The 113,055-nt window shown below is 67.2% G+C and carries 105 protein-coding genes and 1 other RNA gene (2 of these 106 running past the window's edge); 37 read left to right on the plus strand and 69 right to left on the minus strand.

Annotated features, from left to right (window positions below):
- The 6 genes from ACFTSF_RS19690 to ACFTSF_RS19715 form a co-directional block, all read left to right on the plus strand.
- On the plus strand, window positions 1-1,103 hold the 3' portion of the coding sequence (locus ACFTSF_RS19690) for a sensor histidine kinase (protein ID WP_380155097.1). Its footprint begins 16 nt before the window's first position; only the last 1,103 of its 1,119 coding nucleotides appear in the window; its start codon lies off the left edge, out of view; it ends in the stop codon at window positions 1,101-1,103.
- Complete coding sequence (locus ACFTSF_RS19695) at window positions 1,100-1,708, plus strand: response regulator transcription factor (protein WP_344158181.1); 609 nt, start codon at window positions 1,100-1,102, stop codon at window positions 1,706-1,708. The genes ACFTSF_RS19690 and ACFTSF_RS19695 overlap by 4 nt, the downstream gene beginning before the upstream one ends.
- Window positions 1,709-1,733: 25 nt before the next feature.
- Window positions 1,734-2,831: a sulfite oxidase gene (locus ACFTSF_RS19700; RefSeq protein ID WP_380155098.1), complete on the plus strand. Its 1,098-nt coding sequence runs from the start codon at window positions 1,734-1,736 to the stop codon at window positions 2,829-2,831.
- Window positions 2,832-2,924: 93 nt separating this feature from the next.
- Complete coding sequence (locus ACFTSF_RS19705) at window positions 2,925-3,143, plus strand: hypothetical protein (RefSeq protein WP_344158175.1); 219 nt, start codon at window positions 2,925-2,927, stop codon at window positions 3,141-3,143.
- 39 nt (window positions 3,144-3,182) lie between these two features.
- Entirely contained in the window at window positions 3,183-3,788 is a 606-nt protein-coding gene (locus ACFTSF_RS19710) for a winged helix-turn-helix domain-containing protein (protein WP_380155099.1), read from the plus strand.
- A 9-nt stretch (window positions 3,789-3,797) separates the two neighbouring features.
- Window positions 3,798-5,024 carry an MFS transporter gene (locus ACFTSF_RS19715; RefSeq protein WP_380155100.1) on the plus strand — a complete coding sequence of 409 codons (1,227 nt, stop codon included), beginning with the start codon at window positions 3,798-3,800 and terminating at the stop codon, window positions 5,022-5,024.
- On the opposite strand, the gene ACFTSF_RS19720 is transcribed toward ACFTSF_RS19715, so the two are convergent.
- The 9 genes from ACFTSF_RS19720 to ACFTSF_RS19760 all read right to left on the minus strand — a co-directional run bounded on the left by ACFTSF_RS19720 (window position 5,006) and on the right by ACFTSF_RS19760 (window position 14,562).
- Window positions 5,006-6,379 (minus strand): multicopper oxidase family protein, encoded by a 1,374-nt coding sequence (locus tag ACFTSF_RS19720; protein WP_380155101.1) that lies wholly within the window; start codon window positions 6,377-6,379, stop codon window positions 5,006-5,008. The genes ACFTSF_RS19715 and ACFTSF_RS19720 overlap by 19 nt on opposite strands.
- Window positions 6,380-6,413: 34 nt before the next feature.
- Window positions 6,414-6,833, minus strand: a complete 420-nt coding sequence (locus ACFTSF_RS19725; protein ID WP_380155102.1) for a hypothetical protein — start codon at window positions 6,831-6,833, stop codon at window positions 6,414-6,416.
- Window positions 6,830-7,261, minus strand: coding sequence for a DUF1707 domain-containing protein (locus tag ACFTSF_RS19730; protein ID WP_380155103.1), 432 nt, complete (start codon window positions 7,259-7,261; stop codon window positions 6,830-6,832). Before ACFTSF_RS19730 ends, ACFTSF_RS19725 begins: the two co-directional genes overlap by 4 nt.
- Window positions 7,262-7,443: 182 nt before the next feature.
- Window positions 7,444-8,799 (minus strand): ABC transporter substrate-binding protein, encoded by a 1,356-nt coding sequence (locus ACFTSF_RS19735; RefSeq protein ID WP_380155104.1) that lies wholly within the window; start codon window positions 8,797-8,799, stop codon window positions 7,444-7,446.
- Entirely contained in the window at window positions 8,799-9,680 is an 882-nt protein-coding gene (locus tag ACFTSF_RS19740; protein ID WP_344158155.1) for a carbohydrate ABC transporter permease, read from the minus strand. The genes ACFTSF_RS19735 and ACFTSF_RS19740 overlap by 1 nt, the downstream gene beginning before the upstream one ends.
- Entirely contained in the window at window positions 9,677-10,519 is an 843-nt protein-coding gene (locus tag ACFTSF_RS19745; protein ID WP_380155105.1) for a carbohydrate ABC transporter permease, read from the minus strand. Before ACFTSF_RS19745 ends, ACFTSF_RS19740 begins: the two co-directional genes overlap by 4 nt.
- Before the next feature lie 132 nt (window positions 10,520-10,651).
- On the minus strand, window positions 10,652-12,769 hold the full coding sequence (locus ACFTSF_RS19750; protein WP_380155106.1) for an alpha-galactosidase: 2,118 nt from the start codon (window positions 12,767-12,769) through the stop codon (window positions 10,652-10,654).
- A 127-nt stretch (window positions 12,770-12,896) separates the two neighbouring features.
- Window positions 12,897-13,655 (minus strand): DNA polymerase beta superfamily protein, encoded by a 759-nt coding sequence (locus ACFTSF_RS19755; RefSeq protein ID WP_380155107.1) that lies wholly within the window; start codon window positions 13,653-13,655, stop codon window positions 12,897-12,899.
- Window positions 13,645-14,562 carry a DNA polymerase beta superfamily protein gene (locus tag ACFTSF_RS19760; RefSeq protein WP_380155108.1) on the minus strand — a complete coding sequence of 306 codons (918 nt, stop codon included), beginning with the start codon at window positions 14,560-14,562 and terminating at the stop codon, window positions 13,645-13,647. Before ACFTSF_RS19760 ends, ACFTSF_RS19755 begins: the two co-directional genes overlap by 11 nt.
- A gap of 178 nt (window positions 14,563-14,740) precedes the next feature.
- Between ACFTSF_RS19760 and ACFTSF_RS19765 the strand changes: the two genes are divergently transcribed.
- The 6 genes from ACFTSF_RS19765 (at window position 14,741) to ACFTSF_RS19790 (ending at window position 21,000) form a co-directional block, all read left to right on the plus strand.
- A complete protein-coding gene (locus tag ACFTSF_RS19765; protein WP_380155109.1) occupies window positions 14,741-15,295 on the plus strand; it encodes an ArsR/SmtB family transcription factor in 555 nt (184 codons plus the stop codon).
- Window positions 15,292-15,975: an SRPBCC domain-containing protein gene (locus tag ACFTSF_RS19770; RefSeq protein WP_380155110.1), complete on the plus strand. Its 684-nt coding sequence runs from the start codon at window positions 15,292-15,294 to the stop codon at window positions 15,973-15,975. Before ACFTSF_RS19765 ends, ACFTSF_RS19770 begins: the two co-directional genes overlap by 4 nt.
- Before the next feature lie 100 nt (window positions 15,976-16,075).
- Window positions 16,076-17,278 carry a hypothetical protein gene (locus tag ACFTSF_RS19775; protein WP_380155111.1) on the plus strand — a complete coding sequence of 401 codons (1,203 nt, stop codon included), beginning with the start codon at window positions 16,076-16,078 and terminating at the stop codon, window positions 17,276-17,278.
- 162 nt (window positions 17,279-17,440) lie between these two features.
- Entirely contained in the window at window positions 17,441-19,324 is a 1,884-nt protein-coding gene (locus ACFTSF_RS19780) for an FHA domain-containing protein (protein ID WP_380155112.1), read from the plus strand.
- Window positions 19,325-19,367: 43 nt separating this feature from the next.
- Entirely contained in the window at window positions 19,368-19,796 is a 429-nt protein-coding gene (locus ACFTSF_RS19785; RefSeq protein WP_380155113.1) for a MarR family winged helix-turn-helix transcriptional regulator, read from the plus strand.
- Window positions 19,789-21,000, plus strand: coding sequence for an epoxide hydrolase family protein (locus ACFTSF_RS19790; protein ID WP_380155114.1), 1,212 nt, complete (start codon window positions 19,789-19,791; stop codon window positions 20,998-21,000). The genes ACFTSF_RS19785 and ACFTSF_RS19790 overlap by 8 nt, the downstream gene beginning before the upstream one ends.
- On the opposite strand, the gene ACFTSF_RS19795 is transcribed toward ACFTSF_RS19790, so the two are convergent.
- Complete coding sequence (locus ACFTSF_RS19795; RefSeq protein WP_380155115.1) at window positions 20,997-21,773, minus strand: hypothetical protein; 777 nt, start codon at window positions 21,771-21,773, stop codon at window positions 20,997-20,999. The genes ACFTSF_RS19790 and ACFTSF_RS19795 overlap by 4 nt on opposite strands.
- A 177-nt stretch (window positions 21,774-21,950) precedes the next feature.
- Here ACFTSF_RS19795 and ACFTSF_RS19800 point away from each other — a divergent pair, with 177 nt between their 5' ends.
- Both ACFTSF_RS19800 and ACFTSF_RS19805 read left to right on the plus strand, forming a co-directional pair.
- Window positions 21,951-22,529 (plus strand): Uma2 family endonuclease, encoded by a 579-nt coding sequence (locus tag ACFTSF_RS19800; RefSeq protein WP_380155116.1) that lies wholly within the window; start codon window positions 21,951-21,953, stop codon window positions 22,527-22,529.
- 64 nt (window positions 22,530-22,593) lie between these two features.
- Entirely contained in the window at window positions 22,594-23,760 is a 1,167-nt protein-coding gene (locus ACFTSF_RS19805; protein ID WP_344158117.1) for a serine hydrolase domain-containing protein, read from the plus strand.
- Window positions 23,761-23,804: 44 nt separating this feature from the next.
- Here ACFTSF_RS19805 and ssrA read toward each other — a convergent pair.
- The 8 genes from ssrA to ACFTSF_RS19845 all read right to left on the minus strand — a co-directional run bounded on the left by ssrA (window position 23,805) and on the right by ACFTSF_RS19845 (window position 29,453).
- Window positions 23,805-24,185: a transfer-messenger RNA gene (gene ssrA, locus ACFTSF_RS19810) on the minus strand.
- Between the two features lie 85 nt (window positions 24,186-24,270).
- On the minus strand, window positions 24,271-24,834 hold the full coding sequence (locus ACFTSF_RS19815; protein WP_380155117.1) for a DUF1707 and DUF4870 domain-containing protein: 564 nt from the start codon (window positions 24,832-24,834) through the stop codon (window positions 24,271-24,273).
- Between the two features lie 69 nt (window positions 24,835-24,903).
- The gene (smpB, locus tag ACFTSF_RS19820; RefSeq protein ID WP_344158108.1) at window positions 24,904-25,383 is read right to left on the minus strand and encodes an SsrA-binding protein SmpB; all 480 of its coding nucleotides are present in this window, start codon (window positions 25,381-25,383) and stop codon (window positions 24,904-24,906) included.
- Window positions 25,384-25,568: 185 nt separating this feature from the next.
- A complete protein-coding gene (locus ACFTSF_RS19825) occupies window positions 25,569-27,002 on the minus strand; it encodes a peptidoglycan DD-metalloendopeptidase family protein (RefSeq protein WP_380155118.1) in 1,434 nt (477 codons plus the stop codon).
- Window positions 27,003-27,068: 66 nt separating this feature from the next.
- On the minus strand, window positions 27,069-27,980 hold the full coding sequence (ftsX, locus tag ACFTSF_RS19830) for a permease-like cell division protein FtsX (RefSeq protein WP_344158102.1): 912 nt from the start codon (window positions 27,978-27,980) through the stop codon (window positions 27,069-27,071).
- A 43-nt stretch (window positions 27,981-28,023) separates the two neighbouring features.
- A complete protein-coding gene (gene ftsE, locus ACFTSF_RS19835) occupies window positions 28,024-28,713 on the minus strand; it encodes a cell division ATP-binding protein FtsE (protein ID WP_132407842.1) in 690 nt (229 codons plus the stop codon).
- Between the two features lie 196 nt (window positions 28,714-28,909).
- Window positions 28,910-29,074, minus strand: a complete 165-nt coding sequence (locus ACFTSF_RS19840; RefSeq protein ID WP_380155119.1) for a hypothetical protein — start codon at window positions 29,072-29,074, stop codon at window positions 28,910-28,912.
- Window positions 29,067-29,453 (minus strand): hypothetical protein, encoded by a 387-nt coding sequence (locus tag ACFTSF_RS19845; protein WP_380155120.1) that lies wholly within the window; start codon window positions 29,451-29,453, stop codon window positions 29,067-29,069. The genes ACFTSF_RS19840 and ACFTSF_RS19845 overlap by 8 nt, the downstream gene beginning before the upstream one ends.
- A gap of 116 nt (window positions 29,454-29,569) precedes the next feature.
- On the opposite strand from ACFTSF_RS19845, the gene ACFTSF_RS19850 reads away from it, so the two are divergent.
- From ACFTSF_RS19850 to ACFTSF_RS19860, 3 genes are all read left to right on the plus strand, one after another.
- Window positions 29,570-30,640 (plus strand): carbohydrate kinase family protein, encoded by a 1,071-nt coding sequence (locus ACFTSF_RS19850; protein WP_380155121.1) that lies wholly within the window; start codon window positions 29,570-29,572, stop codon window positions 30,638-30,640.
- Window positions 30,641-30,734: 94 nt separating this feature from the next.
- Window positions 30,735-32,006, plus strand: coding sequence for an ABC transporter substrate-binding protein (locus tag ACFTSF_RS19855; protein WP_380155122.1), 1,272 nt, complete (start codon window positions 30,735-30,737; stop codon window positions 32,004-32,006).
- Entirely contained in the window at window positions 32,006-32,410 is a 405-nt protein-coding gene (locus tag ACFTSF_RS19860) for a cytidine deaminase family protein (protein ID WP_380155123.1), read from the plus strand. The genes ACFTSF_RS19855 and ACFTSF_RS19860 overlap by 1 nt, the downstream gene beginning before the upstream one ends.
- 2 nt (window positions 32,411-32,412) lie before the next feature.
- Here ACFTSF_RS19860 and ACFTSF_RS19865 read toward each other — a convergent pair whose 3' ends face one another.
- The 11 genes from ACFTSF_RS19865 to ACFTSF_RS19915 form a co-directional block, all read right to left on the minus strand.
- Window positions 32,413-32,742 (minus strand): helix-turn-helix domain-containing protein, encoded by a 330-nt coding sequence (locus tag ACFTSF_RS19865; protein WP_380155124.1) that lies wholly within the window; start codon window positions 32,740-32,742, stop codon window positions 32,413-32,415.
- Window position 32,743: 1 nt separating this feature from the next.
- The gene (locus ACFTSF_RS19870; protein WP_380155125.1) at window positions 32,744-33,112 is read right to left on the minus strand and encodes a type II toxin-antitoxin system RelE/ParE family toxin; all 369 of its coding nucleotides are present in this window, start codon (window positions 33,110-33,112) and stop codon (window positions 32,744-32,746) included.
- An 8-nt stretch (window positions 33,113-33,120) separates the two neighbouring features.
- Window positions 33,121-33,474 (minus strand): YciI family protein, encoded by a 354-nt coding sequence (locus tag ACFTSF_RS19875; RefSeq protein WP_380155126.1) that lies wholly within the window; start codon window positions 33,472-33,474, stop codon window positions 33,121-33,123.
- The gene (locus ACFTSF_RS19880; protein ID WP_380155127.1) at window positions 33,471-34,466 is read right to left on the minus strand and encodes a TIGR03842 family LLM class F420-dependent oxidoreductase; all 996 of its coding nucleotides are present in this window, start codon (window positions 34,464-34,466) and stop codon (window positions 33,471-33,473) included. Before ACFTSF_RS19880 ends, ACFTSF_RS19875 begins: the two co-directional genes overlap by 4 nt.
- Before the next feature lie 9 nt (window positions 34,467-34,475).
- Complete coding sequence (hydA, locus tag ACFTSF_RS19885) at window positions 34,476-35,882, minus strand: dihydropyrimidinase (RefSeq protein WP_380155128.1); 1,407 nt, start codon at window positions 35,880-35,882, stop codon at window positions 34,476-34,478.
- Window positions 35,883-35,893: 11 nt separating this feature from the next.
- On the minus strand, window positions 35,894-36,736 hold the full coding sequence (locus ACFTSF_RS19890; protein ID WP_380155129.1) for a nitrilase-related carbon-nitrogen hydrolase: 843 nt from the start codon (window positions 36,734-36,736) through the stop codon (window positions 35,894-35,896).
- A 272-nt stretch (window positions 36,737-37,008) separates the two neighbouring features.
- Window positions 37,009-37,461 carry a hypothetical protein gene (locus ACFTSF_RS19895; protein WP_380155130.1) on the minus strand — a complete coding sequence of 151 codons (453 nt, stop codon included), beginning with the start codon at window positions 37,459-37,461 and terminating at the stop codon, window positions 37,009-37,011.
- A complete protein-coding gene (locus tag ACFTSF_RS19900) occupies window positions 37,458-43,844 on the minus strand; it encodes an RHS repeat-associated core domain-containing protein (protein WP_380155131.1) in 6,387 nt (2,128 codons plus the stop codon). The genes ACFTSF_RS19895 and ACFTSF_RS19900 overlap by 4 nt, the downstream gene beginning before the upstream one ends.
- Complete coding sequence (locus ACFTSF_RS19905) at window positions 43,844-47,320, minus strand: LamG-like jellyroll fold domain-containing protein (protein WP_380155132.1); 3,477 nt, start codon at window positions 47,318-47,320, stop codon at window positions 43,844-43,846. Before ACFTSF_RS19905 ends, ACFTSF_RS19900 begins: the two co-directional genes overlap by 1 nt.
- Window positions 47,321-47,512: 192 nt before the next feature.
- Complete coding sequence (locus tag ACFTSF_RS19910; protein ID WP_380155133.1) at window positions 47,513-48,172, minus strand: PhzF family phenazine biosynthesis protein; 660 nt, start codon at window positions 48,170-48,172, stop codon at window positions 47,513-47,515.
- Between the two features lie 4 nt (window positions 48,173-48,176).
- Window positions 48,177-48,356, minus strand: coding sequence for a hypothetical protein (locus tag ACFTSF_RS19915; RefSeq protein WP_344158051.1), 180 nt, complete (start codon window positions 48,354-48,356; stop codon window positions 48,177-48,179).
- Window positions 48,357-48,401: 45 nt separating this feature from the next.
- Here ACFTSF_RS19915 and ACFTSF_RS19920 point away from each other — a divergent pair, with 45 nt between their 5' ends.
- Together ACFTSF_RS19920 and ACFTSF_RS19925 are read left to right on the plus strand one after the other, a co-directional pair.
- Window positions 48,402-48,818: an SRPBCC family protein gene (locus ACFTSF_RS19920; RefSeq protein ID WP_380155134.1), complete on the plus strand. Its 417-nt coding sequence runs from the start codon at window positions 48,402-48,404 to the stop codon at window positions 48,816-48,818.
- Window positions 48,815-49,354, plus strand: coding sequence for a TetR/AcrR family transcriptional regulator (locus ACFTSF_RS19925; RefSeq protein ID WP_380155135.1), 540 nt, complete (start codon window positions 48,815-48,817; stop codon window positions 49,352-49,354). The genes ACFTSF_RS19920 and ACFTSF_RS19925 overlap by 4 nt, the downstream gene beginning before the upstream one ends.
- Here the strand turns inward: ACFTSF_RS19925 and ACFTSF_RS19930 are convergent.
- Window positions 49,338-50,477, minus strand: coding sequence for a serpin family protein (locus ACFTSF_RS19930; protein ID WP_380155136.1), 1,140 nt, complete (start codon window positions 50,475-50,477; stop codon window positions 49,338-49,340). The genes ACFTSF_RS19925 and ACFTSF_RS19930 overlap by 17 nt on opposite strands.
- Window positions 50,478-50,686: 209 nt before the next feature.
- On the opposite strand from ACFTSF_RS19930, the gene ACFTSF_RS19935 reads away from it, so the two are divergent.
- From ACFTSF_RS19935 to ACFTSF_RS19945, 3 genes are read left to right on the plus strand one after another with little or no spacing between them, the layout of a single operon-like run.
- Window positions 50,687-51,697 carry a permease gene (locus ACFTSF_RS19935; protein ID WP_380155137.1) on the plus strand — a complete coding sequence of 337 codons (1,011 nt, stop codon included), beginning with the start codon at window positions 50,687-50,689 and terminating at the stop codon, window positions 51,695-51,697.
- A complete protein-coding gene (locus ACFTSF_RS19940; protein ID WP_380155138.1) occupies window positions 51,694-52,410 on the plus strand; it encodes a TIGR03943 family putative permease subunit in 717 nt (238 codons plus the stop codon). Before ACFTSF_RS19935 ends, ACFTSF_RS19940 begins: the two co-directional genes overlap by 4 nt.
- Before the next feature lie 38 nt (window positions 52,411-52,448).
- Window positions 52,449-53,078 carry a flavin reductase family protein gene (locus tag ACFTSF_RS19945; RefSeq protein WP_380155139.1) on the plus strand — a complete coding sequence of 210 codons (630 nt, stop codon included), beginning with the start codon at window positions 52,449-52,451 and terminating at the stop codon, window positions 53,076-53,078.
- On the opposite strand, the gene ACFTSF_RS19950 is transcribed toward ACFTSF_RS19945, so the two are convergent.
- Entirely contained in the window at window positions 52,993-53,916 is a 924-nt protein-coding gene (locus ACFTSF_RS19950; protein ID WP_380155140.1) for an EamA family transporter, read from the minus strand. The genes ACFTSF_RS19945 and ACFTSF_RS19950 overlap by 86 nt on opposite strands.
- Before the next feature lie 73 nt (window positions 53,917-53,989).
- Between ACFTSF_RS19950 and ACFTSF_RS19955 the strand changes: the two genes are divergently transcribed.
- From ACFTSF_RS19955 to ACFTSF_RS19965, 3 genes are all read left to right on the plus strand, one after another.
- Window positions 53,990-54,898 carry a LysR family transcriptional regulator gene (locus tag ACFTSF_RS19955; RefSeq protein WP_380155141.1) on the plus strand — a complete coding sequence of 303 codons (909 nt, stop codon included), beginning with the start codon at window positions 53,990-53,992 and terminating at the stop codon, window positions 54,896-54,898.
- Between the two features lie 120 nt (window positions 54,899-55,018).
- The gene (locus tag ACFTSF_RS19960; protein WP_344158026.1) at window positions 55,019-56,035 is read left to right on the plus strand and encodes a glycoside hydrolase family 5 protein; all 1,017 of its coding nucleotides are present in this window, start codon (window positions 55,019-55,021) and stop codon (window positions 56,033-56,035) included.
- Between the two features lie 38 nt (window positions 56,036-56,073).
- On the plus strand, window positions 56,074-57,081 hold the full coding sequence (locus ACFTSF_RS19965) for a glycoside hydrolase family 5 protein (protein WP_380155142.1): 1,008 nt from the start codon (window positions 56,074-56,076) through the stop codon (window positions 57,079-57,081).
- Here ACFTSF_RS19965 and ACFTSF_RS19970 read toward each other — a convergent pair.
- Entirely contained in the window at window positions 57,078-57,980 is a 903-nt protein-coding gene (locus ACFTSF_RS19970; protein ID WP_380155143.1) for a helix-turn-helix transcriptional regulator, read from the minus strand. The genes ACFTSF_RS19965 and ACFTSF_RS19970 overlap by 4 nt on opposite strands.
- Before the next feature lie 102 nt (window positions 57,981-58,082).
- Between ACFTSF_RS19970 and ACFTSF_RS19975 the strand changes: the two genes are divergently transcribed.
- Together ACFTSF_RS19975 and ACFTSF_RS19980 are read left to right on the plus strand one after the other, a co-directional pair.
- Window positions 58,083-59,498 (plus strand): MFS transporter, encoded by a 1,416-nt coding sequence (locus ACFTSF_RS19975; protein ID WP_380155144.1) that lies wholly within the window; start codon window positions 58,083-58,085, stop codon window positions 59,496-59,498.
- A gap of 127 nt (window positions 59,499-59,625) precedes the next feature.
- Window positions 59,626-59,925, plus strand: a complete 300-nt coding sequence (locus ACFTSF_RS19980; RefSeq protein WP_380155145.1) for a hypothetical protein — start codon at window positions 59,626-59,628, stop codon at window positions 59,923-59,925.
- Here the strand turns inward: ACFTSF_RS19980 and ACFTSF_RS19985 are convergent.
- Genes ACFTSF_RS19985 through ACFTSF_RS19995 form a run of 3 tightly spaced genes read right to left on the minus strand, consistent with a single transcriptional unit; the run spans window position 59,903 to window position 62,426 of the window.
- Entirely contained in the window at window positions 59,903-60,685 is a 783-nt protein-coding gene (locus tag ACFTSF_RS19985; protein ID WP_380155146.1) for a pentapeptide repeat-containing protein, read from the minus strand. The genes ACFTSF_RS19980 and ACFTSF_RS19985 overlap by 23 nt on opposite strands.
- Window positions 60,669-61,790, minus strand: coding sequence for a peptide chain release factor 2 (gene prfB / locus ACFTSF_RS19990; protein ID WP_344158011.1), 1,122 nt, complete (start codon window positions 61,788-61,790; stop codon window positions 60,669-60,671). The genes ACFTSF_RS19985 and prfB overlap by 17 nt, the downstream gene beginning before the upstream one ends.
- Window positions 61,791-61,808: 18 nt before the next feature.
- Window positions 61,809-62,426: a TetR/AcrR family transcriptional regulator gene (locus tag ACFTSF_RS19995; RefSeq protein WP_380155147.1), complete on the minus strand. Its 618-nt coding sequence runs from the start codon at window positions 62,424-62,426 to the stop codon at window positions 61,809-61,811.
- Between the two features lie 70 nt (window positions 62,427-62,496).
- Here ACFTSF_RS19995 and ACFTSF_RS20000 point away from each other — a divergent pair, with 70 nt between their 5' ends.
- Window positions 62,497-63,300, plus strand: a complete 804-nt coding sequence (locus ACFTSF_RS20000) for an NAD(P)-binding domain-containing protein (RefSeq protein WP_380155148.1) — start codon at window positions 62,497-62,499, stop codon at window positions 63,298-63,300.
- Here ACFTSF_RS20000 and ACFTSF_RS20005 read toward each other — a convergent pair.
- Both ACFTSF_RS20005 and ACFTSF_RS20010 read right to left on the minus strand, forming a co-directional pair.
- Window positions 63,297-64,577: a glycosyl hydrolase family 18 protein gene (locus ACFTSF_RS20005; protein WP_380155149.1), complete on the minus strand. Its 1,281-nt coding sequence runs from the start codon at window positions 64,575-64,577 to the stop codon at window positions 63,297-63,299. The two genes, ACFTSF_RS20000 and ACFTSF_RS20005, sit on opposite strands and share 4 nt — an antisense overlap.
- Before the next feature lie 95 nt (window positions 64,578-64,672).
- Window positions 64,673-65,467 carry an SDR family NAD(P)-dependent oxidoreductase gene (locus ACFTSF_RS20010; protein ID WP_380155150.1) on the minus strand — a complete coding sequence of 265 codons (795 nt, stop codon included), beginning with the start codon at window positions 65,465-65,467 and terminating at the stop codon, window positions 64,673-64,675.
- A gap of 114 nt (window positions 65,468-65,581) precedes the next feature.
- On the opposite strand from ACFTSF_RS20010, the gene ACFTSF_RS20015 reads away from it, so the two are divergent.
- Window positions 65,582-66,154 carry a dihydrofolate reductase family protein gene (locus ACFTSF_RS20015; protein WP_380155151.1) on the plus strand — a complete coding sequence of 191 codons (573 nt, stop codon included), beginning with the start codon at window positions 65,582-65,584 and terminating at the stop codon, window positions 66,152-66,154.
- Between the two features lie 15 nt (window positions 66,155-66,169).
- Window positions 66,170-67,636 carry an MFS transporter gene (locus ACFTSF_RS20020; protein ID WP_380155152.1) on the plus strand — a complete coding sequence of 489 codons (1,467 nt, stop codon included), beginning with the start codon at window positions 66,170-66,172 and terminating at the stop codon, window positions 67,634-67,636.
- Between the two features lie 11 nt (window positions 67,637-67,647).
- Here the strand turns inward: ACFTSF_RS20020 and ACFTSF_RS20025 are convergent, their stop codons facing one another.
- From ACFTSF_RS20025 to ACFTSF_RS20060, 8 genes are all read right to left on the minus strand, one after another.
- On the minus strand, window positions 67,648-68,079 hold the full coding sequence (locus ACFTSF_RS20025) for a Tad domain-containing protein (RefSeq protein ID WP_344157992.1): 432 nt from the start codon (window positions 68,077-68,079) through the stop codon (window positions 67,648-67,650).
- Window positions 68,076-68,522: a hypothetical protein gene (locus ACFTSF_RS20030; protein WP_344157989.1), complete on the minus strand. Its 447-nt coding sequence runs from the start codon at window positions 68,520-68,522 to the stop codon at window positions 68,076-68,078. Before ACFTSF_RS20030 ends, ACFTSF_RS20025 begins: the two co-directional genes overlap by 4 nt.
- Complete coding sequence (locus tag ACFTSF_RS20035) at window positions 68,519-68,869, minus strand: TadE family protein (protein WP_344157986.1); 351 nt, start codon at window positions 68,867-68,869, stop codon at window positions 68,519-68,521. The genes ACFTSF_RS20030 and ACFTSF_RS20035 overlap by 4 nt, the downstream gene beginning before the upstream one ends.
- Before the next feature lie 41 nt (window positions 68,870-68,910).
- Window positions 68,911-69,093 (minus strand): hypothetical protein, encoded by a 183-nt coding sequence (locus ACFTSF_RS20040; RefSeq protein ID WP_380155296.1) that lies wholly within the window; start codon window positions 69,091-69,093, stop codon window positions 68,911-68,913.
- 26 nt (window positions 69,094-69,119) lie between these two features.
- A complete protein-coding gene (locus ACFTSF_RS20045; protein ID WP_380155153.1) occupies window positions 69,120-70,058 on the minus strand; it encodes a type II secretion system F family protein in 939 nt (312 codons plus the stop codon).
- The gene (locus ACFTSF_RS20050) at window positions 70,055-70,915 is read right to left on the minus strand and encodes a type II secretion system F family protein (RefSeq protein ID WP_344157977.1); all 861 of its coding nucleotides are present in this window, start codon (window positions 70,913-70,915) and stop codon (window positions 70,055-70,057) included. Before ACFTSF_RS20050 ends, ACFTSF_RS20045 begins: the two co-directional genes overlap by 4 nt.
- A complete protein-coding gene (locus ACFTSF_RS20055; protein WP_380155154.1) occupies window positions 70,915-72,192 on the minus strand; it encodes a CpaF family protein in 1,278 nt (425 codons plus the stop codon). Before ACFTSF_RS20055 ends, ACFTSF_RS20050 begins: the two co-directional genes overlap by 1 nt.
- Window positions 72,193-72,382: 190 nt before the next feature.
- Window positions 72,383-73,126 (minus strand): GntR family transcriptional regulator, encoded by a 744-nt coding sequence (locus ACFTSF_RS20060; RefSeq protein ID WP_344157971.1) that lies wholly within the window; start codon window positions 73,124-73,126, stop codon window positions 72,383-72,385.
- 417 nt (window positions 73,127-73,543) lie between these two features.
- Between ACFTSF_RS20060 and ACFTSF_RS20065 the strand changes: the two genes are divergently transcribed.
- Window positions 73,544-74,539 carry a Gfo/Idh/MocA family protein gene (locus ACFTSF_RS20065; protein ID WP_380155155.1) on the plus strand — a complete coding sequence of 332 codons (996 nt, stop codon included), beginning with the start codon at window positions 73,544-73,546 and terminating at the stop codon, window positions 74,537-74,539.
- Here ACFTSF_RS20065 and ACFTSF_RS20070 read toward each other — a convergent pair.
- On the minus strand, window positions 74,536-75,231 hold the full coding sequence (locus ACFTSF_RS20070) for a hypothetical protein (protein ID WP_380155156.1): 696 nt from the start codon (window positions 75,229-75,231) through the stop codon (window positions 74,536-74,538). The genes ACFTSF_RS20065 and ACFTSF_RS20070 overlap by 4 nt on opposite strands.
- Before the next feature lie 75 nt (window positions 75,232-75,306).
- Here ACFTSF_RS20070 and ACFTSF_RS20075 point away from each other — a divergent pair, with 75 nt between their 5' ends.
- Window positions 75,307-76,182: a LysR family transcriptional regulator gene (locus ACFTSF_RS20075; RefSeq protein ID WP_380155157.1), complete on the plus strand. Its 876-nt coding sequence runs from the start codon at window positions 75,307-75,309 to the stop codon at window positions 76,180-76,182.
- A gap of 4 nt (window positions 76,183-76,186) precedes the next feature.
- Here ACFTSF_RS20075 and ACFTSF_RS20080 read toward each other — a convergent pair whose 3' ends face one another.
- The 12 genes from ACFTSF_RS20080 to ACFTSF_RS20135 all read right to left on the minus strand — a co-directional run bounded on the left by ACFTSF_RS20080 (window position 76,187) and on the right by ACFTSF_RS20135 (window position 89,960).
- On the minus strand, window positions 76,187-77,689 hold the full coding sequence (locus ACFTSF_RS20080; RefSeq protein WP_344157959.1) for a CoA-acylating methylmalonate-semialdehyde dehydrogenase: 1,503 nt from the start codon (window positions 77,687-77,689) through the stop codon (window positions 76,187-76,189).
- Between the two features lie 36 nt (window positions 77,690-77,725).
- Window positions 77,726-78,766 carry a Gfo/Idh/MocA family protein gene (locus tag ACFTSF_RS20085; RefSeq protein WP_380155158.1) on the minus strand — a complete coding sequence of 347 codons (1,041 nt, stop codon included), beginning with the start codon at window positions 78,764-78,766 and terminating at the stop codon, window positions 77,726-77,728.
- Window positions 78,763-79,632, minus strand: a complete 870-nt coding sequence (locus ACFTSF_RS20090; protein WP_344157953.1) for an ATP-binding cassette domain-containing protein — start codon at window positions 79,630-79,632, stop codon at window positions 78,763-78,765. Before ACFTSF_RS20090 ends, ACFTSF_RS20085 begins: the two co-directional genes overlap by 4 nt.
- On the minus strand, window positions 79,629-80,675 hold the full coding sequence (locus ACFTSF_RS20095) for an ABC transporter permease (protein WP_344157950.1): 1,047 nt from the start codon (window positions 80,673-80,675) through the stop codon (window positions 79,629-79,631). Before ACFTSF_RS20095 ends, ACFTSF_RS20090 begins: the two co-directional genes overlap by 4 nt.
- Window positions 80,676-80,684: 9 nt before the next feature.
- Entirely contained in the window at window positions 80,685-81,680 is a 996-nt protein-coding gene (locus tag ACFTSF_RS20100) for a substrate-binding domain-containing protein (RefSeq protein ID WP_344157947.1), read from the minus strand.
- Window positions 81,681-81,764: 84 nt separating this feature from the next.
- Window positions 81,765-82,658, minus strand: a complete 894-nt coding sequence (locus ACFTSF_RS20105; protein WP_380155159.1) for a sugar phosphate isomerase/epimerase family protein — start codon at window positions 82,656-82,658, stop codon at window positions 81,765-81,767.
- Between the two features lie 3 nt (window positions 82,659-82,661).
- Window positions 82,662-84,572 (minus strand): 3D-(3,5/4)-trihydroxycyclohexane-1,2-dione acylhydrolase (decyclizing), encoded by a 1,911-nt coding sequence (gene iolD, locus ACFTSF_RS20110; protein ID WP_380155160.1) that lies wholly within the window; start codon window positions 84,570-84,572, stop codon window positions 82,662-82,664.
- Entirely contained in the window at window positions 84,569-85,486 is a 918-nt protein-coding gene (gene iolB, locus ACFTSF_RS20115; protein ID WP_380155161.1) for a 5-deoxy-glucuronate isomerase, read from the minus strand. Before iolB ends, iolD begins: the two co-directional genes overlap by 4 nt.
- Window positions 85,487-85,538: 52 nt before the next feature.
- The gene (locus ACFTSF_RS20120) at window positions 85,539-86,423 is read right to left on the minus strand and encodes a deoxyribose-phosphate aldolase (protein WP_380155297.1); all 885 of its coding nucleotides are present in this window, start codon (window positions 86,421-86,423) and stop codon (window positions 85,539-85,541) included.
- A 647-nt stretch (window positions 86,424-87,070) separates the two neighbouring features.
- Entirely contained in the window at window positions 87,071-88,012 is a 942-nt protein-coding gene (gene iolC, locus ACFTSF_RS20125; RefSeq protein ID WP_380155162.1) for a 5-dehydro-2-deoxygluconokinase, read from the minus strand.
- A gap of 34 nt (window positions 88,013-88,046) precedes the next feature.
- The gene (locus tag ACFTSF_RS20130) at window positions 88,047-88,931 is read right to left on the minus strand and encodes a sugar phosphate isomerase/epimerase family protein (RefSeq protein ID WP_380155163.1); all 885 of its coding nucleotides are present in this window, start codon (window positions 88,929-88,931) and stop codon (window positions 88,047-88,049) included.
- Window positions 88,932-88,967: 36 nt separating this feature from the next.
- Window positions 88,968-89,960, minus strand: a complete 993-nt coding sequence (locus ACFTSF_RS20135) for a Gfo/Idh/MocA family oxidoreductase (protein ID WP_380155164.1) — start codon at window positions 89,958-89,960, stop codon at window positions 88,968-88,970.
- Between the two features lie 172 nt (window positions 89,961-90,132).
- On the opposite strand from ACFTSF_RS20135, the gene ACFTSF_RS20140 reads away from it, so the two are divergent.
- The gene (locus ACFTSF_RS20140) at window positions 90,133-90,870 is read left to right on the plus strand and encodes a GntR family transcriptional regulator (protein ID WP_344157925.1); all 738 of its coding nucleotides are present in this window, start codon (window positions 90,133-90,135) and stop codon (window positions 90,868-90,870) included.
- Here the strand turns inward: ACFTSF_RS20140 and ACFTSF_RS20145 are convergent.
- The 9 genes from ACFTSF_RS20145 to ACFTSF_RS20185 form a co-directional block, all read right to left on the minus strand.
- Window positions 90,867-91,607 carry a hypothetical protein gene (locus ACFTSF_RS20145; RefSeq protein ID WP_380155165.1) on the minus strand — a complete coding sequence of 247 codons (741 nt, stop codon included), beginning with the start codon at window positions 91,605-91,607 and terminating at the stop codon, window positions 90,867-90,869. The two genes, ACFTSF_RS20140 and ACFTSF_RS20145, sit on opposite strands and share 4 nt — an antisense overlap.
- A gap of 22 nt (window positions 91,608-91,629) precedes the next feature.
- Window positions 91,630-97,932: an RHS repeat-associated core domain-containing protein gene (locus ACFTSF_RS20150; protein ID WP_380155166.1), complete on the minus strand. Its 6,303-nt coding sequence runs from the start codon at window positions 97,930-97,932 to the stop codon at window positions 91,630-91,632.
- 112 nt (window positions 97,933-98,044) lie between these two features.
- A complete protein-coding gene (locus tag ACFTSF_RS20155; RefSeq protein WP_380155167.1) occupies window positions 98,045-102,904 on the minus strand; it encodes an NAD-glutamate dehydrogenase in 4,860 nt (1,619 codons plus the stop codon).
- 128 nt (window positions 102,905-103,032) lie between these two features.
- Window positions 103,033-103,242, minus strand: coding sequence for a ferredoxin (locus ACFTSF_RS20160; protein WP_380155168.1), 210 nt, complete (start codon window positions 103,240-103,242; stop codon window positions 103,033-103,035).
- Window positions 103,235-104,422 (minus strand): NADH-ubiquinone oxidoreductase-F iron-sulfur binding region domain-containing protein, encoded by a 1,188-nt coding sequence (locus ACFTSF_RS20165; protein WP_380155169.1) that lies wholly within the window; start codon window positions 104,420-104,422, stop codon window positions 103,235-103,237. The genes ACFTSF_RS20160 and ACFTSF_RS20165 overlap by 8 nt, the downstream gene beginning before the upstream one ends.
- Window positions 104,419-104,967 carry a hypothetical protein gene (locus tag ACFTSF_RS20170; RefSeq protein ID WP_380155170.1) on the minus strand — a complete coding sequence of 183 codons (549 nt, stop codon included), beginning with the start codon at window positions 104,965-104,967 and terminating at the stop codon, window positions 104,419-104,421. Before ACFTSF_RS20170 ends, ACFTSF_RS20165 begins: the two co-directional genes overlap by 4 nt.
- The gene (locus tag ACFTSF_RS20175; protein WP_380155171.1) at window positions 104,967-105,863 is read right to left on the minus strand and encodes an FAD:protein FMN transferase; all 897 of its coding nucleotides are present in this window, start codon (window positions 105,861-105,863) and stop codon (window positions 104,967-104,969) included. The genes ACFTSF_RS20170 and ACFTSF_RS20175 overlap by 1 nt, the downstream gene beginning before the upstream one ends.
- Window positions 105,860-106,150, minus strand: coding sequence for a hypothetical protein (locus ACFTSF_RS20180; RefSeq protein WP_344157902.1), 291 nt, complete (start codon window positions 106,148-106,150; stop codon window positions 105,860-105,862). The genes ACFTSF_RS20175 and ACFTSF_RS20180 overlap by 4 nt, the downstream gene beginning before the upstream one ends.
- 98 nt (window positions 106,151-106,248) lie before the next feature.
- On the minus strand, window positions 106,249-106,740 hold the full coding sequence (locus ACFTSF_RS20185; protein WP_380155172.1) for a MarR family winged helix-turn-helix transcriptional regulator: 492 nt from the start codon (window positions 106,738-106,740) through the stop codon (window positions 106,249-106,251).
- Between the two features lie 97 nt (window positions 106,741-106,837).
- Between ACFTSF_RS20185 and ACFTSF_RS20190 the strand changes: the two genes are divergently transcribed.
- Window positions 106,838-107,815: an NmrA/HSCARG family protein gene (locus ACFTSF_RS20190; protein WP_380155173.1), complete on the plus strand. Its 978-nt coding sequence runs from the start codon at window positions 106,838-106,840 to the stop codon at window positions 107,813-107,815.
- Window positions 107,816-107,833: 18 nt separating this feature from the next.
- Here ACFTSF_RS20190 and ACFTSF_RS20195 read toward each other — a convergent pair whose 3' ends face one another.
- Together ACFTSF_RS20195 and ACFTSF_RS20200 are read right to left on the minus strand one after the other, a co-directional pair.
- Entirely contained in the window at window positions 107,834-108,496 is a 663-nt protein-coding gene (locus ACFTSF_RS20195) for an acid shock protein (protein WP_380155174.1), read from the minus strand.
- A gap of 88 nt (window positions 108,497-108,584) precedes the next feature.
- Entirely contained in the window at window positions 108,585-110,591 is a 2,007-nt protein-coding gene (locus ACFTSF_RS20200; RefSeq protein ID WP_380155175.1) for a neutral/alkaline ceramidase, read from the minus strand.
- A gap of 216 nt (window positions 110,592-110,807) precedes the next feature.
- Between ACFTSF_RS20200 and ACFTSF_RS20205 the strand changes: the two genes are divergently transcribed.
- The 3 genes from ACFTSF_RS20205 to ACFTSF_RS20215 form a co-directional block, all read left to right on the plus strand.
- Window positions 110,808-112,127 carry a PLP-dependent aminotransferase family protein gene (locus tag ACFTSF_RS20205; protein ID WP_380155176.1) on the plus strand — a complete coding sequence of 440 codons (1,320 nt, stop codon included), beginning with the start codon at window positions 110,808-110,810 and terminating at the stop codon, window positions 112,125-112,127.
- Between the two features lie 75 nt (window positions 112,128-112,202).
- Complete coding sequence (locus tag ACFTSF_RS20210; RefSeq protein WP_380155177.1) at window positions 112,203-112,661, plus strand: cupin domain-containing protein; 459 nt, start codon at window positions 112,203-112,205, stop codon at window positions 112,659-112,661.
- Between the two features lie 43 nt (window positions 112,662-112,704).
- A protein-coding gene (locus ACFTSF_RS20215; RefSeq protein ID WP_380155178.1) for an NADP-dependent oxidoreductase crosses the window boundary here: on the plus strand, window positions 112,705-113,055 show its beginning. Its footprint extends 567 nt past the window's final position; the window shows 351 of its 918 coding nt (coding positions 1-351); it begins with the start codon at window positions 112,705-112,707; its stop codon lies off the right edge, out of view.

Consider the following 113,055-nt stretch of genomic DNA (forward strand, 5'->3'; position numbering starts at 1 on the left):
CGGCTGCGCTGGCCGCCGAAGATCGGCCGCCCAGCCGGTGGGGCTGGCTCGCCGTCGCGGTCTGGCTGGTCTATCTGACCCAGCCCCTGACCGAGATCTGGCAGACCCAGCACGGGATCACCCGGCTGCTCGGCCTGCTGAACCTCGCCGCCTTCGGTGTCTCGTACGTCGGTTTCTTCGGCATCCTGCGCTGGCAGGAGTTCCGGCCGAGTGCGTCGCCGTTGTGGCAGCGACTCGGCTATCTGGCCGTGATGCTGGGCCTGACGGTGCTGCTGACCCTGACCGCGGGTGAGACCGCGCTCACCTGCATGGTCTACATCGCCGCAACCGCGGTGCTCTCGCTGAACGTGCGCCTCGGCGTGCTGATCGTCCTGCTGCTCCTCGGCGGCGTCGAACTGTCGATGCGGGTGGTCCCCGGCTGGTCGGACGACAGCAGCTACGGGTTCGCGATCTTCCTCGGTGGCGTCGCCGTCCTGGCCATGCGCCGGGCGATCCAGCGCGGCTCCGAGCTGGATCGGGCCCGCAAGGACATGGCCGAGCTCGCCGTCCAGGAGGAGCGGAACCGATTCGCGCGCGACCTGCACGACATCCTCGGCCACTCCCTGACCGTGATCACGGTCAAGGCCGAGCTGGCCGGGCGGCTGATCCAGGTCAACCCGGAGAAGGCCGCGGCCGAGGTCGCCGATGTCGAGAGCCTCGCCCGGGCCGCCCTCGGCGACGTCCGCGCCGCCGTGGCCGGCTACCGCGAGCTGAGCCTGGCCGGCGAGCTGGTCTCGGCCCGGACCGCGTTGCAGGCGGCCGAGATCAAGGCCGACCTCCCGACCACTATGGACGAGGTCCCGGAGGAGAACCGCGAACTCTTCGCCTGGGTCATCCGCGAAGGCGTCACGAACGTCATCCGGCACTCCGGCGCCAAACGCTGCATGATCAAACTCTCCGCCCGCCAGATCGAGGTCCGCGACGACGGCAAGGGCCCCGGCGGCACCACCTCCGGCCACGGCCTGATGGGCCTCCGCGAACGAGCCGACCAAGTCGGCGCCGCTGTCCAAGTCGGCCAGTCGCCAGAAGGTGGCTTCCGATTGGCTGTAAAGGTAGGTCCGTGAGTATTCGACTGCTGATTGCCGACGACCAAGCCTTGGTTCGTGGGGCTCTTGCTGCCTTGCTGGATCTCGAACCGGATCTCGAGGTGGTGTCCGAGGTCGGTCGCGGTGACGAGGTGGTTGCCGCCGCCAAAGCCAGTACGCCGGATGTCGCGCTGCTGGACGTGGAGATGCCAGGGCTCGACGGAATCGAGGCCGCGGCCGCCCTGCGAGGCGCCGTACCGGGTGTGCGCATCCTGATGGTGACCACGTTCGGCCGGCCCGGGTACCTCCGTCGCGCGATGGAGGCCGGAGCCGCGGGGTTCGTCGTGAAAGACACGCCCGCCGCGCAACTGGCCGACGCCGTACGGCGGGTGCACCAAGGCCTCCGCGTCGTCGACCCCTCGCTGGCCGCCGAGACCCTGGTAGCCGGCACCAGCCCGCTGACCGGGCGCGAATCCGACGTCCTGAGAGCAGCCCGCGAAGGCGGGACGGTCGCCGACATCGCCAAGGAACTCCACCTCTCCGAAGGCACGGTCCGCAACCACCTCTCCGCGGCCATCGGTAAAACGGGCGCTCGAACCCGCGCCGAAGCCGCCCGCATCGCCCTCGACAATGGCTGGCTCTGAGCGATTTGCCGTCTTAGGGTGAAGCATGTCGATCGAGCAGTTCAGTGTGCGGGGGCGACTGGCGGACACCGGTGAGGGGATCACGGGTGACGAGCTGCAACTGGCGGCGCGCAACCACGGGATTCCCCTGGAGGCGCTGCGGTACGACGTGACGCCGGCCGGACTGCACTACGTGTTGGTGCACTACGACATCCCGGCGGGTAGCGCGGCGACCTGGCGGTTGGAGGTCGACGGATGCGTCGATCAACCGATGTCCTTCGGACTGACCGAGTTGCGCGCGATGGGCCGTCGTACGGTGCGCGTGACGTTGGAGTGCGCGGGCAACGGACGCGCGTCGTTGCAGCCGCGGCCGATCAGCCAGCCCTGGCTGAATGAAGCAGTCGGTACGGCGGAATGGACCGGCGTGCTGTTGTCCGACCTGCTGGAGAACGCGGGGATCCGATCGGACGCCGTCGACGTGGTCTTCACCGGCGCGGATCACGGTGTCGAGCGCGGTGTCGAGCAGGATTACCAGCGTGGTCTGTCACTCGGCGAGGCACTCGGCTCCGGCGCGATCATCGCGTGGGAGATGAACGGCGATCCGCTGCCGCCGCAACACGGGTATCCGCTGCGTCTCGTCGTACCGGGCTGGTACGGGATGGCCAGCGTGAAGTGGTTGCGGTCGATCGAGCTGATCGACCACGAATTCGACGGCTTCCAGAACGCGGTCGCCTATCGGATCCGCCAGGAGGCCGGTGAGCTCGGGACCGCGATCACCCGGATCGAACCACGCGCTCTCCTTGTCCCGCCTGGCTTCCCGGACTTCATGAGCCGGCACCGGTTCGTTGCCGCAGGCACCGTTACGCTCGAGGGCAAGGCCTGGTCGGGGTGGGCGCCGATCGAGCGCGTCGACGTGAGTACCGATGCCGGTGTCACCTGGCATCCCGCGAAACTCGATGCTCCAGGCAACGATGAGTTCGCCTGGCGATCTTTCAGCCATGACTGGGCGGCGACTCCGGGCGAGCACGTGATCACTGTCCGCGCCGTCGACAGCAGTGGCCGTGAGCAACCAGTTGAGGCTCCCTGGAACCGCGGTGGGTTCGCGAACAACAGCGCGCAGCGGATCACCGTCCTCGTCACCTGACCGCGTGTCGCTGGCGGCTTCCGTCGTACCGGCGTCACATCCTGGAGAGGTACACGGTTCTCCCTGCAGAAGTGAGCTAGCAGGAGTGATGCGGTGAACGAGTCGGACGAGCAACTGCACCTGCACGCGCGGATCTTCCGTACGGCGGACGAGTGGTACGCGGACATCGACGACGGACTGTTCCCGCAACCCGACAACCCGCTGTGGTGTGGTTCGTACGCGAGCCAGCGGGCCGCGATCGACGCCGCCTGCACGCGGATCGCGGCCATGCGCCGGCGGCAGCCTGCCGTCCGGGAGGATCAAGCCGGCTGACCTATTGCAACACCTCTTTCGAAAGAGTACTTTCGATGCATGGACGAGAGTACTCAGCGGCGGATCACCGATGCCCGGACGCTCCGGGCGATCGCGCATCCGGTGCGGATCGCGATCATGGAACAGCTCACGATCCACGGGGCGATGACGGCGACCGAGGTCGGCGACCGGCTCGACGAGACCCCGGCGAACTGCTCCTGGCACCTGCGCAAACTCGCGGAGTACGGGTTCGTCGAGGAGGCACCGGGCGGTACCGGGCGGCAGCGGCCGTGGCAGGTGACCCACATCGGGATGACCTGGGGTGATGAGGCGGACAGCCCGCAAGGGGCGGACATCCAACTCGCCGGGCAGGCACTGACCGAGGTGCTGGTCGCCCGGGAGGTCGACCGGTTGATGGAGAGCCAGGCCCGAGCCGTCGACGAGCCGTCCGAATGGCGCTCCGCCGCCACCAGCACGCAGTCGATGATGTGGCTGACCGCCGAGGAGCTCGAGGCAGCGAACGAGGCCGTCCGCGAAGCCCTGATGAAGCACTTCGACCGGCACCAGGATCCCGCGCTCCGCCCGCCGGGGTCCCGGCTGTGCGCGTTCCTGTCCTGGGGCGTCCCGACGTACGGCCTGGCCGACCCGACACCTTCAGCTGAGTGAGGTACTCCGATGCGCGCGATGTTCGCCCAGCCCGCCTTCCGCCGGTTGTTCGCCGGGATGTCGACGTCGATGTTCGGCGACTCGGTGATGCTGCTCGTCCTGAGCATGTGGGTGAAGAGCCTGACCGGCTCCAACGCCCAAGCCGGCCTGACCTTCTTCTGGATGGTCGTCCCGACCTTCTTCGCACCCCTCTTCGGCCTGTACGTCGACCGCCTGCCGCCGCGCCGCGTCCTGGCCTGGGGCAGCCTGGCCTCGGCGATCGCCGTCCTCCCGCTCACCCTGGTCCGCGACGCGGGTGACGTCTGGATCGTCTGGAGTGTCGCGTTCCTCTACGGCATCTCGATGATCGTCCTACCGGCCGCCCTGAACGGCCTGCTGAAGGAGATCGTCACCGACGAGCAATTGGTCTCGGCCAACTCGTCCCTGCAGACAGTCAAGGAAGGCTTCCGCCTGATCGGCCCGATCATCGGCGCGGGATTGTTCGCCTGGGTAGGCGGCTGGGCCGTCGCGCTGGTCGACGCCGCCTCCTTCCTGATCGCCGCCATCATCATCGGCTCAATGACGCTGCCGGACCGCAAACCCGAACGCGCCGAAGGCAACTGGCTCAACGAACTGAGCGGCGGAATCAAACACCTCTGGTCCGACCGCATCCTCCGCCACACCCTGGTAGGCCTAGGACTTCTCCTGCTCGTCCTAGGCTTCACCGAAGCCTCGATCTACGCCATCGTCGACGTCTTCGGCAAACCAGTCGAGTTCGTCAGCGTCATCGTCACCATCCAAGGCATCGGCGCCCTCGCAGGCGGCCTCACCGCCACCTGGTGGGTCCGCCGCATCGGAGAGGTTGGCGCCTTCGCCGTAGGCGCCCTGGCCCTAGCCGCCTCCCTAGCCGTCATCGCCGCAACCGAGAGCCTCCCGATCTTCCTGATCGACGTCCCCCTCCTCGGCTACGCCATCCCCCTGATCATCGTCTCCTTCATGACCCTCATCCAGCGCCGAACCCCACTCCGCCTGATGGGCCGAGTCTCCACCGCCGCTGAAGTAGTCATGGGCAGCCCCCAAGCCATCAGCCTCGCCCTAGGCGCCATGCTCGTCTCCCTGATCAGCTACCACCTGATCTTCCTCCTGATGGCCCTGGTCATCTTCGCCGCCGTCCTCTACCTGGCTCTGATGCTCCGCGGCCAACTCCTCCGCCCAGTCCCCGCCCTGGCGGAAGAGAATCACTCGGGTGTGTTGTGAGCGTGGCCGCCTACTTGGTAGGGGGTGGTGTAGCCGGTGTACATGAGGTGGGTCATGAGGCCTTCGGCGGCGTGGGGGAGGTTGTGGCAGTGGTCCATCCAGACGCCGGGGTTGTCGGCGCGGAAGGCTATTTCGTAGGTTTCGTTGTTGCCTACTTCTAGGGTGTCGGTCCACCAGGGGGAGCCGGTGGCGGCGACGTTGTTGCGGGACAGTACGACGGCGTGGTGGCCGTGGAGGTGCATGGGGTGTGCTTGGCCGCTGGTGTTGGTGATCTTCATCCGGACAATGTCGCCTTCGGCAACCATGTACATCGGTACGTCGGGAAACGTGTGCCCGTTGATCGTCCACCACAACCCCGGAATGCCATCCAGGAAGCCGATCCGCCGACCGATCCGGTACTCGAACCGCCGATCCGCCTTGGCCGGATCCATCCCGATCCCCTTCGCCGTGCCGTAGCTCAGGAGGTCGACCGTCTCCCCGGGCAGCTCCGCGCTCGGCGGATCCACCGGCCCGATCCCCAGCGACAGCGCCGCCGTACCGGCGACCAGCCGCATTCCACCTGCAGGCACGACCGCCTCGAGATCCACGCGACCGCCCGCCGCCAGCGCATATGCCTTGCTGACCGGCGTCGGGCCGTTGACCTCGCGCCCGTCGACCGCAACCACCTTGTACGGCGTGCCTGTCAGCCCGACTCGCAGAATCGCGTTGTCGGTGTTGATCACGCGCACCCGCGCAGTCGTCCCGGCCGGTAGGTCAACCCGCTGGGAACCCGTCTGTCCGTTGATCGTCCGCTTGCCGTCGTATGTGTGGATCGTGGCGAGGACCTCACCAGGTGTCTTCGGCGCGATCACGATCGGGCCGAACAGCCCGCCCTTCACCTCGTCGCTCGACACCTGATGCGAGTGATACCAATACGTCCCCGCATCATCTGCGCGGAACCGGTAGACATGCCGCCCACCCACCGGTACGGCGTCCTGCGTCACCCCGGCGACCCCATCCTCGGCGTTCGGTACGTCGATCCCGTGCCAATGCAGAGTCGCCCCATCCCGGACCGACTCGTTGACCAATGTCACCTCGACGAGATCACCGCTCTCGGCTCGGATCAGTGGTCCCGGCGAGGTCCCGTTCAGCGTGTACCCGGCCAGCCCCTTCTTCTCCTTGCGTGCAACGAGAGTGACCGACACATCCGGCGTACCGGTCTTCGGGCCAGTCAGCTCGGCGATGCTCATCCCGTGGTGCTCGTGGCCGCCGGCGGTTCCACCGCCGTAGTCGGCGTACCCCATGTCGGCCGCGTTGTAGGTGCCAGGGACCAGACTGGTCGCCCAGAAGTAGCCCAGCGGTACGAGTACCGCCATGACTAGCCCCAGAGCGACCAGCCGGCCCCGCCTCTTAGCCACCGGTCGGGGTCGCGAGCTTCCGCGGCGCGGCGGCCCGTCCGATGGCGCTTCCGGCCACTGCACCGATCGCCAGCCCGTTCAGGCCGTGCAGCACACCCAACGCCGGCAGCCCGAAGGAGAACGCCGCCAGGGCGAACTGCACCACCACCAGCCCGAAGATGATCCCGGCCAGCGCGCGTCCCCGCGGCACATCGGTCAGGAACGAAACGATCAGCAGAATCAGCGCCAGCAGCGCGATCAGCGATCCGCCGATGCTGTGCCACATCTGTCCGAAGTTGCTGTAGTCGGCCCCGATCGCGGCACCGTCGTTCGCGTCCTTCAACACGGTGAACCCGGACATCGCGATCGCCGCCACCTGCAGCGCGACCGAAACCGCAATCAGGATCGCGACCACCCGATAGACATTCCTCATGCCATCCGCCTCTTCCGGTAAACGATCACGCCGGCCACGAGCGCCGCGATCAGCAACACCGGCGGATGCCCGCCGCCGACCACACACCCCACCGACGCCACCAACGCAATCACTCCCAGCGCCACCAGCAGCGGCACCGGAATCCGCCCGAACGGCCCACGCCCTGCCCAGCCCGGCCGTCCTTGACCTCGCGGCCCACGCCCGCCCGGAGCCCCCGTGCGCGCCTCGTGCGGCGGACGCTCGCGATCCGTCGGCAGGTCCCCGAAGATCGCCGCCAGTTCGTCGCCCGTGCGCGCCCGCAACGCCGCCTCGACCCGCTCGCCGTGCTCCTCCGCGGTCAGCCGTCCGGCCTCGTAGTGCTCACCCAATCGCCGAACGGCTTCCTCCCGCTCGGCGTCCCCAATCCGCATCGGTCCCTCGTCACTCATGACACTCCTCGGTGTTCGCAGTTGTCAACTGCACCGATCGTGTCGTGACAGCACCCCGCACCGCGTCGGCCCGGCGGCTGCTCCTCAGCTACCCCAGCAGGCGCACCACACCCCACAAGACGCAGTACGCCGTACTCCCCACGGAGTACGGCGTACTGGGGCCATCCCCTAGCTGCCGGCCCCTAGGCGGTTGCGGCGAGGATCTGGTTCACGTCGTCGTTCGCCTTGGCCAGGGACGCGGGTGCGGCCTCGAACGACATCACCGCGTCCATCGCCGGCGTCATGACGGCAGTGACGTCGGCCGCGTTCGGGTTGGCCGGGTACGGGAACACATCCCCCGCCTCGACCGTCTCGAGGAACGGCGTCACGTCCCACCCGTTGGCCGCGAACTTCGCCTTGGCCGCCGGCAGGCTCGCCGACACCGCCGGGAACACCACGCCGGCCTTGGCGACGATGTCCTGCGCGGTCTGCGACCCCAGGAACTTCACCCAGGCCCAGGACGCGTCCCGCCGGGTGGTCCCGGCCCAGATGGTGTCCGCGAGCCCGTTCATCATCGACACCCGCTTGCCGATCGGGCCGATCGGCAGCCGGGCCAGCTTGGTCTTGACGTCCTTCAGCGTCTGGTAGGTGCCGAGCATCCAGGAGCCGTTCGGGGTCATCCCGTACTTCCCCGCACCGAAGGACGTGGTCACGTCCACCCCGGACTTCGCCTGCGCGTACGTCGGCATGTACCCCTTGGTGATCAGCCCGCGCCACCATCCGATGGTGTCGGTGAACTTCGGGTCGCCGTAGAAGAACTTCGTCCCCCACGGTTCACCCTCGGAGTACTTCCACCCGTTCGACGCGGCATACCAGCTCCAGCTGGTCTGACCGTCCGCACCGCCCGCATCGCCGTACCCGAGTCCGAAGACCTTGACGTTCTTCGGGTCGAACCCCGGCTGGTCGCCGCGACGACCCTTGGAGTCGACGGTGAGACGCCGTACAACCTCCTCGAAGGTGCCGCCGTCTTGAGGGTTCCACGTCATCGAGTTGAGCTGCTCGGGCGTGATCCCGGCCGCCTCGGTGAACGCACTGTTGTAGAAGTACACCTCGGAGTCGAAGTCCTTCGGCAATCCGTAGCGCTTGCCGTCGGCACCGATCCAGCGGTCGGCCAGACCCTTCTGATAGATGCTCAGATCAACGGCGTCCTTGGTGACGAAGTCATCGATCGCCAGCACCTGCCCCTTGTCCGCGAACAGCGGGTACTTCGCGGAGTGTGAGGTGAATACGTCCGGCGCGGTCTCGGAGATGAACCCGGTGACCAGCTTCGACCAGTAGTCACCCCAGCCGTACTGCTCGATCTTCACGCTGTACTGCGGATTCTGCTCGTGGAAGACCTTCGCGCATTCGGTGTACATCGGTAGCTGCGCCGAGTCCCAGAGCCAGTAGATGACTTCACCCGGTCCACGCGCCGCGGCCCCGTTGTTGCAAGCAGCAACCGACGGTACGGCGAGCGCCGCGAGCCCGGCCTTCAGCAAGGTCCTGCGGGATACGTTCATCATTTGATCCCCGAGAAGCCGATGGAGTTGGTGATGCGCTTGGCGAAGGCCAGGAACAGGATGATCATCGGTAATGCCGCGATCAGCGTGGCTGCCATCAGACCGGCCCAGTCGGGACCGCCTTGTGGGGTCTGCGAGCGGAAGACGCCGAGTGCGACGGTGAGCACGCGGACGTTCTCCTGCTGGCCGACCAGCAGCGGCCAGAAGTAGTCGTTCCAGGAGTTGATGTAGGTCAGGATCGCCAGCGTGGCGATCGGCGCGGCACTCATCGGGATGATCATCCCGAAGAAGATCCGCCGGTGCCCGGCCCCGTCGATCATCGCCGCCTCCTCCAGTTCGCGGCTGATGCCGAGGAAGAACTGGCGCAGGAAGAAGATCGCGAACGGCGTCATGAACGCACCCGGCAGGATGATGCCGGCGAAGCTGTTCAGCAGGCCGAGGTTCTTGATCAGCACGAAGTTCGGCAGCGTGGTGAAGATCGGCGGCACCATCAGCGCGGCCAGGAAGAGCGCGAACACCTTGTCCCGGCCGGGCCAGCGCAACCGGGCGAACGCGTAGGCCGCCATCGCGCTGAAGAAGACCTGGCAGACCGTGGTGATCGTTGCCACGACCAACGAGTTGCGCAGGTACAGCCAGAAGTTGACCGCGGCACCGGATCCACCCTGGGCCTGGGCCTCTTCGAGGGTCGACAACCCGAGCACCCGCTTGAAGGCGCCGAGGGTGGTTTCCACCGGGAGCAACGAGTCCGGGTGCCCGGCCAGTGCGGTGTTGTTCGAGAGCGCCGTACGGAGCATCCAGTAGAAGGGGAACAGCGTCAGGATCAGCAGGATGATCAGGAACGCCCAGGCGAGGATGCGGCCCACATTGAGTTGTTTCCTCATGCCAGGTCACTCTCCTTGGCGCGGAGCAGCCGCAACTGCAGCAGCGAGACGATCGCCAGGATCGCGAACAGCACCATCGCCATCGCGGACGCGTAGCCGAAGTCGAACCGGGTGAACGCGCGCTCGAAGATGTAGTAGTAGATGACCCGCGTGGAGTTGATCGGACCACCCTGAGTGGTGACCGCGACCGTGTCGAAGATCTGGAACGAGCCGATCATGGTGACCACCAGGACCATCACCAGAACGGGACGCAGCAGCGGCAGCGTGATCCGCCAGAACGTCTTCATCTCCCCCGCGCCGTCCACCTCGGCGGCTTCATAGACGTACGACGGGATCGTCTGCAGACCCGCGAACACCAGGAGCGCGGTGTAGCCCATGTGCCGCCAGACGTTGATCCCGGCAATCGTCGGGATCGCCCAGTTCGAGTCGCCGAAGAAGGCGATCGGGTCGATCCCGAGCCAGGTCAGGCCCTGGTTCACGATGCCGACCTGGAAGTCGAGCATCCAGTACCAGACCAGCGCGACGACCACGTTGGCCACCAGGTAGGGCAGCAGGATCGCGGCCCGGACGGTGATGGACCGGGTCAGCCGGTACATCACCATCGCGATGGCCACGGCCAGGACGGTTTGGACGCCGATGTTGATCACGACGTACTCGAGGGTGACTCCGAGGGCGTTCCAGAAGAAGCTGTCGTGGATCATCCGCTCGTAGTTGTCGAGTCCGTTGAATTTCGGGGCCTCAAGCAACGAGTATTCGGTGAAGCTCAGGTAGGCGCCGCGCAGGGTCGGCCAGATGTAGAAGACCACGAACCCGAGCGTCGCCGGGGCGAGGAAGAACATGGCGACCTTCAGGTCTCCCAGGCGCCGTCGCTTCCTCGCTGGCGGCGCCTGCTCCCCGTGACTTCGTTCTACGTTAGGTGGTGCGTTGGTAGCAGCGGTCACGGGGATCTCCTTCTTGGTACGGCAGGCGGATCAGTCGATCGCGGTCACGTCCAGCAAGAGCGCGTGCTCGGGCCACTGCACCGGAAGCTGTACCCCGGCCGCTGCGAGTGCGGCGCCGTTCAGCTCGACGGGTTCGGTCCAGGCTGGCAGGGAGCGGGGCTGCGGACCAGGGGTCACAATCCGGGTCACGCGGTAAGTGCGCTGCGGGTCGAGGCCCGGCAGCCGAACGCGGCCGACGGCCGAGGTGACGGATTGCGTCAGCTGAACGGCGGCGTACACAGCGCGGGAGGCGTCCTGGGCGACCACGCCATGCAGCAGGAAGTCGTTCGGACCACGGTCGGCGCGAACCACCCGGCCAGTGTGCAGCAGCGGCCGCAGTTCCTTGTGCAGCGCCACCCACCCGGCGAGTTCGGCCCGCTCCTCCTCGGAGGCGAGCGTGATGTCCCACTCGATGCCGAAGTGTCCGAAGAGCGCGGTGATCGCACGGAACGACAGCGCCTGAGTGCGGCCGGTGGTGTGCGCCTTCGGCGGGCCGACGTGGCAGCCGATGAGCTCCGGCGGCAGCAGCAGCTGCGTGTACCGCTGGATCGTCTGCCGCTCGAGCGCGTCGTTGCTGTCACTGCCCCAGACGCGATCGGTGCGCTCCAGGATCCCGAGGTCGACCCGAGCACCACCGGACGAGCAGGACTCGATCTCCAGACCGGGGTGGCGACGCTTCAGTTCGTCGATCAACCGGTACACGGCCAACGTCTGCTCGTGGATCCCCGCCGTACCGGTCAGCTGGTTGCCGCCATCAACGAAGTCGCGGTTGTGGTCCCACTTCAGGTAGGCGATGTCATATTCAGTCAGCAGACTGTCGAGCCGCTCGAGGATGTAGTCGTACGCAGCCGGTACGCCGAGGTTCAGGCCCTGCTGGTGTCGCGCCGTCGGCGGGACTCGGTTGCCGGTGGCAAGAATCCAGTCCGGGTGCTCACGAGCCAGGTCCGAGTCGGGGTTCACCATCTCCGGCTCGACCCACAGACCGAACTGCAGTCCGAGTCCACGCACGTGGTCGACCAGCGGGTGCAGACCCTTCGGCCAGATGCCCTCATCGACGTACCAGTCACCCAGTCCGGCATGGTCGTCACGACGACCGCGGAACCAGCCGTCGTCCAGCACGAAACGCTCGGCGCCAACCTCGGCGGCCGCGTTCGCGAGGCCCTTCAGCTTGTCCAGGTCGAGGTCGAAGTAGACGGCTTCCCAAGTGTTCAGTACGACGGGCCGGTCGGTCTGCGGGTGGTTCTCGCGCGCCCGCAGGTGCTCGTGGAAGCGAGTCGAGATCCGGTCGAGACCGACGCCGTACGTGCCGTAAAGCCACGGGGTGCTGTAAGTGCCTTCCGGCGCCAGGCGACCCTCGCCCGGAAGCAGCAGTTCGCCACCACCGATGACGGCGTACCCACTCATGCCACGCTCGGCGTACGAGCGGTGGTTGCCGCTCCACGCGGTGTGCACGGCCCAGATCTCGCCATCCTGGAACCCAAAGCCCTCGGTCCCGGCTAGCAGCAACAGCGTCGCGTCAGCGCCGGTGCGCCCACGGCGGTTGTCGCGGACGTGCGCGCCCTGCGTGAACGCGTGCCGCTGCGGGTGCCGCTCCCCGATGTGCCGCCCGGTCAGATCGAGCAACTCGGTCGCCTCAGTCGGCACCGGCAACGCAAGGACAAGCCCATCAAGCGTGTACGGCGTCGCGCCCGTGTTCGTGAGATCCGCCTTGACGCGGACCAGCCCGGAGTCGGTCAACTCGATGGTCAGGCGAATCGTCAGCCCAGCCTCGGTATCGGCGGCATCGACGACCACCGTGTTATCCGTCTGCGCGACACTGGTGATCCGGAAGCTCGCCGAGAAGTCCTGCCCGTCCCGGTGCCCACTCAGCCCCGGCAGCCCGAACCAGCCCGCCGAATACTCCGGCACGATCGCGATCGGCCGGTTCTCGTCCAGGCCGTTCCCGTCCTGAACCGCCCCCGCACCCCGCCGCAGTTCCAACAGTGCCCGCTCGCTCAGCTCGCCCAGATCCGCGCCCCAATGCAGCACGGACGGCAACGCCGGCCCTGAGCAGTCCAGCACCAAGCTGACCCCGGCAGCCCGCAGCTGCAGCACCTCAATGTTCGACACTGTTGATTCACTCTGCTTTCTGATTGATTTCAGGACGAAACTATTTACCTCGCCAGCCCCGTTGTCAATGCTTCACGAAGTGAAGTAAGTACCCTAAGCCTCCGCCAGGGTCTCTACAACGCTGCAATCAGCGCGAAAGCCGCGCGCGCACCAGCAACTCGTGCAGCCCGGCCTCAGCCGCAGCACTCTCCGGCAGCCGACTGGCCGCCTCGGCCTCATCCAGCCCCGCCTGCAGCGCATCGACGTCAGCGGTCAGCCTCTCGACCGACGGCCCCACCAGCACACCGTGCTCCGCCTCAGCCTTCGCCGCCATCAAGTCCGGCAGATAGGCCGGCGCCCCGTCGAGCAACTCCCGCAAATCCGCCTGCACCACACCGGTCCGCATCAGATGGATCCCGGTCAGCAACACCCGGAACGTGTACAACAGCGGCTTCAGCTCACCGGTCCGACCGAAGAACTCCCACTGCGTCTTCGCAAATCCGCGGTAGTGATGCGCGTGCCACTTGGTGATACATCCGGCCGCCAACGCGACCAGCTCCTCATGCTCCGGCGTACTGAGCACGACGAGCGGCGACAGAACCTGCTCCAACACATAGCCGTTCCGCCGCAGCATCAGGCGGGCGAACTTCGCCAGGTCATGGGTGACGAGGTCGACCTCGGCCCCGTTCTCGAACCAGGTCCGGTCCAGGGTCTCCGGCCCGGTCCGCAACCCGACCACCTCGGCGGCCGGGAGTACATGCACGCCGCGTAGGTCGACGTCCGAGTCGCGGGAGGGGAAGCCGTACAGGTGGGCGCCGGAGACTGTTGCGAAGAGCAAGGGGTAGGGCTGCTCACCCATGATCTCGCGCAGCTCGGCGTAGTCGAGCGTCCGCATGTCACGCGTCATCGAGACTCCTCCTCCGGACCGATCGCAGCCAATCGTCCACCCGGGCCACGTCCGGTGTCGCGGGTAATACCGTCCGGCGGAGGGCGTGATCCACCTCGGCATGGAGGCTCAGGCGCCACTTCTCGACCTCGTCCCAGGGGAGTTCGCCGCGTTTGACGGCGAGGAGGCGCTCGCGGTTGGGGCCGACGTCGACGATCAGTTCGGCGTCGAGGAGGAGGGAGCGGGCTGACAGGAGGAGGCGGATGAGGTGCATGACGTGCTTCCACTTGGGAGCGCCGTCGCGGCGGAAGTCGGCTTCGAGCTTTTTGAACTGGCTGAGCACGTAGCCGGAGTAGGTCTGGTAGGCGAGCTGGGACAGGAAGGCTTCTCGCAACTCGACTAGCTCGGTGCCGAGCTCGGTCTGTTGCACGACGAGTGGTGAGTGGAGGACCTCGAGGAGATTGGGGTTCGCCTTGAGCGCGAGTTCGCAGAAGCGTTCGACCTCCCACGAGAACCACTCCGGCTCGGGGCCGTCCACGTGCGTCGGCGGCTTCGCGAGAGACCAGAACGACTCGGTGGGCGCGACGTACACCCCGCGGGTGTCGGTGTCGGAGGCGTCAGTGTCGAGCCCGAAAGCGCGCGACCCCACCACGGCCGCAAAGATCGTGTGCTCGCGGACCAGCCGATCGCCATCAGGCTGTGCCAGCTCGAGCGCCTCGTCCTGGTACGCCGTCCGCAGGCTCAATTGGTCCCGCCGGGCCACCGTCTCCCGCCCATCCACGAGCCGAACCGCATACCGCCCGTCCGGCGTCACCCCGGCAACCCGCCCAGTCGCCCCACGCTGCGCCGTACCGCCCCGATCATCAGGCGCCGCAACCCGGATCACCACCTGAGTCCCGACCGGCAACTGCGGCCCCTCAACAGACATGCCGCCATCCTCCCCCAGCCCGGCTCCACACCCCGACCGACAGGACGTATACGCCTACTACACCGCCTCCGCAGGCTCAGCCCGCCACCCCGAGGCGCCGAAATCGGGCAGACCTCCTGTCCTTCCGCAGATTGTCGACCTATTGACAGATTTTTCTGTCTAATGACAGATTGGCGGCATGCTGGTCGAGGAGCCGGAGAAGGTGCGGGTGGCGTTGTCGCCGATCCGGCGGCGGTTGCTGGAGCTGCTCCGGGAGCCGGCGTCGGCGACTCAGCTCGCGGCTGCGCTGGAGTTGCCGCGGCAGCGGGTTGGCTACCACCTGCGCGAACTGGAGAAGGCCGGGCTGGTGGAGCTCGTGGAGGAGCGGCAGCGGCGCGGGTTCACCGAGCGGATCTTCCGCGCCGCGACCCTGGTGATCGATCCAGCCGTGATGGGCCAGGCATTCACCGGGATCCAGGACCAGTACGCCGCCGAGCACCTGATCGACGTCGCCGCCGGAACCGTGCGGGACGTGGCCCGGATGCAGACCGCGGCCGAGGGCAAACGGCTCCTGACGTTCACCCTCGAAGCCGAGGTGCGATTCGCCGAACCCGGCGATGTCCACCGCTTCACCGACGCCCTGACCGACGCCGTCCGACAGGTCGTCGAGCAGTTCGACACTGAGGGCGGCCGGCCCTATCGCCTGATCGCCGGCGGCCACCCGGCACCCCGTCGTACCGAAGGAGAGTCATGACCAAGATCGTTGTGACGGTTGCGGCGCCAGTCGACGCCGTCTGGGATGCGCTGCGGGACAAGGAGAAGATTCGGCACTGGCACGGCTGGGAGTACGAGGGGCCGCAGGGCGGTCTGGAGGAGGAGATCGACCTGATCTACTTCACCGAGACCTCCGAGGACGGGACCACGCTGACTCTTGGGAACGGCGACGAGTTCGTCGTCGAGCCGGTCGAGGGCGGCAGCCGGATCACCCTCACCCGGGCGCCGAAGGGCGCGAACCCGGACTGGGATGCGTACTACGACGACGTCACCGAGGGCTGGATCACCTTCCTGCACCAGCTGCGGTTCGCGGTCGAACGTCATCCGGGCGAACCCCGCCGTACCTTGTTCTACTCGGGAAGCGGCACGATCAACCCGATCACCGAGCTCGGCATCCCGGCCGACGAACTCACCCTGCCGGACACCAAAGTCAAGGCGTCCACGTTCTACACCTCCGACCATCAGGTCGGCGTGGAAGTAGATGCCTGGGGCAATGGTCTGCTGGTGCTGAGCCACATCCCACCCGGCGACCTCAAGCCCGAGGGCGCGACCATGGCGGTCCTGTCCCTGTACGGCGACGTCGACCGCGACGAGGTGGATGCGCGCTGGCGCGCCTGGTGGTTGGAGCGGTATCCGAAGGGGCTGGAGATGTTCGACTGACGCAGGGGTGACAGTGCGCAAAGATGCCAGCACTCTCGGTCTGTTCTTCGCCGGTTACCTGTGAGTACATAAAGGTCCCTCCGGCAAGAGAGGACCCCCGGTGAAGAATCCGCCCAGTTCACTCCGGCTCGCCCTGATCCTTGCGCTCTCCATGACCGGGCTCTGCCTGGTCGCCGCCCCTGCCCAGGCCGACGGCCCCGGTACCGGCACCCCGTACGTCGTCACGCTCGGCGACTCCTACATCTCCGGCGAGGCCGGCCGCTGGGCCGGTAGCTCGAACAACTCCGAGGCACCGGCCGACGCCCTCGGCGCCCACGCCTACCACGACAACGCGAGCGGTACCGCGGAAGCGATCCCGAAATGCCACCGCAGCCGCTCGGCCGAAGCGTTCATCGGCGGTGGCGTCGGCGCCCTCAACCTCTCGTGTTCCGGCGCGCGGACCACGACCGGGACCGGCGACGACTTCAAGCCCGGTATCGACTTCTACGACAACGGCGCCGGCCGGCTCGGTCAGGCGAAGGCGCTGCAGCAGTTCGCGACCAGCCACAACGTGCGGCAGGTCGCGGTCTCGATCGGCGGCAATGACTTCAACTTCGCGGCGATCGTCACGCAGTGCGTGCAGGACTTCCTGCTCTCGCCGTCGTGGGCGCCGGACTACTGTCGCGATGATTCCTCCGTGGTCGCCAACTTCACCTCCGCGAACGTGACCGCAGTCCGCGGGAAGATCGCGACCGCTCTGCAGAACGTCCGGACCGCGATGCGCAACGCCGGGTACGGCGACACTGCCTGGACCCTCGTCGTACAGACCTATCCGTCGCCGATCCCGAACGGGAGCGGCTTCCGCTACGGCCAGACCGGCTACAGCCGGCAGAGCGTCGGCGGCTGCGGCTTCTGGAGCGCCGACGCCGACTGGGCCAACAGCACCGCCCTCACCACCATCAACAGCACGGTCCGCGCGGCCATCACCCAGTCCGGTCTGGCGAACACCCGGCTGCTCGAACTCCAGTCCGCCTTCAACGGCCGCCGCCTCTGCGAGAAGACGGTCGGCCTGTACGAGGAGGTCGGCCTCACCTCCTGGACCCAACCCACCGCCGTCGACAAGACCGAGTGGATCAATCAGATCCGCACAGTCACCACGGTCGGCTCGAACTACTTCATCCAGGAATCCCTGCACCCCAACTACTGGGCCCAACTGGCGCTGCGCTCCTGCCTACGCCAGACCTACACCCAAAACCGCGGCGGCACCTGCGCCATCGCCGGCACCGGCCTGTCGAACGGCGAGCCGCGGATGACACTCGGTTAGTTTCGGACTCAGGAGTCTCGGTACGGCGGCCTGACCCGCAAGGTCGCCGTACCTCCTTGGTGCACTAGTGTTGCGAGTCTCACCAGGGCGGGGGCCCTGGACCGGACGCAGGTAGGAAAGGCAGAATCGCGCCGACGGGGTCGGCTGCCGGGTGGGGTGTTGGTGGAAACGGAATTCGCGCTGTCGCTCGGCACGCAACGCTGGCCCCTGCCCTCCACGGCCACGGAGATCACCCTCGGCCGCGCCGCGAACGCCGACGTCCGCCTCCCCGCCGACGACCAGATCTCGCGCATCCACGCCCGCCTGGTCCGCACCGGCGCCGCCTGGGCCCTCCACGACGCCTCCCGCAACGGCACCGGCCTCAACGGCCGCCGCCTGACCGCCCCCACTGCGCTCACCAACAACGACCAGATCCACATCGGCCGCTCAGTCCTAACCTTCCACGCCACCCCGGCCGCCGCCTCACCCGAGCCCTCACAACCCTCCGCCCCCACCTCACCCGCGTCGCCGCAGCCCTCGGCGCCCGCCGCCTCACCCGCACCCCAGCAACCTTCGGCCCCCGCCACCTCTGCCGCGGCGCCGCCGCCTCCCGCCGCCCCGGCCGCAACACCGCAGCCTCCCGCGACCGCCGCTTCGGGGACCCCGCAGCCGTCGGCAGCCGCCCCTCTCGGGACCCCGCCGGCCCCAGCCGCGACACCGCAGCGGCCCGCATCGGACGCGCCCGCCACACCCGCCTCACCCGAGGCAGAGTCGACTGGCGCGCGTTCCAGCACCCCGTCCGGTGCACCGGACGGACAGGCCGCCCACGGCCAACCGGGCGCCCCCAACACGCCGCCCACCCACCAACCACCTGCGGGTTCAGCTCCGGCCGCCCCCGAACCGAACCGCTGGAGCGAGCCCGACGACTCGGGCTTCCTGAACCCAGCGTCGACAACCCCACCACCTCCCGCACCGCCCAGGCCGCTCACCCCCCGCCCGGCACCCACAAGAGCCCCAGCAGACCCTCCCGTCTCGGACGACTCCGCACCCGCCGGCTCGCCGTTCGCCCCCAACACCCCGCAGCAGCCGGACGCCGCGCCGCGCAACGACCCGTACCCGGCGGACCGCGCGAGCATCAGCCAGCCGAACCCGGCGGACGCGGGCAACAGCGCGTCCTGGCCGGGCTACCCCTCGGCGGACTACCTCGAATCGGCCCGCTCCCCGCTGTCCGGCGGCGACCGCGCCCAGATCGCCCAGCCCGACACTCCGCGCAACCCGTATCCCGCGCGCCCGGACTACCCCGACTATCCGGACGAACCGAGGAACACCCGCCCGACACCCCGTCCGGCGAACCGCCCAGAACGCCGTACCAGCGAGTCCGTCGAGGTAGGCCAGGTCCGCCTTGCCCGGGTCCTCGCGATCGCCGGTGCGATGCTCGCCGTCGGCCTCGTCATCAACCTGATCGCGACGTTCCTCGCCGACGGCCCGGGCGGTCTCCTCCGCTGGTTGATCGCACCGACACTCGCACTCCTCGGCGCAATGACGTTCGCGATCCTCGACGCCGTCAGCCCCACCGAACGCGAACCGAGCCGCCTCGACGTCTCGGTCATCGTCGCGATCATCGCCGTACTGCTCGGTGTCGGCGTCGGCGGCTTCGCGATCACCTCGGGAGCCGAGTACGCGGCCGGCTACCTCACCGGCAACGAGTCCGGCGAGGACCGCCTGATCAAACCGGTCGGCAAAACCACCGCCGGCCTCACGATCACCGTCGACAACGTCACCAATACCAGCCATTTCACCCGGATCCGCCTCACCGTCAACAACAAGGGCAAGGACTCCGTCAGCCTCCCCCTCGACGGCAACGCGACCTTCACCAGCGCCGAGGGCAACTCGATCCGCGCCGACGGTTCCCGCAGCAACTGGCCCGACGAGTTCGCCGCCGGCGAATCCACCCAGGGCACCATCGTCTTCAAGGGCCACCTCCCCAAGGGCCAGAAGACCGCCGTCCTCACCCTCCGCGCCGGCGACCCCGCGATCGTGATCAGCAGCATCCCCCTCACCAACTAGCGTCGGTAATTCAAAGAACATCGATTTTTGATATGTTCGCCTGATGACCGAGGTGGACACCGAACGCCTGACCCGGGTGATCGTGGACTTCAACACGATCTTCATCCGGCTCCCGTCCGTGCAGCGGTTCAACTTCTCCACGCTGTCGGTCCTGCACACCCTGTCCCGCAGCGGCCCATTGCGACTCACCGATCTCCTCGCCACCGAGCAGCTCAAACAACCCGCCCTGACCAGCCTCGTCGCCAAACTCGAGCAGGACGGGCTGGTACGACGTCGCCCGGATCCCACCGACGGTCGCGCGATCCTCCTGTCGCTCACCCCAGCCGGCCAACGCGTCGTCCGCTCCCGCCACACCAACCGGGTCGCCAAACTGTCCCAGCTCGTCGACCAACTGACCGACGCCGAACGCGCCGTACTGGCCGGGTCCATCGACGTCCTCGCCCGCCTGACCGAGCTAGCCGAAGATGCCTGAGGCAACCATGCACCTGGAACCCACCCCGATCCTCGTCTCCGACGAGGTCCTCGACGACCTGCGCCGCCGCCTCCGATCAACCAAGTGGCCGCGAGAGACCGGCAACGACGACGGGTTCTACGGCGTCCGCCGTACCGACCTGCAGGAACTCGTCGAATACTGGGCCGACGGCTACGACTGGCGGGCCGCCGAACGCGCGATCAATGCCTACGACAACTATCGCGTCGACGTGAGCGGCGTACCGGTGCACTTCCTGCACAAGCCCGGCGTCGGACCGGCACCGATCCCGCTGATCCTGAGCCACGGTTGGCCGTGGACGTTCTGGCACTGGTCGAAGGTGATCGACCAACTGGCCGACCCCGGCGCGTACGGCGGCGATCCGGCGGACGCGTTCGACGTCATCGTCCCGTCCCTACCTGGCTTCGGGTTCTCGACCCCGACCAGCCCGGACATGAACTTCTGGAAGATCGCCGACGTCTGGCACGACCTGATGACCGGCATCCTCGGTCACCAGAAGTACGCCGCCGCCGGGTGCGACGTCGGCGCGCTGGTGACCGGTCAGCTCGGCCACAAGTACGCCGACGAGCTGTACGGCATCCACATCGGCTCCGGCCTCAAGCTGGACTTCTTCAACGGCGACCGCGCCTGGGACCTCACCGGCGGCAATCCCCTACCCGACAATCTCCCGCCCACCATCCACGACGGCGTCATCGCCTTCGAACGTCGCTTCGCGGCTCACCTCGCCGCCCATGTCCTGCACCCCAGCACCCTCGGCTTCGGCCTCGCCGACTCCCCCGCCGGCATGCTCGCCTGGATCCTCGAACGCTGGCAGAGCTGGTCCGAAGGCGACCCCTTCACCCCCGACGACATCCTCACCCACGCCACCATTTACTGGGCTGGCAACGCCATCGACACCTCGATCCGCACCTACGCCAACAACAACCGCTACCCCTGGACGCCGTCCCACGACCGCCAACCCGCGATCGAGGCACCCACCGGCATCACCTTCGTCGGCTACGAGAACCCACCCGGCATCACCACCCCCGAAGCCCGCGTCAACCACTTCCTCGCCAGCGACCGGGCTCCCTGGTACAACCACACCAACCTCACCGCGCACCCGCACGGCGGCCACTTCATCCCGTGGGAACTCCCCACCGAATGGACCAGCGATCTCCGAAGAACCTTCCGCCGACGCGAGTCCTAGCCGTTCTTCTTCGCGGCCTCGGCGAGCGAGGCATTGATCGGCGACATCACCGCGGTCGCGGCAGCCATCGCCTTCTTGAGCGACTGCCCGGCCGCGATCGCGTCATCGAACGCCTTGCCGGCGGCGGCCCGCTCGTCGACAGTCTGCGCGTTGAAGCGCAGCATCCAGATCGCCTGCCGCAGTACCTCCTGGCGGGTCGCCGCGTCCTGGGTCTTCATCTCCCGCAGCAGGTTCTCGTACTGGGCTGCAGTGAACGGCTCCTTCCAGTTCGGATGCGCCTTCTCCCACTGCTCCCACGTCACCTTGACCCACGTGCGCGGCCCGTCGTCCGCGCCGTTCGAGGCAAGGCCGTTACGGCCGTTCTTGTACGCCGTGACCTGGTCACGCGCATCGTCCGACAGATCCCGGTCCCCGATCGCGATCGCGTGGACGTGCCACTTCCAGGGCGGGCTCGACTGGGACGGATCGCGGATCCAGGCCGCGAAACCGACCTGCCGGGCCGAGTCGCGAACGAGTTCCCGCCTGCTCTTCGGGAACAGCACTTTCGTCTTGCGGTCCTTGAGTGAGATATCCACTGCCCCGCCGCCGTCATGAGTGCCCGCTGACGCTTGGACGCCACCTGCGTTGTACGAGCCCTGGGTGAGATCGAACCTCAACCCACTGATCGACTCGGCAGCCTCGATCATGTCGATGGTGCGTTGGTTGAGGCTCACACCTCGATACTCGACGATCTTCGGCATCAGCTGACCCCACTCCTCACCGACGGACGGCACCACGCTACGGTCGCCTCCGCGGATCAACAGGTCACCAAATCGAGATCCTCCTCTTCAGCCCCACCACCCAGCCCCTTCGGGCACCTCGGGCGTCGACATCCGCCGTCCCGGCCCTTCAGCTGGCAACTCAGGTGACGGCGCGCATGGAACGATGGTCCCGGAGATGAGGAGGAGACAATGACAGCAGTCCCGCTGCCGCCCGCCCATCTGCTCACTGTGGGTGAGTACGCCGCGCTCGGCGAAGACGGCTCCGGCCGCTCCGAGCTCATGGAGGGCAATCTCGTGATGTCGCCGGGCCCGAGCCCGGATCACAGCATGGCTGCACTGCGGATCGCCCTGCAATTGATGCCGCAACTGTCCTCGGATCTCGAGGTCATCACCGACGTGGACATCGACCTCGAGCTCGCTCCAGCGGACCAACCCGGCTTCTCGCGCAGACCTGACGTCATCGTCGTTCGACGCACCGCCCGACCACGTGTGCGGACCGAGGGCGGACTGATCCGGGCCTCGGAAGTGCTCATCGTGGTCGAGATCGTCTCCCCGGGATCACGTCGTACCGACAACGTGGTGAAACGGGCCGAGTACGCCGACGCCGGGATCCCGTATTACTGGATCGTCGACATTCAGGACCCGGTCTCGCTGTTGGCCTGTCATCTGACCGACAAGTTCGGCTATCTCGACGACCAGGTCGTTGGCGGCACCTTCGCCAGCACCGCCCCGATGTCCATCACCCTCGATCTCGGGGACCTCCGCTAGCTCTCTGGCCTGGTGTCAGGGCGGTGTCAGTACGGCGTCTGCGGGGGTCGCGAATGTTGTCGACATGAACAGTCGAGTGAAGAGATTGCTAGTCGCGGCAGTGTCCATGGCAGTGCTCGCCGGTACGGCGGCCCCGGGCGCAGCGAGCGCCGTACCGGCTGCGCGGCCGGAGGTGCAGGCTGCGATGCAGGGGTTTGTCGACGCCGGATTCGGTGGCGTTCAGGTGCGGGTTCACGACAAGCAGGGTGAGTGGGTCGGTAGCGCCGGCGTGCGGAAGCTCGGGTCGTCGGCGAAGCCGCCGACGGACGGGTCGTTCTGGGTCGGCAGCGTCACCAAGACCGTCACCGCAACCGTCGTCCTGCAGCTCGTGGCTGAGGGCAAGGTCAAGCTGGATGCTCCAGTGGCCGGCTACCTGCCGCGACTCGGCCTGGACCGGCGGATCACCACGCGGATGCTGTTGCAGCACACCAGCGGGTTGTTCGCGTACACCGGCGAGTACTACGACGACGGCACAGTCGTCCCCGGCATCCCCGTCGTCGGTCAAGAGTGGGTCGACAACCGCTTCCGTCGCTACACCCCCGAAGAGCTCGTACGCTTCGCCCTCTCCAAGCCGGCGCGTTTCGCCCCCGGCACTGACCAGAACTACTCCAACACCAACTACACCGTCGCCCTGCTCCTGATCGAAAAGGTCACCGGCCACTCGTACGCCGACGAGGTCGGCCGCCGGATCATCCGCCCGCTCGGGCTGACCGGAACCGTCGTACCGGGCAACCGCACGCAGCTCCCCGGCCCGCACGCCCACGGCTACTACCGCTACACCGACAAGGGCGAGACCAAGGTGGTCGACGTCAGCCGCATGAACCTCTCCCTGCTGGCCGGCGCCGGCGACATGATCTCCACGACCAAGGATCTCCGCACCTTCATCTCCGCCCTGATGAGCGGCAAACTCCTCCCCGCCCCACTCCTGGCCCAGATGCGCGACCCGCACGGCAAACTCGGCTACGGCCTCGGCCTCTTCGTCCAGGACCTCGGCCCCACCTGCGGCGGCATCGTCTACCAGCACAACGGCAGCCCGCCCGCCGGCTACGGCGCCATCATGTACAGCTCCCCCGACGGCACCAAGACCCTGACCGCCTCCGTCACCATGGGCGACCAGGACATCAACCCCGCCACCGAGTTCCCGAAGGCCCTCACCAAACTCCTCACCGCCACCTTCTGCACCACGTCGTAAGCACGACAAAGGCCGGCCCCCACGAGGGGGCCGGCCTTTTCAAGGGGTGGAGGTGGCGGGAATCGAACCCGCGTCCTTCAGCGTTGCCTCAAGGCTTCTCCGAGCGCAGTCTGTTAAGGCGTTTTCTCAGTCCCAGCGCTCAAACAGACATGTCGCTGACAGACTCAGTCACTGTAAATGTCCCGTGTTAACCCCGTGACCGGGCTAACAAAGCAAGCTCCCTAGCTGAGGCCAGGATCCGGGTCGGAAGCATCCCCGGGCTGACCGCTACTTTAAGTTCTCAGGCCGTCAGGCGGCGAGAGAGTAGCTGCTGCGAACGTTAGAGTTGGCAGTTATTGGTTTCCAGAGATCGTTTACGAGATAACCCTGGATCCTCGGCTCGCTTCTCTTGAAACTAACGTCCAAAGTCGAAACCGTTCACCCCCTGTTGAGTTGTCAAACTCCCACCCAGACCTCGGGTGGAAGATCCACACTATCAAGTCCAACAAGCTGCTCGCACCTGGGATTCCCCTACTTGATCAGGCGCAGGGTGAAGGGGTAGCGGAAGTTGGAGCCGGCCGCGGTCGCGATGCCGCCGACGCCGGTCAGGATGAACCACATCACGCCGAGGATCGGGAACGCGAAGCCCAGGAACGAGCCGACCACGCCGGTCAGGATGCCCAGTACGGCGAACGCCATGAACGCGGTCAGCTGGAAGTTCAGCGCTTCCACGGCATGCCGTCGTACGGCGGGGTTCTTCTGGCCCGCGGTCGCGACGACCAGGGCGGGGCCGACGAAGAAGGTCGGGTAGCCGAGCCAGTGGGCGACCGTGCCCATGCCGCGGCCGTCGCCGGTGTTGTAGCGCTGGAGCGGGGCCGGGCGGCTGAAGGCGGCCGGGACGTACGTCGGGACCGGGCGCGCCATCAGGCCGTCGAACGTGCTGTTCAGCTCGGCGCGCGTCTGCGACTTCAACGCCAGCTCGAGGCGGGTGTCGAACTCGAACTTGTCGACGCGACCATCGGCGTACATTTCCTGAAGAATTTCGACGGCGCGATCCCGCTGTTCGGTCGTCACCCGCAGCTCTGAAGTGGACATGCATCCACTGTCTCCGCCCGGCGGCCTCCACCCCATCGGGTGCGCCCCGGAGACACCCCTGAGGGGACCCTAGTCCCTGCGACGGGTACGGTCGGAGAGAGCGCGCTGGGCCTCACGGCTGGCCTGGCGTTCGGCGAGGGCATGCCGCTTGTCGTAGTCCTTCTTACCGCGGGCGGTGGCCAGCTCGACCTTGGCGTAACCGTCCTTGAAGTACAGCGACAGCGGGATCAGCGAGACGCCTTGCTGCTCGACGGCCTTCACCATTTTCGCCATCTCGTCCTTGTGCAGGAGGAGTTTGCGCGTACGGCGGGGTTCGTGGTTGGTCCACGTGCCGTGCTTGTACTCCGGAATGTGCATTCCCTGGAGCCACAGTTCGTTACCGCGGACAGCGGCGAACGCGTCGACGAGGGAGGCCCGGCCCTGCCGCAGGGACTTCACCTCGGTCCCCGTCAACACCAGGCCGGCCTCCACGACGTCCTCAATGTGGTAGTCGTGTCGCGCCTTCCGGTTCTGCGCGATCGGCTTCTGCTGGCCGGTCTGTTTCACCATCCGACCAGTATCTCAGACTGCTGGCGGTCGGCGTTGTCATTTGCTTCAGTGCCAGCGGCGTCCAGGTGGGTGCATCGCAAGGCGGAGGACGTGCCTCGATGCGGTGTTCATCGTGGCGCGTCCTCCAACGCAGCGAGGTGCCCGCCTGGGCGTCGCTGGTGCGAAGGAAATGGCAACGCCGACCGCTAGAACCACTTCATCGGATTAACCACCCGGCCGTCCTGGTACACCATGAAGTGCAGGTGACAACCGGTCGAGTACCCCGTCGTACCGACGTACCCGATGATCTCGCCGCGGGTGACGCGTTCGCCGACGCGCGCCTTGTAGCGGGACAGGTGGTTGTAGACGGTGGTGACGGACGAGCCGCCGATCACTCCGTGTGAAATGAACAGCCGGTTCCCGTAGCCGCCGTTGTAGTACTTGTCGGTCACCCGACCACTGGCCGCGGCGCGGATCGGCGTACCGCAGGCGCCACCGAAGTCGGTGCCGTCGTGCAGCTTCCAGTAGTGCAGGATCGGGTGGAACCGCATCCCGAACGGCGACGTGATGTAGCTGTCGATCGGCCTGCTCAGCCGGCCGCCATTGTCCTCGGGATCGTTCGGTACCGGACGCGGCGGCCGGCCCTCGCGGCGGGCCTTCTCGCGCTCAGCCTTCTCCCGGGCGGCCCGGCGACGCTCGGCCGCGGCCTTCTCGGCACGGGCCCGGGCGATCAGGAGTTGCTCGACCCGGTTGCGCTCGGCAAGCAGTGCGTTGTACTGCGTCTGCTCGGCGATCTTCTCGCGTTCCGCCCGCTTGTAGAGGACGAGCTTCTCCTTCGTGACCGCCTCGGCCTCGGCCTTGTCGGCAGCGACCTGCCTGGTCAGCTCGGTCACTTCCTTGACCGTCTTGGCCGACTCGGCCCGCGCAGCCTCGGCGGACTGCTCGGCAGCGGCGACCTTGACCTGCCGGCTGGCGAGCTGCGCCTGCGCGTTGTTCAGGTTGGTGATCGCGTTGCTCTGGATGCCGAACACGTTCCGTTGCACCTGGATGCCGGTGGCAACATCCGCCGGCGACGCGCCCTGCAGCGCGATGCTCAGGCCGACCAAACTGTTCTGTTGCTGGTACGCCGAACGTACGGCGCGACCGGCCAATGCGCGCTTCTCCGCGAGTGCCCGCTGCCCGGCTTCGACGTCGGCCACGGCTTTCCGCAGTGCTCGCTCAGCGCGCGCGAGTTTGCCCGCGGCAACGAGATCGGCGGCTTTGGCGGCCGCGAGCCTGCCCTGAGCCGCGGCGTACCGGGTCTGGACGACCTTCAGCTTCGCGTCGGCCTTGGTGTAAGCCGTGACCGACTTGCCGAGCTGGTCGGAAGCCTCGGCCAGTTCGGCCTTGGACTTACCGAGCTGGGCGTCGAGTTCCTTCTTCTTCTGGGCTGGATCGGGCGGATCCGCCTGGGCAGACGGAACCGCCGCCAGGACTCCGGCGGACAGGGACAGGACAAGGCAGCATGCGGCAACGACCGTCTGCCGCCCCTGCGGTCTCGTGCGGGACCGCGGGCGCGGTGTGGCCGAGGTGCCGGTGCTGTCGTCTCGCTGGATGCTCGCCCGCTTACGCGGGTCTGCACCGGGGAAGTGCGGGACCACAGGTCGACCCCTTGCGTCTTGAGTTGTCGTGCAATGAGACTTCCACTGCACGATAAGTCACGCAGGTCAGACTTTGAGGTATTTCCGCGTCGTCAGGAATGTCGGGATCACCGCGAGGACCAGACCGACCACGACCATGATGAGCGTGGCACGGAAGGTTTCGGTGGCGCCGACCCACTGCCAGACCTTGAACGTTTCCTGGGCGCGTCGCATCACCACGAAGTACACGCCGAGCCACAAGGTGCCGCAGGCAAGCACCGCGCCGATCAGCGCGGCCAGGATCGCTTCCAGCAGGAACGGCAGCTGGATGTAGAAGTTCGAGGCGCCGACGAGTCGCATGATCCCGATCTCCCGGCGTCGCGCGTACGCCGCCAGTCGGATCGTGTTCGAGATCTGCATCAACGCGGCGACCAGCAGCAGGGCGGCCGAGATGTAGGCACCCCATTGGACGCCTTCGAGGGCCTTGAACAGTGGATCGAGGTACTGCCGCAGGTCCTGCACGTTGTCGACGCCGGGCAGGCCGGCGACCGCACTGACCAGGTTCTGGTACTGCTTGGGATCGCGCAGTTTGACCCGGAAGGACTCCTGCATCTGGTCCTCGGTGACCGTCGAGGCGATCGGCGAGTCCTTGTAGAGCTTCTTGAACTGCGCGAAGGCATCCTTCTTCGACTCGCCGAACACGCCGTCGGGCGCGGTGTCCGGGTTCGACTCGATCACCTGGCGGATCCGGTTCTTCTGGTCCTGGGTCACCTCGGCGCCCGAGCAGCCGCGGCCGCCGGAGTCCTTGGTGCACATGAAGACCGAGATCTGGATCTTCCCGTACCAGTTGCCCTTCATCAGCCCGACCTGCTCGTTGGCCAGCAGCGCGCTGCCGAACAGTGCCAGCGAGACCCAGATGGTGACGACGACCGCGATCGTCATCGACAGGTTCCGCTTCAGGCCGATGCCGAGATCGGAGAGGATGTAGTTCAAACGCATTGTTCAGTCAGTCCCTGTCATTCGCCGGAGTACTCGGCAGCGGTCAGTGCTGGTAGCCGTAGACGCCGCGCGACTCGTCGCGGACGACATGACCGTTCTCCAGCTCGATCACGCGCTTGCGCATCTGGTTGACGATCGACACGTCGTGAGTGGCCATCACGACCGTGGTCCCGGTCCGGTTGATCCGGTCGAGCAGCTTCATGATGCCCTCCGACGTCGCCGGGTCCAGGTTTCCGGTCGGCTCGTCGGCGATCAGGATCATCGGCCGGTTGACGAACGCCCGCGCGATCGCGACCCGCTGCTGCTCACCACCGGACAGCTCGTCCGGCAGCCGGTCCTGCTTCCCCTCGAGCCCGACCAGCTCCAGCACCTCGGGCACCGTCTTGCGGATGTGCGACCGCGGCTTGCCGATCACCTGCAGCGCGAACGCCACGTTCTCGGCGACCGTCTTGTTCGGCAGCAGCCGGAAGTCCTGGAACACCGTCCCGATCTGCCGCCGCATCTGCGGGATCCGCCAGCTCGCCAGCCGGTTCAGGTCCTTGCCGGCCACCATGATGTGACCCTTGGACGTCCGGTGCTCACGCAGGACCAGGCGCAGGAACGTCGACTTGCCGGACCCGGAGGTACCGACCAGGAAGACGAACTCGCCTTTCTCGATCTCGACGTTGACGTTCAGCAGAGCGGCCTTGGTCTGGCCCTCGTACGTCTTGGAAACATTCTCGAAGCGGATCACGGGATCATCCGGCCGTGGTCGGGAACAGGAAGCGACGCAGCGGTAACCACGTGGTGCACCGTACGCCACCGAAGCGGCCGCGCTCAGCCTAGCCCGTCCCCGGCGCGCCGCCGACCACCCACACCAGCGGAGTCCGATACCCGGCGTACGGGGCCGTGCGCGCGTCGTACGGCGAAGTGCCGACTCCGCAGGTGGATCAGGCCGGGGCGGGGGACGGGCCGGTGCCGGGGGCCGGGCGGGCGCCGGCTATGCGGGCTACGGCGGCGTCGGGTTTGCGGCCGGCTCGGCGGGCGGCTTCTACGTGTAGGCGGGCCAGCTCCACGGCTTGGCGGGAGACCGTCACGGTCTTCTTCTCAGCCATCTTCACCGTCTCCCTCGACGACCTCGATCTCGGCGTCTGCAATCTCAGCGTACGCGGCCGCGCCGACGCGGTCGATCGCCACGGCGGCGGTCAGCGCGGCGACGAGGTCGTAGTCCTCTGGTTGTAACAGCTCCGACCTCATGAGTGAGCGGAGCGTGACGACACCGGCATCCGTGCCGGCTTCGTCGCCGTCGAGGATCTGCTCGACCGCCCAGCGCACCATCCGCATCGTCTCCTCGCGGTGCCGCCAGGTGTCCAGCTCGCGATCGGACTTGCGGGTCAGGTAGGCGCCCAGCGCGACGCCGCCGAGCGCCAGCAGCGGGCTGAGGACCGTCATCACGACGCCGACCACGGAGATCCAGACCGGAATCACCGACACACCCCCAAAACCATCGAGTTCCTCCCCTGTTCGGCACCGGTGACCGGTCGATGATGTTACGTAGAAGCATTCCATCCGTCACCGACAAAACGCGCGCCCTCCGCGGTCGGCCCAGAATGACAAGGAACGAGGTCACCGTGATCGACGAGTCCGAGGCGTACGACGTCTTCGTCCAGGGAACGGTGTTCCTGGACATCGTGCTGACCGGGCTGGAGTCCGCGCCGACGACCGGGACCGAGATCTTCGCCGAAGGGATGGGGTCGTGCCCGGGCGGGGTCGCGAACTTCGCGATCGCCGCCAGCCGGCTCGGTCTGCGCAGCGGCCTGGCCGCGGTCTTCGGCGACGACGTGTACGCCGACTTCTGCTGGCGGACCCTGGCCGACCAGGAGGGTGTCGACCTCTCGCACTCCCGCCGGATCGGCCATTGGCATTCCCCGGTCACCGTGTCGATGTCGATCGACCGGGACCGGGCCATGGTCACGCACGCGCACGAGGCTCCCGGCGATCCCAGCAAACTGGTCGGTCCCGGGCTCAAGGCCAGGTCCGCGATCGTCCCGGTCGCCGATGACCTGCCCGACTGGGTTCAGCAGGCGAAGCAGTCCGGCGCGCTGTTGTTCGGCGACGTCGGCTGGGACCCGACCGACGAGTGGTCTCCGGCCGTGCTCGACGTACTGGACGGGTTCCACGCGTTCACCCCGAATGCGGCCGAGGCGATGGCGTACACCCGCACCGACACTCCGAAGGCCGCGCTGCACAAACTGGCCGAGCGGGTTCCCCTCGCGGTCGTCACGAACGGCGCGGACGGCGTACTGGCGATCGACTCCGAAACCGGTGAAGAGGAGCACATCCCCGCGCTGCCAGTGCGTTCGTACGACCCGACCGGTGCCGGCGACGTCTTCCTCGCCTCGCTCGTCCTCGGCACCCTCCGCGGATGGCCGCTGGCGCACCGCCTCGCCTTCGGCAACCTGTGCGCTGGTTTGTCCGTCCAGCACTTCGGCGGTTCGCTGGCGGCGCCCGGCTGGGGCGACATCATCGACTGGGTCCGCGACCACAGCAGGCACCGCCCCGGCGACGTCGACCCCGAGATCCTCAAGCACTACACCTTCATCGGCGACGTCCTGCCCGCCGGCCCGGTACCGATCGTCCGCCGCGCCTCCGCCACCATCGCCCGCCTCTCCGACGCCTGACTCCTCAATCGTTTGACCAAGTCGCGGAAATCCCCGCGGCGAGAGCCCCACGAGTCGTAGGGTCGAGGGACCCTACGGTTCTGGAGGCGGCGTGATGGGCGGGTTCAGCAGGCGGCAAGTGCTGGGGCTTGGCGGCGGTCTGGCGGCGGTCGCCGTGGCCGGTTGCGGTTCCAACTCAGGCCGTCCCAACAGCGGCGGCGGAGACGGCTCGAAGGCGACGCTGTCGCAGTGGTACCACCAGTACGGCGAGGCCGGCACCCAGCAGGCGGTCGAGCGGTACGCGAAGGAGTACCCGGATGCGACCGTGACGGTCCAGTGGTCGCCGGGTGACTACGACAAGAAGGTCGCCACCACGCTGCTCACCGAGCAGGGCCCGGACGTGTTCGAGTACGGCAACGGCCCGACGATCGACATGATCAAAGCCGGCCAGGTGGTCGACCTGAGCGACGTACCGGGTGAGGCTGCCGCCGACTTCACGCCGTCCCTGATCAAGCGGATGACGTACCAGGGGAAGCTGTACGCGATCCCGCAGGTCGCAGACATGCAGCTGCTCGTGTACCGCAAGAGCCTGCTCAGCGCGGCCGGCGTCCAGCCGCCACAGACCGTCGACGAACTGATCGACGCGGCCAAGAAGCTGACCACCGACAAGGTCAAGGGCCTGTTCGTCGGCAACGACGGCGGCGTCGGCGTACTCGGTGGTCCCGCGCTGTGGTCGGCCGGTCTCGACTACCTGACCGACGACGGCAAGTTCGGCTTCGACGACCCGCTCGCGGCCGAGTCCCTGAAGAAGCTCCGCGAACTGTTCACGTCGAAGGCGCTGCTGCTCGGCGCACCCGCCGACTGGTCCGACCCGTCGGCATTCACGCAGGGCCTGACCGCGATGCAACTCACCGGCCTGTGGACCCTGCCCGCGATCGAGAAGGCGTTCAAGGACGACTACGGCGTACTCCCCTGGCCGAAGCTGAACGCGACCACCGGCGCCCCGAGCGTCCCGGTCGGCGCCTACGGCTCCTGCGTCAGCTCGAAGTCGAAGAACGTCGAGGCCGCGAAGAAGTTCGTCAAATGGCTGTGGGTCGACCAGACCGACAAGCAGCTCGACTTCGCCCAGGCCTACGGCTTCCACATCCCGGCCCGCAAGTCGCTGGTCGAGAAGGCCGAGAAGCTGAAGTCCGGCCCGGCCGCCGAGGCCGCCAAGTTTGTCAACGAGAACGGCCACGCCCAGACGCCGATCCTCTGGTCCCCCAAGTCCGGCACGGCGTACTCCGACGCCCTGAACCGGATCATCCGCAGCGGCTCCGACCCGGCCACCGAGATCAAGGCGGTCAAGTCCGTCGTCGACGCCGAACTGAAGCGGATCGCCGGCTGATGGACCTGCGCCCCCTCACCCCCGAAGACCACGAGCTGATCGACCTGGCCCGCCGTACCGTCGAGGAGAACACCGACGGCCCCGACGGCATCTACACGATGGGCGCGGCCGTCCGCAACGCCGACGGCCGCCTGTTCGCGGGCATCAACCTCTACCACTTCACCGGCGGCCCCTGCGCCGAACTCGTTGCCCTAGGCCACGCCCGAGCCTCCGGCGCCCGCGACCTCACCACCATCGTCGCCGTAGGCAACGAAAACCGCGGCGTCCAGGCCCCCTGCGGCCGAGATCGCCAAGTATTACTGGACTATCACCCAGACATCCGCGTAATCCTCCCCGGCCCCGACGCCCCCGGCTCAGTCCACATCACCGCCCTACTCCCCGGCGGCTACCGCTGGGCGCCGTGAGGTCAGGCCACCTTCCAGGTGCGCTCACCGAGAGTCGCCACCACCTCGACAGTGCCACCCAGAGCAGTCACGTACGCGCGGACGACGTCGATTCCTGAGACTTCGCCGCTTTCGATCTTCGAGACCCGCGCCTGCGAGACCTGAAGTAGTTCAGCCAGCCGGACCTGGGTGATCCCGGCGGCCTTCCGCATCTCGGCAAGCTGATGCCCGCGCACATAAGCCTCAGTCCGCTCGTGCGCAGCTTGCTTCGCCGCCGCACGCTCCGCGGGCGTCCGCGGATCAATCGCCCGGGCCTTGGCCTTGACGTCTTCCCAGTTGGAGTATGTATTCATTTCACTCCTCCACTTTCAGTTCGATCAGATGCTCAGCAAACCGCTCGTCCGCCAGCGGAACTGCCACGCGATACCAACTGTCCCACCGACCCGACTTGTCCCCCGCCACCAGAATGATGGCCTCGCGCATCGGGTCGAAAGCGAAGAGCATCCGAATCTCGCTCTGACCCGATGATGCCGGACGCAGTTCCTTCATGTTGTGAAACCGGCTACTTCTCACCCTGTCAACCAGCGGCCGACCGATCGCCGGCCCTTCATGAGCCAGCAGATCAACCGCGCTTTCGATCAGGTCGGCTGACTCCGGATCACCGTCACAGAGCTCCAGGTACCACGCCTCAACTGCGGAGTGAAGTCTGATCGTCCAACCCATAGAGCAGACTATAACTTATCAGTCATATTTCCGTCGAGCTGGATTTCGCCTTCGCGGAACCACCAGGTGATGGGCTCGGCGACCAGGATTCCGGCCTGTACGGCGGGGTCTGCGGCCGCGTGTTGGCGGGCTTCGTCGAGGCCTACTCGGTAGACGCAGAGTCCGCGGAGCGTTTCGTCGGTCTGCTCGCGGAAGGGTCCGGCCGCGCCCATCACGCCCTCCGTGCGGAGCTTGTCGAGGAAGGCTAGATGCGCCGCCTGGACGGCATCGGATTCGTCGTCGGTGAGGTCGGGCGGGTTCGCCGGGCGGCGGAGGAGGATCAGGGTGAGTGACTCCATGCCCGGGCGAGGCGCCGTACTCATGAGAAGGCCGGGATGATGTCTTTGCCGTAGGCCGCGAGCGTCTCTTCCTTGGCATCGTGCTGGAGGTAGACGGCGAACTGGTCGACCCCGAGCGCTTTGAGCTCCTCCAGGCGGGCGAGGTGGTTCTCGACCGGGCCCAGGACGCAGAAGCGGTCGACGACCTCGTCGGGGACGAAGTCGGTGTGGGTGTTGCCGGCGCGGCCGTGCTGGCTGTAGTCGTAGCCCTTGCGGCCCTCGATGTAGTCGGTGAGCGCCTTCGGTACGCCGCCGCCGTCGCCGTACCGCGCGACGATATCGGCGACGTGGTTGCCGACCATCCCACCGAACCACCGGGTCTGCTCACGCTGGTGCTCGAGGTCATCGCCGACGTACGCCGGTGCTGCCACGCAGAACTTGATCGCGTCCGGGTCCCGGCCGGCCTCCTCCGCAGAACGCCGTACCGCGGCGATCATCCACGCGGCGATATCCGGATCGGCCAGCTGCAGGATGTATCCGTCGCCGACCTGACCGGTCGCCGCCAGCGCCCGCGGCCCGTACGCCGCCACCCACACGTCGAGCGCGCCGTCCTTCACCCAGCCGAGCTTCAGCTCCTGACCGCGATGGGTCACCGTCTCGCCGCGCGCCAGCGACCGCACGACCTCGACACACTGCTTCATGTCGGCGATCGTGCCGGGCTGAGCACCGAGCGTGCGCAAGGCCGAGTCGCCGCGGCCGATCCCACAGACCGTGCGGTTCCCGAACATCTCGTTCAGCGTGGCGAACTGCGACGCGATCACAGTCCAGTCCCGCGTCCCCGGGTTCGTCACCATCGGGCCGACGATCACGCGTCGCGTCGACGCCAGGATCTGGCTGTAGATGACGAACGGCTCCTGCCACAGCAGATGCGAGTCGAACGTCCACACGTAGTCGAACCCGGCGTCCTCCGCCTTCACCGACAACTCCACCACCGCGGACGCCGGCGGATCACACTGGAACACCACTCCGAAGTCCACAGCTGCCCCCTAAACCAGGTACGACGACAGGCCGCGCTTCAGGTACCGGCCGCGACCCTTGCGGCCATGGTAGTTGCCGTCAGCCACGATCACCTCGCCGCGCGAGATCACTGTGCCCACCCGGCCCTGGATCTCGACCCCTTCGTACGCCGAATAGTCCATGTTCATGTGATGCGTCCCGACGCCGATCCGCGTCGTACCGTTCGGGTCGTAGATGACCAGGTCCGCATCCGAGCCCGGCGCGACGATCCCCTTCTGCGGGTACAGCCCGAACATCCGGGCCGGCGTGGTCGCGATCGTCTCCACCCAGCGCTCCAACGACAACTGCCCGTCGACGACACCTTGGTAGATCAGGTCGACCCGGTGCTCGACCCCGCCGATCCCGTTCGGAATCTTCGAGAAGTCGCCGAGACCGAGCTCCTTCTGATCCTTCATACAGAACGGGCAGTGGTCGGTCGACACGATCGCCAGATCGTTGCTCCGCAACCCCTTCCACAGGTCCTTCGCATGCGACTCGTGCTTGCTGCGCAGCGGGGTCGAACACACCCACTTCGCCCCTTCGAACCCGGGCGCGCCGAGCTGGTCCTCGAGCGTCAGATACAAGTACTGCGGGCAGGTCTCGGCGAAAACGTTGCGTCCGGCATCTCGCGCCTTCGCCACCGCCTCCAGCGCCCCGCTCGCCGACAGGTGCACGATGTACAGCGGGCAGTCCTTCGCGACCTCCGCCAGTGCGATCGCCCGGCTCGTCGCCTCGGCCTCCAGCGCCGCCGGCCGGGTGATCCCGTGATAGATCGGATCCGTCTCGCCCCGCGCCAGCGCCTGCTGGATCAGTACGTCGATGGCGATGCCGTTCTCCGCGTGCATCATGATCATCGCGCCGTTCTCCCGCGCGGTCTGCATCGCCCGCAGGATCTGGCCGTCATCGGAGTAGAACACCCCGGGATAAGCCATGAACAGCTTGAAACTCGTGATCCCCTCGTCTCTGACGAGCGCATCCATCGCCTTCAGTGAATCACCGTCCACGCCGCCCAGGATCATGTGGAACGCGTAGTCGATATGACAGTTCCCGTCGGCCTTCGTATGCCAGGCCTGGAGGCCGTCCTGCACCACCTCACCGGTCTTCTGTACGGCGAAGTCGATGATCGTCGTCGTACCACCCCAGGCAGCCGCCCGAGTCCCCGTGTCGAACGTGTCACTGGCCGCCGTACCGCCGAAGGGCAGCTCCATATGCGTGTGCGCGTCGATCCCGCCGGGAATCACATACTTGCCGGTGGCATCGACCACTTCGTCCGGCGTGATCGTTGCACTGAACAACGGATCGAGCAGGGCAACGATCTTCTCCCCCTGCACCAGCACGTCGGCCAACTGCGTCCCGGTCGGCCCGACCACGGTCCCACCCTTGACCAGCAACGTCATTCTGGCTCCCTCTACGGCTTCGTCAGGTCCCCGTAAGCGTCCGGCCGGCGATCCCGGTAGAACTGCCACCGGTCCCGCACCGTGTCGAGCAGGTTCAGATCCAGGTCCCGCACGATCAGCTCCGGGTCATGGTCGTGCCCGACCTCCCCCACGAACTTCCCCTCCGGGTCCACGAAGTACGACGTACCGTAGAAGTCGTTGTCCCCGTAGTCCGACTCGATCCCGACCCGGTTGATCGCCCCGATGAAGTACTCGTTGGCCACCGCACTCGCAGGCTGCTCAAGCTGCCACAAGTACGCCGACAACCCGCGACTCGTCGCCGACGGATTGAACACGATCTTCGCCCCCGCAAGCCCCAACGCCCGCCACCCCTCAGGGAAGTGTCGGTCGTAACAGATGTAGACCCCGATCCGCCCGACCGCAGTGTCAAAGACGGGATACCCCAGGTTCCCCGGCCGGAAGTAGAACTTCTCCCAGAACCCCTTCACCTGCGGAATATGGTTCTTCCGGTACTTCCCCAAGTACTTGCCATCAGCATCGATCACGGCAGCCGTGTTGTACAGCACCCCCGCCTGCTCCTGCTCGTACATCGGCAGCACCATCACCAGACCGAGCTCCGCGGCCAGCGCCTGGAACCGCTCAGTAGTGGGCCCCGGCACACTCTCGGCGTACTCGTAGAACTTGGGATCCTGCAACTGACAGAAGTAAGGCCCATAAAAAAGTTCCTGGAAGCAAATAACCTTCGCCCCCGCCTGCGCCGCCTGCCGCGCATACTCCTCATGCGCCTTGATCATCGACTCCTTGTCACCAGTCCAAGAAGTCTGCACCAACGCCGCCCGCACAACCTCCGCCACAGGAACCTCCCGAAGTCGCCGAGCACTCATCCTGCATCCGCACCCCGAGAGAGTCAACGGATGTCTCCGGCCGGCCTACCCGCCTGTACCGCTCCAGGCGTGCGCCGGCTGGGCATAGACCTCGGCGACCACCGCGCGCCTACTGCACCCCTGTGGGCAACACTCCGAGTCAACAAAATGCACGAAGTGACATCTGTGACGGGCGCTACCCGGCCGAGCACCGCAGCACGGGGCCGCCAAGTGGCGACCCCGTCCGAGGCTGGGTCCGCTGGTTATCGAACTGGGTCGCCGGGGAGAAAGGCCTTCCACCAGGGCGTGGCCAACCAGCGGCCGTAGTAGGCGGTCTGTTCTTCTACAGTGCCGACCTTACCGACGGGGGCGTCGTCGAATACAGAAGCTGTGTGGTGGATACCGAGGAGGGTCCGTCGGCTGAGGATTTCAACGGTGGCAGAGTTTGCCCAGCGACCGCGGCGCATGTTCGCGTCGATTCTGGCCCCTGCGCAGCACAGCTTGAAACCACGATGGCCGGTCTCGTGCCAGAGTGCGACGAAGGCTGTCCACAGTCCCTGTCCGGCCCCGGTGTAGGTCGCGCCGTCCGGAGCCGTCAGGGTCAGGGTCCACTGCGAGTCCCCAGCCATCCGTCGTTCCAGGGGGCAGACCGTCTCGACTCCGTCGACCGAAACGGTGATCTGCTCCATGACACGACGCTCGGGATGCTCGTTCATCCGCCGAACCCGGGGTTCATCACCGGCGGTCCGTCCCAACCTCCGAAGAGGGTAGGCCTCGCTGACTTGATGTACTGACTGGGAATGTTCCCCACGAAGCTGATCTCCTTCTCCTTCCGCCACAGATAGGGAAGTTTAAGGGTTTTACGCGCATTGATGCCGTTGCCGGGATCTGCGATCTCGTAAACCCAGCCACGATGGGTGTCTGGGTCCTGGGCCGAGAATGACTTCGCTTGCCCCTTCGAGGTCGAGGTCGACACCCAGTTGCCCGGCTTGTTGGTCAGCACGAACTCCTCGTACGTCGCGTCGCCTCCCTTCGCGGTGAAACCAGGCCCGAAGATCTTGTCGGGGCCGCGGGTGTCGCCGCGGAAAAGCGTCCGGGCCTTCCCTGCTCCTTGACCGGCGACCTTGCCGAGGAGGGATTTGCCGGCGGCGCCCGCACCTCTGGCCGCTGCGCCTGCCAGGGCGCCGGCGCCGATGCCCAAGGCACTACCTGCGGCGCCTGTGGCGGCGCCCCCAATCACCTCCTTGGCGTAGTTGGCAGTGCTGAACGACTCCTGCTCGTCGAGGGCTATCCGGGCACCGTACCCAAGGCTGGCACCAGCCGCACCCATGACTGCTCCCGCGACAATCAGACAGCCGAGGCCGGCGGTCGCGCCGCAGAAGGCCGCGACTCCGACCACGGCGACGCTGATCGCGATCGCCTCGCCGATTTCGGAAGCGTGGTCCTTGGCCCACTCGTGGGCTTCGTCGACCTTGTCCTTCACCTCGTTGACGTGCTTCTTGATCCAGCCGCCGAAGCCGTGCTTCTTCTTCTTGTGGTGGTTGGTGCCGCCGTCGTTGTCGTAGTCGTATCCGCCGTTGGGGCCTCTGGGGTTGGGGTTGTCGTTCGGGCCGCCGGAGGGGTAGAGGACGTCGACGTCGTCGTCGGTGTAGCCGCCGCCTCCGGAGCCGGGATCGAAGTCCTTCAGACCGCTGGGGTCGGAACCGGTGATGGGGTTGTCATTGGCGTAGGTGTAACCGAGCAACTGCTGGGGGTCGTTGGGGTCCAGCATCGGGTCAACACTGATGAAGCGCCCGATCGCCGGATCGTATTCGCGAGCACCGAGAGTGGTGAGACCGGTGTCCTCGTCCTGAGGTTTGCCGAGAAATCCGCGGTTGTCGGGCCACGTCGCCGGCCTTACCCCACGCGGATCGCCGAACGGTTTGGCGTAGCGCTTGGTAGCAACCATGGTGTCGGCGTCGACTGCTACCTGAGAGGTGCCGTGATAGTCCGGAACCAGCCAGGACATGTCCGAGGTCTCGGTTCCGTTCGCCGAGCGGACGCCGATGGTCTGGCCTGCGAAGTCGTACTGACGCTTGCCGACGACCTTGCGTGTCGCCTTGTCCAGGGTGAGTTCCAGTTCCCCAAGGAACAGGGTCGTCTCGGTGGGGCCTCGACGGACCAGGAGCGTCCCTTCCGCGTCATAGACGTAATTCGTGTCTCCACCAGGACCGGAGAGCTTTTCCAGCCTGCCTTGGGGATTCCAGCTCAGATTCTGTCCCGGGCGAACTGTCGTGTTACCCCGGGCGTCGTAGTTGTAGTTCTTGACCGGGCCGGCGCCGATGCCGGTCTGGGTGACGCTGGCCAGGGTGTGCGGTCGGTCGGTGTTGTAGTTGAAGGTGCTTGTGGTGTCCCCGGCGGTCGAGTGGTCGACCTGGGTCTTTCGTAGCCCGATCGGGGTGTAGGTCCAGGACTGCCAGTACGGCGCTACTCCACCGAGGCCGAGTGAACTCGGCGGCTGGGTGCAATCGGCGTTCGCGGGGGTCCAGGCTTCCGTGACGCGGCGCTGGCCGTCGTACTGGAAGCACTGGGCGTCGCCGCCGGAGGTGGACGGGACCAGGTTGTGGTCCTTGGTGATGTTGCCGGTCGGGTCGTAGGTGTAGACGTGGTCGGAGAAGATGTCGGCCTTGCCGGCCGTGGTCCGGGCGAGGCGGCGGGTGCCGTCTTCGTAGATGTTGTTGATCTCCATGTCGGCGGCTGAGCCGAGCATGAGCTTCGTGACGCCACCGAACGGGTCGTATTCTGTGCCGTTCACATAGGTCCGGTCGCTGTGCATCTTCAGCGGCAGGCCGATCGCGTTGTATTCGTAATGGATGTCCTCGGCACCAAGTCCGCCACCGGCCGACTGCGACGTCATCTCGAGTGTCTTGGCATCAGGTTTGTAGCCGAAGTTGGTCCAGTAGCTACCATCGATCTCGACGCCCTCGACCGACGGGATCACCCGCGTCACCTGGGTCGGCTTGTAGAGGACGTTCCGGTCGTTGATCAGCGTTCGGTACGCTGGTCCGGCCTTGCCCGCCGTGTAGCTCGCGGACTCGGCCACCTGCCCCAGCAGGCCGGTCTTGTCGTATTTCCAGTCGGCCAGCAAGTTCTCCGGCGCGACACTGGACTGATACAGCCCGGTCTTGCGATCCAGGACGTCATAGGTTGTGATGAGGGTCTTGTTCGCCGAGTCGGTGCTCGAGATCAGCCGGTCGCCCTCGTCGTATGTCGAGGTTGTCGTCCCCGAATCTGGGTCCGTGCTCTCGATCTTCCGCCCGCGGAGGTCGTACTTGGACGTCCAGACGCCACCCGAACCGTCCATCCGGGTCAACCGACCGGCCATGTCGTAGGTGTACTTCGTGCTGTCCGGCGTACCTGTCGCGGTGTTGCCCTTGAACTCGCGCCGCTCGATGATCTGACCATTGGCGTCCGACACGGTCGCGGTCGCCGGACTGCCGGCCGGCGGTAGCACAGTGGTGGTATCACCGCCGTAGACCGTTGCGGTCGACCACTTCGGCTGCAGCATGCTCATGAAGGTCGACTTCACGATGCGACCCGAGCCGTCGTACTCGTTGAAGGTCTGGCTCGGCACCGAGGCGTTGGGAATCGCGACGAGGGTGGCCGATGGAGCCGCCGAGTTCCAAATACCGCTGTTCGAATAGATCGCCGAACCACGTGAGTCGTAGCGCGTCTCGCTGATCACGCGGCCGCCGTCGGCCGCAGGCGCCTGACTCTGGCGATCCCTCAGCATCGAATCGAACAGTTGGTACGACGTGTTGTACCCGTTCGCCTCGATGTTCAGCTGATCCGTCCGGATCGTTGAAGGCGCCGTGTTCGAGACCGTGTAGGTGTACTTCGTGTTGGCGAGCTTGGTCGACGCCGGCGCCTGGCTCGGCAACCAAACCCCGGTCAGCCGGCCGAGAGCGTCGTACGCCAGTTCGGTGACCTTGCCGTTGACGTCCGTCGTCTTCGACGGCACTCCCCATTCGGCCTTGTACGTTGTCGTCGAGGCGAAGCTCACCGGTGTACCGCTGAAGTTCGCGACCTTCGGCTGGTTGACCGTCATCTGCGTGAGCGGACCAGTCAGGGCCGGCGTGTAGGTGGTGGTCGTGATACGCCCGAGCGTGTCGCCGGACGAGGTGACCCGGCCAAGGACGTCATAGCCCTTGGTTCCGGCGTTCTGATAGACCGGTACGCCATCGGTGTAGTGGTGCAGGCGCTGGATCAGCGTCGCGTCGCCCAGCGTCGCGACGCCGTAGGCCTTGCCGTCGTAGAAGGTCCGGACGTCAGTCTGGACCCGGCTCTCCGGTGGATTCGCCGACTCCGAATCGCATGCTCCTGTCGACGTGACGCTCCGGATAGGCAGCGCGAGTAGCCAGGTGGCCGTGTTCTTCAGGTAGTTGGTGATGGTGCAGGTCTCGTCGCCGGTTTTCGCGGCGTCGCCGTGGTCGGTGACCTTGTTGGGGAGGTTGTTGTCGGGGTCGTACGTGGTTGAGGTCGCGCTGACGAGGTCCGGGCGGCCGCCGTCGCGGGCGATCCGGTTCTGGGTTGCCGACGTGCCTACGAAGTTTGACTTCAGGGTGCCGCCGGGGACGGCGTACGACGCCTTCGGAGTGATGAGGTAGTCGGTGATGACGCCGGAGACCTCGGTGTTGGAGGTGGCGTGCTGGTAGGTGATCTGCTCGCGTGGGCTACCGGACAGCGCCTCGGCATCGGCCCGTACGCCGCCTGTGGTGTCGGTGACGTCGACGTTCTTGACGGCCGTGGTGCCTTCGAGTTTGTCGCCGTCCATGCCGCGGAAGTACTTCGTCACCGAGCGGCTGCGTGGGCGGGTGTTGTCGCCCGGGTCGCCGCTGTACGTCGTGACGGTGCTGTAGCCGCGCCAGTCCGACCAGGTTTTGTCGGCGTCCTTGATCATCGGCGACTGCTGGTAGTGCCAGGCACCGCCGCCGGAGTACGCGTACTGCGTGACCATGGGCGCGCCGTTGCCGGTCTGGTCGGTGGTGACGACGTTGTCGACGACGTACTTGTGGAACCAGTCCTCCCGCTCGACCTCGCCGTGCGGCTTCCACTTCACGGGGTAGCAGCGCTTGGTGTTGGTGTCCTTGGCCGGGCGTTCGCCGGACATGCACTCCTTGCCGGCGTAGTTCACCATCACCTTGGCGCCGGTCTCGGTGTTGATCTCACCGACCCGGTACCGGACCAGCCCCGGGAGGCCGTCGGTCCGAGTGTCGACCCGGTTGGCCAGGCCGACCGGCTTGAAGGTCACGTCCGGCACGGAGAGCGCCGTACCGACCTTGCCGCTGTGGGAGATGCCGTTCAGCCACATCGGCTTGCCGTCGGCGACGTCACCCGGCGTCGGGAAGGTCAGGTTGGTCTGCCAGAAGTCGACCGGCTGGTACGTCGAGCCGTTCAGCACCTGGGTCTGGATCTGGTACAGGCGCTTGCGCGTGAAGAACGTCGGCGAGACCTTGTTCGTGCACGCCGTCGTCCCCTCGCAGACCTGGTCGAACGGGACGTCCGGCCAGTTCCCCTTGGTCGTTGCGTTCAGCACCGAACAGTTCGCGAGGCAGCGTTCGGCCGCGGTGAAGACGACCTGCTGCGGCGCCTTCACCCCGTCGGCAAGCGACGCGTCCCGCAGGCCGTAGTCGATCCGGTTGAGGTAACCGCCACGCACGTACGACGTACCGGGCGACGCGACGCCGTTCTTGGCGTAGTTGTTGAGCTCCTTGGTGTACCAGTACGACATGGCGTTGCCGTGCAGGTCGACCACGTAGTCGAGGTTCCAGCGCCAGCCCAGGTTGCAGCCGGTGGCCGTGGTGTTGCAGGGCTCGCCCGCGTCGTCGCCGTACACAGGGGCGGTGAAGACCGAGTTCGTGACGGCGGTCAGACCGGCCTTCAACTTGTGCTTGCCGAAAAAGTACTGGGTCCCGTCGGTGGTGGTGACCTTCCAGTACTCCTTGAGCGCGTCACCGTTGTCGTCGGTGCCGATGAGCTTCTCGACCTTCGACCCGTCGTCGTTCTTCAGCTTCCACGTGCTGGCACCGATCGCGTCACCGGCGGACCGGACGAGCTCGTTGGACTTGCCGTTGAGCGTCAGCGTGGCGTTGTCGTACTTCCAGCACTGGTCGTACTTGCCGACCTTGCCGTCCTCGTCACAGCTCGTGTACTTGCGCTCGACGAAGGATTCCGTCAGGTCGAATCCCTCACCGACCCACGAGACCTGGTTGTTGGAGGCCGAGGTCCGGCCGTCGACCGACTGCGCCGAGTACGAGAAGGCCAGGCTCGGCGTCGGCCCGGCCGCGGCGGGCGGCACCCGGAGCGGGTACGACCAGGTGAAGTCACCACTCGACCCACCACCCGACCAGCTCGACGATGCCGAGAGGCTCGTCGCCGAGTAATCACCAGCGCTCGAATCCGAACCGGCAGAGATCGCGAAGACCGACTGCTGCGCACTCAACGGCGCGGTCGTCGTGACAGTCTTCGCAGCCGGATCGTTGGACGTCTGCAACGGTGTGCTGGTCGCACAACCCGGTGCCTTGGGCGTCGTGAGGACACAAGCCGGGAGTGCGACGACCTCCAGCCGCGCGGCCCAGTCGCCGCCATACGCGTTCTCGTAGCCGGAGTAGTCAAAAGACAGCTGTACGTCGGACTTCGCGGCCGTGCTGGCTTTGACCAGTACGCCGCTCACTCCGGCGCGCGCACTGGCCGCCTGGTCGAGGAAGTCGAGGTCGACCGTGGCCGGCGCCGTACGTTTCGCGGAACGTGCGGCGACCGGCCCGGCCGGCTTGTCGGTCGCGGCGTTGACCGCGATCGTCTGGCGACCCGGAGCCGGCCAGTGCACCGGCCGGTTCGCGAACTCGGTCGTCTTGGCGACGGCCTTCTGCAGGTCCGCCGACTCGACCGGAGCCGCGGCCGGCGGGACGTCCTTGACCTTGACGCTCTTGGCCTTCACCGGCTTCGGCCGGTCCGGGCTTCCCGCCTCAGCCGCGCTGGTCGGCCCGACGATCGCCACCGTGGCGGTCAACGACAGCGCGAGCAGGACCGGGAGGGCGCGGGTCCGTAGCTTGAGCTTCATCAGGAACACTCCGTCGGGTCGTTGCTGAACTCGATGCAGAGCTGGCGTTGCGGTACGACGCCTGTGTAGACACGCAGGTCGTCCATCGCGGCATTCAGGGGTGAGTAACCCGTGTCGGTCTCGTCCGGCCGAGCGACGATCGTCGCGCTGCCCTGGAACGGTGTCGTGAACGTCGCGGTACCGCCGTCGCCGGACCGGTCCGTGATCAGCAAGGTCATCTGGTCCGTGGCAGCGCTGTACTGCGCCGCCAGGGCCGTCCACTCGCCGGCCGTGGTCTGGTTGGTCGGTTGAGTGACGCTCACGTACGCGCCGGTGGTCGTGTCACTGGCGGCCCGACTGAAGACCCATTCGGCGTCGTCGTCGGTGCCCGGGCGATATTCGATCCGCCAGGAGTCCTTGTTGGCTCCCAACTGCCGCACGAACACCTGCTTCTTCGTCGGATCCTGAACCTTCACCCACAACGTCACCGTGAACGAAGCCGTCGAGTCGACCAGCGGCCGGTTGACCGCGAGCAGCTCCGAGGTGGTCCCGGTCGTGGTCAGGACGTTGCCGCGCTCCGGGTCCTCGACGATCGCCGAGGTCTGGTCCGGCGAGCCGGCGAAGCCGGAGACGGCCCAGTCCTGGCCGTAGACGGTGTCCTCGCTGACCCAGACGCCGTTCGGACGGACGGAGACGCTGTCGAAGGGGAACTTCGCGGCGAGCGAGGCAACCGGCTCATCGCTGCCGGACGGGCCGGTGCGCGGGTCGGCGAGCACATTCGCCTCGGCGGCCGAGATCGTGCGGGGGTAGATCTTCACATCGTCGACCGCGCCGTTGAAGACGCCCTTGAAGGTGCTGACGCGGTACGAGCCGACCTCGACCGTCCCGGTTCCCTTCCAGGGGGTGTGGCTGAAGCTGACCGGAGCACCCTGGATGCGGCCGTTGACGTACAGCGTCATTGTCTTGTTGGTCGCATCGAAGACACCGAGCACGTGCGTCCAGGCGTTCAGGACCGGTACGGCGGTCGAGTCCACCCGGGCTTGGCCGGCTGTACTCGAATCGGTCAGGTTCTGCATGAACGACCAGCGGGTGCCGGTGTAGCGCAGCAGCCCGGCGTTGGCCTGGGTACCGGTGATCGACACGATGCCCGAGTCCTTCGAAACGGTCGGGCGGGCCCAGGCCGAGATGCTGAAGTTCTGCGAGGTGTCGATGAAGGTTCCGGCACCGCCGACGGTGGCGCGGTTGTCGCCGTCGTTGTTGCCGTCGAAGGTCAGCGAGCCGCCGACTCGACCGGCATCGTCGAACTGGGCGCCGGTCACCGCGAGCGGGTGATTCTTACCGGAGGAGTCGGCGGCCGTCGTACCGGATCCTTCGTCGAAGTTCCACGCGCCTGATGGCGGCAATCCGGGTCCGACGTTGATCCGGTGGTACTTCGTCGTACTCGCGTGGTCGGCCGCATCGTGGCTCTTGGCCCCGAGCGTCATCAGGGTCTGCCCGGGAGTGAGCAGGTCGACAGTCACCGAGCGTCCGTTGACGCGCGTCATCTTGCCGTTGAAACCGTAGCTGAGCGCTGAGACATCAGTGCTGGTCGAGGAGATCGTGTACCGCACCTTGGCGCCGAAGGGCACCGAAACCGGGCAGACGTCAGGTGTCGGGCTGGTCAGGCAGTCCTGCAGCGTCTGGCCGTTGTAGCTCGCGGTGATCGTTGGCGCGGGTGGTGGCGTCGTGTCGATCTTGAAGTAGCAGGACGGCGACCATGCCGAGGCCAGTGTGCCGCCCTTGACCGCGTAGAGCGTGCGGGCCCGGTAGGTGTACATGACGTTGGTGGCCAGCGGTGCCAGCGGCTGCCCCTTGACCTTCACCCCGGGTGCGACCGTCGGGCTCTGGAACGTCCAGACGGACTGGGACGGGCTGACGATCTGCCACTGAACGACGATCCGGGCCCCGGTGTCACCGGCGCCGACCCGGCCCTTGCCATAGATCCACGGCACGGTCGAGGCGATGATGGCGGGGTCTGTCGAGGGGTCGCAGCCGCTGGGCAGGTCGGTGCTGGTGGCTGCCCCGAGCTCGTACGCCGGCAGCGGGTAGGCGGCGTACTCGATATCGAGCTTGCCGGTGCTGTTGAACTGCTTCCAGGCGATCCCGTCGGTCTCGCTGGTCGCCCGCAGCCGGAAGGTCGCGGTCTTGCCGTTGGCCGTGGAGGTGTACTGCATCGAGTTGGTCACGTCGAACTCGACGGCGCCCGCGGGGCAGGACGAGTTGTAGCCCTTGGCAACGGTCTGGGAGGCTACGTCGGCCTGGCCACCAGGCGCGTTGTTCCAGGTCGTGGCCGACCCGACAGCCGCGGTGCGCGACACGGTGACCGAGCGCGCGGCGCAACTGGCCGAGTGGATCTCCCAGGTGCGCAGCGACGAGCTGAGGATCTTCTTGCCGGTGTACGCCGCGACGTCGAACTGGAAGTAGGTGCGCACGATCTTGTGCTGCTCGAAGTCCTCGAACCCGACACCCAGGCTGTGCGTGGTCTTCCAGAACGGCGTGGTCGGGTACAGCTGCCAGATCGCGGTCCAGCCGTTGCGGTCGACCGTCTTGATCGTCGGGTCGATGACGACCGGGAACTGCGTGTCCGCGGCGGTCAGCAGCTTCTGATCCGGCGTGACCGTCAACCCCTGCTTGCTACCGGAGAACTGCATCAGCGCCCGCTTGGACGGGCCCGCGGGTCCCCGCTCGACAGCCTCGGCAGCGACACCCTTCGTCTTGGTGACCGCGCCGGCCGAGTCCCACATCAGCGGCTCGCCGACCGTCAGCACCTCGCGCCCGGACGAGTCGACGTACGACGGCCTGCCGGGCTGCGTGGTGCGGAGGCTGAGGTTCTTGGTGGTGACCGGGAAGGTCAGGCTGCGCAGCGCCGGGTTCGCGGCGGCCGCACGGTTCTGGACGACCAGGTTGTAGCTGAAACTGCTGTCCGCGGCGTCGACGACAAGGTCGACGCCAGGCAGCACAGCGGCGTACGTCGCCTTGGATCCGGACAAGGTAGGTGCCGGGAGCAACCAAGGTGCCTTGAGCTCGAAGATGCCGCCGGACCGCGTGAAGCGGGCGAGCGGGCCGTTGCCGCCGGCGGAGAAGACGATGTCGGTCGTCGACGCCTTGGGCGCGATCAGGCCGTCGGGACGAACCGCCAGACTCGTGTCGACGGCGGTCCACACGCCGTCCTTCTGGACGCGGACCGGCTGGTTGGCGATCTCCGCCTTCAGTGTGCCCTGCGGGGTGGCGACGGTGCGCGCGTACGGCGTCGTCTTCTCCTCCACCTCGACCGAAGTGTTGAACCGAGCTGCCAGTCGCGTGGCGTCGGCCACGGTCTTCGCCGAGGACGGCGCGACCTCCGGCTTCGCCTGCGCGACTACCGGAACGGCTGCGAGACCCGCAGCCAGCACCGATGTGATCGATAGGACGCTGATCGGGCGCACGAAAGCGCGCAAGGACCACCGATTGGAAGACATACCTCACCCCTGGAATTCAGCACCGCCGAAAAACGCGAACCTCCCCCGAGGCGCGCCACTCGGAGGTCGGCCGAGGGCGGGGCAAGACTGACCCGCGGCTACTCGCCGGGTCAACGAAATTGCAGGTAGTGACAGACTTGGCGAAAGTACCTGGTCAATTGACCAGAAGTGGTATTCGCGCAGGTCAGAGGGCTATTCCGCCCATACAACCCGGCCGCCGACCGTCGCGTGGGACGGCGGGAGGTGGGTGGTGTGGAGGTGCGAGCCGAGGCCTTGGATGATGTGCAGATCGCGGCCGAGCAAAGCCGTCAGTTGGGTGGCCGCGGAGCCGGTGGCTTCGTCTTCGGGGACGCCCATGGCGGGGGCGAACGCTCGGGAGCGGAGGATGCCGGCCGCCTTGTCCTGCCAGGACCAGAGGTAGGTGTGGCCGGCCGGGTAGGCGGCGGGGTTTGCGGCGATAACGTCGGCAGGCGTAGCCAGCTCGGTCCAGTCCCAGTCGCTACCCCAGCTGGTGTCGGCTTGGACGGAGACCAGGTCACCTTCGAAGGTGACGGGGATTTCGCCGGCTGGCGTCTGCAGGGACGGTACGGCGTGGCCTTGGCTGCGAAGCCACCAGGCGACACCGACGGTGGGGTGGCCGGCGAACGGCATTTCGCCGGTGGCGGTGTAGATGCGGACGGCGCCGGTCGACGCGTCGTCGACGTACACGGTCTCGCTGTAACCGAGGTGAGCGGCCAGGGCTTGGCGGCCACTGGGTGGGACGAGGTGGCCGGCGACGATGCCCAAGGGGTTGCCGAAGTGGCCGTCCTGGTCGGTGAAGACCTTGACGACGGCGACCGGGAGATCGGTCAAGGGGTCAGAGGACCGCGATGAGGACGATGACGACCACCAGCAGCACTGCCGCGCCGGCGATGGCGAGGATGCGGCCGTTCGGCTTGGACTCGGCGGGAGCCTCGCCCTCGCTGACGAAGGCACGGAACATCTGGGTGTTCGCGCCCGGGTCCTGCTCGTTCTCAGGGGTGTTCTGGTCTGCCATGGCACCTGACCATACCGTGAGGCCGTTTCGTGTACCATTTGGTACATGAGATTCGACCATTCCGTCACGATCCAGGCACCGGCCGAGCAGGTCTGGGCGGTGTTCAGCGATGTCGAGCGGTGGCCCGAGTGGACACCGACGGTCGAGAGCGTGGAGCGGCTCGACGAGGGGCGCATCCGCCCAGGGGCGCGGACGCGGATCCGGCAGCCGAAGCTTCCGGTGGCGGTGTGGGAGGTGACGGAGCTCGTCGAGGGGCAATACTTCGAGTGGGTGTCGAAGGCCCCCGGTATCAAGACGACGGGTGGTCACCGCGTGGTCAGTACGCCGGAGGGCACGGTCGCGACCGCTACGATCATTCAGGAGGGGCCGCTCGGCTGGCTGTTCGGCCGGTTGTACGCCGGGCTGACGCGCCGCTACATCGCCACCGAGACCGAGAAGCTGAAGGAACTCGCGGAGCGATGAGCCGGGAAACCTTGCTCGGGGACGCGGTCGAGTACTTCGCGAAGAACGGGATCGGCGATGCCAGCCTGCGCGGTATCGCGGCCGGTCTTGGGACCAGTCATCGGATGCTGATCTACCACTTCAAATCTCGCGAGGGGTTGCTGGCAGAGGTGGTCCGGACGGTCGAGCAGCAGCAACGCGACCTGCTCGAGGAGCTGACGGGACTGCCGGTCGCCGAACAGTCGGAGCAGTTCTGGCGAAAGGTGACCGAGGCAACGTTGATCTACGGGCCCTTGTTCTTCGAGCTTTCCGCGCACGCGATGCGCGACAAGCCACACACAGCGGAGCTCAAGGCGGACCTGATCAACGTCTGGCTGCCGCCATTGGTTGCCCTATGCATCAAAGCGGGCATCCCAGCGGACCAAGCGCCACGCTATGCCCGACTCGGGTTGGCGGCCTCTCGCGGACTCCTCTTCGACCTCCTGCTGACCGGCGACAGGACAGGCGTCGACGAGGCGTCCGCGCTGCTCAACCGGTTGTTCAGCCTGCCTCGGTAGGCGACTCGATCCAGCCCGCGACGATCGGCAGCCGCGACTCCCGCAGTACTGCTGTGAAGGCAAAAGGACGATCCAGTACGACGTCCAGCCGTCGCGACTGGCTAGTCGCCATCGCGGCCCGCGTCATCGCGATCGACGTCACGGCCGCGGCCTCGAACCCGGTCGCGAAGAACCGCGCGAGCACCTCCTGCTTGGCCTGCCCGATCGCCAGCGGCATCGGGCTGATCGCACTGAAATGACCGCGGACCCCAGGGTTCGAGGCCACGGCCGACAGCCCGAACAACTCCGCAGACGCCAACAGGTCATGCGATGCCGAGACCTCGAACGACGGAAGCGACAACCGCACATCCGGCCGCCCACTCGTCGTCTTCCCGATCCGCACCCCAGGCGCAACCTCATCGGCCCCCTCGATCAGCCGACTACCCGGTACGCCGTCGCCCGGCCGGGCCGCCGCGTCCAGGAGCCCGCCGACGACATCCCCGGTTCCAAGACCGAGCAGTACGTCGACATCCGCGTCGCCGCGAACCGTGATCACGGTCAGATCGTCGTACCGGCGTACGGAGTCGAGGTCATGGTCGGTTCGCTCGAGCCAGCGCCAGGAACCGGCCCACTCGCCCTTGAGGCGCTTGACCTGCTCGGTGAACGGGCGGACCCAGGTCGTTCGCAGGCAGAGCGCGGAAGCGAGGACGAGCATCACGTCGGGGTCGATGTCGACCGGCATCTCGCGGATCAGCCCGTCGGTGTGCTCGGTCGCCCACGCATCGAGCTTCGGCTTGTCCACGTCGGGCCGGCCGGTCAGCATCCCGACCACGGGAGCCGGTACGACCTCGCCGAAGGACTCGGCGAGTTTTAGTTGCTCGCTCACCCAGACGCCGAGCGCCGCGTGGAGATCCGCGGACTCGTCGAGCGCCTCGATCAGCTGCACGGCGAGCCGCGAGCCGTCACCAGCGGCCACCTCGGCAGCGGCGGCGAGCTCAGCGCGGCCGGGTTCGTCGGCGGCGGTGGCGAGGATCGCCAGCAACGGCCACAGGCCGAGCCCGGACACGACCGTGTTCCCCGGCTCCAGGCTCCGAACCCAGCGGCCGGTCAGGTCGTTCACTGCACGCACGACGTCGGCATCCATGCTCCCCAGCCTGCCACGCCCGAACCTGGACGCCATCACAACTGGCCCCGCCGGCGCCCCTCCCCGCGGGGAACCGCGCCAGGACGGCAAATGTGATGGCCCTGGGGTCCGCGCTCATCACGAGTATTTCCCGAAATGACGCTGATTTTCATTTCAAGGGCGCGCTGAGTCCTCGTTCGAACGCGCTCCGTTGTGTCAGGATTCCGCCCATGAGCGCCCCCGCCGACCTCGCCGAAAAGGCCGAGAAGCCGCCGAAAGAACCGGGTGGATCGTCGATCGCCTTCACCGCGACGCTGGTCCTGCTGGTGGGTCTGGCCCTGTTCGGGCGCCGGATCTTCGCCGGCGTCTTCACCGACGAGGGAGTCCGCACCTGGGCGACCATGTTCGTCGGGGTGACCGTGCAGGCGCTGCCGTTCCTGGTGCTCGGCGTGCTCCTGTCGGCGGCGCTGACCGCGTTCATCCCGGCGTCGTTCTTCGCGAAGGCGCTGCCCAAGCACCCGGCCCTCGCCGTACCGGTGGCGAGCGCGTCCGGGGTCATCCTGCCGGGCTGTGAGTGCGCCTCGGTGCCGGTGTCGGCCGCGCTGATGGCCCGCGGGGTCACGCCGGCCGCGGCGATCGCGTTCCTGCTGTCGGCTCCGGCGATCAACCCGGTTGTCCTGGCGTCGACCGCGGTCGCGTTCCCCGGGCAGCCGAAGGTGGTGGTGGCCCGCGCGGTCACCTCGCTCGCGGTCTCGATGATCCTCGGCTGGCTGTGGCTGCTGACCGGCAAGGGCGGCTCCTGGCTGAAGATGCCGAAGAACCGGCACGCCGAGGGCACCGCGAAGTTCGAGGTGTTCCGCTCGTCGATGCTGCACGACTTCCTGCACGCGGGCGGCTTCCTGGTGGTCGGCGCCGCCGCGGCCGCCACGCTGAACGTCGTCGTACCGCGCTCCTGGCTCGACAACGTGGCCAGCAACCTCCTGCTGTCCGTGCTCGTTCTCGGACTCCTCGCCGTACTGCTGGCGATCTGCTCGGAGGCGGACGCGTTCGTCGCCGCGAGCCTGACCCAGTTCTCGCTGACCGCGCGCCTCGCGTTCATGGTGGTCGGCCCGATCGTGGACGTGAAGCTGATTGCTCTGCAGGCCGGAACGTTCGGTCCGAAGTTCGCCGTCCGGTTCGCGCCGGCCACGTTCGTGGTCGCCGTACTGGCCAGTCTCGGAGTGGGGTGGTGGTTGCTGTGAAGCGCAATGTAGCCGGACTGGTGATCGTGTTCGTCGGGGCCGCGGTGGTCCAGCTCGCGGTGTCGAACACCTATCTGCGATACGTGAAGCCCGGGATGCGGTGGATGCTGCTCGCGGCCGGACTGATCCTGATCGCGCTCGCGGTGGCCGACGTCCTGATGGACACCCGCAAGAAGAAGCCCGAGGACGAGCATGAGCATGACGACGGGCACGGCCACCACGGCCTCCCGCGGGCCGCTTGGCTGCTGCTGATCCCGATCTTCGCCCTGCTGGTCGTCGACCCGCCCGCGCTCGGTGCCGCGGCGGCTCAGCGCCAGTCACCGGTGGCTTCGAAGCCGATCCAGCCGAAGAGCAACTCCTGGCTGGCGGACAACCCGCAAGGCGGCCCGGTCACCCTCGCGGTCCGCGACTACTCCGTCTGGGCGGTGTGGGAGAAGGAGAGCATGAAGGGTCGTTCCTTCTCGCTCACCGGCTTCGTGACCCCGGCCAAGAACGGCAGCTGGTACGTGACCCGGATGGGCCTGACCTGCTGCGTCGCCGACGCCACGGCGTTCATGGTCGAGGCCCGCGGCCAGGCCGCGCCACCGAAGAACCAGTGGGTCACCGTCACCGGCGAGTGGGCCGAACCGAGCAAGCGCGTCGACGGTGACGTCGCCGCCCTCACGGTCGACTCGGTCAAGTCGGTCGCCGCCCCTGCGAACCCCTACGAGTAGCGCCCTCACACATTCGCGGTGCTGTGCGTTCCATGGGCATGAAGCGCACAGTTGAGCCCAAGGTTCTCTACTTCGGTACGCCGGTCGTCCTGGTCAGCACGCGGAATCCGGACGGCTCCACCAACCTCGCCCCGATGTCGTCAGCCTGGTGGCTCGGCTACTACGCCATGCTCGGGATGGGCACGAGCTCGCAGACGGTCAAGAACCTCGTCGACCGCCCCGAGGTCGCCCTCAACCTGGTCGACCCGGCCATGGTCGCCGCCCTGGACCGGATCGCCCTGCTCACCGGCTCGGAGGAGATGTCGGATTCGAAGCGCGCCCGCGGCTACCGCTTCGAGCCGGACAAGTTCGCCGCCGCCGGACTCACCCGTACGGCGGGTGCCGTGACCGGACTCGACATGGTCGAGGAAAGCCCGATCACGCTCGAGGGCCGGATCGAGGCGATCCACTCGATCGGCGGCCCTTCGGAACACCTCTGTGCACTCTCGATGAAGGTCGAGCAGGTGCAGGTCCGCGACGACCTGCTGATGAGCAACGACCGCTACATCGACCCACTCCGCTGGGACCCGCTGATCATGAAGTTCACCGAGTACTTCGCTGGTGGAGCTCCGGCGTACGAATCGTCGCTGGCTCGGGGATGGCAGATGCCGCCCCTGAACGTCGGATGACCGTGCAGGCCATTCCGCCGATGATCAGTACGGCGGCGATCGCCTGCTGCCCGCCGACCGCCTCACCGCGCAACGCCCAGGCGGCCGCCATCCCGACAACCGGTACCAGGAGCGAGAACGGCGCCACTGTGCTGGCGTCGTACTGGCGCAGCAGGTAGCCCCACACGCCGAACCCGAAGAGGGTGGCGACCACAGCCAGGTAGGCCAGCGCGCCGACCCCGGTGAGCTCGATCCCCCGGATCGCATCGAGGTCGGCTCGCGGCCCTTCCGTGAGCAGCGACAACAAGGTCAGCGGTACGACGGCGACCGCGCTGACCCAGACCATGAATCGCAGCGTGTCCGGCGGCTTCGCGTACCGGGTGATGGTGTTGGAAACGCCCCAGCATGCCCCGGCGAGGATCACCAGCGCGAGAGCGCCGAGCGGTGCGGACAGACCGCGGTCGAGCATGATCAGCAGCATCCCGCCACAGGCGATCACGATCCCGGCGATCTGGGCCGGCCGCGGCCGCTCCCGCAGTACCGTGATCGCGAACAGCACGGTGAAAATCACCTGGCATTGCAGCACCAGCGACGCGAGTCCGGCCGGAACTCCGCGATCCATGGCCAGGAACAGCAGCCCGAACTTCGCGACGCCGAGCGCCAGCCCGACCCCGATCACATAACGCCAGGCGACCCGCGGCCGGCCGAGAAAGAAGATTGCCGGAACGGCGGCCAAAAAGAATCGCAGGGCCGAGAACAGCAGCGGCGGGAAATCCTCCAGGCCGACCTCGATCACCACGAAGTTCACGCCCCAGGCGATCACGACGGCGAGCGCCAGGAGCAGGTCACGAGGTTTCATACAGCCAGTCTGGTTCGGGATTAGACTTAAGCACCAGCACCGATTGCTACCGCTGTCTCTGTAGGAGTGCTACATGATCGATCTCGGCCGGCTACGAGCCCTGTACGCCGTCGCGCAGCACGGCTCGGTGAATCGCGCGGCCGAGGCGCTCGGTTACACGCCGTCCGCGGTATCGCAGCAGCTGGCCAAGCTCGAGCGTGAGACGCGGACCACCCTGGTCGAGCGGCAGGGGCGTGGGATCGCATTGACGGATGCGGCACTGCAGCTCGCGGCCACCGCGGCCCGCGTGCTGGAACTGGTCGAGGACGCCGAACTGACGCTGGAAGAACAACGCGGTCAGGCGATCGGGACACTGCGGATCGCGGCCTTCCCGACCGCCGCCCGCGGCTTGCTACCGACGGCGCTGAGCCGACTGATCGTCGATCACCCGGAGCTCGACGTACGGGTGAACGAGATCGACCCGTTCGAGGCCGTTGCCTCGGTCAACCGCGGTGACGCGCAACTCGCGGTGGTGCACGACTGGCACAACACCCCGCTCGCGCTGCCCGAGGGTCTGTCGCGGGTCAAGCTCGGGTCCGATCCGGCCGACGTACTGGTGCCGGCCTCGCATCGCCTGGCAGGTAAGGAGTTTGTCCGCGCCGAGGATCTGGTCGGCGAGCGCTGGATCTGCCAGGTCCCGGGGTCGATCTGCCACGAGTGGCTGGTGCGGACGATGCGCCGGGCCGGGGTCGAGCCCGATGTCGCCTATTCAGTGGCTGAATACCAGACCCAGTTGGCGATACTTGCCCGCGGCATCGGGATCGGCCTGCTCCCCCGGCTGGGCCGAGGACCCGTGCCGGACGGAGTGGTCGCCGTACCGCTGCATCCCGTGCCGAGCCGGCGGGTCTATGCCGTCTGGCGGACCGTCACGTCGCGGCGGCCGGCGCTGGTGGTCACGCTGTCGGCGCTCAAGAAAGCATGGCCCGAGCGAACTACCGCGTGATTACTTTGCGCGACCCGTTGACAACACTCAGCGCCGAGATTAAGTTCCTCTCAATTATCAGGAAACTTTCCTAATAGTCGGATAACTACCTCCCCGCCCTGATGTCATTGGAGGCAGTCGATGATGCGCTACATCATGGCCGGCGCTCTGCTCGTGGCAAGCGCTCTGGTCCCCGCCATCCCGGCGACCGCTGCACCGGCAGCGGACACCCCAGTATCGCGGAACGGCCAGCTGCATGTCTGCGGCCTGAAGCTGTGCAATCAGAACAACCAGCCGGTCCAGCTCCGCGGGATGAGCACGCACGGCATCCAGTGGTACTCGAGTTGTATCAAGACCGCGTCCCTCGACGCGCTGGCCTTCGACTGGAAGGCCGACATCCTGCGCATCTCGATGTACGTCGCCGCCCAGGAGGACGGCTACGAGACGAACCCGCGCAAGTTCACCGACATGGTGCACGGCTACATCGAAGAGGCCACCAAGCGCGGCATGTACGCCCTCGTCGACTGGCACCAGCTCGACCCGGGCGACCCGAACATCTACACCGCCAAGGCCAAGACGTTCTTCGCCGAGATCGCGGAACGTCACAAGAACAAGAACAACATCATCTACGACATCGCCAACGAGCCGAACGGCGTCAGCTGGGCGAAGGTGAAGTCCTATGCCGAGCAGGTCATTCCGACCATCCGGGCCAAGGACTCCGACAGCGTGATCTTCGTCGGCACCCACGCCTGGTCGTCGCTCGGCGTCTCCGAGGACCGCACCGAGGCCGATGTCGTCAACAACCAGATCAACGCGACGAACATCATGTACACGTTCCACTTCTACGCCGCGTCGCACCACGAGGACAACTTCAATGCCCTGTCCCGTGCGTCCACCAAGATCCCGTTGTTCGTCACCGAGTTCGGCACCCAGAACTACGAGGGTGAAGGCGCCAACGACTTCACCTGGTCGAAGAAGTACCTGGACTTCCTGAAGAGCAAGCAGATCGGGTGGACCAACTGGAACTTCTCCGACGACGAACGCAGCGGCGCCGTCTTCAAGGAAGGCACCTGCGCCGGGAACAGCTTCACCGGTACGTCGAAGTTGAAGGAAGCCGGTGTGTGGATCCGCGCACGGGTGATCGACCGCAATCTCTAAGCAACAAAACCCCGCCCCCACTGAGGAGGAACCCCTCCATGATTCGCTCCCTCCTGGCCGGTGCGCTGCTGACCGCAGCCGCTCTGGTCCCGACCACCGCCCCCGCGACCGCCGCTCCGGCAGCAGACACCCCGGTTTCCCGGAACGGTCAGCTGCACGTCTGTGGCGTCAAGCTGTGCAACCAGAACAACCAGCCCGTCCAGCTCCGCGGCATGAGCACGCACGGCATCCAGTGGTACGCCAACTGCATCAAGACCGCGTCGCTCGACGCGCTGGCCTATGACTGGAAGGCCGACATCCTGCGCATCTCGATGTACGTGCAGGAAGGCGGGTACGAAACCAACCCGCGCAAGTTCACCGACATGGTGCATGGCTACATCGAGGAGGCCACCAAGCGCGGCATGTACGCGCTCGTCGACTGGCACCAACTCGACCCCGGTGACCCGAACGCCAACCTATCCAAGGCCACGACGTTCTTCACTGAGATCGCCGACCGGCACAAGGGCAAGAACAACATCATCTACGACATCGCCAACGAGCCCAACGGCGTCAGCTGGGCCGGCATCAAGTCGTACGCCGAGCAGATGGTGCCGGTGATCCGGGCCAAGGACGCCGACGGCGTGATCTTCGTCGGTACCCACGGCTGGGCCTCGCTCGGGGTCTCCGACGGCCGCACCGAGGCCGACGTCGTGAACAACCCGGTCCGGGCGACGAACCTGATGTACACGTTCCACTTCTACGCCGCGTCGCACAAGCAGGAGTATCTGGACGCCTTGACCCGGGCGTCGAGCAAGATCCCGATCTTCGTCACCGAGTTCGGCACCCAGACCTACACCGGTGACGGCGGCAACGACTTCACCTGGTCGCAGAAGTACCTGGACTTCCTGAACAGCCGGCAGATCGGCTGGACGAACTGGAACTTCTCCGACGACTTCCGGTCCGGCGCCGTCTTCAAACAAGGCACCTGCGCCGGGAGCAACTTCACCGGTACGTCGGTCCTGAAGCCGGCCGGCGTGTGGATCCGCGAACGGATCCGGAACCGCTAGCTGAATACCTGCTCGCGTGAGCTCTGCCCCGGGCTCACGCGAGCTCCAGCCGGCCGCACCGCCCCGCGGCCGGCTGGGACCTTCGCGGTCACCAGCGCCTCCAGCTTGGCCTCGGTTTCCGCGTCGGCGGCGGTGTAGACGTTCATCCGGGACTGGTTCGCCTGCGACAGCCACATGATCGCCGGATCCACCCGCAACAGCCCTGCCTCGGGATGATCGAGGATCTTGACCTGAGCGCTCGGCGCAGCGACGTCGTACCGCTCCCACATCGCAGCGAACTTCGGCGACCGGGCCAGCAGCCCCTGGGTCAGCTCCTGCCAGGACGGCTCATTGAGATGGTTGGCCAGCGCTGCGCGGTAGGCGGCGACCATGTGCAGGCTGGTGGTCTCCGCATCGACGAACATGCAGTACCAATCGTCGGAGACGAAACTCAGCCAGAGCATGTTGCGCTCCTCGACCGGGATCTGCCGCAGGTCCAGCACCACCTGGCAGTAGGCGTCGTTGAACGCGAGGATGTCGTACCGCTCGTTCATCACGATTGCCGGGTACGGCGAGACTGCGTCGAGCGTCTTCTGAATCGACGGCGGTAGCAGCGTGGACTCCGGCGCCGGACCGAACCGAAGTCCCGCCAGCGTGTAGAGGTGGTTGCGCTCCAGCCGGTCCAGCCGCAGCGTCCCCGCGATCGCCTCCAGGACCTGCGCGGACACGTTGATGTCGCGACCCTGCTCGAGCCAGGTGTACCAGGTCACCCCGACCCCGGCGAGCAGCGCAACCTCCTCGCGCCGCAATCCCGGCGTACGGCGTCTCTGTCCCGGAGCGAACCCGACTTCTTCGGGCTGGATCCGCTCGCGCCGGGTGCGCAGGAACACGCCAAGCTCTCGTCTCCGTGCATCCGTCATGGTCTTATGGTGCACGGCCGCACAACCTGGTGCCAGGTGGTGTCAGTACCAGGATAAGCAGGCTCTCACCACCAGGATCCAGCCGCGCGCAACCTGGTACCCATGACTGACCAGCTCACCGCCACCCGACCGCCGGCGACCTCGCTGGCACCGGCGGCGCTCACCTCACTGCTCTTCGGCTCCCTGCTGCCGATGCTCTCGTTCTTCATGATCAACGTCTCGCTGCCCGCGATCGGTACCGACCTGCACGCCAGCGCCGGTGAGCTCCAGCTCATCGTCGGCGCCTACGGCATCGCAGTCGCCACCCTCTTGGTAGTCGCCGGCCGCCTCGGCGACGGCTTCGGCCGCCGCCGGCTGCTCCTGGGCGGCCTCACCGGGTTCGTCGTAGCGTCCGTGATCTGTGCCATCGCCCCGTCGGTCTCGGTCCTGCTGATCGCTCGAATCATCCAAGGCGCCTCGGCCGCCGCCGTCACCCCGCAGGTGCTGGCGTCAATCACCAGCCTGATGACCGGCGAGCACCGCGCCCGCGGAATGGCCCTTTTCGGCGTCGCCAACGGCATCTCCGCCGCACTCGGTCAGATCCTCGGCGGCGTCCTGGTCGACGCGAACCCCTTCGGACTCGGCTGGCGCTCAGTCTTCGTCGTCCTCGCCCTAGGCGGCCTGCTGGCCCTGATCGCCATCGCAGCATCCGTCCCCGACACCAAGGCCGCTGAAGCACACCGAGTCGACCTAGTCGGCGCTGCGCTACTAGCAGTCACCCTGGTACTCCTCCTGCTCCCCCTCACCGAGGGCCGCGCCCTCCACTGGCCACTCTGGACGTGGATCAGCCTGGCAGCCGTCGTACCGGCTGTGGGTTTGTTAGCCCTGCACCAGCGCCACGCCGAGCGAGTTGGCCACGCTCCCCTGATTCCGCCTTCGGTCCTTAAGCACCGCGCGATGCGCATCGGTCTCGTGATGGCCGTAGGCTTCTTCACCAGCTTCGGCGGCTTCATGTTCGCCTTCGCCCTAGCCACCCAGGCAGGCGCCCACATGACCGCCCTAGAAGGCGGCCTAAGCCTGCTCCCCCTAGCCATCGGCTTCCTGATCACCTGCATCTGGGGCCCAGCCCTCCAACGCCGGTACGGCGTCGCCATGGTCGTCACCGGCTGGATCATCCAAGCAGGCGGCTACGTCCTACTCGCAGTAGCCGCCCTAGCCCTCTGGCCCGACGTAACAGTCCTGAAGCTCGCCCTCCCCATGCTCGTCATCGGCTTCGGCGGCGGCTTCGTCATGATCCCCCTGATCGGCGTAGTAGTCAGCCAAGTCCCACCAGCCCAAGCAGGCCTAGGCAGCGGCATCCTCCTCACCAGCCAACAAACCTGCCTAGCCCTAGGCGCCGCCACCGTAGGAACCGTCTTCCTCTCCCTAGCCACCACCTGGGACTTCGGCACCGCCCTAGCCACAATCTCCCTAGCCCTAGCCGCCATAGCCATCCTCATGGCCCCCATCACCAACCAACTCCGCACCACCCGCGCCTAGCCCCCACCTTGAGCACCGTTCAGTCGTCCACCCGCCCCATTCGCGGTCGATGGGCGCTCAAGGTAGCGCCCCCCACCGACCTTGGGCACGGATTGACCATGACGAGGGTGTCGCCGGGACATTCACCGTGACGCGCAAGGAGTGCCGACCCCGGTACGAGAGGGGCGGCTGCACCACCTATGGCGATTTCGTCAGCAACGACGGCACCATCCGGCGCGCGAACTTCTCGTTCGAGAACAACCCTGGCCCCGCCGGCACTCGAGTACCCGGCCAGTACATGCGGGACGATCCCTCGATGATCTATGCACAGGGGTCAGGCCTGTGGAAGTTCGATGTGGCGAGCGGTCTCGCGATGATCGGCTATCTCGGGTATCGCTTGTGGCGGTTGGTATGGCGGCGTCCGGCTACCAGTGGGACGGACGAGTGAGGGCTGCTGGGAGTTTGGTTTGGGTGTTGCCCTGGGCTGCGTTGAGTTGGGACTGGGTTAGGAAGAGGGTGTTGGTTAGGTCGGCGCCTGAGAGGTTGGTGTCTCGGAGGTCGGCGCCGATGAGGTCTGCGCCGCGGAGGTTGGCGTTGGTGAGGTCGGCGGCGATCAGGTAGGCGCCGCGGAGGTTGGCGTTCTGCAGGTCGGCGTTGCGGAGGCGTTTGCCGATCAGATCGGCGCCTCGACGTTCCTTCGACTTGGGTTGTTTGCCGCGAACGAGCTTGCTGGTCTTCAGCAGCAGCTCGTTGACGACAGCGCGTTCCGCCATCACATCCACGGTGGTGAGGTCCGTCGTACGGCTCACCTTCTCGACGCGCGCGAGCGCCGTACGGAGGTCAGCATGAAGGGGCGCGGTTCCCTTGTAGGTAAGGGCTTCCGTCAAGTACCACAGCAGCTCATGCAGCTGGCGGAGGATGGGGAGGGCAGCGAACATGTCGGCGCCCGGCTGCTCCCGCCAGCTCTTCCCAGCGCGCCGCGAGATCTCCTGCCCAGCCCCGAAGCAGTCATAAACCGTGCAGCCCTGGAAACCCTTGGGCCGCAACTCAGTATGAATCCGACACCGGAAACCGTCGTCGAGATTACGACAGGCCTCGCCTGCCGGCTTGTCGATGGCGAAGTCGGCGGACTTGCTGAACGTCAGCGCGACACAGCAGAGGCCGAAGCAGCTACCGCAGTCGGCGCGGAGCTCAGTTGTTGTCGGCAACCGTCTGGCCGGTACGGCGCCAGCGGATGCCGGCCTCGACGAAGTCGTCGATCTCACCGTCGAAGACGCCGGTCGTGTTCCCGGACTCGAACAGCGTCCGCAGGTCCTTCACCATCTGGTACGGGTGCAGGACATAGGACCGCATCTGGTCGCCCCACGAGCCCTGCACGTCACCACGCAGCGAGTCCAGGTGCGCCCGCTCCTCGGCCTTCTTCAGCGCGAGCAGCTTGGCCTTCAGGATGACCATGGCCGAAGCCTTGTTCTGCAGCTGGGACTTCTCGTTCTGACACGAGACCACGGTTCCGGTCGGGATGTGCGTGAGCCGGACCGCGGAGTCGGTCGTGTTGACGCTCTGACCACCCGGGCCGGACGACCGGTACACGTCGACCCGGATCTCTTCGTCCGGTACGTCGATCTCGTCGGTCTGCTCCAGCACCGGAACCACCTCGACCGCGGCGAACGACGTCTGCCGCCGGCCCTGGTTGTCGAACGGCGAGATCCGGACCAGCCGGTGCGTCCCGGACTCCACGCTCAACGTGCCATACGCATACGGCGCCTTGACCGCGAAGGTGGTCGACTTGAGCCCGGCCTCTTCGGCGTACGACGTGTCGTAGACCTCGGTCGCGTAGCCGTGCCGCTCGGCCCAGCGCAGGTACATCCGCTGCAGCATCTCGGCGAAGTCCGCGGCATCGACGCCACCGGCGCCGGAGCGGATCGTCACGAGGGCCTCGCGCTCGTCGTACTCACCCGAGAGCAGCGTGCGGACCTCGAGGGACTGGATCGCCTTGGCGACCGAGCCGAGCTCCTTCTCCGCCTCGGCGATGCTGTCCGGGTCGTTCTCCTCGCGGGCGAGCTCGATCAGGACACCGAGGTCTTCCACCCGCGACCGGAGACCGGTGACGCGCTCCACATCGGCCTGCAGGCTGGACAGCCGGGACGTCACCTTCTGCGCGTTCGCCTGGTCGTCCCACAGGTCCGGCGCGGCCACCGCCTCGCCGAGCTCGGCGATCTCCGCGCGCAGGGCAGGGAGATCGAGCACCTTCTCGATCGAGGTCAGCGTCGCGTCGAGCTGCTTGAGCTCAGCGTCAAAATCCAGTCCAGCCACAACCATGCAGCGTACCCGCTAACCCCGGGTGGCCGTTAAACCGTTTCTAAGGATCCCAAACACCTCAGCCACTAGTTGCTCCAACTGCTGCTGCGTCTGCACGAGCTCCTCGGCCGTTGCCTCCTCGGGCAGGATCCGCATCAGCTCAGCCTCCAACGTGTTCTGAGCAGCGGCGTACTGCGCGGCGAGCAAGTGATTGCGCAGCCGGTCGTCCGATCGGTCGTCGAGCGCTCGGGCCAGGAACCTCACCAGCTCATCGGAGTACAGCCGACGTCGCGCGAGCAGTGACGGGCTCATCTCGATCGTCCGGACGAACTGCTTCCAGGTCGCCAGATGCCCGACCTCGAGCCGCTCCCGGGTCGAGGCCAGGTAATGCGCCTCGAGCACATCGAGTGGATCGTCGGTGGATTCGTGCACCGCGCGCGCCGGGCCGACCCACCAACCCTCCTCGTCGAAGAGCAGGTCCTCCTTCGTCGGGAAGTGGTTGAACACCGTCTGTACGGCGACGTCCGCGGCCCGGGCGACCTCCGCCACGGTCACCGCATCGAACCCACGCTCGAGGAACAGCTCGGTCGCGACCTTCGAGATCGCCGCCTTCGTCTGCTGTTTCTTGCGTTCCCGCCGCCCGAGCTCCATTGGACAACGGTAGAGCATCCTGATTTACTGAACCCAATCTTGTAGCGACTACATCTTTGGAGTTCATCCAATGACTATTCTTGTCACCGGCGGTCGCGGCGCGATCGCCCGCGCCGTCGCCACCGGCCTGATCGACGCCGGCCAGGACATCCGGATCGCCAGCCGCGAGCCCGCCGACCTCGGCCCGGCCGCCGTCGCCTACGACCCCGCCGACCCGGCACCCGCCCTCGAAGGCGTCAGCCAGGTCTTCCTGTACTCCGACCCGGAGTCCGCACCGGCCTTCGTGGCCGCTGCCGACGCCGCCGGGGTCAAACAGGTCGTCCTGCTCTCCTCGCTATCCGCGGCCGGCGGCCCCGAAGACCCGCATGCGAAGACCGAGCACGTCATCTCCTCCGGTGGCTACGCGACCACCCGGATGCAACCCGGCGCCTTCATGAGCAACGCCAAGTTCTGGGCCTACCAGGCACGCGCGACCGGCCAGATCCGGCTTCCCTACCTCGACGCCGAAGAGGCGCCGATCCACGAGCAGGACATCGCAGACGCCGTACTGCGGGTTTTGCTCGACGGACCGGGGAACGGTCACGACGACCGGGGCTACCCACTCACCGGTCCCGTCTCGATGACCCGGCGACACCAGATCGCCCTGGTCACCGAGGCCACCGGCGTACCGATCGAGGCCGTCGACCTCACCCCCGACCAGGCCCGAGCCGAGATGCAGATGCGCGATGAGGGCCAGCGCGAGACCCTCCTGGCCTACTGGGCCTCGCGCGTCGGCGTACCGCAGCCGGTCGAGCCGGGTGTCGAACTACTGACCGGCCACACGGCTCGTACCTTCACCACCTGGTTGGCGGACCACCCAGGTCTGTTCGGCTAACGACCCTGGAGGGACTTGACGTTGTCGCCGAAGGTCCAGTTCTTCGAACCGTCCCAGTTGATCGACCAGGTCATCAGGCCCTTGAGCTGGCCGTTGAAGCTGTTCCAGGACTGGGAGACGAGGGACGGTGACATGTAGCCTCCGCCGGCGCCGCTCTGGGCGGGTAGTCCGGGGACCTGCTTGTCGTAGGGGACCCGGATGGTGACGCCCTGGATCACCAGACCGTTGTTGAGACACGTGGTCTGGGCGACGAAGCCTTGCACGGTCCCGGCGGAGTACGAGTCGCCCGAGCAGCCGTACATGCTGCCGTTGTAGTACTGCATGTTCAGCCACCACAGCCGGCCGTTGTCGGCGTACTTCTTGATGATCGGGAGGTAGGAACCCCAGATCGAGCCATAGGTGACGCTGCCGCCGGTCACGTACGCCGTTTCCGGTGCCATCGTCAGCCCGAAGTTCGACGGCATCTGCGCCAGCACGCCGTCGATGATCCGGATCAGGTTCGCCTGTGAGGTGGAGAGCTGGTTGATATTGCCGCTACCGGTCAGGCCGGTCTCGATGTCGATGTCGATCCCGTCGAAGTTGTACTGCTTCAGGATCGGTACGACCGTCGCCACGAACCGGTCGGCGACAGTGGACGAGCTGAGGTCGATTCCGGCGGTGGCCCCACCGATCGAGAGCAGGATGGTCTGACCGGCTGCCTTCGCGGCGCACATCTCGGCCGGGGTGGCGACCTTCACGGTCGCGTCCATCCCGTCCTCCCACTTCACCGTCCCGTCAGAAAGGATCACCGGGAAGGCTGCGTTGATCACGTTGTAGCCGTGCTGACCGATGCGCGAGTCGGTGATCGGAGTCCAGCCGAAGGGCGGGTGGACGCCGTTCGAGGAGCCGTCCCAGTTCTCCCAGTAGCCGTGCAGGACCTTGCCGGCCGGCCGCGACTTCACCGCGCAGGTCGCGCCAGGCGGCGGGGTCGGTGGCGTCGTCGGCGGATCGGTGGGCGGTGTGCTGTCACAGGCACCGAGGTCGAGCCAGAGCGATGGCGCGGCGACTGGGTTCCAGCCGGAGCCGGGTGGCGCGGTGTGCGCGGACCGGGCTTGGTAGGTCCGGCTCTGGTAGCTGACCTTGGCACCCGCCGCGTAGGCAACCCCCTCAGCCCAAGCGGGCGCCGTGCAGGCTGCTTGCACGGACGACTCACCGGCCTGAGCCACCAGAGCGACCGATCCGAACAGGAGCCCAGCTGCGATAGCACTCACGACAACAACGCCAACCCGTCGTTTCATGGCGACTCCCGTCCAGATATGTAGCGACCTTTCGTTTACCGTAGGGCGCTACTCCCTTGGACCGCCACGACATGTCGGAAACCCGCCACGGAGGTTTACGGGAGGATCGAATCGACGTACCCGCCGTCCACACGCAGCGCTCCGCCGGTGGTCGCCGAGGCCTGGTCCGAGCTCAGGTAGACGACCAGGTTGCCGATCTCCTGCGGCTCGATCAGCCGCTGGATCAGGGAGTACGGGCGGTGCTCCTTCATGAACTGCCGCTGCGCGTCCTCCCACTCCTGATCGTCACCAACCAACTCATGCACGAAGTCCTCGACCCCGGGTGTGTGCGTCGGGCCCGCGATCACCGAGTTCACCGTCACGCCAGTGCCGGCCGCGGCCTTCGCGTAGCCGCGGGTCACCGCCAGCAGCGCTGTCTTCGTCACGCCGTAATGCACCATCTCGACCGGCGTCACGACGGCCGAGTCGCTGGCGATGTTGAGCACCCGCCCGAATCCACGCTCGGTCATCCCCGGCAGGTACAGCCGGATCAGCCGGATCGCCGACAGCACGTTCACCTCGAAGTACCGCCGCCACTCGTCGTCATCGACCTCGAGCACCGGCTTCGCCCCGAAGATCCCGAGGTTGTTCACCAGGATGTCCAGCTCCGGGACGACCGCCCGCAACTGCTCAGCACCTTCACCCGACGCCAGATCCGCCGCAACCGCAGTCACATCAGCACCCGGTACGGCGTTCCGCACCTGCTCGGCCGCAGTCTCGGTCTTGTCGGCGGTCCGCCCATTCACCACCACTGCCGCTCCGGCCCGCGCCAGTTCGGTCGCAATCGCCAGCCCGATCCCCTGACTCGATCCGGAAACCAGTGCCCGTCGCCCGCTCAGCTCGATCTGCATTCACCCATGGTGCCCACGCCGTACCGCCGAGATGCGAAAGACAGTGCCGAGCGATGTCAAGAAGCCGTGACCGGCTCCGACCGAGGGGTGAGCACACACCCTGAGGAGAGCATCATGCGCAAGGTCATCTACTGGGTCCACACCTCGGTCGACGGGTTCGTGGACGGCCCGAACGGCGAGTTCGACTGGCCGATCATGGGTCCGGAGCTGTCGGCGTACTCGGAGGGCCTCGACCAGCGGGTCGACACTCTCCTGTTCGGCCGGCCCGTCTGGGAGATGATGGTCGGCTTCTGGCCGACCGCCGAGTCGATCACCGACGATCCGCACGTGGCGAAGTTCGCGCCGTTCTGGCGGTCTACGCCGAAGATCGTCTTCTCGAACACCTACCAGGGCGACGAGTGGACGAGCCAGGTCATCAGCGGCAACCTTGCGGCAGAGGTCCAAGCGCTCAAGGCAGCGCCCGGCGCCGACCTGCTCCTGACCGGCGGCGCTGCACTTGCCGGGGCTCTGGCCGAGCTGGACCTCATCGACGAGTTCCACATCGCGGTCCACCCGGTGGTGCTCGGCGGCGGGCGTCGGCTCTTCGCCACGCCCGACCAACGACGCAACCTCCGCCTGGTCGACTCCGTGGTGCTCGACGGCCAGGTCGCCGTGTCGCACTACCAGCCCATCAGCCAGTCTGCGTGAAGGGATCTCATGACAATGACAACCTCCACAGTCAACCGCAGCCCTCGGCTCGCGCTGGCCTTGCTCGCGTTGCCCTCGTTGCTGATCGCGATCGACATCAGCGTGCTCGGCGTGGCACTGCCCAGGATGTCCGCCGACCTACGGCCGTCGCCGGCGGAGCTGCTGTGGATGAACGACATCTACGGATTCATGGTTGGCGGCACGATGATCACGATGGGCGCGGTCGGTGACCGGATCGGGCGGCGTCGGCTGATCGTGATCTGTGCTGCCGTGTTCGCCGTAGCCTCGGCCGTCGCGGCGTTCTCGACCGCCCCGTGGATGATCATCGTGACCCGTGCGGTGATGGGGCTGGCCGGTGCGGCGATCATGCCGGCCTCGATGGCGCTGATCGGGCAGATCTTCCCGGACCCGAAGGCCCAGGTCTCGGCGATGGGTGCCTACATGACGTGCTTCCTCGGCGGGATGGCGGTGGCGCCGCTGATCGGCGGCGTGATGCTGCAGTACTGGTGGTGGGGTTCGGTGTTCCTGCTCGGCGTACCGGTGATGGTGGTGACACTGCTGGCCGCGCCCCGACTGCTCCCGGAATCGCAGCCCCAGCCCGGCACCCGGCTGGATCTGCGCAGTGCCGCCCTGTGCCTGGTGTCGATCCTCAGTCTCGTCGCCGCACTCAAGTGGGCGGTCAATGGCACTGAGCTGTGGAAGATCGTCGGTCTGGGCATCGTCGGTCTCGTTCTCGGCGCTGTGTTCGTCCGCCGGCAGCACACTCTCGAACATCCGTTGGTCGATCTGTCCTTGCTTCGGCGGCCCGGCGTGACCCGAGCGATGTGGGTGCTGTTCCTGACCGCGCTCCTGATGGGCGGGACGTCGATCTTCGCCAGCTTCTACCTGCAGTCTGCCCATGGCCTGTCACCGTTGACCGCGACGCTGTGGACGATCCCGTCGATCATCGCGATGATCGTCGCCTCGAACCTCGGCCCCTGGCTCGGTCGCCGGTACCAGCCGAAGCACGTCGTACTGGGCGGTCTGGTGCTGATGGCTGTCGGCTTCGTGCCGTTCGCGCTGCTTCCGCTGGGCCGATCCGGTCTGTTCGCGGTGGCCTGTGGCGGCATCCTGACCACCGCCGGGATCGGGGCCGCGTTCCCGTTCCTGATGAACGACATCATCTCGCACGCGCCGCCGGAGCGAGCCGGTTCGGCAGCATCGCTGGCGCAGACCGCCAACGAGATCGGGATCGCGACCGGCCTGGTGATCCTCGGCAGTCTCGCGACGGTCGTCTATCGCGCCCGGCTGTCCGCCACCGCCGGCACTGCGAAGGGCACCTGGGTCGACGGCTTCGAACAGACCGACAGCGTTCTCTTCAGGCAGGTCAAGAGCGCCTTCGTCGACGGCTACCACGCCGTGGGCCTGGCCGCCGTCGCCACCATGATCCTCGTGCTCGCTCTCTACCTGATGCCATCGCGCCGAGACACGGTGCGGGATTGAGCCACGCAGGGTCAGCGGATCGGTACGACGGCTGACGCCTCGGTGGCGATGTCCGCGGCACCTGGGAAGCCGGGTGGCTGGAAGGGCAGGTCGACCGATGACGTCAGTTGGACGGTGACCGTCGTACCGGTGACGTCGGCTGACCAGTCGAGTCCGTCGAAACGGTTGCTTGCAGCAACTTGATCCAGATACTCGGCGGTCAGTCGGCGAGCCTGGTCGGGATCGAGCTCGGCGTTGCCGTCGGCTGCGGGCTGGGCGTAGATCGCGGCCAGCCCGTTGGCTGCGGCCAGTACGGCGCCGTCGGCTGTGGCGTCGAGGTCGCGCCGAACCAGGAAGACCTTGGAGATGTCGGTGACGACCACGATCATCAGCAGGATGACGAAGGTGAAGCCAATGATGAGCACGGTCATCTGGCCTTGGTCGTCACGCGATCGGCGACTCATCCGTCGCCCTTCGCCTCGCGATAGTCGCCGTACGGCTCGGTGTGCGCGGAGCTGATCTGAATCGCGGGTGGCTCGCCGCCGAGCGCGTCGGGGATCAACGGCAGCCGGACGCTCGTGTTCAGCGTGACAGTGACCGTCGAACCGGGTTGCAGGCAAGCCGGGTTGCAACTGATCGTGAGCTGGTCCGAGGTCAGCTCCATGCCTTGGTCCTTCATCGCCAAACGGGCCGCCTCGAAAGCACGAGCACGAGCCTCGTCCTCCGACAGCCCATCCGGCACGATAATGAACGCCCGCCCGGCCGCACGGGTCGCCGCGGTCGCGCCGTACGAGGCCCGCTGGACGTCGAAGACGCCGAGCATCACGTAGATCAACGGAACCATCAGCAGGAGCGCGAGCCAGGAGAACTCGACGACTGCACTGCCACGCTCGTCCCGCTGTTTCATTCGCCGGTCTCCTTGACCGCATGCCCGGCGACGCTGAAGTCCACCGACGGGCCCCACAGCCCGAGCGCCGGCATATGCGCCCGTACGACGACCTCGACACCCGGCTGCCCGTCGATATCAGTCGCACTCGCGTCAACGGAGTCGACCAGGCGATCGTTAACAACGCCGCTAATCAGCTCGCGCGTCCGCGCCTGACCGTCGGCCGGTGTCCGGTTCAGCACTGCCGCGTAATGGGCGCCCTCCGAAGCCGCAGCCGTCACGGTGTTGCGCACGTACAGATAGAGGCCGACCTGGAGGATGCCGAGGAACAACGGCACCACCAGCATCGAGACCAGCACAAAGTCCACGACCGCAGACCCACGGTCGCCCCTTCGCCTGAGTCTCTCGATCACTTGTTGGAGACGGACTTCAGCGCGTTCTCGAGCATCGACTTGAGCTGGTCACCGGCGACGCCCCAGATCAGGACCACCAGACCGGCCGTCATCACGGTGATCAGCACCCAACCGGGTACGTCGCCGCGCTCCTTCCGCGCAGGCCGTGACGTCAGCAGCGCCACGTACATTCTCGTCATCAGTCGGGACATGGTTTCTCCTTGATTCACCCGGCGATCAGCCGGATTCCAACAGCGCCTGGATAGAAGGCGAAAGCGATGGTGACCGGCAGCACCAGGAAGATCACCGGGACCATCATGGCCACCTCACGGCGAGCACCGGACTCGATCAGCTCACGCCGCCCGGCCTCACGAATGTCACCGGCCTGCGCCCGCAGTACGTCGGCCAGCGGTGTACCGCGTTCGAGGGCGACCGCGAGCCCATCGGCGAACCGGGACAACGCCATCAAGCCGGTCCGGCCCGCCAGCGCATCGAGCGCGCGGACCAATGTGTCGCCGGCTCGGGTCTCCGCCAACACCTGCTTGAGCTCGTCCGCCAGATCACCCCGGCACGACCGCGCGACCCGGTCGAGTGCGGCGGCGGGGCCTTCGCCTGCCGCGACCGACAAGGCTAGGAGCTCCGCTACGGTCGGCAGCTCTGCGAGCAGCCTGCGCTCACGCCTGCGAACCTGCGTCGTGAGATAGGTGTCACGGGCAAGCACCCCGACGACGCCCACCACCGCGCAGAACACCAACATGCCGATCGGGTTGCCGACTCCGAACGCGACCGCCAGCAGCGAGACGATCAGCGCCGCGCCGAAGGCCGCCGTACCCCAGAGGAGTTGCTCGATGCGGAACTCCTCGACCGTCCGCTCCAGCCCGGCGCGGGCGAGTCTTCGGCGGATCGAGTTCGCGCCGCCGAGGACGCGCTCCAGCCGTCGGGCGCCAGAACGCAACGACGGGCCGAACAGCCGGAGGATCGCGTAGAACGGCGAGTTCGACGCGACGGCACCGAGGAAAACCTCGGACCCGTCGATATCCCGCAGGTACGGCGCGATGCGGTCGTCCGGCGTCGGTCGGCGCAGGAACGGCAAGCGCCGTACGACGATGAGCAGGCCGGCGCCGAACAAGGCGCCGAGCACACCACCGAGCACGATCGGAGTCATCGCAGCACCCGCTCGGGCTCGGGCAGCCGGCCGATCCGCAACATCAACCGGTACGCAAGCACGCAGATCACGGCACCGGCGCCGATGACGATCGCACCCACCGGTGAGTTGTACCGCTGGATCACATCGCCCTGGAACGACAACATCGCCAGCACGAGCCACGGCGCCGCGACCGCGACGCGGGCGCCGTTCACCGACCAGGACTGCCGCGACTCCAGCTCGGACCTGGTTCGGGCATCGTCGCGCAGGAACGTCGACAGGGATCGGAGCAGCCGACCGAGATCGCCACCGCCGACCTCGCGCGCGATCCGCAACGCCTCCACGACGCGGTCACCGACGGGATCCGCCAGTCGTGCCTTCAACCTGTCCAGCGACTCCGCGAACCGGCCGGTCGAGGCATAGTCCGCGCCGAACCGCCGGAACGGCTCCCGCAACGGCAGCGGTCCGCGCTCGCCCACCTGAGCCAGCGCCTCGGACAGCGACAACCCGGCCCGGACCGCGGACGCGATGTTGTCGACGACATCCGGCCAGAGCTCGCGGAACTCGGCCAGCCGCCGCCGGGCACGACTCCGCACCAACGCCACGGGCGCACCGCCGGCCATCAGACCGAACACCACACCGACCGGCCAAGCACCGGACACCGCGAACATCACCACGAGCCCGATCAGCCCGGTGACCAGGCACGCACCGATGAAGGCCGCCGGTGTCACACCCTCGACCCCGGCACTGGCCAGCAGATCGCGGCTGCGCGTCACCAGGCGACCGTCCTGCGCAACGCGGGCCTCGGCCGGCGCCACGAATGTCGCGATGATCAGCAGCAGGCCGACGCCGAAGAAGAGTCCGAGCAGAAGCCCCATCAGCCAGCACCTCGCGGCAGCTCGGTGAGCAGACCGGCGACGTTGTACCCCGCGTGCTGGAACCGCTCGGGATGCGGCAGGTGCCCTTCGGCCCGCCGCAACAACCCGTCCACCGTGCCGAACAGCGTCTCGGTCTCGATCGCCTGATCCTCGATCCGCCCGCTCACCGCCAGAATCTCCCGCACCCGACGGCGTCCGTCTGCAGCGATCCCGAGGTGTACGACGAGGTCGACACAACCGGCCACTGTCGGCAGCACGAACCGCGAACCGATGTTCTCGCCCGCCAGCAACGGCAGCGTGCACATCTTGGTCAGTGCCTCGCGCGCCGAGTTCGCGTGGATCGTGCACATGCCTGGCAATCCAGAGTTCAAAGCCAGCAAGAGATCCAGGCACTCCTCACCTCGGACCTCGCCGACGATGACTCGGGACGGTCGCATCCGCAGGGACTCCTTGACCAGGTCGCGCAGCCTGACCTCGCCAGTCCCTTCGAGACCGGCCTGCCGGGTCTGCATCGACACCCAGTCGGGGATCGGCAGCTTGATCTCGAAGACCTCTTCGCAGCTGATCACGCGTTCGCTGCCGGGGATCGAGCCGGCCAGCGCGTTCAGCATCGTGGTCTTGCCGGCCTGGGTGCCGCCCGAGACCAGGATGTTGAGCCCACAGGCCACCGAGGCGTCCAGCACGGCCGCGGCGTGCGGAGTCAGCGACCCGAGCTGGACCAGATCGTTCAGCCGGGTCGCGCGGACCGTGAACTTCCTGATGTTGATCGCTGCGAAGCGCTGGGTGATGCCACCGAGCACGATGTGAACCCGGCTGCCGTCAGGCAGCCGGGCGTCGGTGAAGGGCTGCGAGACGTCGACCCGGCGCCCGGTCGTCTTCAGCATCCGCTCGACCAGGTCGCTGACCTCTTCCTCGGTCAGCACTGTCGTGGTCAGCTCATGCCGGCCCTCGCGGGCGATGAAGACCCGGCTCGGCTCGTTGATCCAGATCTCCTCGACCTTGGGGTCGTCGAGATACCGCTGCAGCGGGCCGAATCCGGCGACCCGGTCGTGCACCTCGCGGCTGACCGCCTCGATGTCGCCGATCGGCGGGACCACGCCGGTCAGGCTGCGCTCGTCGTACTCCCGGACGACGGTGGCGACGATCGCGTTCACCGCGCCTGGATCTCGGAGCGGGTCGATCCCCTCGCGGCGCACGACATCGCGGACCTGAGCGTCGATCAGCTCGACGGCACCATCCCAGCCCGACCGGCGCGCGGCAAGTCTGTCGGCTGTCATCGGTCTCCCCGTTGATCCCGTCCGGCGACCCCACGGTCACCGTGCGCGACCATCTTTTCAACTTCGGGGCACCCTGCGCCACTCGCTCACGGCGGCCTGTGGATAACCGTGCCATGCCAGAGGCTCACTGAGCGTATCCACGCCGCACCTGCGCGTCCACAAAGTTGCACGTTGTTGCAAACGACTGATGTCAGCGGTGGATGAGGGTGTGCTCGAAGGAGTACCGGCTGGCGCGGTAGAGGTGCGAACCGAACTCGACCGGCTGACCGTGGTCGTCGTACGTGATCCGGGTGGTGGCCAGCAGCGGGTGCCCAGGCTCCTCGCCCAGCAGCCTGGCCTGCTCCGGAGACGCCGGTACGGCGGAGATTGTCTGGTGAGCCACCTTCAGCCGCACGCCCTCGGCCCGCAGCAGCTGGTAGAGCCCGCGCTCGGCCAAGGTGGTCGGGTCGGTCTCCAGGAGGTCCGGCGGGAGCCAGTTGCGCATCAGAGCGAGCGGCTCGCCGTCTGCGCGGCGTAGGCGCTCCAGACGCAGCACGCGGTCGCCCACCTCACACTGCAGCGCCGCCGCCACCTCTGCGGTCGCGGGCGCGATTCCGAGCCGCAGCACCTCGGTCTCCGGCTTGCGGTGCGCTGCGGCCAGGTCGTCGTACAGGCTCGTGAGCTCGAGCGAGCGGCGCACCTGGCCGGAGTTGCCGACCACCTGCGTCCCGACGCCACGCTTGCGCACCAGCAGCCCCTGGTCGACCAGGCGAGCGATCGCCTGCCGCACCGTCGGCCGGCTCAGCCCGTACGCCTCCGCGAGGTCCACCTCGTTGCTCAGCCGGGACCCGACCGGGAGCTCGCCACCTTGGATCGCCGCCTCGAGCTGCTGTGCCAACTGCACATGCAACGGCGTCCGACTGCTCCGATCAACCTGGACCTGCACGGTACTCATGGGCACATCCTGAAGCCTCCACCCTGATCAGTCGACCCGGGGCGGTGATTTGATCAGATCCTTTCCGATCACCCAACGTTCAACTAAGGGGTCTCTCCCGCTTCCGCGCCGTAGCGAGCATGTGCTCGGTGCGGTGCATCGGTGCGCTGGAGGGGAGGCCTCGATGTGGTTCATCGTGGCCTGTCCTCCAGTGCGGCGAGGTGCCGTGCCGAGTGCAGCGCAGTAGGCGGGGAAGCGGGAGAGGCGCCTCGCACCACACACAGCATCGTGAACGGCGGGTGAACGTGCCCGGAATCGGGTCCGGATAGCGGTCCGGGGATATCTGCCGAGGCTTTGTATACGCGAGGATGTCGCCTTCTGGATCATCCGCCGGCCCACTCGGGGGCTGCGCTGGCTTCAGGTGAGATGAGGACAAGCATGGAACCGTTGCGTATCGGGATCCTTGGTGCGGCCCGGATCGCGGGGCGCGCGATCGCCGAACCGGCCCGGCTGACCGGCGCCCGGCTGGTCGCCGTCGCTGCCCGGGACCGGGATCGAGCCGAAGCGTTCGCGGCGGAACACGGCGTCGAACGCGTGCACGCCTCGTACGACGACGTGCTCGCCGACCCGGAGGTCGAGGCGATCTACAACCCGCTCGCGAACGCGTTGCACGGCCCCTGGAACCTCAAGGCGATTGCCGCCGGCAAACATGTGCTGACGGAGAAACCCTCGGCCAGCAACGCAACCGAGGCAGCGTTGGTGCGCGACGCTGCCGCGGAGCGCGGTGTGGCAGTCATGGAAGGCTTTCACTACCTCTTCCACCCTGTTACCCGCCGACTGCACGAACTGCTCGCCAAGGGTGAGCTGGGCGACCTGCAGCACGTGGAGACCACCATGGTGATGCCCCCGCCGCCGGAGGACGACCCGCGCTGGTCCCTGCCGCTGGCCGGCGGCGCACTGATGGACGTGGGCTGCTACGCCCTGCACGCACAGCGCTCTGTGGCGCCCTGGGCCGGCGGTGCGCCACGTCTGGTCAGCGCCCGCGCCGGTGAGCGCAAGCGGCTGCCTGGTGTGGACGAGTGGCTGAACGCTGACCTGGAGTTCCCGAACGGCGCTACTGGTGCAGTGCGGACCAGCATGGGCGCGGAGACCCTCGACTTCAGCTGCAAGATCGTCGGCACTCGCGGCGAGGCCTTCGCACCAAGCTTCGTGCTGCCCCACAACGACGACCGCGTCATCGTCACCACGAAGGAAGACCACTGGGTCGAGCACCTCGGCCGCAAGTCGTCGTACGCGTACCAACTGGAGGCGTTCGCCGCGCACCTCCGCACTGGCGCCCCGCTGCCGACCGACGCCGACGACGCTGTGGCCACCATGCAGCTGATCGACGAGGCCTACTTGGCAGCAGGTCTCTCTCCCCGTCCGTCGCTCTAATTGGTGCAGGCTGCGCGGGCGAAGGCCTCGATCAGTGCATGTGGTCGAGTGCCATCGCCTGCCAGCTCCGGCTGGAACAACGTGGCCAGATAGAACGGGTGCTCTGGCAGCTCCGCAATCCGCGGATCACCCTCGTCGTCGTACGCGCTGAAGACCATGCCCTGCTCGCGCAGCACGTCCAACCGGCTGCTGTCGAGGCCATAGGCACAGTGGTAGCGCTCGGTCGACCGCTCAACACCCAGTACGGCGGCCGCCCGCGTCCCCGGCGTTATGTGGATCACGCCCTCGTGGCCGACGAGTGAGCAGGCCAGCTCGACGATCAGCTGGTCTTCGGCCTCCGGGTGGTTCTCGCCGTGCTGTACTGCGGTCTGGCCGCAGACGTTGCGGGCGAATTCCAGCATCGCGTGCTGGAAACCACCACAGGTCCCGAAGAAGGCGATCCCGTTCTCGCGTGCGATCTGGACCGCGTGGATCGCCCCGGCCTCGTCGCGGTACGGACTGCCGGGCAGCAGCCAGATCCCGTCGAAGCCCTTGAGCGACGCGTCGACCTCGCCGGTCGGCACCCAGTAGACGTCGAGATCGAGGTTGTCGCGTTCGCGCAGCCGATCGAGCAGACCGGGCACTCTCGTGTGTGACCGGACGTGTGGCGAGCGGTCGCCGACCAGGGCGATGCGTGCGGAGTAAGCGTTCATGGATTCATCGTGTGGCAGATGGCCGCATCAGCGCCAACGATGATCTCTACACCGAGTATCAGCGATACTTATCTCGTGGATCCGCACCTGCTGCGCACCTTCGTCACGGTGGCCGAACTCGGCTCGTTCTCCGCCGCCGCGGACCGGCTCGGCTACACCCAATCGGCCGTGTCGCAGCACATCGCCGTACTGGAGTCCGACCTCGGTACGCCGCTCTTGCACCGACGACCGGTGACTCCGACGCCCGCTGGTGAGCGTTTACTCGAACACGCCGGTGCGATCCTGCTCCGCCTCGCCGCCGCCCGAGCCGACGTCCATCGCGCGGTCGGTGACCCGCCGGGCACGCTGACGATCGCCGCCTCTCCGCTGGCAGCCGTCGGTGGCCGCCTCGCCACAGCTCTCACCGCCGTACGACGTTCGCACCCTGGAACCGTGGTCACGCTGACTGTCTGCGGCCGCGCCGAAGTCGCCCACGGCGTGGCAGTCGGCGAATACCATCTGGGCCTGATCGACGGCGTGGCTGCGCCGACCGACCCGCTCCTGCTCGTCGATGCCGGCACGCTACGCACCAGCGCGGTAGCGCACGACGCCCTGGTCGTTGCCCTAGCCAACGATCACCCATTGGCCAAACGGCGCCGGATCGCTTTGCACGACCTGGTCGACGCCCGCTGGATCGACGCTCCGGACGTCGCCGCACCCCTCGCGGCCCTCCGCGCGGCCACCGACTCCGACGGCTTCCGCCCGGCCCTCACCTACACCGGCAGCGACCTCACCACGCTCCTGGACCTGGTCGCCGCCGGCCACGGCCTCGCCGTACTCCCGGCTGCCCTAGCACCGACGGCCACCACTGTCCCGCTCACAACGCCACGCCTGCAGCACCGCATCGATCTCCTGCACGGCCACCTCCCCGGCGTCGCGGCAGCCTCTCTCGCCGCCGCGCTCGCCGGATGAAGGGTTAGTCGTGGGTGGGGAAGCCGAGGTTGATGCCACCGTGGCTGGGGTCGAGCCAGCGGGAGGTGACGACCTTGGTGCGGGTGAAGAAGTGCACGCCGTCCATCCCGTGCGCGTGCGTGTCGCCGAAGAGTGAGTTCTTCCAGCCACCGAACGAGTAGTAGGCCATCGGGACCGGGATCGGAACGTTGATCCCGACCATGCCGACCTCGACCTCGTTCTGGAAGCGGCGGGCGGCACCGCCGTCGTTGGTGAAGATCGCCGTCCCGTTGCCGTACGGGTTGGAGTTCACCAGGTCGAGAGCTGCGTCGTACGACGGCAGCCGGACCACCGACAGCACCGGACCGAAGATCTCGTCGGTGTAGATCGACATCTCCGGCGTGACCTTGTCGAACAGGGTCGGGGCGAGCCAGAAGCCGTCGTCACCACCGTCGAAGTCGCCGTTCCGGCCGTCGACGACGAGCTCGGCGCCCTCCTCGACACCGGCCGCCACATACCCGACGACCTTGTCGCGGTGTGGGCCGGTGACCAGCGGGCCCATGTCGGTGGAGCGGGTACCGTCTCCGGTCTTGAGCTTCGCCATCCGCTCGGTGATCTTGCCGATCAGCTCGTCGGCGATCGGCTCGACCGCGACCAGGGCCGAGATCGCCATACAGCGCTCACCGGCCGAACCGAAGCCGGCGTTCACCGCGGCGTCGGCGGCCAGGTCGAGGTCCGCGTCGGGCAGCACGATCATGTGGTTCTTCGCGCCGCCGAGCGCCTGCACGCGCTTGCCGTTCTTGGTGCCGTTCTCGTAGACGTACTTCGCGATCGGCGTCGAGCCGACGAACGAGACCGACTTGATGTCCGGGTGCTCGAGCAGCCGGTCGACGGCCTCCTTGTCGCCGTGCAGCACGTTCACCACGCCGTCCGGCAGACCGGCCTCCTTCCAGAGCTCGGCCATCGCGTTCGCCGCCGACGGGTCCTTCTCGGACGGCTTGATCACCACGCTGTTGCCGCAGGCGACCGCGATCGGGACGAACCACATCGGCACCATCGCCGGGAAGTTGAACGGCGAGATGACCGCGCTGACGCCCAGCGGCTGCCGGATCGAGTAGACGTCGACCTTGGTCGAGACGCCTTCGCTGAAACCGCCCTTGAGCAGATGCGGGATCCCGCAGGCGAACTCGATCACCTCTAGACCGCGGGTGACCTCGCCGAGGGCGTCGGACAGCACCTTGCCGTGCTCGGCCGTGATCAGCGCGGCGATCTGCTCCTTGCGCTCGTTCACCAGCTCGCGATAGGCGAACAGGACCTGCGTGCGCTTGGTCAGCGAGGTCTGCCCCCACGCCTTCGAGGCGTCGTGCGCGACCTTGACCACCTCGTCGACGGTGGCCGTCGAGGCGAGGTCGAGCTCACCGGTGACCTCGCCGGTGGCGGGGTTGTAGACGTTGCTGGTGCGCTCGGCGACGCCGGTCCACGGGCTGCCGCCGACCAGATGGGTGATGCGCTTGATCTCAGTACTCACAACAAGTTCCTTTCAGCTTCAGCTTTGGCTTCGGCCTCAGCCGAGGACTGCCTGGCGGTCGGCAAGGTCGACGGTGACGGGTTGACCGGTGCTCAACGACGCGACCCCGGCCTCACAGACTGCGGCGGCCGCGTAGCCGTCCCAAGCGCTCGGGCCGTCGATCTCACCGCGTCCGACCGCCTCGACCCAACGCTGCACCTCGATGTCGTACGCAAGGTCGAAGCGGATTCGGAAGTCCTCCGGCATCGCACCACCCCAGTGTCCCGCGGCCCGGGTGACGACCCCAGAGCCGAGCCCGATGGTCGCGCTCCCGCGCTCGGCAACCGCCTCGCAGCGCACTTCGTACCCGACCTGGAAGTTCACGAACACCTCGACGTCGGCCATCGCGCCGTTCGCCATCTCGAACACAGCGAACTGCGGATCGAGCACACCCTCGGGCACCGAACTGGTGGGCTTCGGCGCGTGCACGGTGATCTTGCTGATCTCGGAGTCGAGCAACCAGCGCGCGACATCGACCTCGTGCACCATCGAGTCCCGCACGATCATCTCGCTGCGGAACCCCGGCCCGTTGGCCTTGTTGCGGTGCACGTTGTGCAGCAGCAGCGGGCGGCCGAGCTCCCCGGAATCGAGCAGCTGCTTCAGAGCGTCGTACTCGGGGTCGAAGCGCCGCATGAAGCCGACCTGGATGAGCTGCCGGCCGAGTTTGTGCTCGGCCTCGACCACCTGCAGCGAGGAGGCCGCGTCCATCGTCAGCGGCTTCTCGCAGAGCACCGGTTTGCCGTGCTCGAGACACGCGAACAGCTGCTCTGCGTGCGCGAACCCCGGTGACGCAAGGATCACCGCGTCGACGTCACGCGCGCCGATCAGCGCCAGCGGATCGGCAACCACCCGCACCGCGCTCGGCGACGTACCAGCACCCGGGGCGGCCGAGAGCCGGCTCGCGAGTTCCTCCGCGCGAGCGGTGTCCGGGTCCGATACCGCGACCAGGCGCGCGCCCGACGTCCGCCGTACGATCCGCTCGGCGTGGTCCGCGCCCATCGCGCCAACCCCGACGATGCCGATCCGCAGATCAGTCATTGCTCCTTCTCCCCTGTGTTCGTCTCGTCCTCGATCTCGGCCACCGCATCGGGGGCCAGATCGCGCAGCTCGTGGCTCAACGCCTCCAGCTCGGAGCCACCGGCCATCTCCGTGGTCAGCTGCTCCAGCGTGATGTCGGCCCGGTGGGTGTCGAGTGCGACCCGTCCGAGCTTCAGTACGACGAAGTGGTTGCCGACCAGGTAGGCGTGATGCGGATTGTGGGTGATGAAGATGACGCCGATCCCGGCGTCGCGGGCCTTCACGACGTACTTGAGCACCACGCCGGACTGGTTTACGCCCAGCGCCGCGGTCGGCTCGTCCAGGATCAGCACCTTGGCGCCGAAGTGGATGGCCCGCGCGATCGCGACACACTGCCGCTGACCGCCCGACAGCTTGCCGACCGGCTGCTCCAGGTCGGGGATCGAGATCCCCATCTTGGTCAGCTCCTCGCCGGCGATCCGCTTCATCGCCCGCTCGTCGAGCTGCCGGAACGGGCCGCGGGTGAGCTCATTCCCGAGGAAGAAGTTCCGCCAGACCGACATCAGGGGTGCGAGCGCGAGGTCCTGGTAGACGGTCGCGATCCCGCTGTCCAGCGACTCCCGCGGCGAGCTGAAGTGTCGCTCCTCGCCGTTCACCGACATGGTGCCGGAGGTGTAGTCGTGCAGGCCGGCGATGATCTTGATCAGCGTCGACTTGCCGGCGCCGTTGTCGCCGAGCACACAGGTGATCTCGCCCTGCCGAACCGACAGGGACACCCCACGCAATGCGTGGATGTTGCCGTAGCTCTTGCCGACGTCCTCCAGGAGGACGATCGGTGTGGTCGGGCTGTTCGTAGCCTCGGACGCGAAGCTCTCCGTGGTGGTCATCGTGCCTCCGCCCGGTTCTTGACGATCAGGTTGACGATGGTGGCCAGCAGCAACATTGCACCGAGGAAGGCCTTGAACCAGTCGGGGTTCCAGCCGGCGTACACGACGCCGAGCTGCACCATGCCGAAGATCAGCGCGCCCACCGCGCCGCCGACCACCGAGCCATAGCCTCCGGTGAGCAGGCAGCCGCCGACCACCGCGGCGATGATGTAGAGGAACTCCTTGCCGACGCCCTCACCGGACTGCACCACGCCGTTCTGGACGAACAGCAACTGCATCCCGGCGAACCAGGCGAAGAAGCCGACCGTCATGAACAGGCCGATCTTCACCTTCCGCACCGGTACGCCGACCGCCCGGGCCGCCGCGGCGTCGCCGCCGACCGCGAAGATCCAGTTCCCGATCTGGGTCTTCAGCAGCACCCAGGCGGCGATCGCGACGAACACGATCCACCAGACGATGATGATCTTGATCGTCACGCCGCCCAGCTTGAACTCCGAGGCGAACAGCTTCTGGGCGGACCCGAAGCCGTCCATGTCGCTGATCGAGTTCGACGCGACCGCCCCGGACGCCAGCCGGGTGACGGCGATGTTCAGGCCTTGCAGGATGAAGAAGGTGCCCAGCGTCACCAGGAAGCTGGGCAACCCCGTCCGCATCAGCAGCCAGCCGTTGAACGCACCGACCGCCAACGAGACGACCAGCGCCAGCAGGATGCCGACCCACACGTTCAGACTGAGTTGATAGGCGAACAGGCCGGCCGTCAGACCGGATGTCGTCACCGCGACACCGGCCGACAGGTCGAACTCGCCGCCGATCATCAGCAGCGCGACCGGCACCGCCATCACTCCGATCAGCGCGGCCTGGTACAGGATCGTGCCGGTGTTGTTGACGTCGCGGAACGGTGGCGCGGCGATCAGGAAGAACACCAGGATGACCGCTGCGCCGACCAGCGATCCGATCTCGGGCCGGCTGAGCAGCCGCACCCCGACGGACCGGGCCGAGACCCGGTCGTCCGCCGCGGCGGGAGAAGTGATGGTCGATGCCATGGCGCTACCTCAGCGGGTCCCGGCCGCGGCGTACTTCGCGACGGCCTCGATGTTCGTCTTGTCGATGAAGGCCGGCCCGGTCAGGGTCGCCTCACCACCGCCGATGGTGTCGCCGTTGGTCTTGTTCAGCCAGATCGCGTCCACCGCGAGGTAGCCCTGCAGGTACGGCTGCTGGTCGACAGCGAACTGCACAGTGCCGTCCTGGACCGCCTTCGCCATCTCCTTGCTCATGTCGAAGCTGCCGACCTTGGCCGCCGAGCCGGCCGTCTTGGCCGCCTTGACCGCGGTCAGCGCGACGCCGGCGTTCAGCGCGACGACGTAGTCCGCGGTCTTGTCCTGCTGCAGCTTCGCGGTCAGCGTCGCCTCGGTCCCGGGCTGGTCGGATCCGGTGACGTTCACGTTCTCGACGGCGCCGAACTTGTCCTTGATGCCCTGGCAGCGGGCCTCGAGGCTGACGTTGCCCTGCTCGTGGATGACGCAGATGACCTTCTTCGCGCCGAGCTCCTTGAGCTTCTCACCCGTCGCCTGCCCGGCGATCCGCTCGTCCTGGCCGAAGTACCCGATCGCGCCGGTGCCCTTCCAGCTGTCGAGCCCGCCGTTCAGGACCGTCACCGGGATCCCGGCCGCGACCGCCTTCTTCAGGTTCGGGATGACGGCGTCCGGCTTGTTCAGGGTGAGCGCGATCCCGTCGACCTTGGCGTCGATCGCGGTCTGCACCAGGTTCGCCTGGGCCGCGCCGTCGGGGTCGCTGGAGTACTGCAGCTCGATGTTGTCCTTCTTCGCCGCCGCCTCCGCACCGCGCCGGACGATGTCCCAGAAGGTGTCACCGGGCCCCGAGTGGGTGATCAGTGCGACCTTCATCCGCGGCGTGTCCGCGACACCGCTCCCGCTGCCGCTCGAGCCCTGCTCCTCCTGCTTGCCCCCGGAGGAACTGCACGCGGCGAGTGCCGTGACGAGCACGACCGCCGCGCTCGCGGCCACTGCCTTCCTGTGCCACCGAACCATGACTCCAACCAGCCTTTCAGATGTTCCGCGGTCGACCCGCGGAGAATTGCGTTGGGACCAGCGAGTTTCACACTCTGCTGGCCATCACACCGATACGCCACCCCCGTGGGATCTCAGATAGGCCAACGTCCGGGCCGCGATCGGCAGCGGCACGTCCGGTGGGCAGGGGTACATGTCCTGCTCCACGATCGCGAACAGCTCGACGTCGAGCCCGGCGAGCTCCGCCAGCAGCGGCGGAAACTCCGGTACGCCGTGCGGTGGCTCGGCCATCACACCGCGCTCGATCGCCTGGTCGAAGCTGATCTCCTGACCCTGGATCGCGGCCAGGACCTCAGGGTTCACCTGCTTGAGGTGCAGGTAACCGATGCGGTCCGGGTACTTGCGGATGAGCTCGAGGTTGTCGCCGCCGCAGTAGCTGATGTGACCGGTGTCCAGACACAGGCCGACGTGTTGCGGGTCCGTCTCCTCGAGAAAGCGCTCGACCGTGTCCTGGTTGTCCACATGACCATCCGCGTGCGGGTGGTACTGCAGCCGGACACCGAACTCCTCCGCGACCCGGCGACCGAGCTCGCTCACCTGCTTGCCGTGCGCGGCCTGGCCGGCGTGATCGAGGCGCTCCTCGGTGATGCTGCCATCGGCATCTCGCCACATCGACGGCATCACGACGAGGTGCTTGGCGCCCATCGCCGCGGCCAACTCGGCGGTCGGCGCGACACCCTGCCAGGTCGACTCCCAGCCATCGGGCCGGTGCAGCTGCTCGAACGTCGTACCGGCCGTCATGGTGAGGCCACGCTGGTCGAGCTCTGCCTTCAGCTGGGCCTTGTCGGTCGGCAGATAGCCGTACGGACCCAGCTCGATCCGCGTGTAACCAGCCTCGACGACCTCGTCGAGGAACCGGGTCCACGGTGTCTGCCGCGGGTTGTCGGCGAACCAGACTCCCCACGAGTCCGGCGCCGTACCGACGTTGATAGCTGCCATGTGTCAGTCGCCCTCGACTGGTGCGAGGTATCCGTGCTGAGCCTTCTTGCTCTCCTGGTACGACGCCGCGGCGGCCTGGGTGGATTGCAGCTCGGACACCTCGCTCACCGGAACGTCCCACCACGCCTCACTGTCCGGCGAACCGATCAGCGGGTCGGTCGTGACGTGGATCGCGATCGGTCCCGTCGCCGCCTTGGCGGTGTGGATCGCCTTGTCCAGCTCATCCCGGCTGTGCACGTCGAGCACCTCGATCCCGAAGCTGCGGACATTCGCCGCGAGGTCGACTGGGAGGTAGTCGCCGTCCAGCCGGCCGTCGCCGGTCCGCTTCCGGTATGCCGTGCCGAACCGCTGCGAACCCAGTGATTCCGAGAGGGCACCGATCGACGCGAAGCCGTGGTTCTGCACCAGGACGACGATGATCTTCAGGTTCTCCTGGACGGCGGTGGCCAGCTCACTCGACATCATCAGATACGACCCGTCGCCGACCATGACGAAGACATCGCGCTCCGGCGCGGCGAGGCGGACACCCAGACCGCCGGCGATCTCGTAACCCATGCAGGAGAAGCCATATTCGACGTGGTATCCCTTCGGGTCGCGGGTCCGCCAGAGTTTGTGCAGGTCGCCGGGCATCGATCCGGCGGCACACACGACTACATCAGACGGCGCCGACAATTCGTTGACGGCACCGAGAACCTGGCCCTGGGTGAGCAGGCCGTTGGCCAACTTCCCGGTCACCTCGGCGGAGGGGTTGTAATGTGCCGAGACAATGCCGTCCCAGTTCCTTGAGAGTTCCGTGGCCGTCGAGGTGTACTGGCTGTCCACGGACCAGTCACCGAGCGCGGATCCCAACGACACAAGGGCTTCCCGCGCATCCGCGACGAAAGGAAGGCCGGCATGTTTGGCACTGTCGAAGCGCGCCACGTTGATGTTCACGAAGCGCACCGCCGGATTGGCGAAGGCGGTCCGGGAGGCCGTCGTGAAGTCGCTGTAGCGGGTGCCGATACCGATCACCAGGTCGGCCTCACGGGCCAGCGCGTTCGCTGCCGTCGTACCGGTCGAGCCGACCGCACCCATCGACTGCGGGTGGTCGTAGGTCAACGATCCCTTACCTGCCTGGGTTTCCGCGACCGGGATGCCGGTCGCTTGCGCGAAGGCGCGCAGCGCGTCCTCGGCACCGGAGTAGTGCACACCGCCACCGGCGACGATCAACGGCCGCTGCGCGGACCGTAGGAGATCTACCGCCTTGTCGACAATTGATGCTTCCGGCAACGGGCGCGCGACGTACCAGGTGCGCTCGGCGAAGAGCTCCTCCGGCCAGTCGTAGGCCTCGGCCTGCACGTCCTGCGGAAGCGCCAGCGTCACCGCACCGGTCTCGACCGGGTCGGTGAGCACGCGCATCGCGTTCAGCAAGGCTGAGGGAAGTTGCTCGGGGCGCCAGACCCGGTCGAAGTACTTCGAGACCGGGCGGAAGGCGTCGTTCACCGAGACGTCGCCGGCGCCGAAGCTCTCCAGCTCCTGCAGCACGGGAGTCGCCACCCGGGTTGCGAACACATCCGAAGGGAGGATCAGAACCGGGAGCCGGTTGATCGTGGCCAAGGCCGCGCCGGTGACCATGTTGGTCGAGCCTGGGCCGACGCTTGCTGTGCAGGCGTAGGTCTGGAGCCGGTCGCGGGTGCGGGCGAAGGCGGCCGCGGTGTGCACCATGGCCTGCTCGTTGCGGGACAGGATGTACGGCAGAGCCGTCGGGTCCTCGAGCTCGGCCTGCAGCAGTGCCTGGCCGACACCCGCAACGTTCCCGTGCCCGAAGATGCCCAAGGTGCCGGCGATCAACCGCTGCCGGACTCCGTCGCGCTCCGAGTACTGGACGCTCAGGAATCGCACCAACGCCTGCGCGACCGTGAGGCGCACCGTCATGACTCTTCTCCTTCAGCTCCGAAAGGCAGTGCTTGTTCGAAGGGCAGGCGGGGATCGATCTGCTGGGTCGCCCACAGCTCGCGGACCCAGCCGTGTTGCGGGTCGTCGGTGATCAGCCACTCGCGCTCGGCACCGGGGCCGGCCATCACGTTCAGGTAGTACATGTCATAGCCAGGAGGCGCCATCGCAGGACCATGCCACCCATGAGGTACCAGGACCAGATCGCCGTTGCGGACCTCCGCAAGCACGTCGATCGGCCGGTCCGCGGTGCCGTAGACCCGCTGGTAACCGATCGGGTCGTTGCCCTGGACACCTACCGGGGCCGCGTCGGACAGCTGCAGCTCGAAGTAATAGATCTCCTCGAGCACACTTTCCTTACCAGGCTTGTGCTCGTCGTGCTTGTGCGGCGGGTACGACGACCAGTTCCCTGCCGGGGTGAGAACTTCGCAGGCGATCATCGAGTCGGCCTCGAGAACCCCCGGCGTACCGAAGTTGCGCACTTGGCGGGACGAGACCCCCGCACCACGTAGCTCGGACTCCACCTGCTCGGTACCGATCCGGCGGAAGGGGTAGTCGTTCGCCGCCTTCGCGTGTGGGAAGGCGATGCGTGCACCGCCTGCGCTGGTGACCGCGACGGTGGTTCCCCGCGGGACGTACGCGAAGTCGGTCGGCCCGGCGAACACGTCGGCCCGTCCACCAAGCGGCACGGTCTCGCCGTCCACGACAACTTCGGCCGACCCGCTGAGCGGGAGCACCAGGTACTCGCAGTCCTCGGTGTCGAACTCGACCGATTGCCCCGGGTGCAGCGTGGCGACGTACAAGCCGCTGTACTCCCACTCCTTGTCGCCCGGGGTGACTGCCACATCAAACCCATCGCGAGCTGTACTACCCGCCGGCTTGAACCATTCCGTCACATCACACCTCCGTGGGTGTAGGCCACGCGGCTGGTGTCCTTGGCCAGGCGGATCATGCGGTGGCTCCGTGGACGAGGGAGGCGGCTTGGTCTACGGCGTAGGCGACGTTGCCGTCGGGTGGGAAGAGGAGTGCCCTGCCGACCACCAGACCGCGGACCGAGGGGAGGGTGAGTGCTTTGCCCCAGCGTGCGTAGGTTTCCTCGGGGGCGATCGTCGGGTCACCGCCTAGGAGGAGCGTGGGCAGGGTGGTCGCGTCCATCACGCGTTCGAGGTTGTCGACGACTGGGAGCTTGAGCCAGGTGTAGGCGCTTGTTGCGCCTAGGCCTGCGGCGATGTGGACGGACTTGATGACCGAGTCGGCGTCGAGGACGTTCGTGACGCGGCCGTCCTTGCGGGTCGACCAGAACGGTTCGACCATCGCCATCAGCTTGTGTTCGGCGAGCTCGGTGACGGCCTTCGCGCTGGCTTCCAGGGTGGCGACCGTGCCGGGGTCGGCGAGATCGATCCGGGTCAGCATCTTGCCACCGTCGAGTCGGCGCGACGCGATGTCCGCGGCGGAACCGTAGGCGGTGAAGCGGTCGTCGAGTTCGAAGGCCGAGCCCTGCAGACCGCCGCGGTTCATCGAACCGATGACGACCTTGCCTTCCAGAGCACCAAGCAGCAGAAGGTCTTCCAGTACGTCGGGAGTCGCCAGTACGCCGTCAACGCCGGGTCGCTCAAGTGCCGTCATCAGTCGTGCGATCAGGCCGGGGCGGCTGCCCATCGCGAAGTGATCGTCGCGAACACCCAGTGCACCACGAGCCGGGTGGTCCGCGGCGACGATCAGCAGTCGGCCGTCCGAGCCCACCAGTTCGCGGGTACGACGACGCTGCCAAGCCTCAGCAATCCGCTCCGGCTGCCGCACCCGGATCTCCGTCAACTCGTCCAATCGAGCCAACAGATCGTCGCGCCCGGTGCGCGCTGCCTCGGACCGTCCAACCGGATCCGCAGCCGGACGCGGCCGTCCACCCTCCGTCGCCGGATGCCAAGAATCCACCGCAGGCACCACCCGCCCCTGCCCACCCGAAGCCGACGCGACAACCGTCGGCTCGTCAGCGGGGTAAGCAACTCCGGGCGCGGCCGCCACCACGTTCGGGGGTGGTGGGTGCGCGGGACCGCTGGCCTCGGATGGGGTGGTTGGCACGGCGACGGTTGGGTCGTCAGGACCGGCGTAGGTGGCGGCCGGGTGGCCGACTGCAGGTGCGGTCGGTACGACGACGGTTGGGTCGTTTGCGGCCACGGTCATGGTTGGTTCGTCCGTCGTACGGGCCGGTTCGTTCATCGGAACCACGGTCGTCGGGTCGTCGGCACCGGGAACCTGTACGCGCGCCACGATCGTCGGATCGTTCGGCATCCCGGCCCGCCGCCGGGCCCGGGCCGCTTGCACCGATTGCACGACCGTGGGGTCCGTTGGGCTTACCTCGCTCGGCGGAGCAGCTGGTGGGACCACACGCTGTACGACGGTGGGGTCCGTGGGGCTGACCTGGTCGGGCTGCGGCTCACCCTGGGTGGGGCGGTTTACGGGGATGGGGCGGCGGGAGTCGGTCATGCGTTTTCACCCATCGTGGTGAGGACCTCGGTGGTGGTGGGCATGGCGGTGGAGCATTCGAGGCGGGAGGCGACTATGGCGCCTGCTGTGTTGGCGAAGCGGATGATTTTCTCCAGGGGCCAGCCAGCTAGTAGGCCGTGGCAGAGGGCTCCGCCGAAGCCGTCGCCGGCGCCCAGGCCGTTGACTACTTCTACCGGGTGGGGCGGGACCTCGACGCGTTCGTCGCGGGTGCGGGCGAGGGTGCCTTTGGGGCCTTGCTTGACTACGGCGAGCTCCAGGCCGCGGTCCAGTAGGGCTTGAGCGGCCTTGTCAGGGTCCGTCTCGCCTACTGCGACCTCGCACTCCTCGCGGTTGCCGACGGCAACTGTGCAGTAGTCCAGAGCGCGGCTGACCTGGGCGTGCGCCTCGCTCGGGTCGGCCCAGAACATCGGGCGGTAGTCCAGGTCCAGCACGGTGATCGGGCGGCGCCCGCGCGCCTCCCAGGCGGCGAAGTGGGCGGAGCGCGACGGTTCCGCGGACAACCCGGTGACCGTCGACCAGTAGATCGAGGCGTCGCGGATCGCGTCCAGGTCCAGTTCGGACGGGTTGATGACCAGGTCCGGGGCCTTCGGGAAGCGGTAGAAGTAGAGCGGGAAGTTGTCCGGCGGGAAGATCTCGCAGAATGTGATCGGCGTCGGCAACCCCTCCACCGGGGTGACGAAGCGGTCGTCCACGCCGAGTTCGCGCAGCGACGAGTGGATGAAGGTGCCGAACGGGTCATTCCCGGTTCGGCTGATCACCGCGGACTTCCGTCCGTGCCGGGCCGCGGCTACCGCGACGTTGGTGGCACTCCCGCCCAGGAACTTCCCGAACGAGGTCACGTCCTCCAGATGCGTGCCGATCTGCAGCGGGTACAGGTCTACCCCGATACGACCGATCGTCAGTACGTCGTCCGCCATCAAAGTCCCCGTCTCACAACAGCAGCGTCCCAGCTCATCCGACAGCCTCCGCGATCGCGCGCAGGTGCGCGATACTCACTCGTACGTCGACCACCGGGCCCTCGTCGGCCGGGCGGTCCTGCAGGATGGTGTCCTGCTCCAGCACGTACCAGCCGTCGTACCCAGCTTTCTCCAGCGTGCTCACGATCGCACCGAGGTCGATGTCACCGTGCCCGAGCGGACGGTACATGCCTTCGCGTACCGCGTCCGTGTACGAAACCTCACCCGACTGCACCTTCGCGGCCCAGGCGGCATCCACGTCCTTCAGATGCGTGTGCCTGATGCGGTCCGCGTGAGCCAGCGTCAGTGCGACCGGGTCGACCCCGCCGATCAGCAGGTGGCCGGTGTCCAGCGTGAGCCCGATCGACGAGCCCTGCAGCACCCGGTCGACCTCAGCAGCGTTCTCGACCATGGTTCCGACGTGCGGGTGGATGGTCGCCAGCACACCGCTCCGGGCTGCCAGTGCGGACAGCTTGTCCAGGTTGCCGAGCAGCGTGCTCCACCCGGTCTCGTCCAGCACCGGGCGGTCGTCGTACCCATCGCTACCGGTGGCGGCCGCCAGGACCAGCGTCCCAGCGCCAGCAGCCACAAACCCCTCGAGCGCGGCAGCGACCTCAGGTGCGGGATCGTGCGCCGGATCGTGCAGTACGACGGGCACGAACCCGCCCACCGCCCGCAGCCCGACGTCGGCCAGCGTCTTCGCCTTCTCGGCTGGATCCTCGGGCAGGAACCCGTCCGGCCCGAACTCGGTCGCGGCGAGCCCGACGGCGCGCATCTCGGCCAGGACGGTCTCGGCGTCGTACTGATAGCCCCAGCCGGGAACTTCGCAGACACCCCACGAGATCGGAGCACCCGCGATCCGGGCAGCCAGGTCAGTCATCGAGCACAGTCTCCTCTATCGCAGCAACAAGGTGGGTCAGGCAGAAACGGTGACAACACGGTTCTCGTGGCGAGAAAGCTCACAGGCATCGGCGATCCGGAACGCCGCGAGTGCGTCGCGGACCGTGCACGGCACGTCACGCGTCCCGGCGGCCACTTCGGTGAAGGCGGTCAGTTCGGCCACGTACGCCGGCTGGAAGCGATCCATGAAGGTGAGATGCGGCGGACCGGGTGGGAAGTTCACGCCGGGCTCGGCCGACCGAAGAGCGGTGTGCTCGTCGAGCCCGACCGCGATAGACCCCAGACTGCCCTGCAGCTCCATCCGCACGTCGTGGCCGGCCGCGTTGTAGCGCGTCCCGCTCACGATCGCGAAGGTCCCGTCGTCAAGGGTGAGCAGCGCCGCCGCGGAGTCGACGTCACCGGCCTCGCCGAAGAAGGCCTCGCCGCGGTTCGCGCCGGTCGCGTACACGCTGACGACCTCGCGCCCGGTGACGTACCGGATGATGTCGAAGTCGTGGACCGAGCAGTCGCGGAAGAAGCCGCCGCTCTGCGGGATGTACTCGCGGTGCGGCGGGAACGCGTCGTTCGTGTTCGCGCGGATGTGGTGCACGAAGCCGAGCTCGCCGGACTCAACCGCGGCCCGCGCGGCCTGATACCCCGCATCGAACCGCCGCTGGAACCCGATGTGCACCGGCACCCCACCGGCCTCGACCAGCTCGACCACCCGCTGAGTCTCAGCCAGATCAAGCGCCACCGGCTTCTCACAAAACGTCGGTACGCCGGCCGCCACCCCCGCCGCGATGAGCTCAGCGTGCGCTCCGGTCGCCGCCGCGATCACGAAACCGTCCAGGTCGGAAGCAAGAAGAGAAGCGACATCGGGGGCGAACCCGAGACCGAGCTCCTTCGCCACGGTCTCGGCCCGGGAGGGGTCAGCATCGGCGACGACCACCTGATCCACCGCCGGTAACCCTTGGAGCGTCGAGGCATGGAACGCCCCGATCCGCCCGACCCCAACCAACCCGATCCGCATCCGCTGCCCTCTCCCGTCCACACTCCGACCACCGGCCGCACCCGACGACGCGCGCCGCCGGCACCCGATCCACCGCCGCCAGCCTTCCTGGCTGCACACCAAGGTGTCAATAGTTTGTTAACACATTCGCACGTAGAGACATACATACCTGAGGCATGTAATATCCCGGGCCATGGCGACCCTCCCGATCAGCATCGATCGGACGAGCCCGGTGCCGCTCTACCACCAGCTCGCCGAGCAGCTGACTGCTGCGATCAGCGGCGGCACCCTGCGCCCCGGCGACCCATTCGAGAACGAGATCGCCATGTCGGACCGCCTCGGCCTGTCCCGGCCGACCGTGCGCCGCGCGATCTCCGAGCTGGTCAACAAAGGCCTGCTGGTCCGCCGCCGCGGGATCGGCACCACCGTCGCCAACCGCATGGTGCACCGCAAGGCCGAGCTGACCAGCCTGTACGACGACCTGATCCGCGAGGGCCGCACCCCGCGCACCGACGTACTGTCGTTGACCACCGAGGCCCACGACGACCGCGCCGCCGAGATGCTCGGGCTGCCCACCGGCACCCCGTTGGTCTCGATCGTCCGCCTCCGGTACGCCGGTGACCAGCCGCTCGCGATCCTGCGCAACTGGTTGCCCCCGGCACTCAACGACCTGACCACCGCAGACCTTGAGCGCGACGGCCTGTACGCCGTCCTCCGCGCCCGCGGGATTCGGCCGACCGTCGCCCGCCAGCGCATCGGTGCCCGCAACGCGACCGCCGAGGAACGCCGTACCCTCCACATGTCCAAGGCCGAGCCCCTGGTCACCATGACCCGATCCGCGTACGACGCCGACGGAGCACCCGTCGAATACGGCAGCCACTGCTACCGCGCCGACCAGTACTCGGTCGACGTACTGGTCTCCGAACGCTAGCCAGGGATCTCCGAGGCCACGCCGGGCACGATGCCCCAGTAATGCTGAGTGTCCGCAAGCGACATCGCATGACCCTTGCGCGGCACCTTCTGACGCGTCTCGATGAGGACTCCCCGGTCGGCGTAGAAGTCTTCGTCGAACGGACGGACACCGAGCGCGGCGGCGTACTCGGCAAGCAGCTCTGAAGTAAAACGCGAGCGCACAGTCCGAGCCTGGTACCGATCCGGCTGCTCGAACGCCTGGACGGTTCCGGAAGCCTCGAAACTCCACCGGCTACCGTCGTGCGAAGCCGAGATCGTCCGGACGTAGTTCAGGAAGTCGGTCGGCAACGGCCCGAACAGCTCGAACTGCACCGCGCCATACCGTCCCGGCGTCTCCAGCCCAGTACCGAACGTGTGCGGCGTCGAGTCGAGAGCGAGTCCGTGGCACTTCAGCTCCTCGGTCAGATACCCGACCGTGCTCACCGCATCAGTGCCCTGGAACCCACAGTCGAAGTACGCCGTCCAGCGGTCCCCCACTGTGCCGACGAGGAGCTCGCGCGGCCGCACACCACCTGTCAGTGGTGGCAGCCGCTCGAGCATCTCCGGGAGACTCCCGCCGACCGGTACCGCCTTCGCCCGCCCGTGCAGCTGTTGCCGCCAGGCACGGAGCCCCTCGGCCGCCACCTCCAGTGGCACCTCGAGAAACCCGAACCGCGAGGTCGTGGGCGCGAACCGGTCGGACAGAAGCGTGATCACTCCAGCATTCTCCTTGCTGCCATCACGGAACCGTGTAGAGGTGCACCTTGGCCGTCGGATCGTTCGCGATGATCCGTTGCTTGTGCCCTGGTGCACGGACGGGCGGCGGGGCGTCGTACTCCGCGTAGTGCCGCCGGCCGTTCAGAGTGTATTGGAGGTCCGGCCGGTTGACGCCGACCCGATCGCCGTTGATGTTGACCTGCTGCTGGTTGACGCGCATGTCGGTGGCACCGCGCGCGCGGAGTGCGCGGATGTCGTTCTGCAGCTGGGCATTCTGGGTCGGGCTGTTCCCGATCTTGCGCGCCAGTGACTTGGCAGCCGGCGCCATCGGTTTGGCCGCGATATCTCGTGCAGTTCGTGGCGCGACCCTGCCGGTCGCCTGCCGGGCGACCGCGGCGACCTTGCCCGCTGTCCTCCCGCCGGCCGTCTTGATCGCACCGGTGGCGGCCTTCGCCGCACCCGAGATCGCTTGTCCGGCTGCGGAATTGGCGACCGACGTACCGGCCTTGCTGGCGGCTGCGGTCACCGCCTTGCCCGCGGTCGTGTTGGCCAACGCTCTGGCCCCGGCTCCGAGACCTGCGCCGATCCCCGCGGTCAGACCACCGACCGCGGCCCCGACACCGACTTCGGTGGCCAGACCACCCCAGGAGAAGTCCTTCTTCCCCTCGGCGACATCGACGCCGTACCCGGCCGCCGCACCGGCAGCGCCGGCTGCGACACCAGCCATGATCAGGCACCCGACGCCGGTCGCGCAGACCGCGCCGATGGCGATGCCGACCCCGATGCCGACTGCGATGTTAGTGATCAGTCCCTTGTGCTCGTCGACCCAGTCGACCGCCTTGCTGACACCACTCTTCACCGCGTTCCAGGCACCCGACAGACTCCACAGACCGGTCGGGTCCATGTAGGTGATCGGGTTGTTCTCGGCGTACGAGTACGGATTCGCCGCCTGCGCGGACGATCCGTCGGTCGCCGGGTCGGTGGACAGGAACCGGCCCAGGGTCGCGTCGTAGTACCGCTCACCCAGTGCGCTCAGTCCGGTGGTCGGATCCTTGATCTTGTTCAGCCAGCCGTGCTCGGATGGCAGTGGCGGCAGCAGGTTGCGGATCTCGCCGTACGGCGAGTAGTAGGTGCGAGCCGCGATACTGGTGCCGTCGGCAACCGAAATCTGCGCCGAGCCCTGCTGGTCGTTCAACTGCCAGACCACGTTGCCGAGCGTCTGGCGGACAGCGACCGCAACACCCGCCTGGTCGTAGAACCGGCTGGACGCCTTGAGTACACCGGCGATGATCGTGAGTTCCTGGCCGTCGATGTACAGCGTCGCGGTCACCCCGAGCGGATCAACCCGAGCCGTCCGCGTTCCATCCGGCAGGTAGACGAACTGCGTCTCGCTGACCAGCGTGCTGGTCTCGGACTCGAGCCGCTGCTGGGCATCCCACTCGAGCTTGGTCGGAACCAGCCCACCGAGCAGACCGGGCCGCTCGATCATCGCGCCGTTCGCGTCGTACTTGAAGCCGGCCGCGCCGGCCTTCGTCACCGCGTGCGGATGCGCCGGATCGCCGTACGCGTACTTCTTCGTCAGCCCGAGCGTCGTCTCCGAGGTCAGGTTGCCGTCCGGCGTGTAGGTCCACGACTGGTTGTACCCGGCCGGTCCGTCGTGGACGGTCTCCGACGAGCCGTCCGAACAGTCGGTCTGGTACGTCGTCCAGCTGTGGTTGAGCCGGTTGAGTCCGTCGTAGTCGAAGCAGGTCGCGACGGACTTCGAGCCCGTGACGTCGGTGATCTGCTGAATGTTGCCGTCCGGATCCCAGGCGAAGCTGTCGTCCTGGGCAGCCTTCTCGTCGCCGATCAGGGTCTGGATCCGGGACAGTCGCTGAGTCTGCGGCTCATAGCCGTAAGCGCGTCGCAGTGAGTGATGCGCATTCGCATACTCACGACCGGCGAGTTTGCCGTCAGCCGCGTAGCCGGTCGACGTGACGTACGAATCCGTGTGCGTGTTGCCAGTCAGCGGATCAGTCAGCTCACCGGACAGCGTCGTCGGGTTCCCCAGGTTGTCGTACCCGGCGGTGATCGTCTCCTTCGGATTACCGAGCGCCGGGTCCTGGTACGTCGTCGTGAGCTTGTTGTCCGCCTCGTCGTACCCATAGTTCACCGTGTACGACGACCCGTGCAGCAGACCGCCCACTCCCTGCGGGAACGTCCATTTGCGCCCGGTGATCCGGCCGCGAGCGTCGTACCCGATGGCGGCCCGGGTGAACGCCTTGCCCTTCCAGTACGTCGTTTGCGCCGTCCCACGGCCGATGCCGTTCGCGATCTCGGTCGAGTCGTACGTCCAGGCGGCGATCTTCTCGCCAGTCCCGGCCGCACCGGCGTACCGGGCGGTCGGCCGATCCAAGGCGTCGTACTGCGTGGACACCGTCGGACCCGGTCGACCGGACGCCAGCGTCTTCGCGTCCCAGGTCGCGAGGACGTTCCCCTCATCGTCGTACTGAGTGCGGCTCCGGCCGGAGTCGGCGTCCACGGTCTCGGTCCTGCGATCGAGCAGGTCGTAGCTGAATGTGGACTTGTGACCGCCCGGATCCGTCGTACTGGCCAGCAGACCGGATGGGTAATAGGTGTACGTCGTGGCTGCGATCGACGACCCGGTCCCGTCCTCGGTCTTGACCTGACGACCGCGGACGTCGACCCAGGACGTCTTCACCACACCACCTGGGGGCGGAGTCGTCCGGAGGTGATCGCCGTGGTATGCAGTCGACGAGCTCCACAATTCCTTGCCCTGGGCAAAGTGTGCGGCCTTGGTGTTGCGCCCGAGGGCGTCATAGCTGTGCCGCGTCTCGACCACCTGGTCACCCGGCACTGCCTGGAGCGAACTCCCCGCGGCAGCGTCGACGACAACCGGAAGCGTCTCCGCGGCGACGTGGCCCGTGTCGTCGTACCGGGTGTCGGTGATGATCGTCTTCGGCTTGTCGCCGGTCGACGCCGGCGAGACCTCTTGGGTCTGGCGTTCGCGGCCGGTCGAGTCGAGGAACGACCACGACGTCACGTAGGTCGTCCCGGACTGCAGCTCCTTGGTGGTCACCAACGGAGGCTGCTTGTGATCCGGGTCGAGCTGGTAGCTGAAGACCTTCGCCGCGGGGGCATCCGCGGCCTGACCCGGCAGCCGGACCGTAGCCAGGCGGCCGAGCGGGTCATAGGTCTGCGAGGTGACCTGGTTGTTGGCGTCCTTGACCGTCGACGGCTGCTGGCGATCAGGATCCATCGTCGTGATTTCGGCCTGGCCGAGGGCGTTGGTCTCGGTGACGGTGACGGGCTGCCCGGTTGCCGGGGCATAGACGGTCTTGTTCGTGTGGCCGTTGGCGTCGGTTTCGGTGAGGCTGCGGCCGTAGGCGTCAAAGGTGACTGAGGTGGTGGTGGTCTTGGTGATGTCGTTCGGACCGCTGGCGGTGACGGCCGAGACGGTCTTGGTGACATCGCCCTTGCTGACCGGACCACCGGCCGTGTCCGACCCGTCGTAGTACTGGTCCTTGGACGAGATCAGGCTCTTCGGCGCGGCACAGGTGCCGTCGTACGTGCGGACCCGGTACGGGAACGCGAGCATCCAGTCGCCGATCGTGGCGTCGTCACGTGCATAGCTCGTGCGCGTACAGCGAACGTCGGCGCCGGCCGTGTCGACAACGTCGGTCGCCTGGCCATAGTCGTCGTACGTCGTGGTCATCTTCGTGGTTCGGGTGGTGTTCGCGCCGCCAGCCTCGGGGACGACTGCCTCCCGCTTGATCGACTCGCTCTCGACGACCAAGTGGGCGTCGTCGTCCGGATCGGTCTTACCGGGCTCGAGCGGCGTCGTGTGCGCCGAGGTGTACGTGTGCAGCGAACCGCCCAGCTCGTACGACGGGTTGCCGGACGCGTCCAGCGCGAATTGCTGCGTCTCGCGCTCCTTGCCGCGCAACCAGGGCACGTCCTTGACCGAACCGCCGGTCGAGTCGGTGACGTCGACGGACTTCTTGTCGCCGTTCGCGAGCCGGTCGCCGTCCATCCCCTGGAAGAACAGGTTCCGGGTGACCTCCAGCGGCTTCGCGGCCTGCGACAGCTTGACCACGTCAACAGAGCCGTAGCCGCGCCAGTCGCTCCAGGTCTTCCGCTTGACCGGCGTCACGTCGTCATCGTCGTAGTGCCACGACGCCTTGCCTCGGTACCGGTACTCGTTGACCTGCGGCGGTGCGCCACCGGCCTGGTCGACCACAGTGACCTTGCTGACCAGGTACCGATGCCACCAGCCGAAGCCTGAGCTGTCGCCGTTCGAACGCCAGCCCGGGAAGCAGGTCTTGGTGTTGGTGTCGGCCTTGCCCTCGGGGATGGTGTCGATCGTGCAGCCGTCGGGCTGGGTGTAGCCGACCTCGACCCGGCGGCCGAGCTCGTCGGTGACCGTGCTGACCCGCAACTTCTGCAGCTTCGGTACGCCGCTTCCTGGCGCAGCGTCGACGCGGTTGGGCGACTCGCGACCCGCGATCACGACCGGAGGCAGCTTCTCGGTACCGGATCCACCGAGGCCGACCTGCTGGAACTTCTCCAGCCACAGCGACGCGCTGGTCCCGTCGGATGGCTCCGGGAACGAGTAGGTGAAGTCCACCCGGTCGACATCGACGAAGTCGGTGCCGTCGTTGCGCTGCGCGGTGACCGAGCGCAGCAGCTGGTTCGTGAAGAAGCTCGGCGACTTCTGCTCATCGCCGGTACAACTGCCGGTGCACACCTGATCCATCGGTACGTCGGGGTACGAGGACGCGTGGTCCTTGTCGAACGCGGGACACGTGCCGGATCCACCGGCCGCCTCGATACAGCGCAGGTCGGTCGCGAAGTGCAGTCGCGCGGGAGCCGTCGTACCCTCGTCGCCGGAGCGCTGCGAGTAGACGATGTCGCGGACGTGGCCGCCGCGGATGTACTCGGTCGACTTACCGGACTCGCCGTTGCGGGCATACTTGTTCTTCTCGACATCGTAGAAGTACGTCGTACTGTTGCCGTGGGCATCGACTACGCCGTCGAGGTTCCAGCGCCAGGCCTGGGTGCACCAGGAGTCCTCGACACTGCTCTTGTGACAGGGCTCGCCGTCGTCGTCGCCGAAGACAGGAACGGTGAAGACCGAGTTGGTCGCCGTACCGGTGGTCGCCTGCTTGCCGCGACCGAAGGTGAACGTCATCCCCTGCGGCGTCCGGACGACCCAGTACTCGCCGTCGTTGTCGCCGTTGTCGGCGTCCTTCTTGCGTTCCACCTTCCAGCCCGGGTCCTGCTTCGCCCGCCAGATGTCACCGCCGGCGGCCTTGTCCTTGACGAGCTCGGAGGAGGTGCCTTCGAGGGACAGCATCAGCTGTTCGCCGGCCCAGCACAGGTCGCCGGTGTCGCCGCCGTCGTCCGAGCAGCCGTTGTAGCGGCGCTCCAGGTACGGCGTGTCGAGGTTCCAGCCGAGGCCCGCCCAGGAGGGCTGCGCGTTCTCGGAGGCGGTCATGCCGTCGACGGACTGCGACGAGTAGGACAGGTCCAGGTCGGGTGCCTTACCGGAGATCGCAGCGACCTTCGGAATCGGGTAACTCCAGTTGAAGTCACCCGACTGCAGGCCGACGGACCACTTGCTCGACGACGAGAGCTTGGTCGCCGTGTACGAGCCGGCCTCACCGCTCGGGGCGGCTGCGACGACGTACACCATGCCTTGCTGAGCGACCGGAAGTGTCGCGGTCAGCTTGTGGTTGACCAGGTCGATCTTGCTCGGCACCGGTCGGCTGCTTGCACACGCGGCCGCTGCCGGGGTCTTCAGAGCGCAAGCAGGCTTGGCGATCAACCGCAGGCGGGACTCGAAGTTCCCGCCGTACGCCTCGGCGAAGCCGCCGACGTCGACGCTGACACCGACCGACGCCGTACGGCGGCTGCCGTCGGCGCGGGTGAGCTGCAGCGCGAGTCCGTGTCCGCCGAGCTTCTCGGCGACCGTGCGGTCGTACGTCGCGACGGTGACCTGGTCCGGACCACCGGCGACCGGGCGCAAGGAAACGGCTCCAGCGCTACGGGAGCGGCTGGAGCCGGAGAGGTTGACGGAGGCGGTGGCCGCGGCGGGCCAGACAACCTTCGTCGGTGTCGCCTGCGGCCTGGCGGTGCCGGCCGTGGACGGATCGAGCTGTGTCGGCACTGTCCGGGCCGATACGGAGATGACCGAATTATCGGCCGAGACCGGATCGGGTTTCTTCGGATCGGCCGCCGCGGCCGGTGGTCCTTGTAGACCGGTGACCACTACGGCGAGGGCCAGAACGCTTGCAGTGAACGATTTCGGGCGGGACGAACGCATGCCGCACTCCCCCAGAGCGTTGGCGTCACGTCGCGTTCGGGCGTAAACGCGACGTGATCAAACCTCTCTGAGGGTTCGCACTTCTGTCAAGAGTGTTTCAGCGTCATCGAAGCTAAGCCTGGTTGGCCAGCAAGGTCCGGACCAGACGGAGGCCTACCGACAGGTGAGCCAGTTCCGGGCCTTCGGTGTCGACGATTTCCTCGAGCATGGTGGCTGCTCTGGACAACGCCGTCGCGTTCTGGTCCTGCCAGGCGATGACCCTGGTTTCGGGGTCGGCGTCGGCATCGGTGGTGGCCAGGACCTGCCGGGTGAGGCGGGCGTGGACGGCATGAAGGTCGTCCCTGAGAGCGGCCCGGGCCATCGTCTGCCACCGGTCGGTGCGGGGCAGGCCGATGATGCGCTCGAGGAAGAGGCCCAGCTGCAGGCGTTCGTTCAGCGCGAAGTGGACCTTGGCGACCTCGAAGATGTCGAGGTCGTCGGCCGAGGCCGTCTCGACGATGCCCAGACCCGCGTACGCCGGGGGCAGGATCGCGACACTGGTCGCGACGTCGACCGGGACGCCCTTCTCGACCAGCGCCTCGCGACGCTGCTCGAACAGCGCCAGCTCACGCCCGCGCAGCAACTCCGGCAACGCCGTGGTCAGCTTGGCGATGCCAGGACCGAACGTGTCGATCAGGTCCTGGATGTCCACCGGTGGGCGGCGGTTGCTGACCAGCCAACGGGTCGCGCGCTCGACGAGCGTGCGGGTCTCCAGCCGCATGTGCGTCTGGGTGGCCGCGTCGACCACGTTGTCCAGATCGGCGTTCGCCGACAACAGGCTGGGCTGCGCGAAGATCCGGGACGCGGCCAGGTTCGCCCGTACGACGTCCTCTACCGAACCGCCGGTCTCCAGTGAGAGCCGGTGGAACGCGGTGATCCCGGAGGTGTTCACGAACTCGTTCACCACCTGGGTGGTGATGATCTCGCGGCGCAACTGGTGGGACTGGATCTGGTCGGCGAACCGCTCCTGGATCGCCTTCGGGAAGTACGACGCGAGTTTGTGCTTCAGGAACGCGTCGTCGGGCAGCGTGGTCGCCAGCAGGTCGGCCTCGAGCACGATCTTGGTGTAAGCGATCAGCACCGACAGCTCCGGCGAGGTCAGGCCACGCCCGTCGGCCTTGCGGCGCTTGAACTCCGCGACACTCGGCAGGAACTCCAGCTCGCGGTCCAGCAGCTTCTGCTTCTCCAGCCGCCGTACCCAGTCCTGGTGCACGTGCATCAGCGCCGGGGCCTGCGCAGCCGCGTTCGCGAGCGCGATGTTCTGCCGGTAGTTCGACTTCAGCACCAGCCCGCCGACCTCGTCGGTCATCGACGCGATGATGTCGTTGCGCTGCTTCTCGGTCAGATCGCCGTCGGCGACCACCGTGTCGAGCAGGATCTTGATGTTCACCTCGTGGTCGGAGGTGTCCACGCCGGCCACGTTGTCGATGAAGTCGGTGTTGATCCGGCCGCCGGTCGCGGCGTACTCGATCCGGCCGAGCTGGGTGAAGCCGAGGTTGCCGCCCTCGCCGACCGCCTTGGCGCGCAGCTCGGAGCCGTTGATCCGGATCGGGTCGTTGGCCTTGTCGCCGACATCGCCGTGCGACTCGGCGGCCGCCTTCACGTAGGTGCCGATGCCGCCGTTCCAGAACAGGTCGACGGGCGCCTTCAGGATCGCGTTCATCAATTCGGCCGGGGTCAGCGTCGACGGCGAACCCTCGATCCCCAGCGCGTCGCGCACCTCGGCCGAGGCCGGGATCGCCTTCTCGGTCCGCGGGTAGACCCCGCCGCCTTCGGAGATCAGCGCCGCGTCGTAGTCGGCCCACGACGAGCGCGGCAGCTCGAACAGCCGGCGCCGCTCCGCGAAGGACTTCGCCGCATCCGGCGCCGGGTCCAGGAAGATGTGCCGGTGGTCGAAGGCCGCGACCAGCTGGATGTGCTCCGACAACAGCATCCCGTTGCCGAACACGTCACCGGACATGTCGCCGACACCGACCACGGTGAACGGCTCGTTCTGGCAGTCGTGGCCCATCTCGCGGAAGTGCCGCTTGACCGACTCCCACGCACCGCGCGCGGTGATGCCCATCGCCTTGTGGTCGTAACCCACCGAACCACCTGACGCGAACGCGTCGCCCAGCCAGAACCCGTACTCCTTGGCCACACCGTTCGCGATGTCGGAGAAGGTCGCCGTACCCTTGTCGGCGGCAACGACCAGGTAGGCGTCGTCCTCGTCGTACCGGACCACGTCGCGCGGCGGAACGATGTCACCGGCAACAATGTTGTCGGTGATGTCGAGCAGCCCGGAGATGAACGTCTTGTACGACGCGATCCCCTCCGCCAACCACGCGTCGCGATCCACCTGCGGATCCGGCAGATGCTTGGCGTAGAACCCGCCCTTCGCGCCGACCGGCACGATCACCGAGTTCTTCACCATCTGCGCCTTGACCAGACCCAGCACCTCGGTCCGGAAGTCCTCGCGCCGGTCCGACCAGCGCAGACCACCACGTGCCACCGCGCCGAAGCGCAGGTGCACACCTTCGACCTGCGGTGAGTACACGAAGATCTCGTACGCCGGCCGCGGCTGCGGCAGCTCGGGGATCGCCTTCGGCTCGAGTTTCAGCGAGATGTAGGTCCGCGGCTGTCCGTCGGCGCCCGGCTGGAAGTAGTTCGTCCGCAGCGTCGCCTTCATCACCGTCAGGTACGACCGCAGGATCCGGTCCTCGTCCAGCGACTGCACGGTGTCCAGCGCCGCGAGGATCTCCTTCTCCAGCAGATCGCATTGCGCAACCCGGTCCGGGTCGTCGGCGTCTCCGCGGGTCGGGTCGAAGCTCGTCTCGAACAGCTGAACCAGCAGCCCGGCGACGTCCACGTGGGCGAGGAAGGTGTTCTCGATGTAGTCCTGGCTGAACGGTGTACCGCCCTGGCGGATGTAGCGCTGGTACGCACGCAGGATCGACACCTGCCGCCAGCTCAGGCCACCACGCAGTACGAGCGCGTTGAGCTTGTCGGACTCGGCCTTGCCCTGCCAGACAGCCTGGAAGGTGTCGGAGAAGAGCTGCCGGAGCTCCTCACGCTCTTCGGCCTTCGGCGGTGCCTTGAGGCCGAAGTCGTAGATGTAGACCATGCCGTCGTCGCGGCGGATCTCGTACGGGCGTTCGTCGATCACCTCGACGCCCATGTGGGTCAGCAACGGCAGCACCTGGGACAGCGACAGCGCGGAGCCGGTCCGGAACACCTTGAACCGGCGCTCCCCCACCCACTCCTCGTCGATCGGGCTGTACAGCGACATGGCCAGACCGTTGTCGGCAGGTAGTCCCTCGAGCACGGCGACGTCGTTCACCGCGACGCGGGCGTCGAAGTCCTCCTTGTACGCCTCGGGGAACGCATCGGCGTACCGGCGGGCCAGCTGGGTGACCGCGCCGTCGCCGCCCTTGGCGTGCAGGGCTGCGGTGAAGTCGTCCTCCCAGGCCCGGGTGGCCTCGATGATGCGCTGCTCGAGCAGCTCCTGGTCGTAGTCGCCGACCGTCGTACCGTGTGCCATCCGGACGACGAAGTGGACGCGTGCGAGCACCGACTCCGTCACGTACGCCGCGTAGGTGACGGACTCGGCACCGATGGCGTTCTTGAGGATCTCCTGCATCTTCAGCCGGACCGCAGTCGTGTAGCGGTCACGCGGCAGGTACACCAGGCACGACAGGTAGCGGTTGTACACATCCCGGCGTACGAACAGCTTGACCGCGCGGCGCTCCTGCAGGTGCAGCACCGACTGCACGATCGGCAGCAGGTCCTCGACAGGTGCCTGCAGCAGCTCGTCTCGCGGGTAGGTCTCGAGTGCGTCGAGCAGTCCCTTGCCACTGTGGCTGCTCGGGTCGAACCCGGTTAGCCGGAACAGCTCCAGCGCCTTTCGCCGCAGCACCGGCACCTGCATGACGCTCTCGGTGTATGCCGTCGACGACAGCAGACCGATGAAGCGGCACTCCCGGACCGGGTCACCGTTCTCGTCGAACTGCTTGATGCCGACATAGTCCAGGTACGTCGAGCGGTGCACGGTGGACCGCGAGTTCGCCTTGGTCAGGATCAGCAGCTTGCGCTCACGGGCCTTGGCGCTCACCTCGGGCGGGAGCTTGCCGGTGCCCGGCTTCGGGTCCGGTCGCAGGATGCCCAGACCGGTCCCCGGACGGCCGCGCAGGATGCCCTGGTCGCCCTCCATGGTGAAGTCGTACTCGCGGTAGCCGAGGAAGGTGAAGTGCTCGTCGGCGAGCCACTCCAGCAGCTCCTTGGCCTCCTCCACCTCGTTCGCACTGACGGGCAGAGTGGACGGGTCCAGCGAGGCGGCGATGGTAGTCGCCTTCTCGTGCATCTTCGGCCAGTCCTCGACCGCTTCGCGGACGTCGTGCAGCGCTCGCTGCAGCGCCTCCTCCAGGGCTCGGTGCTGGGCCACGTCGGCGATCCGCTCGACCTCCAGGTGCATCCAGCTCTCGCGGACCAGGTCGTGCGCGTCCGAGGCGGCGGTGTCGTCCAGCACCTCCTCGAGAGTGCCGGTGACATCACGGCGGACCACGAACTGCGGGTGGATCAGCAGCTGGATCTCGAGGTCGCGGGCGGTGATCACCATCGAGGCGCTGTCGACCAGGAACGGCATGTCGTCGATGACGATCTCCACGACGGTCCGCCCGTTCGCGGTCCAGCCGTGCTCCTCCAGGGTCGGGGTGAAGACGTGCACCTTCGCCGTGCCCTGCGGGCGGGAGATCGCGCTCTTGTAGTGGTGCCGGGCCGCCCCCAGGCAGTCGGCCGGCTGGCGCTCGGCCACGTCCTCGGCTGCGACGTGCCGGTAGTAGCGCTCCAGGAAGGTCTTCAGCTTGCCGGGATCAACCGACTTGTCGTGACCATGTGTCCCCGCCGCCACCGCCTTGGCGAGCACATCCGCCTTCTGGACGTCCAGCTTGCTCTGCATTCCCCACCGTCTCCACGTGACCTCTCGACGCTGGCCGGCGCCGGGCCGCACGCCGTTGTGCGGTCACTCAGAGATTAGTCCACCTTGGTCACTGGTGTGATGTCGGGACGGCCCTGTCCGGGCACTGGTCAGTAACCCTTAACAGACTTGTCGAGGCGCAGGGCGAGGGCCGGACAGGCCAGAACCGCACGGCGTGCATCCGGTACCTCACCGGCGGTGATTTCACGCCCTTTCAGGACCGGAAAACCCCACTCGTCGAGAGCTACGTCACCTCCCAGCAGGGTCGCGCAGAGGCCGTGCCCGTCGCACCGGGTCCAGTCGATTTCCAGCCTAGCCATGGGTGACCTCCAGAACACCGAGCACCGGTCGGCCGCATCCACCGGCTTGGTGTCGTCTGATGTCGTCGTCGAATGCCTCGAGGGCAGAGGCGAGGAACCGGGCGGCGCCATCCGGGTGGGCGCACGCGCCCCGGCCCGGAACCAGGCCGAGGTGCCGCTGAGCGTCGTACCAGCCGGAGGCGTCGCCACGGACGATGCGGTCGAAGTCGTCGACCAGTCCGGCGAGGCCGAAGACGCACGGGCCGCACTGCCCGGCGGACTGGCTCGCCAGCCACTGGGCGACCCGGTGGACCTCACCGAGCGGGCAGGTCTCCGTTCCGAGCGCCACGACGATGCCCACGCTTTGCAGCGTCACTCCGGTCGTTTGAGGGACCCAGCGGCCGTGGTACCCACCGAGCAGCACCGGACCTCGGTCAGCACCGGTGTATTGGAGGACGGTCTCCAGCGGCACGCCGACTGGTGTCTCGATCACCCCTGGTCGCCGCACTGCGCCGGCGACGGTCAACAGCTGGGTGCCGGGCTCGCTGCTCAGTCCGGTGCTGCTGAACCGCCTGGCACCGAGTCGAGCCAGTACGGCGAGCTGGGCGAACGTCTCGACATTCGACAGGAAGGTGGGGCGCCGGTGGTAGCCCTGCTGGGTGGGCAGCACCTTCCGCCCAGGCGGTACCGCCCGTCCACCTTCGAGAGCACTCAGGACTGCCCGGGCCTCCCCTGCCACGAACCGTCCCGGCGTTTCGGTCACCTCGATCGCCAGCCGGTCGTCGCGTTCCAGGATCGCCTCCCGGATGGACAGCGCGGCTTCGGCGTCGTGGACGGCGATCAGCACGTGCGGAGCGCCCAGTGCATGGGCCAGACCGGTAGCGCCGTCCAGAACGAGATGTGGTGCGAGGGTGAGCAGCAGCCGATCCTTGCGACTCACTGGCTCGCTCTCGGAGCCGTTGACGACCACTGCCTCGATCCCACGCTCCGATAGGCCGGCCAGCTTGCGGGCGACCGGGAACGCCGCACCGCCGCGCCCCTTGAGGCCGACCGCTTCACACAGCTCGGCGTACGCCGCTCGGGTCAGCTGGGGCTGCGCACCATGAGTCCACAGATGCGTCTGCCGATCCAGCCGACCACGGTCCAGTCCGGCGAGCAGACGGGCGTCTCCGATCACACTGGTTGCTAGCAAGGTCTTCATCGGGTCCTCACTAGGTTGGTTGGCGCATAGGTGTGCGCGCGGTAGAAGCTGGCGCCGACCACGGCCGCCAGACAGCTGAGGGTGATGGCGAGCATCCACGGTGTACTGCGGTCGGTTCCGGCCAGGAGTGCGTGCCCGATGGACAGGGCCCAGCCGACCGAGGCTGCGATGTGGATCGTGCGCCAGTACTTGCTGAAGGTTCGAGAGTGCGCCAGCCGGCCACGGGCGGCTCCGGCGACCGCGGCGAGCACCAGCCCGTACAGGGCGAGCGTTCCGATGGCCATCGCGAAGGGGCGGTAGCCGGAAGCGAAGGGCCAGAGCAGAACGGTCGGACTGATCGCCACGTTGCTGTCGGCGATCACTGCGACGATGTGGGCTCCCAGGAGCACCAGTCCGGTGACGGCTGCGGAGCGGTGCACGTACTGGAACCAGAAACGACGCTCTGGGTTCCGACTGCCCGAGGTGACGATTCCGAGAGCCGCTGACAGCGTGAACATGATCATGGCGACCACGCCGGCCGCGCGGGCGACGTACCAGAGTGTCATCAGGCGGCCTGCGTTGATGCGGGCCAGCCGGCCAGTTCGGTGACCTCACCGTCGTTGGCGACCATCCGGGCCGGGTGTCCAGCCAGGGTCAGTCGCCCGACCGCCGCCTCGCCGGTGGCGATGAGCGCCGTACTGAAGGTGTTCGCCCGTACGGCGGTCGGCGCCCAGACCGAGGCGGTGCGCCAGGGACCGTCAGCCGGTTGTCCGGTCCGCGGGTCGATGATGTGGTGCCCGTTCTCCCAGCAACGGGAGGTGCGGGTAGAGGTGGTCAGGCCGCCGTGGGCGAGTGTGACGAGTACACCGGCTTCACCTGCACGCTCAGCCACGGTGATGACCCACGGCTCGGCCGGCTGGCCGGCTGCGCACAGGTCGCCACCGATCTCCACCAGTACTGCGCAGCCATAGCGCTTGCTCAACACCAGTGCGGCACGGTCGGCCGTCCACGCCTTCGCCGTCGCACCCAGGTCGAGTGCGGCACCTTCCGGTACGCCAAGCAGCGCGAGCTTGCGGTTGAGCTGCACCTGCTGCCAGCCAGGGACGGTCGCCGCCAATGAGGCCGGTTGCGCGAGGCGACGCCGTACGGCCTCGATGTCGTCGTCGTAGCCGGCGGCGATCACCGCAGCACCGACGGTCGGGTCAACCGCACCACCACTGATCGAGGCCGCCATCAGACTGACGTCGACCAGGTCAACCAGCAGCCGCGAGACCGGGACCATCGCGCCGCCGCGCTGGTTGACGATCGACAGCTCGGAGTCCGGGCGGAAGCGGCTGGCTGCCTTGTCGACGCGATCCATCAGCGCCTTGAGCTCGCCACAGGCCGCGCCGAGCACGGCAGGGTCGTCGACCGTGAGGCGGACCGTGCAGCTCCACGCGGTCCAGGTCCGGGACGCGCTCATGACCCGTTGCTCCCGCCCTGAGAGGTGGAGCCGGAGGACGCGCTGCCCAGACCGCTGTCGCTTGACGTGCTGCCGCTCGAGGAGCTGCCGGTCGAGTCGCTGGACGTCGACGTACCGGAGTCGGTGGAGCTGGCGGACGGGGTGGCGTGCCGGGCGGAGACTACGGCGACGGACAGACCTGCTGTGCCGAGGCCGAGTACGGCGGTGGCCGCCGCGGCCACGGAGGCCCGGCGCAACCAGCGCCGCCGCCGGTCGGAGAAATCGTCGAACGCTGCTGTGGTGACCATGACCGACAGCCTGGTCGCGCGCGCCTCAGCCGCACTCCAAGAGACCCTCAAGCGAGCATCAAGTTCTGCTGAGAACTCCCTGAGCACGGCCTCTCAGGTCAGCAGTGCCCCCGGACCTCCGGCGGGCAGTCGGACACCTCGTGCTTGCGAATGGTGTCGACGACCTCGTCGGACGCCTCCCCCAGCGCGGTCAACCGCTCCGGGCCGAAGACATCGACGAAGAACTTCCGGATCCGGGCCGCATGCTCCGGCGCACACGCCTCGATCGCTGCTCGACCCTCGTCGGTGATCGCGACCTCGGGATACCGCGCGTCACACGACTCCCGCCGTACCAGCCCGCGCTTCTCCATCCGGGTCAGGTGGTGGGACATCCGGCTCTTCTCCCACTGCGTCGCCTGCCCGAGCTCGAACGCGCGCATCCGCCCGGTCTCCGCCTCGGACAGATTCACCAGGATCTCGAAGTCGGACTTGGACAACCCGAACTCGCGCTGGAGGTGCCGCTCCATGTGCGTCTCGAGCGTTTTGTGCATCAGCAGATAGCTGCGCCACGCCTTCTGCTCGTCGTCGTCGAGCCACGGTCCTGTACCCACAGCAACCATCGTACCCGACCCGGTTGACACATCAACCTAACGAGCTATGATCGGTTTCGAGTTGACACATCAACCTAACTCTTCCCGAGGAGCAGATATGACCGAGCGCAAGCTCATCGCCGTCGTCGGAGCCACCGGCACCCAGGGCGGCGGCCTGGTCCGCGCCATCCTCGACGACGCCTCCGGGGCGTTCGCCGTCCGCGCACTGACCCGCAACGCCCAGTCCCAGTCGTCGCAAAAGCTCGCCGCCGCCGGCGCCGAGGTCGTCGAGGCCGACCTGGACGACGAGGCCAGCCTCCGAGCCGCCTTCGACGGCGTGTACGGCGCCTTCGTCGTCACGAACTACTGGGTCGAGCGCACCCCCGCCGAGGAAGCCGCCCGCACCCGCGCCGAGATGGAACTGGACCAGGCAACCAACGCCGCCCGCGCCGCCAAGGCCGCCGGCGTGCAACACGTCGTCTGGTCAACCCTCGAAGACACCCGCCCGTTCTTCGGCGACCGCACCGACGTCCCCAGCCTCGACGACGGCCGCTACAAGGTCCCCCACTTCGACGCCAAAGGCGAGGCCGACGACATCTTCCGCCGTACCGGCGTCCCCACCACCTACCTCCGCACCACCTTCTACTTCGACGCCTTCCTCCAGGACCTCAAACCCCAACGCAACGCCGAAGGCACCCTCACCCTCACCTTCCCCATGTCCGACAAACCCCTCTCCGGCGTAGCCTCCGCCGACATCGGCCGCACCGCCCTGGAAATCCTCAAGCGCCCCGACCTCATCAACCAAACCATCAGCATCGCCGGCGACCACCTCACCGGCCACCAGTACGCCGACCACCTGACCGCCGTACTGGGCGAGCCCGTCACCTACCAACCCGCCACCTGGGACGAGTTCCGCACCTACCCCTTCCCGATGGCCATCGAGATGAGCAACATGTTCCAGTTCTACGCCGAGAACCACGAGGAGTTCACCGGCAACCGCGACCTGGCCGCCGTGCGGGAGCTCAACCCGCACCTACTGTCCTTCGACGCGTGGCTCGCCCTGCACAAGGACGAGCTGAAGGCCACCGTCCGCTGAGAGCCATGGGCTTGAGACTCAGAACGCCTCTGCCATGTGCCCGATGAGGTTGTACGTCGCCTCGGTTGCGAAGTCGCCGCTCTTACCGCGGATCACCAGTGTGTGCTTGCCGATCGTCGACCCAGGTACGGCGAACCAGAGGCCGCAAGCGACGCCCTTGAGCGGGCCGGGGTCGAACCCACTGGGGTTGTCCGCCTCAGCGGTGAACCGGATGTTCTCGGCTTCGAGCCGCTGGACCGGGACGGGCCGTCCGTCGAACGTGACGCTGCCCGTCGCGTTGGCCAGGAAGGTCCGGCATCCCTGTTCGGTGTCGACCAGGTTGACCACCGGACCTACCAAGGGACGTTCAGCAGGCCAGTTGCACTTGCGCGAAACCTTGCCGCCGAAACTGCCGGCGACCAGCCAGATGTCGTCTGGTTGACCGTTCCCGCAGAGACCACCCGTAGTGTCGAGCACCGGATTCCTGGTCTCCGTGGCCGACGCCCACGTCCACCAGCGTGACTGCAGCCGCAACGACCCGAGAGCGATCGGCGCCTTCGTCCCTGACGAAACGGCTGGAGTGGTGGCGGGCGGGCTCTGGGTCGCAGGCAGTGCCGTGGGTGCGGAGCCGTCGGCCTGCGGAGCGGCGGAGCAACCGCTCGCCAGCGCCGCCGCAACGATCAGGACCAGGATCTTTCGCATCCGCGACCCTAACCCGGCGAGCCGCGCACGTTGAAGTAGCCGCCGGATCAAGCTCCTGGCCGGTGGTCGGGGGCTTGGGCGGGTCGGGTCAGGTCGTGACCAGGAAGGGCGGGGTGGCACCGCTGAAGGTGCTGATCTTTCCGGTGAGGAACTCCTTCCAGGCGCCGTGGTGGACGATGCGGTACTTGCCGGCCGGGGTATCGGCGGGGATGTCCCAGGTGATGTCGGCGCGGGATTCGGCGCCGAAAGTGCGGGTCCAGTGGAACTTGGTGGCCCAGTCGCCGTCGTCCGCGTGCCGGACCCAGACGCCGTTCACTGAGCGCTGGACCTCGAGGAAGGTGTCGTCGCGCCGCAGGTCGTTCTTCGGGTGGCCGGTGACAAAGCCGGCCGCTACCTGCGCACCGGGCTGATAGGTGGGCTTCGGCGCGGTGAGGACGTCACCGAACTTCTTTCCCGGCGGCGGGCCGTCGAAGACGACACCGGGCTGGAAGTTGACGAGCTTGCCGCGCAGGTCGCGCGGGGTCGGCCCGGGCGGCACGGTCGTGCCGGCCTTCATCGCAGCGGCGAGCTTCGCGAACTCCTGCTGGTACGCCGGCAACGTGTACCGGCCGAACAACGTCGAGCCGCCTTCGTACTGCTGTGAGTCGTACTCCTCTGGTGTCGTCACGTACTGGCTGTAGGCGTTGGCGAAGCTCTGCACCAGCACGTTCTCCACCGGTACGCCGAGCTCCGCGGCAACGGTCTTCCGCAGCCGCCACCCGCCGACGATGGTGATCTCGGCCGGAAGCCCGAGCAGGTGCAGTTGGCCGATCCGCATGATCTGCAGCGGGAGCACCTCGGGCACCCACGGGTACGGCTTCATCAACCCGAACGGGACCGCGATCAGCTTCGGCGCCTGCGCGTCCGCGAGAGCCTGCGGGATCGGCGCGTCGGTCCCACCCAGCCAGTCGATGAAGGGATTCTTCGCGCCCTCCGGTAGCGGCAGGCCCGGGCCGTCTTCGGTGCTCCCGGCAAGCATCGAGACACCGATCGCCGCCGTACAGGTCTTCTGTGGTTTGCCGTTCGGCGTGTAGCGTCCGTCGACCGCGACATTCGACATGTTCACGTAGAACGTCCGGTAGTCGACGCCGCCGGTGATGACTTCGTTCGCCGCCTCGAACGCGCGCTGACCGGCCTGGAACTGCAGCTCGCCGATGTGCTTGGTGTTCGCGAACTCGGTTTCGGGTGTGCCGGGCTGGAGGTTCAGGTTCGGTGACATGTCGCCGGCGTTGCTCTGGGCGAAGGCCGCGACGAAGCCGGGCGCGCCGTCGAGATAACGGACGCCGGCATCGTCGTGCTCCCAGGTGTAGGCCGCGTACCCCTTGTTGTCGCTGCTGATCAGGTGATTTCCGTTGCTCATCGATGTCCCGTGAGTGGCGAACCACGTGATCGCACCGACGTCCTGGGTGCCTTGGCGGAAACGCAGTACGGTCACCGCGGGGTCGATCGCGTCAGGGAAGTGCGCCTTGTCCGGGTTGAGCTCGAAGGCGACGCGTGAGCGATTGACGCTCGCCCCGGTCAGCTCCGTTCGGCCGATGGTGATCGACCCGGGTGCGAGGTCGTCATGGGCCCGGCCGATGGCGTCGACGATGCCGTCCACGACTGCGTCGTAGACCTGCTGCTGGAAGCCCAGGATCGACAGATCGTACGCCGCGTAGTGCGAATCGCCGCCGCACGCCGAATGGGTGTGCGTCGCGTTGAGGAGTACGTTCTGCTCGGTGTAGAGGGCGCCGTACCTGCCGGCGAGCGACCGAAGCACGCCCTGGTGAACCGACTGGAACAGCTGGCCGAGCTCGGCCGTCACGAAGACGATCCGCCGTCCGCCGTCGTCGACGACATACGCGCGGGCCCGGGTCCGCAGATGGATGCCGGCCGTCTGCTGCTGCGGCATCGAGTAACCCATCATGCCGTTCTCCGCCGCAGGCCCGGTGACATCCCCGATCCCGACGCCGACGCGCAAGCCCGGCTCGGCCGCGGCGGACACCCCGCCGGACAACCCGATGGCGACCGGTGCCGCAACCGCACCGGCGAGGACATGACGACGACTCAGCGACATGGCGAACCCCTCGGACCGAAAGTGAGCAAGCTTCACGTTCTGCCGGACTGTACGCCTTCACTCTGTGTGCAGCAAGAGCTACAGCCAGTTCCACTGCACAGACCCGTATCGTGGGTCGATGTGACCAAGGGGACGACCCGTAGCGTCCGGAAGTCGGGCCTTGACCTGCATCTGGGCTCGGTGGACAACGTCGGGCGAAACGTTCGCGCAAGGCTCATGAGCGCGTTTCGGGAGGCGATCCGGAGTGGGCGGTTGGCTCCGGGGACTCGGTTGCCGGCTAGTCGGGTGCTGGCGGGTGACCTTGGGGTTGGGCGTAGCACTGTGGTGCGCGTCTACTCGGAGTTGGTCAACGAGGGATGGCTTACGGCGCTGCACGGTTCGGGGACCGAGGTGTCGCGGCGGTCGGTGGGGGTTGTGGGGAAGCGGGCGCGGACGCCGGTGGCTCGGCCGCGGTTTGTGCATGATTTGCGGCCCGGGTGGCCTGACCTCTCGTCGTTTCCTCGGGAGGAGTGGGTTCGGGCGGTGAAGCGGACGGTGACCAACGCGCCGTTCGAAGCCTTTGGGTACGTCGATCCGCACGGGCGGAGCGAACTGCGTGAGGTCGTAGCCGGGTATCTGGCGCGGGCCAGGGGTTTGCACGCGCACGCGGACAATGTCGTCATTTGTAGTGGAGCGGCGGAGGGGCTGCGGCTGGTTGCGGCGGTGCTGGTGAAGGTTGGGGTCACGAAGGTGGCGATCGAGGAGTTCTGTCTTCATACGCAGCGACCGGCGTTGCTGAAGGCCGGGATCGAACCTGTTCTGCTTCCTGTTGACGGCGACGGTGCCGACCTGTCCGCGTTGGATGAGATACCGGATCTGGGGGCGGTGTTGCTCACGCCGTCGCACCAGTTCCCGCTGGGCGTCGCGTTGCAGTCCGATCGGCGAGCGGCGGTGGTCGACTGGGCGCGTCGGCGGGGCACGTTGGTGATCGAGGACGACTACGACGGCGAGTTCCGGTACGACCGGTCGCCGGTGGGTGCGTTGCAGGGGTTGGACCACGATCGTGTGGTGTACCTGGGGACTGCGAGCAAGTCCCTGGCTCCGGGGTTGCGGCTGGGGTGGCTCGTCGTACCGGATCGGCTGGTCGGTTCGATCGTCGCGGAGAAGGGATGGGCGGAGGAATCCGTCGGGTTCGTCAGCCAGTTGGCGATGACCGACTTCGTCGACTCGGGGGCCTACGACCGGCACATTCGGGCGATGCGGACGCAGTACCGGCGCCGGCGCGAGCAGTTGCTGGAGGCAATCAGCCGGCACTGTCCCACGACGCGCGTGACCGGGATGGCGGCCGGGCTGCACGTCGTCCTCGAACAGCCCGGTCGGAGCGAGGCCGAACTCGTGCAGCGCGCCGCCCGGGAACAGCTCGCGATCGAGCCGCTCGAGTTGTTCCGCAACCCTGGCTGTACGTCGGAGCGTCAAGGTGTGGTCGTGGGATTCGCCGCGCCCTCTGCCAGTGGTTGGTCCGGGGCGCTGGACGCCTTGGTGCGCACCCTGCGCTGACCCCTCAATTGGTTCCCGTTCGCGGGTCCCAAATGGCACCAGGTTGAATGCTCAATGCTGGCTAGCCTCAGAGTCATGTTGACTCACGAGAGACTGCGGCCGGTCGCGACCGTGTTCGCGCGCGTCTCGGCGGTGTGTCGTCTATTGATCGTTGCCATGCTCGTCAGCGCGACAGCCTGTGGCAATGAGAGTACGGCGCTGTCGCCGCCCGCGGTGAATGTCCTTCTGCAGCAGGCTTTGCCCAACGTCGAGGGCAAGACGTTTACGTCGCAGATCGTCGACTTCGCGCCGGGCGCCGCCGCGCCGGCTCATCGGCACGGGCAGGCGTTCGTGTACGCCTATGTATTACAAGGCAGTGTGCGAAGCCAGGTCGACGCCGGCCCGGCGACCACCTTCCGGCAAGGCGAGAACTGGTTCGAGAATCCAGGTGCCCACCACGTCGTCGCGGCCAATGCGAGCAAGACCGAGCCGGCCAAGCTGTTGGTCGTCTATGTGTCCGCGACCGGCGACTCGCTGCAAACCAACGATCAGTAAGCGCTGAGGCCAATGCGCCTGGGCTGGAGAAAGGAAATGTGCGATGAAGGCGATCGTGGTGTCGGATCAGGCCGCGGGGACGGCCGGGATGAAGTTGGTGGACCATCCGTTGCCGGAGGCGGCGGGTAACGATGTGCTGGTCGAGGTTCACGCGTCAGGGTTCACCACGGGGGAGCTGGACTGGGACGGGACTTGGACCGATCGGCTCGGTCGGGATCGGACGCCGTCGGTGCCCGGGCACGAGGTCGCGGGTGTGGTCTCTGCTCTTGGGTACGGCACGCGGGGCTTGTCGGTGGGTCAGCGGGTGTTCGGCCTCACCGACTGGACGCGTGACGGCACCCTGGCGGAGTACGTCGCGGTCGAGGCGCGGAACCTCGCCCCGTTGCCGGGTGAC

The sequence above is a fragment of the Kribbella sp. NPDC056951 genome (assembly GCF_042674205.1).
Taxonomy (GTDB): Bacteria; Actinomycetota; Actinomycetes; order Propionibacteriales; family Kribbellaceae; genus Kribbella; species Kribbella yunnanensis.

Excerpts from the sequence above, each read along its gene's own strand:
- ACFTSF_RS19700 (WP_380155098.1), top strand. The coding sequence starts at position 1,734 with ATGTCGATCGAGCAGTTCAGTGTGCGGGGGCGACTGGCGGACACCGGT.
- ACFTSF_RS19710 (WP_380155099.1), top strand. The coding sequence starts at position 3,183 with ATGGACGAGAGTACTCAGCGGCGGATCACCGATGCCCGGACGCTCCGG.
- ACFTSF_RS19715 (WP_380155100.1), top strand. The coding sequence starts at position 3,798 with ATGCGCGCGATGTTCGCCCAGCCCGCCTTCCGCCGGTTGTTCGCCGGG.
- ACFTSF_RS19720 (WP_380155101.1), bottom strand. The coding sequence starts at position 6,379 with ATGGCGGTACTCGTACCGCTGGGCTACTTCTGGGCGACCAGTCTGGTC.
- ACFTSF_RS19725 (WP_380155102.1), bottom strand. The coding sequence starts at position 6,833 with ATGAGGAATGTCTATCGGGTGGTCGCGATCCTGATTGCGGTTTCGGTC.
- ACFTSF_RS19730 (WP_380155103.1), bottom strand. The coding sequence starts at position 7,261 with ATGAGTGACGAGGGACCGATGCGGATTGGGGACGCCGAGCGGGAGGAA.
- ACFTSF_RS19735 (WP_380155104.1), bottom strand. The coding sequence starts at position 8,799 with ATGAACGTATCCCGCAGGACCTTGCTGAAGGCCGGGCTCGCGGCGCTC.
- ACFTSF_RS19740 (WP_344158155.1), bottom strand. The coding sequence starts at position 9,680 with ATGAGGAAACAACTCAATGTGGGCCGCATCCTCGCCTGGGCGTTCCTG.
- ACFTSF_RS19745 (WP_380155105.1), bottom strand. The coding sequence starts at position 10,519 with ATGTTCTTCCTCGCCCCGGCGACGCTCGGGTTCGTGGTCTTCTACATC.
- ACFTSF_RS19755 (WP_380155107.1), bottom strand. The coding sequence starts at position 13,655 with ATGACGCGTGACATGCGGACGCTCGACTACGCCGAGCTGCGCGAGATC.
- ACFTSF_RS19760 (WP_380155108.1), bottom strand. The coding sequence starts at position 14,562 with ATGTCTGTTGAGGGGCCGCAGTTGCCGGTCGGGACTCAGGTGGTGATC.
- ACFTSF_RS19765 (WP_380155109.1), top strand. The coding sequence starts at position 14,741 with ATGCTGGTCGAGGAGCCGGAGAAGGTGCGGGTGGCGTTGTCGCCGATC.
- ACFTSF_RS19770 (WP_380155110.1), top strand. The coding sequence starts at position 15,292 with ATGACCAAGATCGTTGTGACGGTTGCGGCGCCAGTCGACGCCGTCTGG.
- ACFTSF_RS19785 (WP_380155113.1), top strand. The coding sequence starts at position 19,368 with ATGACCGAGGTGGACACCGAACGCCTGACCCGGGTGATCGTGGACTTC.
- ACFTSF_RS19790 (WP_380155114.1), top strand. The coding sequence starts at position 19,789 with ATGCCTGAGGCAACCATGCACCTGGAACCCACCCCGATCCTCGTCTCC.
- ACFTSF_RS19800 (WP_380155116.1), top strand. The coding sequence starts at position 21,951 with ATGACAGCAGTCCCGCTGCCGCCCGCCCATCTGCTCACTGTGGGTGAG.
- ACFTSF_RS19805 (WP_344158117.1), top strand. The coding sequence starts at position 22,594 with ATGAACAGTCGAGTGAAGAGATTGCTAGTCGCGGCAGTGTCCATGGCA.
- ACFTSF_RS19815 (WP_380155117.1), bottom strand. The coding sequence starts at position 24,834 with ATGTCCACTTCAGAGCTGCGGGTGACGACCGAACAGCGGGATCGCGCC.
- smpB (WP_344158108.1), bottom strand. The coding sequence starts at position 25,383 with ATGGTGAAACAGACCGGCCAGCAGAAGCCGATCGCGCAGAACCGGAAG.
- ftsX (WP_344158102.1), bottom strand. The coding sequence starts at position 27,980 with ATGCGTTTGAACTACATCCTCTCCGATCTCGGCATCGGCCTGAAGCGG.
- ACFTSF_RS19840 (WP_380155119.1), bottom strand. The coding sequence starts at position 29,074 with ATGGCTGAGAAGAAGACCGTGACGGTCTCCCGCCAAGCCGTGGAGCTG.
- ACFTSF_RS19850 (WP_380155121.1), top strand. The coding sequence starts at position 29,570 with ATGACAAGGAACGAGGTCACCGTGATCGACGAGTCCGAGGCGTACGAC.
- ACFTSF_RS19855 (WP_380155122.1), top strand. The coding sequence starts at position 30,735 with ATGGGCGGGTTCAGCAGGCGGCAAGTGCTGGGGCTTGGCGGCGGTCTG.
- ACFTSF_RS19860 (WP_380155123.1), top strand. The coding sequence starts at position 32,006 with ATGGACCTGCGCCCCCTCACCCCCGAAGACCACGAGCTGATCGACCTG.
- ACFTSF_RS19865 (WP_380155124.1), bottom strand. The coding sequence starts at position 32,742 with ATGAATACATACTCCAACTGGGAAGACGTCAAGGCCAAGGCCCGGGCG.
- ACFTSF_RS19870 (WP_380155125.1), bottom strand. The coding sequence starts at position 33,112 with ATGGGTTGGACGATCAGACTTCACTCCGCAGTTGAGGCGTGGTACCTG.
- ACFTSF_RS19875 (WP_380155126.1), bottom strand. The coding sequence starts at position 33,474 with ATGAGTACGGCGCCTCGCCCGGGCATGGAGTCACTCACCCTGATCCTC.
- hydA (WP_380155128.1), bottom strand. The coding sequence starts at position 35,882 with ATGACGTTGCTGGTCAAGGGTGGGACCGTGGTCGGGCCGACCGGGACG.
- ACFTSF_RS19895 (WP_380155130.1), bottom strand. The coding sequence starts at position 37,461 with ATGAACGAGCATCCCGAGCGTCGTGTCATGGAGCAGATCACCGTTTCG.
- ACFTSF_RS19900 (WP_380155131.1), bottom strand. The coding sequence starts at position 43,844 with ATGAAGCTCAAGCTACGGACCCGCGCCCTCCCGGTCCTGCTCGCGCTG.
- ACFTSF_RS19905 (WP_380155132.1), bottom strand. The coding sequence starts at position 47,320 with ATGTCTTCCAATCGGTGGTCCTTGCGCGCTTTCGTGCGCCCGATCAGC.
- ACFTSF_RS19915 (WP_344158051.1), bottom strand. The coding sequence starts at position 48,356 with ATGGCAGACCAGAACACCCCTGAGAACGAGCAGGACCCGGGCGCGAAC.
- ACFTSF_RS19920 (WP_380155134.1), top strand. The coding sequence starts at position 48,402 with ATGAGATTCGACCATTCCGTCACGATCCAGGCACCGGCCGAGCAGGTC.
- ACFTSF_RS19925 (WP_380155135.1), top strand. The coding sequence starts at position 48,815 with ATGAGCCGGGAAACCTTGCTCGGGGACGCGGTCGAGTACTTCGCGAAG.
- ACFTSF_RS19930 (WP_380155136.1), bottom strand. The coding sequence starts at position 50,477 with ATGGATGCCGACGTCGTGCGTGCAGTGAACGACCTGACCGGCCGCTGG.
- ACFTSF_RS19935 (WP_380155137.1), top strand. The coding sequence starts at position 50,687 with ATGAGCGCCCCCGCCGACCTCGCCGAAAAGGCCGAGAAGCCGCCGAAA.
- ACFTSF_RS19945 (WP_380155139.1), top strand. The coding sequence starts at position 52,449 with ATGAAGCGCACAGTTGAGCCCAAGGTTCTCTACTTCGGTACGCCGGTC.
- ACFTSF_RS19950 (WP_380155140.1), bottom strand. The coding sequence starts at position 53,916 with ATGAAACCTCGTGACCTGCTCCTGGCGCTCGCCGTCGTGATCGCCTGG.
- ACFTSF_RS19955 (WP_380155141.1), top strand. The coding sequence starts at position 53,990 with ATGATCGATCTCGGCCGGCTACGAGCCCTGTACGCCGTCGCGCAGCAC.
- ACFTSF_RS19960 (WP_344158026.1), top strand. The coding sequence starts at position 55,019 with ATGATGCGCTACATCATGGCCGGCGCTCTGCTCGTGGCAAGCGCTCTG.
- ACFTSF_RS19965 (WP_380155142.1), top strand. The coding sequence starts at position 56,074 with ATGATTCGCTCCCTCCTGGCCGGTGCGCTGCTGACCGCAGCCGCTCTG.
- ACFTSF_RS19970 (WP_380155143.1), bottom strand. The coding sequence starts at position 57,980 with ATGACGGATGCACGGAGACGAGAGCTTGGCGTGTTCCTGCGCACCCGG.
- ACFTSF_RS19975 (WP_380155144.1), top strand. The coding sequence starts at position 58,083 with ATGACTGACCAGCTCACCGCCACCCGACCGCCGGCGACCTCGCTGGCA.
- ACFTSF_RS19995 (WP_380155147.1), bottom strand. The coding sequence starts at position 62,426 with ATGGAGCTCGGGCGGCGGGAACGCAAGAAACAGCAGACGAAGGCGGCG.
- ACFTSF_RS20000 (WP_380155148.1), top strand. The coding sequence starts at position 62,497 with ATGACTATTCTTGTCACCGGCGGTCGCGGCGCGATCGCCCGCGCCGTC.
- ACFTSF_RS20005 (WP_380155149.1), bottom strand. The coding sequence starts at position 64,577 with ATGAAACGACGGGTTGGCGTTGTTGTCGTGAGTGCTATCGCAGCTGGG.
- ACFTSF_RS20010 (WP_380155150.1), bottom strand. The coding sequence starts at position 65,467 with ATGCAGATCGAGCTGAGCGGGCGACGGGCACTGGTTTCCGGATCGAGT.
- ACFTSF_RS20015 (WP_380155151.1), top strand. The coding sequence starts at position 65,582 with ATGCGCAAGGTCATCTACTGGGTCCACACCTCGGTCGACGGGTTCGTG.
- ACFTSF_RS20020 (WP_380155152.1), top strand. The coding sequence starts at position 66,170 with ATGACAACCTCCACAGTCAACCGCAGCCCTCGGCTCGCGCTGGCCTTG.
- ACFTSF_RS20025 (WP_344157992.1), bottom strand. The coding sequence starts at position 68,079 with ATGAGTCGCCGATCGCGTGACGACCAAGGCCAGATGACCGTGCTCATC.
- ACFTSF_RS20030 (WP_344157989.1), bottom strand. The coding sequence starts at position 68,522 with ATGAAACAGCGGGACGAGCGTGGCAGTGCAGTCGTCGAGTTCTCCTGG.
- ACFTSF_RS20040 (WP_380155296.1), bottom strand. The coding sequence starts at position 69,093 with ATGACGAGAATGTACGTGGCGCTGCTGACGTCACGGCCTGCGCGGAAG.
- ACFTSF_RS20045 (WP_380155153.1), bottom strand. The coding sequence starts at position 70,058 with ATGACTCCGATCGTGCTCGGTGGTGTGCTCGGCGCCTTGTTCGGCGCC.
- ACFTSF_RS20050 (WP_344157977.1), bottom strand. The coding sequence starts at position 70,915 with ATGGGGCTTCTGCTCGGACTCTTCTTCGGCGTCGGCCTGCTGCTGATC.
- ACFTSF_RS20055 (WP_380155154.1), bottom strand. The coding sequence starts at position 72,192 with ATGACAGCCGACAGACTTGCCGCGCGCCGGTCGGGCTGGGATGGTGCC.
- ACFTSF_RS20060 (WP_344157971.1), bottom strand. The coding sequence starts at position 73,126 with ATGAGTACCGTGCAGGTCCAGGTTGATCGGAGCAGTCGGACGCCGTTG.
- ACFTSF_RS20065 (WP_380155155.1), top strand. The coding sequence starts at position 73,544 with ATGGAACCGTTGCGTATCGGGATCCTTGGTGCGGCCCGGATCGCGGGG.
- ACFTSF_RS20070 (WP_380155156.1), bottom strand. The coding sequence starts at position 75,231 with ATGAACGCTTACTCCGCACGCATCGCCCTGGTCGGCGACCGCTCGCCA.
- ACFTSF_RS20085 (WP_380155158.1), bottom strand. The coding sequence starts at position 78,766 with ATGACTGATCTGCGGATCGGCATCGTCGGGGTTGGCGCGATGGGCGCG.
- ACFTSF_RS20090 (WP_344157953.1), bottom strand. The coding sequence starts at position 79,632 with ATGACCACCACGGAGAGCTTCGCGTCCGAGGCTACGAACAGCCCGACC.
- ACFTSF_RS20095 (WP_344157950.1), bottom strand. The coding sequence starts at position 80,675 with ATGGCATCGACCATCACTTCTCCCGCCGCGGCGGACGACCGGGTCTCG.
- ACFTSF_RS20100 (WP_344157947.1), bottom strand. The coding sequence starts at position 81,680 with ATGGTTCGGTGGCACAGGAAGGCAGTGGCCGCGAGCGCGGCGGTCGTG.
- ACFTSF_RS20105 (WP_380155159.1), bottom strand. The coding sequence starts at position 82,658 with ATGGCAGCTATCAACGTCGGTACGGCGCCGGACTCGTGGGGAGTCTGG.
- iolD (WP_380155160.1), bottom strand. The coding sequence starts at position 84,572 with ATGACGGTGCGCCTCACGGTCGCGCAGGCGTTGGTGCGATTCCTGAGC.
- iolC (WP_380155162.1), bottom strand. The coding sequence starts at position 88,012 with ATGGCGGACGACGTACTGACGATCGGTCGTATCGGGGTAGACCTGTAC.
- ACFTSF_RS20130 (WP_380155163.1), bottom strand. The coding sequence starts at position 88,931 with ATGACTGACCTGGCTGCCCGGATCGCGGGTGCTCCGATCTCGTGGGGT.
- ACFTSF_RS20135 (WP_380155164.1), bottom strand. The coding sequence starts at position 89,960 with ATGCGGATCGGGTTGGTTGGGGTCGGGCGGATCGGGGCGTTCCATGCC.
- ACFTSF_RS20140 (WP_344157925.1), top strand. The coding sequence starts at position 90,133 with ATGGCGACCCTCCCGATCAGCATCGATCGGACGAGCCCGGTGCCGCTC.
- ACFTSF_RS20150 (WP_380155166.1), bottom strand. The coding sequence starts at position 97,932 with ATGCGTTCGTCCCGCCCGAAATCGTTCACTGCAAGCGTTCTGGCCCTC.
- ACFTSF_RS20155 (WP_380155167.1), bottom strand. The coding sequence starts at position 102,904 with ATGCAGAGCAAGCTGGACGTCCAGAAGGCGGATGTGCTCGCCAAGGCG.
- ACFTSF_RS20160 (WP_380155168.1), bottom strand. The coding sequence starts at position 103,242 with ATGGCTAGGCTGGAAATCGACTGGACCCGGTGCGACGGGCACGGCCTC.
- ACFTSF_RS20165 (WP_380155169.1), bottom strand. The coding sequence starts at position 104,422 with ATGAAGACCTTGCTAGCAACCAGTGTGATCGGAGACGCCCGTCTGCTC.
- ACFTSF_RS20170 (WP_380155170.1), bottom strand. The coding sequence starts at position 104,967 with ATGACACTCTGGTACGTCGCCCGCGCGGCCGGCGTGGTCGCCATGATC.
- ACFTSF_RS20175 (WP_380155171.1), bottom strand. The coding sequence starts at position 105,863 with ATGAGCGCGTCCCGGACCTGGACCGCGTGGAGCTGCACGGTCCGCCTC.
- ACFTSF_RS20180 (WP_344157902.1), bottom strand. The coding sequence starts at position 106,150 with ATGGTCACCACAGCAGCGTTCGACGATTTCTCCGACCGGCGGCGGCGC.
- ACFTSF_RS20190 (WP_380155173.1), top strand. The coding sequence starts at position 106,838 with ATGACCGAGCGCAAGCTCATCGCCGTCGTCGGAGCCACCGGCACCCAG.
- ACFTSF_RS20195 (WP_380155174.1), bottom strand. The coding sequence starts at position 108,496 with ATGCGAAAGATCCTGGTCCTGATCGTTGCGGCGGCGCTGGCGAGCGGT.
- ACFTSF_RS20200 (WP_380155175.1), bottom strand. The coding sequence starts at position 110,591 with ATGTCGCTGAGTCGTCGTCATGTCCTCGCCGGTGCGGTTGCGGCACCG.
- ACFTSF_RS20205 (WP_380155176.1), top strand. The coding sequence starts at position 110,808 with ATGAGCGCGTTTCGGGAGGCGATCCGGAGTGGGCGGTTGGCTCCGGGG.
- ACFTSF_RS20210 (WP_380155177.1), top strand. The coding sequence starts at position 112,203 with ATGTTGACTCACGAGAGACTGCGGCCGGTCGCGACCGTGTTCGCGCGC.